The sequence below is a fragment of the Lacihabitans sp. LS3-19 genome, from assembly GCF_024343575.1.
Lineage (GTDB): Bacteria > Bacteroidota > Bacteroidia > Cytophagales > Spirosomataceae > Leadbetterella.
In genome coordinates this window covers 230686-346028 of record NZ_RJUA01000003.1, presented here as the reverse complement: position 1 = coordinate 346028, position 115343 = coordinate 230686, and the positions used below count along the sequence as shown (strand labels likewise).

The window sequence follows — 115343 nt, the reverse complement described above, 5'->3', positions numbered from 1 at the left end:
TCCATGTTCTATTTCAGATTCTTTGTTTTTAGCACTTAAAAAAACCACTTTGGGTATATTAAATTTGTAATTGGTTTTTACATAAGAACAAACATTATAACCATCAATTTTGGGCATCATAATATCCAAAATCAATATTGAAGGCTGCTCTTTATCAAACAAATCGATGGCTTCTTGTCCGTCTCGAGCTATTAATACCTTGTATCCTTCTTTTTTAAAAAGGAACTCAAGGGACATTAAAATAGACGGCTCATCGTCTGCGATTAACACTTTAAGTTCGTTTCTGTTTATCATCTCTTTTTTTGTTATAGCGGAAGACTTACCATAATCTTAGTGCCTTTACCTGGAACACTCTCTAAATGGATATTTCCTTTGTGAATTTCAACAATTTTTTTGGTAATCGAAAGCCCAAGTCCACTTCCTTTTTCAGAAGATTGATCTTGATTTTCGGCTTGGAAGAATTTTTCAAAAATTCTACTTTGCGTTTCGACTGGAATTCCTACACCATTGTCTTCAACCGAGAAAATCAAATATTTCTTACTATTATCAACTGAAAGATGTACCCAACCTTCATTTGGTTTTACAAACTTAATTGCGTTAGAAATCAAGTTAATAAACATTTGAATGAGTCTATCCTCATCTGCTTTAAATGAATACACGTCACTTTTATTGAAGATTTTTAGCAAAACATTTTTTTCTTTAGCTATGCCTTCCATTCTTGCCAATACCGTGTTTAGTATCTCATTAACTTCAACAGTTTTTTTCGAAATTTTATGTTTTCCCGATTCGTATTTTTCTAAATCCAAAACCTGATTCACCAACCTACTCAAGCGGTCAGTTTCATCAATAATAATATTCAAAAAAGACTTTTTCTGCTCATATTCAAGATCTTCATTATCGTAGATAATTTCAGAAAGTGCTTTAATTGAAGTCAGAGGGGTTCTAATTTCATGGGTAACTGTAGTCAAAAATTCGTTTTTAAGATCATCCGCCTGTTGCAATCCAAGATTTGCGTCTTGCAATTCTTTGGATATTTTTTCTAATTGAAAAGTTTTCGTTTTCAATTCTTCATTGTCTTCTAATATTTTCTGAGAGCGTTTTAAGACCGCCAAAACCTCATCAATACTTACTACTTCTTCTTTAGAAATGGACGAAACCAATAACCTAGCTGTTGAAGTTCCGATTATTCCTGATATAATATTCTCTATATAAGCCACTAATTTTGGATCCGCCGAAACATTATCTAAAACTATATCAAAATGCTTTGAAAAGTCTTCAATTTCTTTTTCAGCTTTAGATTTGCCAATAAAACTCGCCAAAAGCTCCTTCAATTGTTCATTGCGGGCATTTCCTCTCCAAACTGCTGTTTGGCCTTGTTGATTTGAATATTTAAAAACATCTACAAACAATAGAGCTTGTTTTTCCTCAGCAGGGCTTTGTTTGGTAGCCATAGACACGCCAAAAAACATAAAAGCGTTGACCATTAAACTCCAAAAAGTAGTATTTGATATTTCGTCAAAGTTTTCGATTTTGAAACTGCTAAATAATTCATAAAATTTTGCCAATGCTGGATAATAAAAATGGCCTTGATTGTCTGAGAAAATTGGTGGGATAATTAATGCAAATAGCCAAATTATAAATCCACTCAATAAGCCAGCTAAAGCACCTGTTTTGTTACCATCTTTCCAGAAAATACCACCTAATAGTGCCGGCGAAAACTGCCCAATAGCCACGAAAGCTATCAAACCTATAGAGACCAAAGAGAAATAAGGGGCAACTGTTTTGTAATAAAAAAATCCTAAAAGAACCGTCAATATTATCGATGCCCTCCTTGACCAAATTGCTATATTTAAGATTTTGAATGTGTATTTTTCTTTAAATTTTCTACTCTCTAACAAGCTAGGGAGTATAATACTATTGGTGATCATTGTACTTATGGCAATTGTTTCTACTATTATCATGCCCGTTGCAGCGGAAAAACCACCAATGTAAGCGATAAGTGCAATAGAATTTGAAGAGAATTTAAGTGGTAATTCGATGACATAATTGTCACCAGAAATTAATGGATTTGAAGCAAAAAAGGAATTTCCAGTGAGAGCTATAGGAATTACAAAAATATTTATCAAAAATAAATACAAAGGCAAGAGCCACATGGCTTGTTTGAGATTTTTCTCATTTTGGTTTTCAACCACAGCAACTTGAAATTGTCTTGGCAAAAACATAAAAGATAATGCCGAAACCATAATGTGCATAAACCAATTGCCATAGCCAGGATGTATGTCAAACTCAAAAGCTTTTTGAATTTCTTTTCCTATGTAATGTTTCTCAAAAATATCTCCGAAACCATCATTTATCCAATAGGTCACATAAATGCCCACTATAAGAAAAGCAATTAATTTAAAAATACTTTCGGCGGCAATAGCCAGCACCATACCTTCATGGGTTTCGTTTGATTGTACTTTTCTGGTACCAAACAAAAGCGTGAAAGCGATTAGTATTAATGCTATATAAAAGGCCGAATCTTGGAAAAAATAATGACCAGGCAAGACGCCTGTCAATGTACTAAAACTACTTGAGATTGCCTTGATTTGCAAACCGATATAAGGTATTCCCGCTAACAATGAAATAATTGTAACCCAAACACCTAGGGAACGATATTTTCCGTAGCGAGCTGAAATAAAGTCGGCTATACTTGTAATTCTATGAACGTGAGATATACGAATGATTTTGCGGAGAACACTCCAGCCTAATAACATAACCAAAGTAGGTCCAATGTAAACGGAAAGGAATTCAATTCCAGTTTGATCTACCCTGCCAACACTACCGTAAAAAGTCCAAGCTGTGCAATATACAGCCAAAGAAAAAGCAAAAACAAAGGGATTGTTAATAAGACTTTTGTTGAGACCTTTAAACTTTTCTGCAACGAAAGCTAGGTAAAACAAAACGCCTAAATATAGAATTGATACTATGGTAATTAATATCCCGTTCATTTAATTCGATTTACGAAAAATGCTGATAAAAGTATAACAATCAACCAGATAGAAAACAAAATAATGATTTTTGCAGGAACAGACCCGATGTAACCATTGCTCTGCATAATTGACAAAATAGGAAAATTCAATAGTACCAATAGTACTACAAACAATAAGAATAGTTTTTGTTCTTTTGGCTTATTTTCCATTTTTGTTTTTATTATTCAAATGCAATTTTTTAAAGAATATATGCCAACGGATTATTCATCTCAATTGGCATATATTACTGCATTTAACCCTAACACTGTCTGAATTTTCAGATATAAATCAATCTAAAATATTCAAAACTTTTTTCTTTATTAAGACATAAGGTGGAATCAAAAATACCAATCCCAAAACCAAAGATGAGAAATAATTGATATGCAATGCATGCTCCAAAACTAACCTTAACAACAGTGTAAATACCAAATAAATACTCAAAAGGATAATAGATTTTTTTCTGCTCATGGTCTTATTTATTAATGTCCTGTTGCCTCTCCAGCTCCAGAAGGAATTCTAATGTTTTCTACGATATCTTGCACGCTTTGGGGCGGAGCAGGTGTAAATGCCGACACTGTAAGTGCAACTATGAAGTTTACAAACATGGCTACTGTGCCAAAACCTTCTGGCGAAATCCCAAACCACCACTCTGATTTATCAGGCAATGTATCGCCACCTATCCAGCCAAGTTTGTATTTGGCCATGTAATAAATCATCAAACTTATACCTACAACCATACCGGCTACTGCACCTTCTTTGTTCATTCTTTTGTAAAAAATTCCCAAAATAATAGCTGGGAAAAACGATGCCGCTGCCAGACCAAAAGCCAAGGCGACGACCGCGGCGACAAATCCTGGAGGATTGATACCAAAATATCCAGCTATCACAACTGCAACCGCAGCTGAGATTCTAGCTGCCCAAAGCTCGCCTTTTTCAGTGATATTTGGGTTTATCATTTTTTTGATTAAATCATGGGAAACCGATGAAGAAATAACCAAAAGTAAACCTGCAGCAGTAGAAAGAGCCGCAGCCAAACCTCCTGCAGCTACCAACGCAATCACCCAATTAGGAAGATTTGCAATCTCTGGATTAGCCAATACAATGATGTCATTGTCAATCGTAAGCTCATTTAATTCTTTATCCTTTACGTAATTTACTAAACCGTCACCGTTTTTGTCTTCAAATTTTATCAACCCTGTTTTTTCCCAGTTTTTAAACCAATCAGGCATACCTGCATAGCTTTTATTGCTAACTGTTTGAATCAGATTAGTTCTTGCAAAAACCGAAACCGCAGGAGCAGTAGTATAAAGAATTGCGATAAATAACAAAGCTAAACCTGCAGACTTACGGGCGTCTTTTACTTTGTTAACGGTAAAGAAACGTACAATAACGTGAGGCAAACCTGCAGTACCTACCATAAGGGCACAAGTGATTGCAAAAACGTCAATCATATCTTTGCTACCGTTTGTATAAGCTGAAAAACCAAGATCTTTGTTGAGACCGTCCAATTTATCCAAAAGGTACATTCCTGATCCGTCAGACATCGTAGACCCCATACCAAGCTGTGGAATTGGGTTTCCAGTCATTTGGATAGAGATAAAAATTGCCGGAACCATGAAGGCAAATATTAGAACACAGTATTGAGCAACTTGTGTATAGGTAATACCTTTCATTCCTCCCAAAACTGCATAAAACAAAACGATAATCATACCGATGATAACGCCAGTGTTAATGTCTACTTCTAGAAAGCGAGAGAAAACAACTCCCACGCCTCTCATTTGTCCAGCCACATAAGTAAACGAAACTATCAAAGCACAGAATACTGCCACAGTACGGGCGGTGCTTGAATAATATCTGTCACCGATAAAATCTGGAACAGTAAATTTACCAAATTTACGAAGATAAGGTGCTAACAATAAAGCCAATAACACATAGCCTCCTGTCCAACCCATAAGATACACGGCTCCGTCATATCCCATAAAAGATATAAGTCCCGCCATCGAAATAAACGATGCAGCTGACATCCAGTCTGCGGCAGTTGCCATTCCGTTTGCCAAAGGAGAAACACCTCCACCAGCTACATAAAATTCTTTTGTAGAACCGGCTCTAGACCAAATGGCTATGCCTATATAAAGGGCAAAAGTGATGCCCACAATGATATATGTCCAAACTAATACACTCATTTTGTATAAAAATTAATAGGGTTGAAAAATTAATCGTTGTCTTCGTATCCAAATTCCTTGTCGAGCTTATTCATTAGTCTCACATAGACAAAAATCAGCACCACGAATACGTAAATGGAACCTTGCTGTGCAAACCAAAAGCCTAATTTGAAACCTCCGATTTTGACATTGTTAAGTGCGTCTTTAAAAAAGATGCCAGCACCATAGGACACCCCAAACCAGATTGCGAGTAGAATAGCCAAATAGCTTAGGTTCTTCTTCCAATAAGCTACAGCATTTTCATCTTTGTTTTTCATTGTTTTTTAAGATTGAATTTTAAAATATTTTATATAAAAACATGTAATTGAATACGCGTAATTTTGTTAGTAGCTGCATTTACAACTCCTTTTTTGCCAATGTTATGCTCAGCGGTAATTTTGGCATTGTGGCCAGAAATAAACCAATTCAAACCAAGACCTACCTCATAGCTCGTATTTGGCGTACTTTTAATGTCCTGATAAGAATACGTTGCATAAGGCATCAGCTGATTGTCAGTTTTTGAAGGAAACAAATATCCAGCTTGTAGGTAGGTTATTGTACCATTTCCAGGAACCAAGCCACCAGCATTAAAAGTTTTATTTGCTCCATACTTATGACTAGTAATTGACGCCAAAAGGTTAACTGCTGCTCCTTTGCCACCAACAGGTGCATCATAAAACACATCTGCCCCTACTCTACTTATCGCCTCTGAACTCGAAAACTGAGAAACGCCTTTATCATCAACGGCTCCAGTTTTAATAGCATCAGGTTGATAATGAAATCCTCCTCCTATACTCAATACCTTCTTTTTTCCTAAATAGGAACCTACAAAGTAAGGCAATTTATCGGATTCTGGATCTAATAAATTTACATTAAAATAACCAGTATATAACCAACTTTTGCCATCTCCTAATACCTGAATGGAAGGAACAGTTGGACTCAAAGTTCCTACATTTTTTCTTGCATTGTTGGCGGCAACTCTATAGCTAAATTTCTTTATGGTTCCTTTGGCATAAATACCTAAATGCCTAGCAAATTGATCAGAAGTAGTGATGTTGGCCCATGGAAAAAGGCGAGCATCTGCAGTTCCTGCACCAGCATTGTCAAGCGTCATAATGTTTAGTGTACTTTGATTTGATAATCTGCTAACACCATTCCAATAATGTAAACCGGCACCCACATGCACTTTGGTTGGGACTACCGCGAATTCTCCCCAAGCATCATGTAGAAAAATATTACTAGCACTAGAACTTGCAGTATTTGGATTTCCAGTTATTCCTGTTGCCCCTAAACTATTTAAACCAAAATGTGTAAGCACCAAAAAACGAGGTGTAAACTGGGTCAATGCAAGCACTCGTGACCTTCGAATACTAAAGTTCATTCCTGGCGTTTGGTTATTGCTCGAAAGCCAAAACTGATGCCACATAATAAATCTAACGTACTTACTACCAGACTCGTTGAGTTTCACTGTAAGTCCTGCACCATACATATTTGGGTCTTTTTCTTGCTTCTTCTCCTGCCCATAGGAGAGCGACGAAACAAATGCTATCCCGAGGGTAAACATCATCTTGGTAAAACTTTTTTTCATTTTTTAAATTTATTGAGGTTTTGTTGTACTATTCGATGACAAATATTATGGATAGGATCAGAAAATTGAAAAATATCTATAGATAAGCTAAATTAATATAGATAAATAAAAAAACCTCTTCAAATGCGAATCTGAGCAGCAAAACGGAATAATAAAAATTGAAATTCAAAAAAAGCAGTAGAAAATTTGGCTAAAAAATAATATTGTATAAAAATATAGGGAAAAGAAAAAACAGAAAAAATACCAAAATACTAGACTATATAGAATTAATAGAATGTAATTCTATTCCATTGAATCACCATAAATTTATCGCCTAGTTCGGTTATCAACATGCCCTTCCCTTCTACATTTTGTGGCTTAGATACATATTCAGCTAACTCCCTATGATTCAATATTTTATACGTAGGAGTTACTAGGTTTTGCTTAGGTACTTTTATCTGATATTTTTTCACCCAATTCATAACAGAAACATGGCTTATACCTAAAAGTCGTTCGATTTCTCTATAACTTACACCCTCAATATATAGCTGAAGTGCCTTGATTACATAATAACTATCAATGCTTTTTCCCATTTTTTCGACCGTAAAATTGTAGTTACAGTCACGACATTTATACCGCTGTTTACCATTTAACACGCCATTTTTGGATATATTTTCAGCATCACACTTGGGACAAGGGGGGTAATTCATCTATCTATATTTATTTAGCAAATATATATCTATTTAGCAAAACTTACATTTTTTCGAGATAAAATATAAATATTTAAGATAAATACTTGTAAAAAACTGATTTTCAAACGCTAAAAAATCAAATAATCTCCTCAGGAATTTTAATAATACAAATCTTGTTAACATTGCTATACCCCTTTTTCTTTCCCTTTTTTATGAAATTATTACTCAAGTATCTTTCAAAATACAAATCTGGTGTCATTCTGGCTTTTGTTTTAGCAGCTATCAATCAGAGTTTTTCATTAATGGATCCCTACTTTTTTGGTAAACTAATAGATAGGTTTGCTAAAAATCCCGACACTTATACAGAAATGGAATTTCTAAAAGGAGCTGGAACACTTTTGGGAGCTATTATAGGTGTAGCCATGGTAAGCAGGATAGCCAAAACTTTCCAAGATTATGTAATGAATAGTGTCATCCAAAAATTCGGTGCTGATGTGTTCATAGATGGTTTAAGACATACTTTAAAGCTTCCTTTTCAGCAATTCGAAGACCAAAGAAGTGGTGAAACACTTTCTGTTTTACAAAAAGTTCGTGCCGATTCTGAGAAATTCATTACAGTTTTTATAAACGTGGCTTTTACCTCAGTTGTAGGTATAGTATTTGTAATTATTTATGCCATAAATATTAATCCATGGTTAGTAGCAGTGTACTTTGTTGGAGCTTTTGCTTTGGGTACACTCACGAATATTTTGAGCAAAAAGATAAAAACAATACAGAAAACGATAGTAAAAGAAACGACGGCTTTGGCAGGAAGTACCACAGAATCATTGAGAAATATAGAATTGATCAAAAGTTTGGGTTTAGCTGACCAAGAAATAAACCGATTAAAATTGAACACCTTAAAAATCCTAAAACTGGAACTCAAAAAAGTAAGGGGGATACGTTCTATAAATTTTGTGCAGGGCACTTTCGTGAATTTCCTCCGCCAAACAATTCTTTTTGTTCTTTTGTATTTGATTTTTAAAAACCAAATGACTGTAGGACAACTACTTACACTTCAGTTCTATTCATTTTTCATATTTGGACCTTTGCAAGAATTAGGCAATGTCATATTGGCTTACAGAGAAGCAGAAGCTTCATTAAACAATTTTGAAAACCTTCTTAATACGCCTGTTGAGACCCAACCTAACAACCCTACGCCACTTGGCGTTGTAAATAGTCTGGAATTTAATGACGTTAGTTTTAAACATGCATCTGCTGATAACCATGCATTAGAAAATGTATCCTTCGATGTAAAAAAAGGTGAAACTTTAGCTTTTGTTGGGCCTTCAGGCTCAGGAAAAACGACTTTGGTGAAACTTTTGGTGGGCCTTTACAAACCAAACATTGGAGAAATATTATACAACGGAATTGACTCAAAAGAACTAAATATAGACGAATTAAGAAACCAAATAGGATTTGTGACCCAAGACACGCAGCTATTTTCAGGTACCATAAGAGAGAATTTATTGTTCGTAAATCCAGCAGCTACTGACGAACTGATGTTGGATAAACTGCAAAAAGCTGCTTGTTATAATCTATTAAACAGGGCAGAAAATGGCCTAGATACGGTAATCGGAGAAGGTGGAATGAAGATTTCCGGTGGAGAAAAACAAAGATTATCTATCGCAAGAGCTTTATTGAGAGATCCGAAAATTTTCGTTTTCGATGAGGCAACATCAGCTTTGGATTCGTTGACAGAGCAAGAAATCACCACAACTGTAAGAGAAGTAACCGCCGCTGGAAATTATATAACAGTAATGATAGCTCACAGGCTAAGTACAATTATGCATGCAGACAGGATTTATGTACTTGAAAAAGGAAATATTATAGAAGTTGGCAGACATGAGGAGTTATTGGAGCAAAAAGGCCTTTACTATGCCATGTGGCGTCAGCAAATTGGTGAGAGACAAGACATAAGAAAAAAACCAGTAATGGCATGAGCAAAGCAGTAACTATCCTCACGGGTTTTTTAGGTTCAGGTAAAACTACTTTTTTGAATCAAGTGCTTGAAAACCTTCCTGATACTAGATTTGCCATCGTTGAAAATGAATTTGGTGAAGCTGGAATAGATGGCGAATTGATAATCAAACCCGACAATGAGATTTTTGAACTGAGCAATGGATGCCTTTGCTGTTCTTTAAATGAAGGTATTTACGACATTTTGAACGAACTAAGTAAAAAAGAAGAGCAATTTGATGAGTTGATTATCGAAACCACCGGAATCGCTGACCCCGCCAATGTGGCAAGTCCATTTTTTTCAAATTCAGAAATCAAAAAAGATTTCCCAGTAAAGCGAATTGTGTGTTTGGTTGACACAGAACTTATTGAAGATCAACTTATAGAAACCGAAGAAGCTATACTTCAACTGGCCTTTAGTGATATAGTTTTGCTAAATAAAACCTCAAAAGTATCTCCACAATATATAGAAATACTCAAAGAAAAACTTACTGCAATTAATCCTTTTTTAAAGTTTTTTGAAGAAAAAGAAATGGTTTTTCCTGTGAAAGAAATCTTTGAAACGGTAAGAGATTCTGATTTAAAAATAGAAGAAAACGAACTAAAAGCACATTCGCACGAACATAAACACGGAAAAATAAAGTCATTTACATTCAGATTTGCCGAGCCATTTAACGACAAAGAACTACAAATGAGGCTTTTCGGGTATTTGGTTTTTGAGGCAAGAGGTTTGTACCGCATCAAAGGAATCATTAACGCTAAAGATGTAAACTATCGACTTATTTTGCAATCAGTAGGTCAAAGTTTATCCATTTCAGGTGGCAAACCATGGGAAGCAGACGAAATAAGGGAAAGTAAAATCGTTTTTATTGGAAAGGATTTGTACAAAGGTTTTTTTGAGGAATTGTTGGAGGGGTGTTTGGCTGGGTAAAAAATAAATCAACAAAAATTTGATTCAACTAATCTCATTTATGAAAACCATACCTATCGAAATAATCCGACCACGCTGTGGTCGATGATTAACAACCTTATTATTTCTAACAAAATTTGACCCCTCTGGGGTCTTATTTTTTTAGCTTTCTTTTTTTTTAATAAATTTTCCCCTCTTTGGACATCATTATTAATTTTCTTCCTAATATTTTTAAATTAATATCAATCGAATAAGAAAAAAGACCCCAGCGGGGTCATATTTTGTTAGTCCAATATCATATCAGGAATATTGACCCCAGCGGGGTCATATTATGATAGCCCAGATTTAATTCGCAATAAATATTTCTTTTCCAAATTTGGCATAAATGGTTCAAATTTAATAGTTTGCAATTAAAAATCACATTAACAATGGCAAACACCTATCGAAAAGTTTATTTACACATCGTTTTTGCAGTTAAAAACAGAAAAGCCCTTTTGGACAAATCTTGGAGAAACGAACTATTTGCTTACATGGCTGGATCACTTAATAAAAGAGAGCATTATTCATTAGCTGTTAATGGTTTTACAGATCATGTTCATTTGTTCTTAGATTATAATTGTAATGAACTTATTTCCGATTTAGTAAGAGAAATAAAAAAATCTTCAAATGATTTTATTAAAGAAAAAGGTTTTTGTAAAGAGAAATTTGAGTGGCAAAATGGATATGGCGTTTTCTCAAATGGATACCGTGAAAAAGATACCATCATCAAATACATTTTGAACCAAGAAAAACACCATTCCAAAAGAAAATTCAAAGAAGAATATCTTTCCCTTTTAGAGAAACATGAGATTGAATTCAAAAACGAATATGTATTTGAGTTTTTTGAAGAAAATCCTAATGAAAATTAATCCTTCTTCAAATATTCATCCGTAAAATGCCCTTTAGCTTTCGTTTTTGAAAACTTTTCAGCATTGTAAACTTGGGAGTTTCCCCTCGGAACTGATAGCGAAGTCCAGGACTCATCGCAGAGCATTTTTCCAATAAAAACAATCTGACCAACATGATAAGGATAATGAGCTAGCTGCCTATTGAAAGCTTCCAAAACTGTGTGGCCTTGATTTCGGATATAAATAATCTTTTCTAAGTCCTCCTCTGTAAGTTTTTCTATGGTTTCAAAAAGACAGTTCCAACCTTTGGTCCAAACTTCAATCAATTCGGCTTTTGTTTTGATTTCGCCCTCAAACTCTGCATCACGATTTCTCCATTCTTTTTCACCATCAGTGGTCAAAAAGTCCGTCCAACGAGAGAGCATATTGCCTGTCAAATGTCTTACAATAATAGCAATGGAGTTTGACTCGGCATTGTATTGCCAGTTGATTTGTTCATCAGAGATTTGCTCAAATGTCTTTTCTCCTAAAAGTTTATAATATTCAAACTGCTTCTTTACGCTGTTTAAAAAATCATTTTTCATAACACTTTTTTCATTCTAAAATTTTTCAGATGTATCCCTTTTCTGATATTTCTATTGGTTTTCACTACATGGTAGCCACTTTTTTCAAAAAAACCTCTTGCAGACACACTTACATCAGCATACAATTGAGACAAATCATATTGCTTGGCCTCTTCTTCAATATTTAAAAGCAACTTACTGGCAATTCCTTTTCCAAACTCATCTTTTTGCACGAACATCATATCCACGTAATCCATCGGCCCTAAAGAACTAAATCCCATAAGCTTATCATTTTCAAAAGCCAATAAAAAAAAGTTGTCTTTTATTTTACCTTTCCACATCTCTAAATTATTTACAGAAGATGCCCAAATCTCTTTTTGCTCCTCCGTATAATCTGTATTTGCCAGTACATTTGCTTCAAACAATTCCAAAATCAACGCTAAATCTCCTTCCTCTGCCTTTCTAAATTCCATTTTTATATTTCTAAATAAGCTACATTCTATATAATTAATAAATAAAAGACAAAAATGATTCATTAATTTTGCATTATTGTTCGGATTGGAAATTAATCGCTTATAAATTCTGTTGGGAAAACAGATGGAAAAAGAAATGCAGAAAAATACGAAGTTTGAGGTAATGGCTCCGGCCGGTTCTTGGGAAGCCATGATGGCCGCCATAAAAGCAGGTGCCGACTCGGTATATTTTGGTGTAGAGCAGCTCAATATGCGTGCTCGCCAAACTAACAACTTTTTGGTGGATGATTTACCCGAAGTGGCAAAAGTTTGTGGTGAGGCAGGCGTAAAAAGTTATATCACGATGAATACGATTATTTACGATCATGATATTTCGTTGATGCGAAGAATAATCGATAAAGCCAAAGAAGCTGGAATAACCGCTGTAATTGCTTCAGACTTGTCCGTTATGAACTATTGCCGCAAAAAAGGCATGGAAGTACATATTTCTACACAATCTAACGTCACTAACATAGAAACAGTAGAGTTTTTTGCAGATTATGCTGACGTAGTAGTGATGGCTCGCGAACTTACGCTTAAGCAAGTCGGCGACATGGTAAAAGCCATTGAAAGAAATAAAATCACAGGTCCTTCGGGCAATTTGCTGCAAATAGAAATCTTTGCTCACGGTGCACTTTGTATGGCAGTTTCGGGTAAATGCTATTTGAGCCTCCACTCCCACAATGCATCGGCCAACCGTGGAGCGTGTATCCAAAATTGCCGAAGAGAATATACCGTAACTGACGAAGAAGGTATAGAACTACAGATTGATAATGAATACATTATGTCTGCAAAAGACCTTTGTACGATAGATTTCTTAGACAAAATATTAGAAGCTGGCGTGAGAGTATTGAAAATAGAAGGTCGTGGACGTGCGGCTGACTATGTTTATACCACCACACAATGCTACAGAGAAGCCGTGGATGCTTTCGAAGAAGGCACCTATACCCAAGAAAAAATAGCCGTTTGGAAAGAGAAATTGAGTTCGGTTTATAACCGTGGATTCTGGGATGGTTATTATTTAGGCCGCAAAATGGGCGAATGGAGCAATGTGCATGGCTCAGTTGCCACTACCAAGAAAATATACATTGGCAAAGGTGTAAAATACTTTGATAAAATAGGCGTAGGAGAGTTTTTGATGGAAAGTCACGACATCAACATCGGCGATAAACTGATAGTAACTGGGCCAACCACAGGTTTGATAGAAACAACAGTTGAAGAAATCAGATTAGGTTCTGGAGATTCCGTAGAGAAAGCGGTAAAAGGAAATACGATTTCTTTGGCCATAGGTGAGAAAATCCGTGCTTCGGACAAACTCTATAAGATTGTAGCTGCCGATGCCTAAGATGTTTCATTACCGCCAACGCTGCATAGGTTGCAATGCCTGTGTAGAGATAGCCTACAACCGTTGGCGAATGTCAAAAAAAGACGGAAAAGCAGTTCTCCTTGGCGGAAAAGACAAAAAAGGAATCTACCAAGTAGAGCTAGATTATGACGAAGTCGATGAAAATAAGCGGGCTGCTGAAGCTTGTCCGGTGAAGGTTATTCAGATTTTGGAGTAATGGGGGGAATTTTATCTTTGCTCTTTTGATTTATTATAATTTATCACACCTCAACCTGATAATTTAAAGCAAGTTCATCGCCACTTTTTCCTCGTATCCCCCAATTGTACATCGGAGTTTCGAAAATTGTGATTTCTAAATCCATGTTTGTTATACCCAACACAGTTTCAAAATTCTGAAAAAGCAGTTTATGCAATTTTTTCTTAGCCTCTATAGATCTGCCCTCAAAAACACTAATTTCTATAATTGTATGCCTTTCGGTTCTGCCTTCAAAGAAATAAAAACTATCTGCATCAATATAAATGAATCTGTGTGCTTTTTTTTCTTTTGGATATTGAAAAGCATCCATCACACATTCATGAATTATTTCAGAAACCTTCTCTCTAATTGGATGCAATTGTTCTCTAATTCCAAAAATCTTTATTTGACCCATTATTACTAATTTTGATTAAACCCCAAACTGTCCCAAATGATGATCTAAGTGTTTGTAAAACATATTGTTCCATTCTTTGCTTTTCAGAGTACCAAAAGAATGTGATTCTTTTCCTTCAAAATATGTAGCACCGAGTTCTTGAGTTTTGGTGATATATGCTTTCAATCTTGCTTTTTCAGTTTCAAAATTTTTTTCATCTTTGATAATAAATGCTGGAGCAGTTGAGCTGTTTTTCTTGTACGGCACTTCGTTTACGACAGTATTTTTCACCATCATTTTCAGTAAAAACTTCATAAACGCATTGGGCTTCGGATGAATGTTATCATAAACCATTTCGTAAGTTACATTGCAGTGAGCCAGCATTTTATCCACTGACATCTTACCCCAAAGTGCTTTCGTTTCAGGTGTTAACTTGTCAATTCTAGTAATTATTTCGTCAGAAACAGTTTTGTCAAATATATTTTTTAGCATGAGTTTTTTATTTTTTTGTAATTTGGGACTTTTTTGGAGAATACCCAAGAATTTATTTTTATTGCGTACTCGTTAGACCCTTCTCGGGGTCTTATAACCTAACTCAAAAAATATTCACTCGAAATATTTTTCATCAAACTCAATTCCAGGTGCATTAAGAAGAGAAATTAACTCTTCTTTAAATCTCGCCTTTTTATGATGTTCTTCTTGATTCTTGAAATATTCAATCAAATTATCTTGGGAATATGAAAAAGCAGAATAACAATTTTGCCAGCCATTGAACTTTGAAAAAAAACCTTTTTCCTTTATATAATTAGACCTTCCTAATTTTAAATCTTATACCAAATTGACCCAAGAAACACTTGAATGTAAACTGGTGATAATGTGAATATGGTCCTCAACCTCATTTATTCGTTACAAGTGCCATTTATGGTTTTTCAAAATCCCCCTTATATCTTTAAATAATTCAGCCCTACCATTAGAATTAAATCTACGAACTCTGTTTTTGGTACTAAAAACAATCTGATATAATATTTGTGTGTAAGTACTCAATTTAAAAATTAGAATCAAATATTAACCTTCTCCCATCCTATTTTTTTGATCTCTTTATTTAATATTACCAAGAGGACAATTGCCATTATATCTCCTATTAAAATAACATAACTTACATGTGATATAATATTGTGCAGATACCCAACAATCCCCACAAAAAACATCTGTAACAACATAAAAATAGTCTGAGCACCGCTTGGCTTTTCGTTTGCCAAGCTAAATGGCAAAGTATACTTTATCGATAAATACAATACTTGTTGGGAAATTATAGCAATAAATATCCCGAAAAAAATATCATCTAAATACTCAAACCCCCAAACAGAGAGAATAATGAAGCTAATAGGTATAAAAAAAATCATAAGATATTTTACGGCTATAGCATACAATTGACCTAAAAATAGCTCGCCTGGATTCCTAATACTGCTGGTTGCAAATACCCATGAAGCCAAAGGTTTTTCATAAAAAACAACATTTTGACGCACTACATTCATAATAATAGACGTCATATATATCATATAAAAAACCATCCAAGTTTGGCTCTGTGCCAATTCTAGCATTCCGTTTAAGCTTTTGTCTTTGTTTACCAAAAAAATAGTGGGCATAGAAATAAGAAGGTAGGCAACCATGGGAAAAGTCTTCAATTTAAAATTCCTGTCTCGACTGGTCATTTTCCATATAAACTCGAAATTTGCACGTGAAGCACCGGATTTAAAAATAAACTTACTCAGTAATTCTGAAATATCTTTCTTGTTTTCAACGCTCTTTTTCCCTTTTTTCGAATCATCAATAGAACCTAGTCTTCCCCCAAATCCATTGATTAATTTAGAAGTCATATAATACAAAGAGACCAATGGGATGCCAATAATTAATACCAGTAAAACCCATGTATTTGATTGAAACTTGCTAGTTATGGTGGTATCCATTAAAAAACCAACCCACATGGGTGGTAAAACAAAATGCCACCCTCCAATCTGAAGATTATCGATATTCTCTAAAGAATCAAAACTAAAAAAATTCATAACCAATCTATAGCCGCTCATTAATACGATTGCAATGCCAATTTGCACGAGGTTAATTATATTTTTCAGCTTTTCTTCAGAAAAAAAACGCATAACCAAAAGGTAAAATAAGTTTGTCAAAAACAAAGTCATCAATACCAAAAAGAGACTTAAAATAGTGAAAACGACAGCTGTAATAAAGCCATATTTATACGCAGTAACAATAATTGCAGGCAAAAGTATGGCAAGGGATAGCTGTAGCAAATAAATAAAAGTATGTATAAGCCTAGACAGAAATAGTGTACGGCTACTTACTGGCCGAGTATAAACTATTACAAAGTCCGAAGTGTCCATTATTACGCTAGAAAAATCGGTTATAAGTATCATAGTGATAGTGACCATGAGATATGCAGAATAAATAGAAAAAGACATGACAGGAGTAGGCAAAAAAATGATAAACATTGCCATTAAGCTGGATAAAACAAAAATAAAAGCAAGTTGCTTTATAAAAATATACTTACTCTCCTTCACTGCCTGCCCTTGCAAATTCACCCGAGACCTCCTGTTATCAATCGTCAATTTGGTTTCTAAAATCAACAACAACTGATCAAAATCTACGTCAGGTCTAGAAAACAAGAATCTGAGTTTACCGATTAACTTAATTATAACCTTATTCATTCTTTTATAATTTCTACAAACTCAGCAGCTAAAGCGATGTGTTCGTTGTTTCCTGTCAATAAATTAAACATTTGCTCAAGTGAAGCACTATTTTGAGCATTTTTCAATTCTTCGAAAGTCCCGTCTGCAATTACCAATCCGCTGTTTATCAATATAATTCTATCACAAAGTTTCTCCACAACGTCCATAATATGAGAGCTATAAAATATTGTTTTACCTACTGTCCGCATTTGATTCAAAATCTCTTTGATCAATATTACAGAATTGGCATCAAGCCCAGAAAGTGGCTCGTCTAAAAATAATATTTGCGGATTGTGAAGCATTCCCGAAATCAGCAAAACCTTTTGTTTCATCCCTTTCGAAAACGAAGTCATACGTTCGTTTCTATTATCAGCTAATCCAAAAACCCGCAGCAATTCTTGAGATTTTGATTTAATTTTATCCAAGTCTAGCTGATGTAGGCCACCGACAAACCTAAAATATTCCATTGGGCTTAAGCTGTCATACAATATGGCATTTTCAGGCACATAACCAATCAATGATTTTATTTCTAGCGAATGATCTTTTATCTCTAAACCATTAATTTTCACTTCGCCGGCATAATCTATCAAAAGCCCAGTCAATATTTTTATCGTAGTAGATTTCCCTGCCCCATTTGGACCAATATAGCCGATTATTTGACCACTTTTTATTTCCAAATCAATACCCTTTAGCACTTCGTGAGAACCGTAAAATTTGTGTAAATTTCTTATCTCAATGATTGTTTCCATATTTTAAAATTGGTTAGATTTATGAATATTAATAAAAAATTTCAAATTTCAAAACTAATTCATCGCCCTCCATCTAAAAGACTTATTATCAATCGCTCGCATAGTACAAAGAATACCCTCTAAATGATCAAATTCATGTTGAAAAAGTTCGGAAAGGTCATTTTCAAAAACTTCTGTTTGTTTTTCCCAGTTTTCGTCAAAATATTCTACATTTATAAATTTATGACGCATAACTTTTACAAAAAGATTAGGAAAACACATGCAGTCGTCCCAAACTTCAAACATTTCTTCACTTTTGTTCAAAATCTTAGGATTGATAAAAACCTTTGGCTTTTCGATATTCATATAAATCAAACGCTTCATGTTGCCCAATTGTGGAGCAGCTATTGCCCGACCAAAATTATATTTCGCTCGAATATCTTCCATCACTTCATGAAGGTCTTGCACCCAAGATTTCACCAATGGAAGTTCCTCTTTTAGTATTTCTGTAGATTTTTCGTAAAGAATAGGATTTCCCAAAACCAACAAATCATTGACTGTTTTCATTTTTTATCACTAATTTTAAACTTTCGCAATCTATAAATAAGAGACAATATGTTTCATCAAAAATCAAAATTTCTATTTATTTTATTATTTGGTTTCTTCTACATAAATGCAACTGCTCAAAATCAAACTTTCTTGATTCACCATGCAAAAATAGTTGATGTAAAAACGGGAAATATAACAAAAAAACGAGCAATACTTATTGAAAATCAAACCATTAAAAGTATTGATTCTTACAAAAAACTCAAAAAACAAAGCTTCAAGAAAATTGATGCTAAAGGTAAATATATTATTCCTGGTTTGTGGGATATGCATATCCATATAGAAGGGCAAGATTTGGTTGAAGACAACAAGGCTCTTTTTCCAGTTTTCTTGGCACATGGTATCACTACTGTCAGAGATGCAGCCAGCGATTTGGGTTTGCAGGTATTAAAATGGCGAGACGAAATCAACGAAGGCAAACTTTTAGGTCCAACGATTTATACAGCAGGCAGAAAGCTTGAAGGCTTAAATTCGATTTGGAAAGGCGATTTGGAAATAGAAAACGAAGAACAACTGACCCAAATGTTGGACTATTTGGACAGTTTAAAAGTAGATTTTGTAAAGATTACAGAAAATACCTTAAAAGGCGATTTGTTTCTAAAAAGCGTGATAGAGGCTAAAAAAAGAGGTTATAAAGTGACCGGGCATGTTCCTTATGATTTAACTATAAATGATTTAGCCGAAGAAGGTTTCTCTGCTATTGAGCATGCCAGTTATTTATTGAGATTAGGAAATGATGAGATATCGAGTAAAAAAGGAATACTAGATGGCACTCTTACAAAAGCTCAAGCAGAGAAGGATTTTTTGCAAAATTTCGATCAAGAAAAAGCTATAAAGGCTTATAGTGATTTGGCAAATAAAAATGTTGCAGTTTGTCCAACGCTAATTGGTGGAAAGCAGTTGGCTTATTTAGACGAAAACGACCATAAAAATGATGACTTTCAGAAATATTTGACAAAGCGTTTTATGTCAAATTATCAATGGAGAATAGGCAGAATGGCCAATGAAACGCCAGAGCAAAAGCAACAAAGAAAAGACCGTTATCAATTAATTGCCAAACAGTTGCCTTATGTTCAAAAATCGGGCATGACTATAATAGCTGGAAGTGATTGTGCTGCTTTGAATACATTTGTATATCCAGCGGCGAGCTTGATCGAGGAATTAGATTTATTTCAAAAAAGCGGAATGAAACCTTTGGAGATACTACAATCAGCTACTCTGAATGGAGCTAAATTTATGGGTAAATTTGAAACCGTTGGAAGTATAGATATTGGAAAAATAGCAGATTTGGTAATTCTTGAAGAAAATCCATTGGAAGACATAAATGCCGTAAGCAAAATTTCAGGCGTTTTCACAAAAGGAAAATATTTTAACAAAACAGCTTTAAATCAAATGTTGGAGGAAGCTACCAAAAAGAAAGCTGAATTGGATAAAAGTAGAGAGTAAATTTATCCTAATTCTGTGATAATGATAGACGAATTCAAAACCTTAAAAACCAGTAGCCAAGGCCTTTTTAAAGATAAAGGAAGTAAGTTTTTTGCTTATGCCTTCCCAATCCAAAATGAGGAAGATGTTCGATTTTATTTGGAAAATGTAAAAGCCGAGCATCCCAAAGCTAGACATGCTTGCTATGCGTACAAACTCGGGATTGACGAAACCAATTTCAGAGCCAATGACGACGGCGAGCCTTCAGGTTCGGCTGGAAAACCAATTTTAAACACCATAACTTCTTTTGACCTTACGGATACTTTTGTGGTGGTTATTCGGTATTTTGGCGGGACTCTTTTAGGTGTTCCAGGCTTGATAAATGCTTACAAAGAAGCAACCAAAGAAGCACTTTCTATGGCAGAAATTGAAACTAAAACCATCAACAGCTTAGTAAAAATCTCTTATGATTTTGATCAAACCAATGCTGTGATGCAGATGGTAAGAAAACTTGAACTCGCTGTAAAAGAACAGACCTACGAAAACCGCTGCGGTATAATTCTAGACGTAAGAAACTCCTACATCGAAAAAATCAAGGAAGAACTGAAAGAATACTGGAGTTTGGAGGTTGAAGTGATTTGAAAACTTAACTTCATATTTTTGATAAAAGCTAACCTATATTAACACATGGCATAAAATTAACTAAGCTCAAAATTGGACCTAGAAATACGAAAAACGCTCGACAAAAGCCGAGCGTTTCATTTTCTGTGTTTACAACTTCCTCATAATCAATACTTCCAACTAATTCCATTTACATTACCTCCAATCTTTTTACCTTCTGCCAATCCAACTATATTGTCTTGAGCGGTATGAATGCCTCCATAAAGTCTCGAGATTCCACATTCGATGGCTGTATCTGATATTTTTGTAAAACTTCTCTTTTTGTATTCTACATTTCGAAACTGGTCTTTTGGTTTTCCTACATGAGTTTCATCATCAAATGCCACCTCATCACCAAAAATACTTATCAGTGCCTCCGCAGCGGCCGAAGCTTGAGTAGAATGTCCTGAAGCAAATGCAGGAAAGGGTGGCTCTGGCCAATATTGCGAAAATGCACCGTTAATATTAATCCTTATATATGGCGTAGGCCTTATTGAATGATATGTAAACTTACATTTCCAACAATTGATAAATGCATCCGCAGTAGCCATACCCACTCTAGCATAGGTCATGGAAGTTACAAATAAATTCTGCTCTTTTATTTTCAAAATCTGATAAGCCAAATTATAAGAATGTCCTGGGGGGGCATTTGTAGTTGCAGGGTCATCTCCCCACCAATTGGCTATTTCTTTTTGTTCTTGGGTTAGGGCTTTTTGAATATTATACAATTCTTCAAAATCTTTATAAAAAGCTGAATTTTTATCTGTTGAATATTCCAATATTTGCGGAACTGGCAATTGGGAATTCGCTGGAATAAATGTCCTATTTTCACCCCATCTTGGATGCATAGGCATAAGAATTGATGATTGACCGTTTAAAGGCGGAGACCAATGAGTAGGATCTCTTGGGAAAACATAGGAAGGGTCATACGTTTTTAAATATGCCAAATGACCTCCATCTGTTTTAGACCATTCATATATATTCTCAGCTATAGCCCTACCATATTGTATAGATCTTGAAATAACTGCGGTATCATTTACTGCTACTTTTCTTTCTGACAAAATCGCTAATTCCAAAGAATCCAACCTTGCATTGTCGTCTGCCATAGCATGTTGATACATACGCCTTAATATAAGCGATTGTCCAGAATTGAGGGCAGTTTCCCAATCATATTTTAGACCGGTTTCTGGTTTAGGCAATTCACCTAATCCATTCAGTTGTGAGGCTATAGATTTGTAAATTATACTACCATTCACTGCTGTTTCATACATTGTCAATCCAATATAACCAAGTGACCTTGAAACATAAGTAGGTGACTTTAGTGGTTGTACAAAAAGATATTCCATTGTCATCTTTCCCCACTTTTGAGCTACTTCATTACTAATCTCTAATTCAACTGGAACAATTGGATCTGGAACATCTTCGGTTTTATTACAACCAAAAGCAATTAACAACAATCCAAAAAGTAATATTTTATTTTTCATTTCCTAAACTTTTAAACTTGGCTAATGTAATTCAAAAATAAAGCCAAAGACATAAAATTCATCATCTTTGGCGATTTTCTTGTTAATTTCTAATGTTTTAATTAATAAATACCACCATTTAATCACATATTTTTCATAAAACATATACCAATACTTTCAATGTTTATGTTTCCTTTTCACTGGATCCCAGCCATGCCCTCCCCATGGATGGCACCTTGACAAACGCCTTAGGCCTAGCCATGTACCTTTCAGCACACCCCACTCTTTTATACTATCCACCATATATTGCGAGCAAGTAGGTTGGTAACGGCAAGCATCTGGAAAATAGGGCGATATACCGTATTGGTAAATTCTGACGATAACAATAATAATAGCCGAAAAAAATCTATTTAGTATTTTCATAAAAAAAACAGGCACTCGGCCTGTTTTAAAAACAAGAAGTTTTTTTTAATGGTTCTATTTGGTATCTCTTAGCTCCCTTCTAAGTATCTTTCCTACGTTTGTTTTTGGCAAATCTTCTCTAAACTCAATAAATTTTGGACATTTATAAGCAACCAAGTTTTCTTTGCAATACTCACGAATACTCGCTTCTGTTAGCTCTGGATCCTTTTTTACCACAAAAATCTTAACAGCTTCGGTTGATTTGCTATCTTCTACACCTATACAAGCCACTTCTAAAACACCTGGGCATGCAGCAACAACCTCTTCTATTTCGTTAGGAAAGACATTAAAGCCAGACACCAAAATCATGTCTTTCTTTCTATCTACAATTTTAAAATATCCATCTGCTTGCATTAATCCTATATCACCAGTCTTAAAGAACTGTCTTCCGTTCTCGTCATTTACAAATACATTGGCAGTTTCGTCTGGTCTATTATAATATCCAGACATAACTTGTGGTCCATGAGCACATATTTCACCAACTTCATCCACTATGCCCCAAGTTCCATCCTCTTTCAAAATCCGAATTTCTGTAGAAGGAAAAGGCAGTCCAATAGTTCCTATTTGTTGATTTCCGTCTGTAGGATTACAAGTTAATACTGGAGCGGTTTCTGACAAACCATAACCTTCTGTTACTTTGCATCCGGTAGCCTTTTCCCAAGCCTCGGCTACGGGTCTTTGCAGAGCCATTCCGCCAGAAATCGTTATTTTTAATGTAGAAAAATCTAAAGCAAGAAATTCTGGATTATTTAATAAGGAATTAAAAAGCGTATTTAATCCAGGAAAAACAAACAATTTATGCTTCTGCAGGTCTTTCAACAAAGCCTTTTGATCTCTTGGATTAGGTATCATGATATTATGAAATCCTAACTTAAAAGTAGAAAAGGCATTTACTGTTAGTGCAAAAATATGATAGAAAGGTAGTGCTCCTAAAATATTCCGAGGAATGTCATGGTGCATTTGAGGACTAAACCAAGCACTTATTCCTTCAGTATTTGCAATCATATTTCGGTGATTTAGCATTGCTCCTTTAGAAACACCAGTTGTACCTCCTGTATATTGAATAAAAGCCAAATCTAGACCTTTCACTTGAGGCCTTTTATAGCTTAAAGAGGCCCCCTTTGTCAAGGTATCTCCAAACTTAATAGCTCCTGGTAAAGAATACGATGGAACCATTTTTTTGACTTTATTAACTACAAAATTCACTATTTGCTTTTTAGGAAAACCGAGCATATCCCCCATTTCTGTCACTATTACATGCTTAATTTGGGTATCAGCTATAACTTTTTCCAAATTAAAGGCAAAATTGGCAACTATGACAATAGCTTTTGCCCCAGAATCAGAAAACTGATGTTTCATTTCCCGAGGAGTATAAAGAGGGTTAGTGTTAACAACAACTAAGCCGGCCCTCAATGAGCCATACAAAACTACAGGATATTGAGAACAATTTGGCATTTGAACCGCAATCTTATCTCCTTTTTGCAAACCTATACTTTGTAGATAAGCAGCAAAATCTTTGGATTTTTTATCAATATCAGCATAACTCAATGTTTTATCCATGAAAGTATAAGCTGGCTGATCTCTAAATTTCTCAAAACCGCTTTCCATTAAATCTAAAAGAGAGGCATAAGAGTCTGGGTTTAATTCGAAGTCTATTCCTTTTGGGTAATTCTTAAACCAAGGAAAAGTATCCATTGTAAGAGACATATAATTTGAGTTTTAAGGTTGATGAAAAATAACATCTGTTTAATACAAATATAATCAATGGCAATCTTTTAGAAAAAAAACCATTTGAATTATAAACAGAAAACAATAAAAGATTGCTTTTTGTTAATTATTTAAGAAATTTTATAGCTTTTTAAAGTCTTAATTTTACTTTAATAATAAAATTTTAATTTTTGTACAGTTATAAAAAATCGAAATCTTTAAACTTCGATATCTTCAGAGCTAGGAGCACCTTTTGCGGTAAAAAGGCCAATCATCATCAAAACTGCCGTCACTAAAATCACAAAAAATAAAATACCACTATTGAATTGTTCTAATTGTCGAGGAGGAGGAATATTATAAAAAAGCAATATAGTGATCAAACCCCGAGGCATAAGAAAAAGCTCTGGCAATGGATTTTCTTTAGGATTTAGATACAATAAAAATGCGAGTCTTACTATCAAAAGTATCACAACAATCAAAGTACCAACAATTTGCACCTCAGAGACTGCAAGTTTCAGTATATCAATAGAATAGCCAAACAGTATAAAGAAAAAAGTTCTAACCAAGAATGACGTTTCAGCGGTAACAGACTTCAATTGTTTTTCTAATTCTAGAAAACTCATTTCATCAGGAATATGCTTGTCTATCCATTTAAATTTCTGAAAAAGCTGTCGATTATTTATTATTAAGCCAAAAAACAAAATGATTAATAAGGAAGGCAAATGGGTGAGTTTTCCTAGTGCATATAGAGCAGAAAGTACTGCAAAAATCAAAAAGAACTTAACTTTTAATTTTATTTTACCTAAATAATAAACCAAAAGAAATGCCACTAAAATCGAAATAATGACCGAAAGTCCCATTTGTCCAAGATAAATAATAGCATTAAGTGGCTCGCTTGTATTTTCCCCAATCAAATAATTAAAAAACAAAATACCCAATATATCTGAAAAAGAAGATTCATAAACTAAGAATTCTTTTTTGTCTGGTGTAAGTTGCTCTAAACTAGGGATTAAAATTGCACTACTTACTATAGACAAAGGCGTAGCATATATCAAGCAGTCAACCAAAGGCTCATTTAACCAAAAATGTATAAGATAGGCTATTGAAAAGGAAGAAACTATGAGTATTATTAAAGCTGAAATAAATGCTTTTAGAATCAAGCCCTTTTTCTTCCTCGTAATGTGAAGATCCAAGGATGCCTCCAAAATTATCATAATCAATCCCATTATTCCCAATAATTCAACCACCTTGTTGATAGTGTACATTGAGATTAATTGATTTTTTTCAAAAAAATTAAAAAGCATCCCAGAAGACATCAATAACAACACAGTAGGGATTTTGGTCCTCTTACTGAAAATATTAAAGAAATAGGACAATATTACTATTGACGCTATAAATAAAACCAAAATGCTACTTTGCATAAATTATTTTAAAAGCGAAATATAAAAATTTTTATTTACCTTTTATTAAAAAAAACATTAAACCGTGAAATTTGGAGACAAAAAAAGCGAACCGTTTCCGGCTCGCCTAGTCTATGGTCAAAGGATTATTATGCATCCACATTTGCGTATTTTGCATTACGCTCAATAAAGTCTCTACGAGGTGGTACTTCGTCGCCCATCAACATTGAGAACAAATGATCAGCTTCAGTTGCTGACTCAATAGTCACTTGTTTAAGTGTTCTAAACTCTGGATTCATGGTAGTAGACCACAATTGCTCAGGATTCATCTCACCAAGACCTTTGTAACGTTGCTGTCCTACATTTTCTTCTTTTCCACCTGCAGCCATTCTTTTTACAGCTGCTTGGCGTTGCTCTTCAGTCCAGCAATATTCTTCATCTTTACCTTTTTTGATCAAATAAAGAGGAGGCTGTGCAATATATAGGTAACCTTTTTCAATGATTTCTTTCATAAAACGATAGAAAAACGTCAAAATTAAGGTACGAATATGACTACCGTCGATATCAGCATCCGTCATAATAATGATTTTATGATAACGCAATTTGTCCAAATTCAAGGCCCTATCATCTCCATCTTTACCCATCTGTACACCCAAGGCTGTAAAAATGTTTTTTATCTCGTCATTTTCATATATTTTGTATTCTTGAGCTTTTTCAACGTTAAGAATTTTACCTCTCAATGGCAATATAGCCTGAACACTCCTATCTCTACCTTGTTTTGCAGATCCACCTGCCGAGTCACCCTCTACTAGATAAACTTCACAAAGTGTCGGGTCAGATTCCGCACAGTCAGCCAATTTACCAGGTAAACCAGAACCTATCAAAACGTTTTTACGCTGTACCATCTCTCTGGCTTTTTTAGCAGCAATACGTGCTTTCGCAGCCAAAATAACTTTGTCTACAATGGTTCTAGCATCTTTCGGGTTTTCTTCAAGGTAGTTTTCCAACATCTCTTGTACACAACCACTTACGGCTGCTGTAACTTCAGAGTTACCTAGTTTTGATTTAGTCTGACCTTCAAATTGTGGCTCTTGTACTTTTACAGAAATTACAGCCGTAAGACCCTCTCTAAAGTCATCTCCCGAAATCTCTATTTTTTCTTTTTGTAAAATACCCGACTTATCAGCATACGATTTCAAAGTACGAGTAAGTGCCATTCTAAAACCAGAAACGTGTGTTCCGCCTTCAGGAGTATTGATGTTATTTACAAATGAGGAAACATTCTCAGAATAGGAAGAATTATAAATCAACGAAACTTCAACAGGCACGCCGTCCTTTTCACCTTCCATCCACATTGGCATAGGTATTAACCTTTCTCTACCTTGATCTAAGTATTCAACAAACTCAATCAAACCGCCTTCTGAATGAAAAACTTCGTGCTTTGGATTACCTTCATCGTCTAACTCCCTCATGTCAGTTAATGTCAAAGTGATTCCTTTGTTCAAAAACGAGAGTTCTCTGATACGGTTAGCAACGGTTTCATACTTGTATTCAGTTACCTGAAAAATAGTATCATCTGGTTTAAAAGTAACAAAAGTTCCTCTTAATTCTGTTGTACCAATTTCTCTAACGGGATACTGCGGCTTTCCAATTTTATATTCTTGCTCAAATAGTTTACCATCTCTATGTACTTCAACTCTCAAGTCAGTTGAAAGAGCATTAACACAAGACACACCCACCCCGTGCAAACCACCAGAAACTTTATAAGTGTCTTTGTCAAATTTACCACCAGCGTGAAGTACCGTCATAACTACCTCTAGTGCTGATTTCTTTTCTTTATCATGCCATCCAGTAGGAATACCACGACCGTTATCTTTTACTGTAACAGAGTTATCAATATTGATTATTGTATCAATCTTGTTACAATACCCAGCCATAGCCTCATCAATGGAGTTGTCTATTACTTCCCAAATTAAATGATGTAAACCTTTGAAACCGATATCACCAATGTACATGGCTGGCCTTTTCCTAACAGCCTCTAAACCTTCTAAAACTTGTATGTTATTTGCGGAGTAATCTGCCCTATTCTCTAATTCGTGATCTGCCATATATTTTTATTACTAATAGTATAAATTCCACCAATCAATGGAATGTTTTTATATAGATTTTTTTGTAGAATATTAAGGTACAAATATAGTGAAAAACATTGAATATTTAACCAAAAAAGCAAATGCAAAAAATAAAAAAACAGCTTTTTTTTCTAAAATAAATCAAGAAAAAAACCTCAACTATATCACTATAATTGAGGTTTTTAAAGCTAAAGGTATATCCTTAATAATTGTCTGTGTATATTAAATAGATTCCAACTTTTGCAAAATTTCAGCCAGCTCGTCAGTATTTGTGAATTTTATAGAAACATTGCCTTTATTGAGGTCCTGAATTTGGATTTTGACTGGAACCAAAGTCTTCCCTTTTAAGGTCAATTCTTCTATTCTCATATCCTCTCTGTAAAGATCAAGCTCATTTGCACCAGCCTCAAAGGCATTTCCTCTCTTAACCAATGCCTCTATTTCTCTCGCACTGAGTTCGTTTTCTAAAATACGTTGATAAATATCTATTTGCAAGTTTTGATCTTGGATAGGTATCAATGGCCTTGCCTGACCCATAGTAATAACTCCCAAAATAAGCCCTGACTGAATTTCTGTTGGCAGATTAAGCAAACGCAGATAATTAGTAACTGCCGAACGGCTTTTACTCACCCTTTTACCCAATTCGTCTTGGCTAAGTTGACACTCAGTCACCATTCTTTGATACGACAAAGCTATTTCTATTGGATTTAAGTTTTCTCTCTGTATGTTCTCAATAAGAGCCATTTCGAGCGAACGTTGGTCATTTACATCTCTGATAAAAGCCGGCACTTCTTTTAATCCAGCTTTTTTTGAAGCTCTAAATCTCCTTTCTCCAGATATTATTTCAAACTTTCCTTCACCTATTTCTCTAACTGTAATAGGTTGAATCAAGCCATGTATTGCTATTGAATCAGCCAATTCTTGAATAGACTTCTCATCAAAATGACTTCTTGGCTGCTGAACACCCACCTGAAGTTTTTCGATATCAACCAAATTTACACCTCTGAAGGCGGCTATTTTCCGCTGAACAACAAGATCAGAATCAGACAATAGCGAATTTAAACCTTTGTTTTTATTTTCCACCATCGCTTTCTTTTATCTCTGCTAAGTTGTTTCTTTTTAATAGCTCTTTAGCCAAATCTATATAACTAATTGCTCCTTTGTTTTCTAAAAATTTAATGTCAAACTCGCCGTCTTTTTCACCTGAAAACATCAACAAAGCAGGAACACCATAACTTGGGGCTTCGGCCAACTTTACATTTCGAGGCACAATAGTATCAAAACAAAGCGATTCGAAATATTTTTTTACATCATCAACAACCATTTTTGAAAGATTGGTTCGAGCATCGTACATTGTCAACACATATCCTTCCATTACAAGGCTCGGATTTAACCTTTTCTTGATGATGTCAATCGTATTTTGAAGCTTCGCAATTCCCTCAAGGGCAAAATATTCACATTGAACAGGAATAAGTACTGAGTCAGAAGCCACAATTGAGTTGATTACCATCAAACCTAAAGAAGGCGAACAATCAATCAAAATAAAATCATAGTCTTCTTTTATATCTTGAATTATTTCTTTCAAAATATATTCTCGAGCCACTTGGTTTACGATTTCTAATTCGAAACCAGCCAAATCGATATGAGATGATATCAAATCCAGATTAGGTATCTGAGTATGTACAATACAGTCTTTGAGGTTAGTTTGACCAACCAAAGACGTATAAATATTATTTTTCTGATCCTTGCTATCAATACCAATTCCAGAACCAGCATTGGCCTGAGGATCCGTATCTATAATCAAAACCTTATAATCCAATACCGCTAAACTAGCCGAAAGGTTAATTGCAGTGGTTGTTTTACCTACCCCACCCTTCTGATTTACTATCGAGATTATCTTTCCCATTTTTTGCCTTATTTTAAAGAGGTGCAAAGATACGTATTTTTAAAAAAACTTCTTTAAGGCATTAAAATAATGTAGATAAGTCGACCGAATGTGGAAAAGTTTTTTTCAGGTAGAGTTTCGAAAAATCTCCACCTGAAAAACTCTCCAGCTTTAGTTAAATACTTTCACGAAATCGTCCTTTTTGTTTGCAACAAACAAAGTATATATTGCTCCAAAAATTACGAAATTTTTGATAATATATTGCCCAACCAAACTTGGCGTAAAAAACTGATTCCAAGATACATTAGGCAAAAAGAACATAGGCATAAACGTAGTTACTAAATGAAATACTGTTAACCAAAAAACTATATTTGTAAACTTTGGAAACAACCACAAAACACCAATTACACACTCAAAAATACCGAATGAAACAATAAAACTTTCTGCCGGAATAAATGGCAACGTAACTTGAGCAAGTGCAGTTACCAATTCTGTGGCTGGGGAGAGATGGATAACTTTTAAAAATCCAAACCAAAAATACACCACAAACATCGCTAATCTGTTAATCAAAAATACTGTCCTGAAATTCATAATTTAAAACCATTTAGAAATTGAAAAATTTATTGAATAATCAGCAAATGCAGCATCTCCATGACGCTGACCACTAGGATCTTGCAGATCATAATAACTCTTCGTTCTATTCCTATACAAAGCTACTGGCACTGTAGCTGTAGCACTTATTTTACCTTTCATATAAGACAAACCTGGCTCTACTGCCACTACATACCCTGGCCTTCTAAATCCTTCATTCCCACCAATTAAGTCTTTCGCAGTAACGCCCTCCACTCTTCCTCCAAGCATAACAGAAATACCTGATTTCGGCAAAATGGATTGACTTGCTCCTACCCGAACAGCAAACTGGTCTGCTACAGAAAAATATTTGATGATTGGATCCACATTGGCATTACTTGGATCTCTTTCCACTCCATTTGTTTCTGCCGGATTAATAAGATAGTAGGCACTATAATAAAATGAAGAATGCTTCCCAAAAGACCTATAACCCTGACTTTCAACACTTACACCCATTCTTCCATCGCCCAATTGGATAGATTGATCTACAGGCTTAGTTACTAAATATTCAGTGCCATCTTTTGTTAGTTTATGAAAATCATCCTTTACACCAGGATTTCCAGTTGGAAGTTTCACTCCCAAACCAATAGAAAAATTCCCTTTTAGGATTTTGGCGGGATTCAAAATCCAATAATTAGCCGAAAGCCTCAAATCACCAATTCCTTGTGATCCTGTATGAAATCTCTTTTGATCAGGATTTGCGGTTATTGAATTTCCATAATGTTCGTAAAGGGAAGACCTATCGAAGTAAATCAAGGGCAAATTGGCATTAAAAGAAACGCGAGGATTCGCCAAATAACTTAGACCCAAGTCTAATCCATGAGAAATATTGACAACTTGAGTACCATTTGCAACTCTATCCGTCTCTTGTTCAGACCCTCTAAAATGCCTAAAAGATTTAAAATACCTATAACTTGTACTGACAAGCCAAGTGCCGTTTTTTTGTTTGAATAAATCCGAAGAACTACTATGTGGTGCACTGCTACAACTCATTTGCCTAACAGCCACACATCCTTGAGCATTTGCTTTTTGCTGAAAAAGCATGATAAGTCCTAAAAAAATAAATATATTTTTCATTTTGATTGTCTTTAATTGTTTCCAAAAAATTTGATTTAAATACTTTTTTTATAGAATTTTCATAAAATATCAAACATTCCAGTTTTGGTTTTTGTACAAAACCAAATAAAGGTTCATAAATCAGATTGATATTAAATCAATTTGCTTGAAATTTTAAAATTCTAAGAAATAATAATAAATTAACCTAAACGGAAATTATAAAATAATTCTCCGCCAAGGAGGTATTGCAAAATTTACAAATACCGATAATTAGGAAATCTGGGGAGGAGGAGACAATAAAAAACTAAAAGAGGTTTCGTGGTTCTGAGACATAAAATAATGAGAAACCGTTGGGGTCTCATTCCAAAAATAAGTGTATTGTATAATTTGTTGTGTATAATATTGTTTTGCAAAACTTTTAATGACTCTTTCAAGTGATTTTAATGGATCTGCATCATTATCAAAGTTTTGAGCAACAGACCCCATCAGTTCAAAAACATTTTGACGCGTTAGGTTTTCTCTTTTGTAACCCGTAAACACTGTATCGTTTACAAAAGCTTTATTGACAGCTCGATAAAAATCACCTTTAAAAACTACCAGTTCACTAGGATTTACCTCAAATACTGTTTCATAATGGTAAGGTAAATTAAACGGGACTTTAATCAAAAGTTGATCTCCTCTTTGTTCAAAAACAAAACCAATGTCTGAGTTTTCCTCTTGAAAATGCTCAATATATTCAATCACAGGGCTACCCACTAAAAATATAGCGAGAAAAGTTACCAATGATATTTGAATCAATTTATTAAACAATTGAAGAGCTTTTTTTGCAAAAATAACTTTATTTGGTATTTATCTAATATTATTTTTGATTTTAATTTTATTTTTTGACTAAAAAACGAATGAAGCAAACAAAAAAAATACTTTTTAAGGCCAAACAGATTCAATTCATAGTACACAAAATCAAAATTTAAAAATAAGCTTTCGTTTCTTTTGAAAAGAATTTAAGGATAATTTTACAAAATGATACCTCAGGATACCGTTCAGCAAATACTTCAAGCCGCCGACATAACAGAAGTTGTTGGGGAGTTTGTGAGCCTCAAAAAAAGAGGAGCAAGTATGATTGCTTGTTGTCCTTTTCATAATGAAAAAACCCCTTCATTCCATGTTTCTCCTGCAAAAGGTATTTACAAATGTTTTGGATGCGGAAAAGGTGGTGACTCCTTAAGGTTTGTGATGGACCTCGAAGGCCTCTCCTATCCTGACGCTTTGCGTTGGATGGCAAAGAAATACAATATTGAGGTAAAAGAGAGGGAATTTACAGACCAAGACCTCATAAATCAAAACGAGAAAGAAAGTCTTTTTATAGTGTTGGATTATGCTCAGCGATTTTTTGCCGACACCATGGCCGATACCGAAGAAGGGCAAAATGTAGGTCAATCCTATTTTTTGGAAAGGGGTTTTTCCAAATTGGCTATCGAAAAATTCAATTTGGGTTATGCATTAGATGCTCGCGATGAATTTCTGAAAAAAGCAGAAAAAGCGGGTTTCAGTCCCGATATCCTTCAAAAAGCAGGATTAATTAGCATTAAAGACAACGAGGTTAAAATTGATAGATTTAGAGGGCGGGTTATTTTCCCAATTCATAATGTTGCTGGTAAACCTATCGCATTTGGAGCCAGAATACTTAAAACTGACCCAAAAGCACCAAAATATATAAATTCACCTGAGACTGAAATATATCACAAAAGCCATATTGTCTATGGCATTTACCAAGCTAAAAATGCCATCCGTCAAGCAGACAATTGCTATTTGGTAGAAGGATACACCGATGTCGTTTCTTTACATCAGGCTGGTATTGAGAATGTTGTAGCTTCATCCGGAACGTCTTTGACAGTTGAGCAGATTCGACTAATAAGGAGATTCAGCGAAAACATAACGGTACTTTATGATGGTGACGCGGCTGGTATAAAAGCGTCAATTAGAGGAATTGACCTGATCTTGGAAGAAGATATGAACGTTAAGTCGGTAGTTTTTCCTGATGGCGACGACCCAGATAGTTTTATTAGGAAAGTCGGCAGCACGGCGTTTTCAGAATATGTAAAAGAGCACCAACAAAACTTTATAAATTTCAAAACGGAGCTTTCTTTGGCGGATATAGGAGATGATCCTATTAAAAAGGCAGAGCTAATTAGTGATTTAGTAACGTCCATTACTAAAATACCGAATCCAATAAAACGCTCTGTATTTTATCAAGAAGTAGCAAAATTGCTCCAAATTGATGAAACAATTTTACTTACCGAAGGCAATAAGATTCTTAGAACTAAAACGCCTGAAAACAAAAGAGCTGAAAGGTCGGATGGCGGTGGCACTTTACCCGCTCCTCCCTCTCGTAACCAGGAATTAGAAATAATTAATTCCTTAAAAAAAGGAAATGGACAAGAGGAAGCTTTGGTAAAAGATTTGGTTTTATATGGTCACATAATAATAGATGAAGACGAAGAAACTGGAGAAAAACACTCACTCGCAGATTATCTTTTACATGAAACAAACGATATCGAATTGGAAACACCTATTTTTAATCAAATTTACCAATTTTATAAAGAGGAGCATATTAAAGGAAATCAGATAGACTCAAAAATGTTTTCGTCAAATCCAAATCCAGAAATCCAAGATGTAGTGATAAGCTGGATGAGTCCAAAACACGAACTAAGTGACAAATGGCAGAAATTCGAAATTTTTGTTCCTAAATACGAAGAACTTCTAAACGAGTCGTCTTACAGAATGATTTTAAGAATTAGAAAGGAAAAATTACAACAAGAGATCAACAATTTAATAGAAGAAATAGATGCTGCATCTGACGAAGATTTAGAAATATTAATGAATAGTATTGGCAAAAAAAGGGACTTCATTAAACTTATTGCAGAAGAATTGGGTTCTGTAATTTGATCTACATTTTAATATTTCTTAAATCTACCTTTCAATCTTCTTATATTTGCATTTTATTTTAAACGTTCCAAATGGTTTTTTCTAACGAAGTAGTGTTTTTCGGTGCTTTTGCACTTTTTGTAATATTGGTCATGTTGCTTGACCTTGGAGTATTAAGCTCCAAAAAAGCAGAAGTTGTGAAATTTAAAGAAGCGGCTTTCTGGAGTGCGGTATGGGTTACCTTATCTATCGGTTTTTATTTTTTCTTACGTCACTATGGATATTTGATTCACGACATAAGCGATAGCTCGCATTTAGAAAATATTAGAAGTCAATTTTATAAAACCTTAAAATTGACAGGTACTTATGAGGAAAACCTTAGAGTATTTCAAAACAACATGTCATTGGAGTTTATTACTGGATATTTAGTCGAATATTCTCTTTCGGTAGACAACATTTTTGTTTTCATCCTGATTTTCAACTCATTTGGTGTAAGAAAGAAAAACTATAAAGATGTATTGGTTTGGGGTATTTTAGGTTCTATTATCCTTCGCTTTATCTTTATTTTTTTAGGAGCAGCACTGATACAAAGATTCGAATGGGTACTCTTAATTTTTGGAGCATTTTTGGTATACACGGGACTTAAAATTCTATTTTCAAAGGAAGAGGAAGAAAACATCGACACCAAAAGCCATCCTGCCGTAAAGATTACTTCGAAGTTTTTTAATGTTTATGAAAAATTTGTTTCAGATAGATTTTTCTTTAAACATAAATACAAAAACAACAAAATTTATCTAACTCCATTATTTTTGGTTATTGTGGTTATTGCGTTTACTGACGTCATATTTGCGGTTGATTCTATACCAGCCATTTTTTCAATAACAAAAGACCCTTATATCGTATTTTTCTCAAACGTATTTGCGATAATGGGCCTTAGGTCAATGTTTTTCTTTTTGGTAAATATCATAGATATGTTTACATATCTCAAATATGGACTTGGAGTGCTTTTAACATTTATTGGTGGTAAAATGCTCGCACATACATGGTTAGAAAGTTTCGGCTTTACTAATCTGCATTCCTTGATTTTGATAGTTTTAATATTGGGTGTAAGCATTGCCGCATCCTTACTGTTTCCTCCAAAAAACGAAGAAGCTTAAACTAAAAAAGCTCGAAAAATTAAATTTCGAGCTTTTTTATTATTAATTTAAAATATCATCCATTCACAATATAACCTTCCAAAAAGTTTATATGTTCTTTCTGTTCTTTGAGCATCTCACTTACAATATCTCCAACGCTCAATACCCCAATAACTTTACTTTCGGCAACCACAGGTAAATGTCGAATTTTTTTAGCACTCATCATTTCCATACAGTCTTTGGTTGTCATTTCAGCCGAAACTGAGAAAACATTTGAGGTCATTACTTCAGTCATAGGTGTCGATTTTGCTTTCCTTCCTAAAATAATACCTTTTCTAGCATAATCTCGCTCAGAAAAAATCCCCTTTAGTTCTTCATTTTCCATTACTAATACAGCACCCACATTTGACTCTTTCATAACTCCAAGAGCTTCATACACGGTAGTATCAGGTAGAACAGAAATAACAGCATTAATATTTTTATTTTCTAATAGGTTTTTTACAGAGGTAGCCATATTTATCTTGTTTAAATTTCAATTAACCAAGATAATAATAAATATAAAAATATTCAAATTTTAAATTGAAATTTTCCTAAACTAAATTTTCAAACTGTGTCTACAAAGTTATTCTACGGCATCAAAAAACAGTTAAGTTCTTGAATATTTGGCAAGGTTTTTGGGAGAATTTATATAAAAAACTCATTTAATGAAGGCTAAATTTATACTAAGCTTAATTATAGCAATTACTTTTTTTATTTCTTGCAAAAAAAATACAGATACAATTATACCAGTAATTGATAATCCTTCTGTGCTTACATCTACTTTTGAAGGAACGATGGCATCAGATTGGCTAAAAATTCAATTGGAGCTTATTAAATCTACACCCGGGTTTACACCCCCTGTGGCAGCTAGAGCTTTAGGTTATACATCTTTGGCCCTTTATGAAAGTGTGGTACACGGTATGCCTGGCTATCAATCATTAAAAGGGCAATTAAACGGACTTTCGAAGTTGCCAATTCCTGATTCTACGATGGAATACAATTGGGGACTAGTGGCGAGTGTAACACAATATTCGCTTTTACAGCAATTATATCTTTCTACTAGCGACAAAAACAAAAGTAAGTTAGATTCTGTAAGGGTCATATATGAAACAAAATTAAAAACTGGAACAACAGATGAAGTGATTGAAAGATCCGTAAGATTTGGGGCAGAATTAGCAACAGCAGTTTTCGAATATGCTAAAACTGACGGTGGAGCAACAGGACATCTCAATAATTTCCCTCAAAACTTCGTAACACCATCTGGTATCGGATTCTGGAAACCATCTGGCAGTCAGTCTATCCCTCTTTTACCCACTTGGGGACAAAACCGTACTTTGGTTAAAGAAAACATGAACGATAAACTAAACACACCAGTTTCGTTCTCTTTTGAAAAAAACTCATCTTTTTTTGTCGAAGCAAAAAAAATTTATGATCAATCTAAAAATCTAAGTACCGACCAAAAAGCGATTGCCAACTATTTTGCTGACGGAACAGGCTCCATCACACCACCAGGACACCATTTCAATGTGGTTAGGAAAATCCTTCTTGAAAACAAAACTAGTTTAGATGAGGTAGCAATAGCATACGCCAAGACAGGACTTTCATTAAACGACGCATTTATTAGTTGTTGGAAAGGAAAATATTACTATTTCCTAATGCGTCCGAGTACCTATATTAAGCAAACAATGGATAAAAACTGGGAACCTTTTTTAGCCAATCCTCCATTCCCTGAGTATGCTTCAGGACATGGGACAGCCGCTGGGGCAACAGTGACCATTTTAGAAAGTATTTTTGGAAATGCCTATGCTTTTGAAGACAATACCCATGAAGGAGTTTATCCAAACAGAAAATATGATTCATTTGCTGCTTATGGATCTGAAACATCAAATTCAAGAATTTATGGTGGCATTCATTACGAATTCTCATGTACTTCAGGGTTTGACAACGGTAAAACAGTGGCACAAAATATTTTAAAATTAAAATTCGAAAAATAGTTTTTTTATTTACTTTTAGTAAAAAATTAAAAATCAGAATAGTTTGAAAAACAAAAGCAAAATATTCTCTTTACTTTTTTCATTTTTAGTAATTCAAATTTCAGTAGCACAAAATTCAATTGAGAAATTAAACGCAGAAGTTGCTACACAATGGTTTGACCTTCAGCTAAAAATGATCCCTACCACTCCTGGCTTTACGCCTCCAGTGGTTGCTAGGTCTTTGGGTTATTCAGGCCTAACTCTATACGAGGCACTTGTGCATGGTATGCCTGGTTACAAATCTTTAGTAGGAGAACTTCAAGAATTAGAAAAATTACCTTTGCCCAATAAGAGCCAAATTTATGATTGGCAAATTGTAGCAAATAATGCATTGGCAATAATCCACGAAGATTTTTTTGCAAAAAATGCAAAGGAAAATCTACCAAAAATAACTCAACTCAGAGAAAATCTTAACAGAAAATTGCGAGGTTCAATATCAGAAGCCACTTTCAAAGCTTCAGTAAAATACGGTGAAGAGTTAGCTAATGCCATATACAAATACGCTAAAACTGATGGCGGCCACCAAGCCGAAATGCATAATTTCCCGAAAGACTTCAAACTCATCCCTGGCTCATGTATGTGGACACCTGTGGGTAAGCAAAGTGCATTGCAGCCTTATTGGGGAAGTAACCGAACCTTCATAAAAGGTAATGCAGATTTTGAATTACCAGTACCTCCAAAATGCGAAATTGGAAATTCTTCGATACTTTTTGCACAAGCTTTAGAAGTATATAGTGTTGGCAAAAACCTAAGTGAAGAACAAAAAGATATAGCGAAATTTTGGTCAGATGATGCTGGAAAAACCTTCACACCTCCTGGTCATGGAGTTTCTATAGCTTTACAGTTAATAAAACAAGAAAAAATGCCGCTTGACAAAGCAGCAGAAACTTTGTGCAGAATCGGGATAGCTGTTAATGACGCATTTATTTCATGTTGGAAATGCAAATACCAACACAATATGCTTAGACCTGTAAGTTTTATACAAACTACGATAGATCCAAACTGGAACGCATATTTAGAGAATCCGCCTTTCCCTGAATATACATCAGGTCACGGAACTGTTTCGGGTGCTATTGCTGCTGTATTAAATGATATGTTTGGTTACAATTATCACTTCACTGACCACTCGCACGATGGAAACGGACTCAAACCTCGGAGCTACGATTCCTTTAACGAATTTGCACAGGAAGCTGCTCTTTCCAGACTATATGGAGGCATACATTACCGTATGTCCAATGAAGAAGGCCTAAAAAATGGAAAAAGAATAGGTAGAAGTGCCTGCGAACTCAAATTAAAGATGAAAGAATCTTAATTTTTTTAAGCAGCTCTTAATTTATTCTCAAGCTCTTTTGCCATGGGCACCAAAACATGGTCTTCGATAATTGCATGTTTTCTCAATTCCATCTCAAAAAGCTCAACTTGATTTAGGAATACCCTATACGGAAGCGGAGTTTCATCGTCAGTAGAATAACTATGTATGATTGAAGAAACGGTCTTTAAATCATCCTCAATAGGATCGTGGTTATCGTTAAAATTATCAACTGAATCACTCTCTAGCATACCTTTAATATCTGAGGCATTCATTTCACCTTTAGATGCTGAAATCAAGTTCTTGATAAAAGGGAAAAATGTCTTTTCTTCCATCCTTATATGCTCAACCAACCTATTTTTATATTCATTAAAAAAAGCCGTCAAACTTGTCAAAAGCTGATGAGTAGCACCATATTTATTGAAAATATGAGACATAGTTTGTTCAATCTCCGGAAGTTTCTTAGATAAATAAAACTTATGAGAAGCTTGCAAATAAGCCAATACTTGATCTACCGAAAACTTGTGCAATTGCTGATATTGAAAATTCTCTTCGTCATGATTGTATAGCTCTAAAATCAGCTCCATCAATTCAGATTCCATATTGAATCTCGCATAAATATCCTGAGCGGCGGGATCAACCACGTCTAATCTTTCAGTTACCAATTGGTACATCTTGTTTGATTCAACAAGTCCTTCTAATGTTTTAGCGTCCATATCAATTATTATTTTCCTTCACAAAGGTTCTATTTCAAAAATAAATTAAAAATGACATAAATCATAGATAAAATATTTAAATAATTTGTTGTTAGCATTAAAGAAGCTTATTTTTAAAGAAAAAAAGGCATTTCAATTCAAAAAATTCAGAAAGGCTATTTTAAAAAATATTCAATCAATCTTAAAAATGAAAAAAAACACGAGTAGAAGAAATGTTTTAAAATCTATCGGCACCGCTTCGGCCTTGTCTATCAGCGGATTATCAACCGCCAATGCTGCTATAAAATCACATGGTGCATTGAAAAACAATATAAAACATTCTGTATGTAGATGGTGTTATGGCTCAGTACCATTTGAAGAACTTTGCCAAGGCGTAAAAGATATCGGCATGGCTTCTATTGAACTAACTGGACCAAAAGAATGGCCAATTTTAAAAAAATATGGCTTAACAGCTGCTATTGGATGGGGAGATTGGCCCAAAGGAATGGGTTTGAATAATTTTTTCAACAATCCTAAAAATCATGATGAGCTTTTTGCTCTTTACAGTGAATTAATTCCTGAAGCAGCTGCTAACGGTGTAAAGAATTTAATATGCTTTTCAGGAAATAGGAATGGAATGAGTGACATGGTTGGCATGATGAATTGTGCAACTATAATCAGAAAACTCATACCTATTTGTGAGAAAAATGACATCATACTTTCTATGGAACTTTTGAGTTCTAGAGATAGTCACCCAGACTATATGTGTGATACCATGGAATGGGGTGCTGCATTGTGTGAGATGGTAAACTCGGACCGATTCAAGATGCTTTACGATATTTTCCACATGCAAAGTATGCATGGAGACCATATTAGAAACGTGAGAAAGTACGGAAAATACATAAGTCATTATCATACAGGCGGTATGCCAGGACGCAAGGAGATTGACAATACGCAAGAGATTTATTATCCAGCTGTAGTGAAAGCCATAATAGATTCAGGCTACAAGGGATATTTAGGTCAAGAATTTATTCCTACACCAAAAGATACCCCAGGTATGTTGGCTTCGTTAAAAAGATGTGTTGAAATTTGCGATATCTAACAAAAATGGAGGTCTTTATAAATAGAAGACCTCCAAAATAATAAAATGAATATATTACCTTTATTTCTAGTCACCATCGGTTTAGTAATCATTGCATTTTTAATGTTTAGTGTAAGATTGCTTTTTATTAAAAATGGAGAATTCAAAGGCACTTGTGCCAGCAACAATCCTATGCTTCAAAAAGAGGGTGTAGTTTGCGGTGTTTGCGGGAGAGTAGCCGGAGAACCATGCGGTGATGATGCCCAAACTGCTTAATCTTTGGCAATCAATTTATTGAAATTTTCAGAAGCGGAAGTTTTTATTTCGCCTGACTCTTCATATATAGCAAAGTACTCTAGGTCTTCCTTTTTTGCTAGTTCTTGGGTTTTTTCTAAACCCATTACCAAAAATGCCGTTGCAAAAGCATCAGCTTTCATACAGGTTTCGGCTATTACGGATATGCTCAATAGATTATGCGTTACAGGAAATCCCGTATGGGGATCAATCGCATGAGAATATTTTTTACCATCATTTTCAAAAAATTTCCTATAACTACCCGAAGTCGCCAAAGATTTACCGTCTAAGTTAACAACCACTTGTAGGGCTCTTTCGTCCTGAGGTTTTTCAATCCCAACTTTCCAAGTTAAACCTTCTTTGTTTTTCCCTTTGCCTCTAACCTCCCCTCCTACCTCCACCAGATAGTTAACTATACCTTTGGAAGCTAAAAAATCGGCTATTACATCGACTGTATAACCTTGAGCAATCGCATTAAAATCTATTTGAGAATTGGGATTCGCTTTTACGATTTTCTGATTTTCTATTTTCACTTTTTCAAAACCAATCAATACTTTCAAACTATCTACTTGGGCATTATTAGGAGCAGGAAGTCCTTTTTTAAAACTAAAACCCCAAGCTTTTACTAAAGGGCCCACTGTTATATCAAAGTATCCATTAGTACTTTTAGAAGTCGTTTCTGACGCATTAAAGACATTAATAAAATGAGAATCCAATATATCGTAAGATTGATTACTATTTATCTTGGAAATCAATGAAGTAGAGTCCCAAAGCGACATACTTTTATCTATCATTTTAAAGATAGAATCTACCTGATTTGACAAATCATGTTTATAATTATCCTCATAATTTATCCTAAATGTAGTGCCTTGGGCTTGTCCTTCAATAACTTTATATTCAGTTTTAGAGGTACAAGAAATCAAGCTTAAAAACAGAGCAAACGAAAACAATAATTTCATAAAAGACTAAAGAGTATATAATTATTAAAACTAAAAAAGGACTTACAATAATTGCAAGTCCTCATTTTTTTATCCTCCGAAATCGTCAAAGGCCACGTTTTCTGGCGGTATACCCCAATCGTCAGCCATTTTAAGCACTGATTGGTTCATCATTGGAGGACCACAGAAATAAACCTCAAGGTCTTCAGGACTTTTATGTTTTTTCAAAAACTCGTCAATACAAACATTATGTACAAAACCTTTAAATCCGTCGCCATTTGGATCATCTATATCTTTTTTCAGCGTCCAGTTATCTTCAGGCAAAGGATTATCCAAGGCTATCACAAATCTAAAGTTTGGAAACTGCTTTTCAATTTCTCTAAATTCTTCTACAAAAAACAACTCTTTCTTGGTACGTCCACCGTAAAAGAAAGTAACTTTTCGTTTTGTTTTTAAGGTATGGAAAAGATGAAACAAATGCGAACGCATAGGTGCCATACCTGCTCCTCCACCAACATACAACATTTCTCTATCTGTATCCTTTATAAAGAATTCTCCATAAGGACCTGAAATGTTTACTTTATCTCCATTTTTCAAATTAAATATAAAACTAGATGCTACACCTGGATTTACGTCCATCCAGCCATTTTTTGCTCTGTCAAATGGAGGCGTAGCGATACGAACAGTAAGTTTAACTATATTTCCTTCGGCAGGATGGTTAGCCATAGAATAAGCCCTAAAAACAGGCTCCGGGTTCACCATTTTCAAAGGCCAAAGATTAAACTGATCCCAGTCACCGTTAAATTTCGTTGGCGAGTCATGATAGGCTGGGTGGGCAGTAATATCTATATCTTTATAGTTTACAGTTGTTTCAGGTATGTCTATCTGAATGTACCCACCCGCTTCAAAATCTAAGGTTTCACCTTCTGGTAATTTAACCTCGAATTCTTTGATAAAAGTAGCTACATTATAATTTGAAGTTACAGTACACTCCCATTTCTTTACACCAAACACTTCGTGAGGAATTTCAATGTTCATATCTTCTTTCACTTTTACTTGGCAAGCTAAACGCATATGTTCAGCTACTTGCTTTCTGTTAAGGTGATTTGTCTCAGTAGGTAATACGTCTCCACCACCACTCAAAACATTACATTTACACATGGCACATGTACCACCACCTCCACAAGCTGAAGATAAAAAAAGATTATTTGCGGCCAAGGCTGACAATAAAGTCTCCCCTGGCTTTACTATCAAAGGATTTTCGGTTTGACCATTTATGATAATACTTACGTCTTTTTGAGGTAATAGCCTTTCTTTTGCTTGTAAAATCAAAAACACAAACAAAAGAACCACTAATATAAAAACACCAATACTACTTGCAAGAATAGGGAGCATATTGAATATAGATTATAGTTTTATTCCAGAAAAACTCAAAAAAGCCATGGCCATAAGACCCGTGATTATCATCGCCATGCCCAAACCCTGTAAAGGCTCAGGTACTTTAGAATAGCGAAGTTTTTCACGTATTGATGCCAAAAGAACAATTGCTAAAAAGAAACCGATACCAGTACCAACAGAAAAAACCAAAGTTTCTGAGAAATTATATTCACGCTCTTGCATAAATAACGAAGCACCCAAAATCGAGCAATTTACTGTAATAAGGGGCAAAAATATTCCAAGCGAACTATACAGAGCTGGGGCGAATTTTTCAACAATCATTTCTACCAACTGTACAGCACCAGCGATGGTGGAGATAAATAAGATAAAGGCTAAAAAGGTTAAATCTACCGTGGCCAAAGATGGATGAATCCATGCCAAAGCACCTTCCTTTAGCATATAAGTTAATATAAGATAGTTTAGCGGAGCTGTAAGTAACATTACAAATATTACCGCTAAGCCTAAACCGGTCGCTGTTTTTATTTTCTTAGAAACAGCCAAATATGAACACATACCGAGAAAGAATGCAAAGATTGCATTTTCAACAAATATTGATTTTACAAAAATTCCTAAAAGGTTTTCCATTTTCTATTTATAAATTAAGAAATATTGGTCAATTTTTTATTACGACTCCTCTGCCACCAAATATATCCGCCAATTAGAAACAAGGCAGATGGGGGTAGCATCATAAGACCATTGTTAACATAACCGTGATCATAAGCCCACTGCGGAACCAAATTAAAGCCCAAAATTGAACCGCTTCCAAAAAACTCTCTAAAAACCGCTACAGTAATTAATATTATTCCATATCCTAAGCCATTACCAATACCATCTAAAAACGAAGGCCAAGGTTTTTGGGCAAAAGCAAAAGCTTCTAATCGACCCATAACAATACAGTTTGTAATAATCAAACCAACGAATACTGAAAGTTTTTTACTTACGTCAAACATGTAAGCTTTCAACATTTGGTCAACAATGGTAACCAAAGTAGCAACTACAATTAATTGAACAATTATCCTGACCCTTGTTGGAATACTTTTTCTAATTATAGAAACTATTAAGTTGGAAAACGCAGTTACAAAAATAACTCCAAGTGTCATAATGATGGCTGGTTTAACCTGCACTGTCACGGCCAAAGCCGAACAAATACCTAAAACTTGTACTGTAACAGGATTTGAATCATCTAAAGGGTCCTTGATGATTGCAATATTTTTTTTGGAAAACAAGCCTTCTTTTTTAGGCTTTTCTAATACTTCTGCCATTTAGTTTTTTTGTTTATTGAAATATACCAAATAGGGTTCTACACAATTCCTTATCATATCGTTGGTGCCATTCGAAGTGATTGTACCTCCCGAAATAGCATCCACTCTGTACTCTGGACCGAAATCAACCTTCGCCGAAGATTTCACCACATTCACTGAAATAAAACTATTATTTCCATCAATAATTTTTTTACCAATAAATTTCTCTTGAAAAGGTTTTTCAGCAATTTCAGCTCCTAAACCCGGTGTTTCTGATTTATGATCAAAAAAAGCACCTTTCACAGTATTCAAATCAGATTCAAAAGAAATAAAACCCCAGATAGGTCCCCAAAGTCCAACGCCTTGCATAGGAACTACATAATTTTTTCCTCCTTTGTCATCCGTATAAATATATAAAGGTAGCTTTCTATCTTCAAGATTTTTACCCAATTCTTCCTTTAGAACGACCGTATTGGCTTTCACATCTGGAATTATATCACCTTTGCTATTTAAAACTAATTCTTCTACTTGCTTACCATAAATACGCTCAATCTCGGAGCTAGAACTTGGCTCTACCAGAACAGACTTTAGAATGTTTGACTTGGCATCCAGAGCCAAATTAAAATCTTGTTTTGGTTTTAAAACTACTGAGGTTGTCGCCAAAATAATTGCCGTAAGTATGGAGATACCTATAGCATAAATAAATGTGTAACGATTACTATGCATTTTTCAATCTAGTTTTTATATGTCTTTCAACTACGATATGGTCAATTATTGGTGCGAAAACATTCAATAATAAAATGGTCAACATTACGGCTTCTGGATAAGCTGGATTAAATACTCTAAGCACAACTATCATAATACCAATAAGTAATCCATATATTATTTTTCCTGTATTTGTCTGTGCGGCTGATACAGGGTCCGTAGCCATAAATACTGCTCCAAAAGCGAAGCTTCCCATCAACCAATGAAAATGTGCTGGAGTGTGCATAGCATGAGCTAAATTATCTGCTGGAGCCAATATATTCATCAAAAGACCCATAAGATAACCCCCAACAAAAATAGAAACAATGATTCTCCAACTTCCAACACCTGAGACTATGAGAATAACAGCTCCAATCAAACAAGCAAGTACAGAGGTTTCGCCAATTGAGCCCTGTTCAAAACCCATAAACATATCCCAAGCTGAAGGTAAACTGGCATAGTTTGTATCGAAAACAACCAAGTTTGTAGCTCCTGAAAAGGCATCAACTACTTGATGACCAACTTCAGGAGAAAGGTCTGTCCAAATGTCGCCTGACATAAAAGCTGGAAAAGCAAAAAACATAAATGCTCTTGCCAGCAAAGCTGGATTCATGAAGTTCATACCAGTTCCTCCAAAAATCTCTTTTCCTAATAAAGTACAGAAAACGGCTCCTAATGCTACCATCCATAAAGGGACAGTAACTGGTAGAGTAAGTGGTATTAACAAACCTGTTACCAAGTAACCTTCAGAAACTGGGTGACCTTTGGTAATAGAAAAAAGGAATTCAACACCTAATCCAGCGGCATAAGAAACCACAATAATTGGAAGAACTTTTATTAGACCAAAAATCATGTTATCCATAAAGCTACTTTCCATTCCAAAGGCTAAATAGTGTTGATGACCCGTATTCCAAATACCAAAAAGCATGCTTGGAATCAAAGCTATGATTACCATCAACATCGTCCTTTTGAGATCCATAGCGTCACGAACATGAACACCATTTTTTGTGGTAGTATCAGGAACGAAAAGAAAAGTCTCAAATGCATCAAAAAGATAGTGGTATTTTTCTAATTTGCTACCTTTGGCGAATTTAGGTTTTACCGAATCTACTAATTTTCTTGCTAATTTCACTATTGAGTAATATTTAATGTTTTTCTGATTAGAATAGTTTAAGCATCCATCCTGATCAATTCTAATCCTTCTCTTACTATATTTTGAACGTCAATTTTAGATGTACACACAAACTCACAAAGAGCAAAATCCTCTTCTGAGATTTCATGTATTCCTAATGCTTCCATTCGTTCAATATCTTTTGCTAAAATCGATTTTAGTAAAATAACTGGCATGATATTCATAGGCAACACTTTATCGTATTCACCACTTACCACAAATGCCCTCTCTTCACCATGTGTATTGGTGTCAAGATCATACGTTTTGTTTGGTGTTAACCATGAGAAGAAAGACCTTGAAAGGCTAAGTTTTCCAAAACCTGGCAGTGCCCATCCAAAAAACTCTGGTTGATTCCCTTCAGTGATTACTGTTACTTGATTGGTATAGTGTGAAATAAAATCGGATTCGTTTGAAGTTGTACCCGACAATACATTTCCTTGAATAATTCTTTGATTGTCTTCTTTGATTTTATCTTTCACTAAATCTGCAACAGCTTGACCAGGAATAACCTCAAAATATCTAGGATCTACTACCCCACTTCCAACCAATCCCACGGTTCGTTTTGGAGTATATATCCCTGATAAAAAAAGTTCTCCGATAATAGCAACATCTTGAGCATTTACATACCACACTGTTTCACCAGGACGAATTGGATCAGTATGGTGAATTTGAATACCAACGTTTCCTGCAGGGTGAGGCCCTGATACTGAAATCACATTTACTCCTTTAACTTTGTTGGCAATACTTGACATTTCGTCGTTATTGACACTAACATTTAATTTACCCTCCGACAAAGCACTCAAAATCTCTAGCCCTTTTTGAAGTTTGGCTTTATCTAAAATAAAAGTGTAATCTGGAGCTAATGGTGCAGTATCAAACAAAGAGACAAAAATACTTTTAGGTTTTGTTTGTGGGTCAGGAATCATATCGAAAGGCCTTTGCCTTATATATGTCCAAGCACCACTTTCTAAAAGAATATTCTTAACAGATTCTGAACTTAATTCCGAAGGAATATTAAATTGAATTGCAGAATTCTCTTTATCTGTTAATATTTTTATTTGGCTGATTCGCCTTTTTTCTACTCTTACTATTTCTACTATTTCGCCACTTACAGGTGACGTGAAAAATACTTCAGGGAGATCTTTGTGAAAAAAAATCTTTTGCCCAGCTTTAACAGCATCGCCTTCGTTGACGAGCAATTTCGGGGTAACATTTTTAAAATCAGAGGGTTTTAAAACAACTATACTGGGGGCATCTATTTTTTCAATTTTCTTTTGTGGTAATCCAACTAATTTGATGTCAAAGCCTTTTTTGATTCGTAAATTATTGCTCATAAAAGTTTAAAATAAATATAGGTAGATGCCCTAAACACCTTGATGTTACAAATCTAACGAGCCATATCAAAAATCCAAATATTTATTAAAAAAATTTACTTTTTTTATGGCAAAAAATACTTTTTTATTGAAAATGAATTCATTATGTGAATTTGGTCATATATTCTAGTTTATAAAAGTTCATCGTCATCAGCAGGTTTTAGTGCTGGCTGCTTAGGCTCCAAATCGTTGGGAGAAGAAAAACCATCATTAGGACTCAATACACAGTCACCCATTATTCTAAGGCCATCCGGAATAATAAACTTCGATTTTTTATATTCCAAAGTATTGTCTGCATATACTTTTTGCATAAACATACCCCATGCTGGCATTGCGTTTCTTGCTCCCTGCCCATAGTATATAGAAGGAAAGTGTATCGCACGATCCTCACCCCCTACCCAAACTCCTCCTATTAACTCTTGTGTCATTCCCATAAACCAACCGTCAGAGAAGTTGGAAGTTGTACCAGTTTTTGCTGCTATTTCATTTCCATCCAATATTCCGTATCTAGCTAATCCCGCTGCTGTACCGCCTCCTGCTGTGGCTCCTTTCATAAGATGAATCATTTTGTAGGCAGATTCTTTACTTAATACCTCCTTTGACTCTGGAAAAAACTCTTTTATGACCTCTCCATTTTTATCTTCAATTCTTAATAGCACCATTGGCTCCGTATGCTTACCTTGATTTGCAAAAACACCATATCCACCTAGCATTTCAAAAAGCGAAACTTCTCCCACGCCTAAACAAAGAGATGGAGAATTGGGCAATTCAGACTTAATGCCTAATTGATGTGCGTATTCTATTACTTTTGAAGGTTTAAACTCTTTAATTAATCGAGCACTAACTGTATTTACAGATTGTCCCAGTGCTTGCCTTAAAGTCAGAGATTCATATGAATATTTACCATCGGAGTTTTTCGGTGTATACGAGCCTACTATACCATCTGCTGGACCGAAAGTTATGGGTTCGTCAATTACTCTCTCACAAGTAGAAAAACCATTATCTATGGCTGTAACATACACAAAAGGCTTGAAAGTAGAACCTGGCTGCCTACGGCTCTGGAAGACGTTGTCGAATTTGAAATGCTTAAAATTAATTCCACCTACCCAAGCCTTTATGTTACCATTGCGAGGATCCATGGCCAACATTCCGATATTTAAGAATCTTTTGTAATGTTTTAACGAATCTATATGTGACATTACAGTATCTCTATCACCATCCCATGTGAAGATGGTCATTGGTACTTTCTCTCGCATTTTAGACAAAATCAGCTTTTCATCATCTCCATAAGTTTTCTTTAATAATCTATAAATCTCCGTCCGTTTAGCACTATTTTCAATAAAGTTAGGAATCTCAACATATTGGCTTGAGTTCTCACTTTTTCTTTGCACCCATGGATTTTTACCTTTATAAGCTGCCTCAAACTTTTTTTGCTGATCTTTCATATGGACTTTCATAGCTTCTTCTGCATAGGCTTGCATACGGGAATCTATTGTCACATAAATCTTAAAGCCCTTTGTGTAGAGGTCTGAATCTTCGTAGCCAGAATCTTTCAATTGTTTCTTGACTATATCCTTAAGATATTCTCTAAAGTACTGAGCCATACCATAATTGTGACTTTCTGGAGAATAATTGAGTACGATAGGTAAGTCCGCCATTTCTTTTCCCTCCTCTGGACTAAGTTTATTAAATTTCACCATTTGCGATATTACAATATCTCTTCTGCCACGCGAGTTTTTAGGAAAAAACTTAGGATTGAACCTAGAAGGATTTTGAATCATTCCAACCAATAGTGCAGATTCTTCGGGTTTGAGGTCTTTAGGTTGTTTTTTGAAATACGTTTTAGCAGCGGATTTCAAACCATAAGCACCACTACTAAACTCAATAGTATTAAGGTACATGGTCATGATTTCGGCTTTTGTATATCTTCTTTCAAGTTTTATAGCTGTTACCCATTCTTTTGCTTTTATGGTTAAAGTCTTCGCAAGAGGTAATTTATACAACAAGCCTTCATAGGCCTCATCTTGCCTCATTTTAAAGAGATTTTTAGCCAATTGTTGTGATATTGTACTACCTCCACCTTTTCTGTTTAATGTAAGAATCCCTCCAAAAACCCTTAACATACTTCTTGCATCTATTCCAGAATGCTTAGAAAAACGAACATCTTCAGTCGCAATAAGAGCATTTATAAAATTATCTGGAATTTCTTCAAACTTCATATCGCTACGATTTTCGAAGAAAAATTTACCTATAACTTTATTGTCAGTAGAAATTATCTCAGAAGCAACATCACTTTTTGGATTGTCTAAATCATCTACTGAAGGCATCTTACCAAACAACCAGAACAAGTTCAGATTAAGTGCAATTATAAATAGAAAGAAACCTGCTAGTCCTAAATAGAATATTCTGTAAAGCGATTTTATTATAAAACTGTATTTTCCGGAGGCTAAGTTTTTAAGAAATGGGAGCTTCATATATTTTAGAAAAGAATTAATATCTAGGTCAAAATTAATATTTTAAATGAATGAACGCTTGATTTGAAGAATAATTGCCGAAAAAAAATCTAAAAGACTGGCTTTTACAATTGAAATCTTGGCAATGGACTAACTTTTTGATCGGCGAATTCTGACGCTAAAAATTTATAATGTGCCGCCATTGCAATCATAGCCGCATTGTCAGTACAATACTGAAAGTCAGGAATATACAGATTCCATCTTTGTTTTTCTGCCTCCAATTTCAATGCTTCTCTCAAGCCTATGTTTGCAGAAACTCCACCAGCAATAGCTATTTCTTTAATTTTCAACTCTTTAGCTGCCTTTTTAATTTTCCTTACCAGTGTCAATATCAGGGTTTTCTGATAAGAAGCACAGATGTCTTTGATGTTTTCTTGAACAAACTCCTGTCCATGTTTTTGGATAAAATATAATAGGGAGGTTTTAATGCCACTAAATGAAAAGCTGTATGCAGGCATTTCGGCTATCGGAAATTCAAAAGCGTCTGGATTGCCTAATGCGGCATTCTGGTCTATTCTGGGTCCACCTGGATATCCTAAACCTAACATTTTAGCCGCTTTATCAAATGCTTCGCCCACAGCATCGTCTGCCGTTTCTCCAAGAACTTCCATATCTAAATGGCTCTTAATCAATACAATTTGGGTATGGCCTCCACTAACCGTCAAACATAAAAATGGAAATTTCGGCTGCGGTTCATCTATAAAATGAGCCAAAACATGGGCTTGCATGTGATTTACTTCAATCAGCGGAATATCCAAACCTAGTGCCATGGCTTTGGCAAAAGAAGTCCCTACTAAAAGCGAGCCTAATAAGCCTGGCCCACGCGTAAAAGCTATAGCAGAAAGTTCATTTTTATTAATTTTTGCTTCTAGAATGGAGGCGTTTACCACTCTTACTATATCTTGTTGATGAGCTCTCGACGCTAACTCAGGCACCACCCCTCCGTGTTGTTCATGTATAATCTGTGATGCTACAATGTTTGAGAGCATTTTGCCGTTATAAATAACCGCTGCGGATGTTTCGTCGCATGAGGATTCTATGGCTAAAATGACTATATTTTCAGTATTTAAAGGCATTTAGTTTTTATTTTCATTATTTTTAAGAAATTTTGCATAGCTTTTGCAATACAAATATACTTTAACGCAAAGATACAAATCGACCAAGACGCACGGAAAAAATTCTTGTTTGCATTAATCTAAAAACAGTATTTAATCAAAAAGACAAAACTCTTGGTGGTTTTTTTAAAAACAGGAAGGAAAACTAAACTATTTTGAAGCGAATTCTTAACATATTTATAAAACTCATCGGCATACTTTTGCTTGTGATTTTTAGTATAGGAGTATTGGCTTACTATTCTCTTCAACTTCCTGAAGTACAGACAAATATAACCCAAAAAGGCACTGAATGGCTAAGTAAAAAACTTGGAGGAAGTGTATCGGTTTCTCAAGCCAGAATAACTTGGATTGATGAGATTACATTTGAAGATGTAAATATCAAAGACCTCGAAGGCAGAAATATGATTTTTGTTAGAGAATTGTATATAAACTGCAAAACTAATTTCAATTTTAGCACAGACAATCTTTTTAAATTAAGTTTTGGTAAATACTATATGCCAAAAATCACTTTAGATTTTAACAATTTTTTCAAATTTGATAATAACCTCGATTATGTTTTGCTCAAAAATCCAGAGGTAAGACTTATAAAAGATAAAAAAGGAAAATTAAATATTGACTATTGGATTGCAAAAGTTCAAAATATGTCAAAAGATCCGAGTAAAAAATCAATTCCGAATCAAAACAAGCCATTCACTATTGACAACGCATATATCACAAATGGAAATGTAAGTCTAACTGATGGCAGAAAAGCACTTTTTCCAGATAAAACATTCGATTTATACAATTTTAGATTTGATAAAATTAATGCCAATCTTGAAAATGTATTAATATTGGGAGATACTGTAGCTTTCAGAACCACAAGTCTGACGGGAATAGACTTAAAAAGTGATTTACAAATAAAAGATATAAAAACAGACTTCTTATATTGTTATAATGCTATGCTTTTGGATAACCTTTCAGCATATATAAACAACTCCTATATAGGAAACAAACTTCATTTCTATTATGAAAGGCCTGCTGCTTTTGACGATTTTTACCATAAAGTAAAAATGAAAGCAGACCTAAAAAACGCCATTTTCGATGCTCAAGATTTAGGCAGGTTTGCTCCTGAAATGTATGCCTACAACGAAAGATATATGCTCAATGCTAAAATGGATGGTCTATATGTAGATTTAAATTTCAAAGAATTTGATCTGAAGTTTGGGGCCGGCTCCAATTTGGCAGGCGATGTAAACTTTAAAGGATTTCCTAACTTAAGACAAACCAATACAACCATAAACCTTAAACCATCTATATTACTCGCTAAAGACGTTAGCCAATACAGTGCAAATGCTGACTATCAAGGATATATAAATAAAATAGAACAACTTAACTTAAAAGGTACATTTTCAGGTTTTTATAATGACTTCAAAACTAACTCGGAACTCTCCTCGGCGACTTTAGGCAAAATAAGTGGAGATATGGAAGTAAAAGCAGGTGAAAACTCAAACTATGGAGGAGAATTTCACATGAACCAATTGAATCTTGGAAAATTATTTGACGAACCCAAACTGCAAACTTTTACTTTTGATGGCAAAATAAAAGGAAAAGGGTTTACCATCAAAGATGCCTCTTTGGATTTGGACGGAGTTGTTTCTGAAATAGCATATAATGGCTATACTTATAAAAATTTGGTTGTAGATGGCAATCTTGGTCAATCTATTTTTGATGGGTATTTAGAAATAAAAGACCCCAACTTAATAGCACAAGTAGAAGGAAAAGTAGATTTCAACAAAGAACTTAATACTTTCAAGATAAAAGGCTTACTAGAGAATGCAAACTTGAAAACTTTGGGATTTACCAATGAAGATTTGAAATTAAAGTCTACAATCAACTTTGATTTTATAGGAAACAAACTTGATGATTGGGTTGGAAGGGCTAGATTTACAAATACTGTTTTTGAAGACCCTTCTCATTCTTTGGCTATTGATTCTTTGTATTTCAATTCTGGAATTTCAGAAAACCAACGTCGCTTTTCAATGGTTTCGGAATTTTTCAATATCTACGTAAATGGAAATTTTGTCCCGAGCAAAATCATTAAAGATGCCTCCACGCTTTGGAAAGAATATCTACTATATTTTGAAGATACTGAAGAACAAAGAACTAATTATTACAAAGAAAAAAACAAAACCATTTTAGCTGAAAAAGAGCCTTATCAAGCCAATTATCAACTGTTTTTCAAAGACACAAAACGCTTCTTCGGTTTTTTTGAGCCTAATATTCTGGTAAACGCTGGATCAAATTTAAAAGGAAAATTCTCCTCAAGAGCCACTACAGAATTTACGATGGAAGGAAAACTCGATACAGTTAACTATAAAGGAAATCAGTTCTACACCACAGATGTGGATTTCAACACCTCTAAGTACGCCAATTCAGCAGAAGTATTAACTTCCTTTATTCTAAACTCAAAAAGTCAGAAAATGAGGAACGGGCTTAAGACTGAAAATTTGCTCACAAATGCGTATTGGGGCGATGGAAATAAAATCAATTTTGATGCTTCAATTGACCAAGAAAGCAATGATAGCAAAATCGAACTTTTTGGAGATATCCACTTTACACCACAGGGTTTTGATATAAGATTTAATCCTAAAAACAGCCAAGTATTTGTATTAGAAAACAAATGGACTTTTTCGGAAAACAACCTCATCAATGTTTTAGAAAATCAGATTATATTTAATGACCTTAAACTTTCTAACAACAAACAAATCGTAAAACTTAATGGGATTGTCTCTAACAACCCGAATCAGGAATCAATCCTATCAGTACAAAACTTTGATCTTGTGACATTAAAACCTTTTACAAACGTAAACCTAAAAGGTATAGCCAATGGCGAGCTTAGACTCAGGGATTATTACAAAAACCCCTTATTTACAAGTAATTTACATATAGAAAACTTAAATTATCAAAACAGTTTAATTGGCACAGTTACCACAGAAGCAAACTGGGATAACCTCGCTAATAATTTAAAAATAAATGGAAGTGTTTTTAGGTCATTCGAAGAAATATTTAGAGTAAGTGGATATTATGACCCGAATAAGCAAGCAAATCCGATGTACCTTAATGCTAGAATAAGAAATCTTCAATTAGCGATGTTTGAAAATATGCTTGGTGGAGTTTTTACCAATATGACAGGCAAGGCAGAAGGAGATATAGAGATATATGGTAAACCACTAGATCCGATTTTTAAAGGAGCTCTGGATGTATCTGATGCCTCCATAAAGATAGCCTCTTCTGGGACTTCGCTATATTTTGATGATAAAATTTTATTGAATGAGGAAGGGTTTATAACCAGTCCTGAGGGAATTACGGTAAGAGATGCCCAAGAAAATGGAAATACAGCCATAATTAAAGGAGGAATTTACAATGGTGGTTCGGGTAATTTCATGGTTGGACTTTCCGCAGTAATCAATGGTAACCAAGGATTTAAAATACTGAATCTAAAATCATTTGACAATGATGTTTTCTACGGAACAGCCTTTGCTGGAGGAGATGTGCAGGTGACAGGCGACTTCGAAAACATCACCATAACAGGTAATCTTACCAGCAAACCAAACACCAAAATCACTATTCCGATGGATAGTGGTAAGGAGATAGATTTGAAACAAGAGGGCATTCCTTTTCTAAAGAAAAACGAAAAAATAGACACCAATCAAGTCTTAAAAAAAATAATTCCAAAAATAAAAACTGGTGGCGTAAAACTAGCTTTTAACATAATTTTTACGCCTGATGCCGAATGTGAAATAATATTTGACAGAACTAATAATGACATTTTAAATGTATTTGGTGATGGACGTTTGAGTATTTTGTATGATACCCGAGGTGATTTTGCTATCAATGGTCCATTTGTAGTCAGAAGCGGCAAGTATAATTTTAGTTTCCAAAACCTGGCTTCTCTTCGAAAGTTCAACATTGTAGATGGAAGCCGAATTACATGGACAGGTGACCCATACGAAGCTACTTTAGATATGAAAGCGAATTATACTGCTAATATCCTAATTCCAAGCTCGGTATCTCAAGTATTATCAAGAACTTCTACCAGATATCCCGTAAATGTTAGTGTATTATTAACCAACAGATTGATGACACCAACTATCAATTATGACGTAAACTTCGACTTAAAACAAATACCATATGATGGACAAACAGACCTTTTGAGTTTCGAACAGAAACTCAGAAATGACGAACAATTAGTAAGTCGAAACGTCTCAAGCATTTTAGTTTTTAACGAGATATTTCCTGATAATATAACTGATGCAATAACCCAACAATTTTTGATTGACAACGTGAGCAATTTGCTTTCTAATCAAATTGGGAATTTGGCTAGCAAACTCAATCCAAATTTGGAGCTTGGAGTTCAATTTGGCGATTTCCGAACCAATGTTCTTAACAATATGCAGTTTAATTTCAGTTATAGATTTTTGAATAATCGAATTAAACTTAGTGGAAAAAGCTCATTTATAAATAGTTTAGAAAACAACATAAATGCCAACACAACGGGTCAACTTTCTGTAGGTGGCGAGATAGAATATAATCTTTCACAAGATGGTGAGTATAAATTTAGGCTGTTTTCCAGAAGTGTACCAACTAATTATTACATATTTTCATCTACTGGAAATGTAGTGGTTTCAGGTGGAAATTTCATTATTTCACGAAACTTCAATTCATTTTTAAACAAAAAAGATAAAACATTTCCGATAGGTGTAGGTAAAAAAGATGAAGTCTCTATGGTAAAAGTAGACTCAATTGGCAGTAAATTTATAAAATGAAACAACAAAGAAGAAGATTTCCTGAGAAGACAAAAAGAAACCCTGAGCAAATCTTTGATTTTCAGCAGTCTTCACATATTATAGAATTAGAAGCAGCGGTTTTGGGTGGCGTTATTAAAGAAAAGGATGCCTTGACTGCCGTAATTGATGTTTTAAAGTCCGATAGTTTTATTTCAGAAAAACATGAAGCTATCTATCAAGCCATCTTGATGTTATTTGGAAAATCAGAACCCGTTGATTTATTGACTGTTAGCAACCAATTACGCTTGAGCGGTGAGCTAGAGTTTATAGGCGGAGCTGCCTATTTGGCAAGGATAACTTCAAAGTCTATTTCTACGCATATTGAGCAAGATGCCCGAATAATTGTGCAGTATGCTATTCGTAGAAACATAGTAAAAATCATGGGCGATGTAGTTACCAAAGCTTATGAAGATACAACCGACGTCTTTAACTTGTTGGACGCTACTGAACAAAATCTTAGAGAAATACAGGAAGGAAATCTAAATAAAAACATCCCTGATTTGCAGACAGTGGTTCAAAAAACCATTCAGGAAATCAAAAATAAAGAGGAAAAAGACGGTGGATCTGCTAGTGTTCCTTCTGGTTTTCCATCATTGGACAGAGTTACTGGCGGATGGCACAATACTGAGTTAATTATCATTGCGGCTAGACCCGGTATGGGCAAAACTGCATTTGTGGTTTCGGCTCTAAGAAATGCGTCCATAGACTTCAAAATGCCTGTAGCTTTATTTTCATTGGAAATGAGTAGTCAGCAGGTTATGCTACGTTTAATATCAGCCGAAGCCGAAATCGATTCTCAAAAATTAAGAAAAGGAGATTTAGAAACCGAAGATTGGCACGCCTTGCACTCTAGATTAAACAATTTGGCTACTGCACCGATATATATTGATGATACCCCTGCCTTATCCGTTTTGGAGCTACGAACCAAAGCGAGAAGATTAAAGGCATTTCATAATATCAAACTGTTAATAGTTGACTACTTGCAATTAATGACTGCAGGAAACGGCAAAGGAGGTATGAATCGTGAGCAAGAAATTGCTGCTATTTCGCGTTCATTAAAAACGATAGCAAAAGAATTAAATATCCCAGTAATTGCACTTTCGCAGCTAAGTAGATCAGTAGAAACCAGAGCTGGGGACAAACGACCACAACTATCGGATTTGAGGGAATCGGGTTCGATTGAGCAAGATGCCGACGTTGTAATGTTCCTTTATCGTCCTGAATATTACCAAATTACAGAAACCGAAACAGGTGAGAGCACCAAAGGCATGGCTGAGGTTATCATTGCCAAAAACCGAAGCGGATCTGTGGATAGTGTGAACCTCAGATTTATAGGAAAATATACAAGATTCACCGAATTTGATGGATTTACTGTTTCGCAAGACAAATATGAAGAAATTAGCGGTAATAAGATTATGGGTAGTAAGGCAAATGATTTGTAATTAAAGTTTCAAATCTGAAAGAAAATGCGATATTCGGCCAGAATCTCGCATTTTTTGTTTCATCCAACATCAAAAAATCAAGTATTTAGAACAGATTCTTTTATTATTTCACAAACCGTTTCCTATCTTTATAAAACAAAAAATTCTTTATGAGCGAAAATAAGTTTAATATAGCTGTACTAATAGATGGTGACAATGCCCAAGCCAAAATCATCAAGGAAATTCTTGAGGAAGTTTCTAAATATGGAAAAGCCACTATTCGGAGAATTTATGGTGACTGGACCACTCCTCAGATGAACAGCTGGAAAGAACTTATCAATCAATTTTCTATAAACCCGATTCAGAAATTCTCCTATACTACAGGTAAAAACTCAACGGATAGCTCATTGATTATAGATGCTATGGATGTGCTGCACAGCAAGACAGTTGATGGTTTTTGCATAGTCTCAAGCGACAGCGACTATACAGGGTTGGCCAAAAGAATAAGAGAAGAAGGTCTTTTTGTGATGGGAATTGGCCAAAGAACTACCCCAATCGCCTTCGTCCAATCTTGCGAAATATTCACTTTTACTGAAAACCTATTGCCAGAGCTACCATCCTTAATTGCTCCAACTGAAATTAGGAAAACTTCTCGAAAAAGTAATTTAACTGAAAAGAAAACCGTACCAAAAACTGAAACCCCAGCAAGGGAATCACAAAAACTAAATATGCGTTTGATTGACAAAGCTTTCGAAATAGCCATTAGTGAAGACGAAGAAACTTTGATTTCGAAAGTAGGTACATCATTGCGTAAAATAGACCCAAGTTTTGACCCGAGATCCTATGGTTATAAGACCCTTACCCAACTTTTTGAAAGCATAAATAAATACACGGTTGTAAAAAATGTGGTAAATGGACTAAATCACCCACTCATAAAATTGAAATAAATATACTTTTTTGCTATCAATACTATCTTTCAAATCTACATTTTATCTAGAAATCAACCATTAAGGTCATTTTTTAGGATTACCTAAAAATATTTTTACATTTTCATCTCCCTTCTCAAATATTTCGTCTGAAACAAAACTATATTATTAAAAAATATTATTAATTTTATCAAAAATGAAATAGTATTTTTTCAAAGAAATCAAATAGTAATAAAGACCATTTGAATAGGCAATTCATTTTTTCAACCTTAAAAAAAGTATGAAACCAATAGTTCAAATCTCTTTGGACCTTACCAATATTGATGAGGCTTTAGAAACGGCCGCCATGGCCATGCGAGCAGGTGTGGATTGGCTTGAAGCTGGCACTCCACTCATTTTAGCCGAAGGTCTGCACGGCGTTCGAAAACTCAGAGAGGCTTTCCCAAATGTACCTATCGTAGCTGACCTAAAAACCATGGACGGCGGCTATCTAGAAGCCGAAATGATGACCAAAGCTGGTGCAACACACTTAGTTGTAATGGCTCGAGCTCATGAAGAAACCATCAAAGTAGTAGTACAAGCAGGCAAAGATTACGGCATTAAAGTTATGGGAGACAATCTAGGTTGCCCCGATATGGTAGCAGGTGCCAAATGGTTGGAAGACCTTGGCTGCGACTTTGTAATTCACCACATCGGTTACGACGAACGGAGAGGAATAGCAGCAAAAGGACAAAGAATGCCCAGTCCATTGGATCAATTAAGAGAGGTAGTAAATGCTGTAAAAGTACCAGTGCAAGCTGTGGGAGGTTTGAGTTTGGAACAAGCCATACAGTGTCCGGCTTATGGAGCACCACTTGTGGTTTTAGGAGCTCCACTTACAATTGACGCCGATTCATTTAAAACAGCCGATGGTGATTTAGAAAGCTCTTTAAGACTTATTTGTGAAAAAATACATGCCTATGGCGATGTTTAAAAATATCAAGCTAAAATGAAAAACCCTGCAGTTGTAAATTTTTCAATAGAAAAAGGAAGTGTTGAAATAAGAGAAATTGAAAAGCCTAGTATAGGCGAAGACGATATTTTACTCGAAGTGGCAAATGTTGGTGTTTGCGGTAGCGACCTCCATCAATGGACATCTGACCACAGTTGGTCAGTAAATTATCCTGTGGTTTTGGGCCATGAATTTGGTGGACATATTGTAGAGCTAGGCTCAAGAGTCCAAGGCTGGAAAGAAGGTGACAGAGTTGTAAGCGAAACCGCAGCCATCATAAATGCATCAAGCCCAATGTCCCGCCAAGGTCTTTATAATCTTGACCCAAGTCGCAAGGGCTTTGGATATGGAGTAAACGGGGCAATGACGCGTTTTGTAAAAGTGCCAGCTCGCTGCCTTCATACTGTTCCGGACAATCTTCCATTTGAGCAAGCTTGTTTAACTGAACCTTGCTCGGTAGCTTACAATGCGGTAGTGATGAATTCTCATATAAAACCAGGTGACAGAGTTATCGTTTTAGGCCCAGGCACAATTGGAATTCTTTGTGCCGTGATGGCAAAACTTTGTGGCGGACAAGTGGCAGTAGTTGGTCTAGAAAACGATAGAGGTCGCCTTGAAATAGCCAAACAATACGGATGCGAAGGCATAATAGGTGATGCAACAGAATGGGCGATGAAGCAAGACGGACTCGGTGCTGATGTAATAATAGATGCAGCAGGCGTAAGTGCTACAATGAAAATGGCATTACAATTGGTTAGACCGAATGGGCATATTACTAAAGTAGGTTGGGGACCTCAGCCACTAGGTATATCGCTTGATCCTTTGGTTCAGAAAAATGTCACATTGCAAGGCAGTTTTAGCCACAATTGGCCGATTTGGGAAAAAGTATTATTGCTAATGTCTAGTGGGCAATTGGACGTAAAACCTATTATTGGTGGTGTTTGGTCTGTTTTAGATTGGCATGAGGCTTTCGAACAAATGCATAGTGGAAAAGTAGTAAAAAGCGTACTTAAACCTGCTTAAAAATGCGACTTGAAAACAAAGTAATTATCATCACAGGTGCTTGTACTGGCATTGGCAAGTGCATTGCCCAAAAATGTGTGGAAGAAGGGGCTAAAGTAGTGATTAATGGATTGGAAAAAGAAGAAGGTCAAAAACTTATTCATTCACTTGGTGAAGATAATGCAACTTTGGAAATTGGAGATATTACGCATGCGGAAATTCCAAAAAAATTGGTAGACAAAGCTGTTGAAAAGTTTGGGAAATTAGATGGAATAGTAAACAATGCAGCATTTATAGCACAATCTGATATTCTGAATACAACTGTTGCTTTTTTCGAAAGAATGTTGGCCGTAAATACAATTGCTCCGTTTGCTTTGGCACAAGCTTCTGTTAATGAACTTGCCAAAACCAAAGGAAATATACTGAATATTGGGTCGATAAATGCATGGGGAGGAGAACCACATCTAATGGCATACAGTGTATCCAAAGGAGCTTTAATGACCTTAACCAGAAATTTGGGAGATTCGCTTTTTAGGCAAAAAGGCATAAGAGTCAACCAAATAAATCCAGGCTGGGTCTTGACAGAAAAAGAAAAACTGAATAAGAAAGAACAAGGAATGAAAGAAAATTGGTACGAAGACATTTCCGATTTCTTTGCACCTTCTGGAAGAATTTTTAAACCTGAAGAAATGGCCGCAATGGCAGTTTTTATCATGAGTGATGAATGTGGGCCAGTTAGCAGTCAGGTTTTTGACATGGAGCAGTTTCCGATGATTGGCCGAAATATGCCGAAAGATATTACAATTTCATAAAATAACAATAGCTAAAATAAATATATAAAAATGCCAAAACTAGCCGCTTTTCCGAAGGCATTCATGCAAGAACTTTGCAAAACTGGCACCATGAAAGTGTCAGAATGGATAGCTTTGGCTTCGAAACTCGACATCCAAGGCTTGGAGTGGTATGCGGGTTTTCTAGAAATGGAAGATGAGGCAAATTGGGAAAAGTTTCGAGCTGAAGTAGAACAAAACGGAAAAGTAATTCCGATGCTTTGTTGTTCACCAGATTTTACAAATCCTGATGCAGATTTTCGAAAAAAAGAAATAGAAAAGCAAAAACGTTGGATAGCCATGTGCAAAACTCTTAGCGGAAAATATTGTAGAGTATTGTCAGGCCAAAGAAGGCCCGAATTGAGTATTGAGCAAGGCATAGACTTGGCTGTAGAATGTATTGAGGCTTGTTTACCTTTTGCAGAAGAAAACGACATAACACTCATTATCGAAAACCACTACAAAGACGATTTCTGGGAATTTCCTGAGCTTGCCCAAAAAATGGACGTATTTTGTGCATTAGTAGATAGAATTCATCACCCAAACTTTGGCGTAAACTATGACCCTAGCAATACCTTTTTGGCAGGAGAAGACCCATTGGAATTACTCTCCCGGGTTTCTGACAGAGTTGTAACGATGCACGCCAGTGATAGATACTTAATAGAAGGTACCATAGAAGACCTGAGAAAAGAGGAAGGAGGATCTGTGGGTTATGCAAAAAGACTGAGACATGGCGAAATAGGCAAAGGATTAAACGACTACGACGCCATATTCAGAGAACTCAAACGCGTTGGTTTTGATGGATGGATTAGCATAGAAGATGGTGTTGAAGGCATGGAACAATTGGCCAGAAGTGTGGAGTTTTTGAAAAAGAAAATTGCAGTGTATTGGCCTTAATTAGTTGGAAAGAGAGAAAGTTGGGATTTAGAATTTGGTATGAAAAAACTTGTTTTCAAATACATTAGTTCTGATTTTAGATTATATAATTTAATGAAAAAAAAAAATTCAATCTTAAAACAAATAAATATGAGCAAAAAAGAAAAAGAGATTTTGAAGAGTTCGAGGAGAGATTTCATTAAAAATAGTGCAATTGCTTCCTCTTTCTTCATTGTTCCTCGCAATGTATTGGGCGGTGTCGGATTTATATCACCTAGCGACCAATTGGTTTTGGCCGCTATAGGTGCCGGTGGAAAAGGTAAAAGTGATATTAAAAATGCTTCAGTAAACGGTAGAGAAAGGGTAATAGCCCTTTGTGATGTGGACTTTTCAGGATCGGCTAAAGACTCTGTTAAGGAATTCCCCAACGCTAAACTTTTTGCCGACTACCGCAAAATGTTAGACCAAATCAAAGACATTGATGCTGTAACAATTTCAACACCTGACCATGTGCATGGGCCAGCAGCAAAATATGCCATGGACAGAGGTAAACATGTGTATGTGCAAAAACCAATGACGCATAATATTCGTGAAGCTAGATTATTGACAGAATTGGCTAGAAAAAACAAAATAGTTAGCCAAATGGGTAATCAAGGTGCTTCTAATCCTTTGTTGGACACTGTAAAAGGCTGGATAAATTCTGATAAATTAGGGGCAATTGGTAAAGTACAAATTTGGACAAACAGACCTGTTTGGCCACAAGGCAATGCCATGCCATCACCAGACAACAGCCTAAAACCTAAAGATTTGGATTGGGACCTTTGGTTAGGACCAAACGAAACCAAAGATTATATTCCTAACATGCATCCGTTTAACTGGAGAGGATGGTGGGATTATGGTACTGGAGCATTGGGTGATGTTGGTTGTCACTTGATAGACATTCCTTTCAGAACATTAGGCCTCCACTACCCTACCGATGCCGAATGTAGTGTGGCCTCAGTTTTCAGCAAAATGTGGAGTCCTGACTACCATCCTGAAGGCTGCCCTGCATCTTCGTTTATTACTTTGCATTTTGATGCGACGCCAAAGAGCAAGTCAAAAATAGAAATGACATGGAGCGATGGCGGAATCAGACCTTCACATCCGGACATTATACCTGCCAACGAAGACCTAGGTGGCACAAACGGTGCGAATGGCGTAATGATTATTGGCGAAAAAGGAATAATTACAACCAATATCAATGATAGCTCGCCCATGATGCCGAAGCTATTCTTAAACGATGGCACAAGAGAAGTAGAACCAAACTTACCAAAAGCCACCGAATCAGAATATGGACATCAACGCAAATGGGTAGATGCTTGCAAGGCAGGTTTCAAAAGCAAAGAGCATTTGGCACTAACCTCTTCATTTGACTATGCCGGTCCTATGACCGAAACAGTTTTGATGGGCAATTTAGCTATCAGAAGTTATATGCTTAGAAAAGATGATGGTAAAGGCAAAATGGATTTCTTTGCCCGCAAAAAACTCCTTTGGGATGGAGAGAACATGCGTATTACGAATCTTGAAGAAGCCAACCAATTTGTTGGAAGAACCTACCGTAAAGGCTGGGAAGTTTAGAAAAAATGGTCAAGTAATATCAAACCAAGATATTGCTTGAGCTTTTTCATTAAAAGTAAAAAAAGAGCATTTATTTAAACTATTTTTGCCTAACTATTTAATAAAAAATGAGCAAACTGAATTTGAAAATAGCAGAATTCGAAGACTTGGTACCTACAGGAGGCACATGTTACGCTTCAAAAAAAATTACCGAAGAAGGAATGAAGATTGGATACATGTACCGTGAAGAACCAACTGACGAGTTTGATACAGGATGGCGTTTTTATTCAGGCACAGAAGATGAAGATTATGTTGACAATCTAGAAAATGTAATGTTGTATGATGTAAATACTGTTGCTAATTTTGACAGAGCAATTATTCCGTTACTAAAAAAACCGATCGGCACTGAATGGGAAAGAATAGAAGGAGGAAATAGATTTCAATTGTTAGAAGAATAAGCTATTTCTCATAAGAAAAAAATAAAGATCACAAGATATACCAAGACAAAGGAGAAATTCTAATTGTGGAAATCTATAGATTCAGTAAATTAAACTCATCACTTATCCAATTCTATAAATTCAATTACTATTTTAAAATAAAAACTTACCCAAAGACTTTCTAATCTTTAAGTAAGTTTTCAAAATTCTTATAAACTCTACCAAATTCGCTTTAGCGTATTAATTTTTATATCACTCAACTTAACCTCGCCGTTTTGTGAAAATGCCTCGATCTTAGAATATTGCTCAGATGAAAAAAACTGATTAGTAAAAACAACTTTATCATCATCAGCAAACAATTCCAAAGATGATCGATCTAAAAACAGTCTTAAGTTCACTTTCCCGGTTTTTAAAACATATGGTGCATAACTTATAATCGCAAAATCCTTGTTGGGGCTTTGCCAGCCATTCAGGGTATTGTCAACAAAAAAAGCTTTCTTAATTTTATCGTAGCCTATTTTTACTTGCTCATTATTGTCATTAGATAGTATTAATCCAAAGTTTTCGACATTTCCCGAGATGTTATTATAAGTCAAGTTTATGGTCATGGGAAGTTTAATGTCTTTTTTTAGCGGGCTTATACCTTTAACTTCAAGTGGAGCTATTTCCTCCGTATTCTCAATTAGCTTTTCAAGTTCAGCAACAGGATGCGAAGCAATAAAATAATCGCCATTTTCCGAAACTAAGTCCAAAGACCTTGGTAAAGTACCTGCCCCACGCCATATACCAGTTGGAATGTCTCTGGCATATTGCCAATTGTTCATCCAACCCAAAAACAATCTTCTGCCATCAGATTTAGGTACATCGCTCCAGGTTACACCAGCATAATTATCTTTGCCATAATCCATCCATTTGGCATCTTTTTGTGTTGTAACAAAGGTATGACCGTCAAAATCACCAACGAAATATTGCGTACCCGAGCCACCATTTGGAGCACCAGGATTCACACTTACCAGCATTACCCATTTGCTTTGACCATCTGGGTCTTTCATTGGAAACAAATCTGGGCATTCCCAAACACCACCGTGGGCACCTAAGTTTTTGCCAAACTCGCTTTCTTTTTTCCAAGATAATAAATCATCTGACGAATAGATTTCGGTATGATCAACCACCGCTAGTATCATTATCCATTTTTTATGTTCTTCGTCCCAGCTAACTTTTGGATCTCTAAAATCCCGAATTCCAGGATTGGGTAAAACTGGATTTTTCTCATATTTAGTCCAAGTTCTTCCTTTATCTAAACTGTAAGCTAAACCTTGATATTGAAAATCGTTTCTGCCTTCTTTTTCCAATACACTATTGTGATAAGTATAAATGGCAATCATGGCTGGCTTACCATCTTTGCCAAGTTTGGTAGTATTGTTCCAGTCAATTACGGCTGAACCCGAAAAGATCCAACCCAAAGAATCAGGATAAATGGCCACAGGCAAATGCTCCCAATGTACCAAATCAGGACTAACTGCATGCCCCCAATGCATAGGTCCCCAAACAGTTGAATCAGGGTAATATTGATAAAACAGATGGTATTCACCTTCAAAATATACCATACCATTTGGGTCATTCATCCATTTTGCCTCAGGCGTGAAGTGAATTTGTGGCCGATATTTTTCGTCCATCTTTCGGGTTTCTGAGTTTTTTTTTGTGCAGCTATACATTCCAATTGAAAGGATGAATAGGGCTATTACTTTAATATTCATAATATATTTTCCGTTTAGGCGAAATTCTCTTTTATAAATTCCGAAAATTAGTAAAATAACAAAATACTTCCAATGTCAATGAGATATTATGAAATTAATTGAAAACTGGAACACTTAAAAGCTATTACTTTTAACGAATATTTAAAAATTAGGCTAATAACATAATTAAATTTTAGCTTACAAAGATTTAAAAAAATGGTAATAGTAAACTAACTACTACCATTCAAAAAACTACTTCAATCTATTAACCTATAATAGTGATTTAATATCCAGGGTTTTGTTTGTACAAACCGTTGGTAAATGTGATCTCCGCTTGAGGAATTGGCAAATATTCGTCACGACCCGCCGTAAATTTAGCCGTACTTAGGAATGTTCTTCTTACCTTTTCTTTATTGATGTAATCATTCAAAACTGATTCTGCAATTCCCCATCTTACTAAATCAAAAAATCTTGAACCCTCTGTTGCGAACTCCATTCTTCGCTCCCATTGCAATGCTTTAAATGCAAAATCCTTAGTCCAACCTGTGGTGGTATATGGTTTTACGTTATACTTAGAAGCAAATGTGCCGTCTGCCTTTTTTAGTTTAGCAGTACTATTGGCTGCTCTTTGTCTTACTTGATTAATAAGCGGAAGTGCTGATTCTTGCTGATCTAATTGAATATAAGCTTCTGCCAAAATCAACAATATATCATCATATCTAAGAATATCATAATTTTTAGCAGTACCCATAAATGGCCCTAACTTGAAATATGAACCGCTAGAGGCTTGCTGTTGAAACCTCATAGTATGGAAATTTCCATAAACTCCTGCATCACGTACCCAACTATTGCTAAAAGGCAAAGAATTGTCATACTTATATGGATGCCCATCAATACCTACCGTGTGGTCTAGTCTTGGATCAACAGTAGCTGTTGATAAATCAGCTATTTGGTTATTGAAAGTATCAAAATTAGGCCATCCGTTTGCGTCTGTGGTATGTGCATTTACAAGGTTTTGGCTACCAGCATGGAATCCACAACATCCGTATTGAGGAGCACCGTGTGGGTAATTCAAGCCGTCTTCGTAGCTCATTCTACCTGCGGTAGTACCGTCATTTACAGTAAATTGAATTGCAAAAACTGACTCTGAACCGTTTTCTGTTTCTGGTACAAAATTGTCAGCTATATCGGCTGCCAAACTATATTTACCAGAACTTACTACTGCCTGAGCCAAGGTCACTACTTCTTGTAGCCTGGTCTTATTGATATTTGTCACTTTGTGGCTAGCATCTTGCTCATAAGCTTGATACAATCTAAGTTTAGCTAGATAAGCCTGTGCCGCTGTTTTATTAGCTCTGGCCATTTCTGGTTGGCTAACAGGCAAATTGTCAATAGCAAATTGGAAATCTTCCCCAATTTTATTCCAAGAAGCATCATTGGTCAAATCATTCGATACTTTTAATATCTCTTCTTGGGTAGCATTTTCATCAAAAACTGGAATGTTTTTGTATAATAATTTCATAGTAAAATAACTATGTGCTCTAAGAAAACGCAATTCAGCCAATCTGATTTTTTTCTCTGGATATGCAGTTTCATCAAGTCCATTTACAGCACGAAGGGCCACGTTACATCTAGAAATAGACTTGAATAAGTTTCTCCAAGTTCTAGTTACAAAAGCATCCATATTTGGCTGAACCAAATTATAGTGCTCCATCGCATCTATCTCGCCTACGTCGCCTGTTCCGCCGCCGCCTTTGTAAGTGTCGTCAGAGCGAACACTTCCATATACCCAGTTGCTATAGATTGGCCCGATCATATCGCCATTTCCAATAGCAGCGTATGCCGCCGTTACTAAACCATCAATGGCACTAGTAGAAGTAAGATCAGAAGAAGACAAAACACCAGTAGGTGTATAGTCTAGTGCTTTGTCGCAAGAGGTGACAGCAAAAACACCGACTGTCAAAAAGCCTAATATAATATTTTTTTTCATGATTGATTTCTAAAATTTAAGTATTAAAATGATGCGTTAATTCCAAAAGTAAAAGTCTTAGGAATCGGAACAGGGTCCAAGTCAATACGCTCTGGATCTGGGCTTAGATAGCTCTTACTTTTAATCCAAAATAGGTTATCAGCCATTCCATAAACTCTAAGATTAGTAAATATTGACTTTGGCGTAATGTTATATCCTAATTGAGTATTTCTTAATTTGAAATAAGAAGTATTCACTATGAAATAATCAGAAGTACGTCCTTCGTTATTATTATCTTTTAGGGTAAGAGCTGGTACTGTGGTATCCGTATTTTGGGTAGTCCATGCGTTAAATACCCCAGGCCCAACATTTTCACGACCTCTCATTAGATTGTTAAAAACTGTATAAACATCAAATCCTTTGCGACCAGCAACTCCAGACCCAAAAACTGTCAAATCGAATTTTTTATAAGTCATATCCACTCTTAATCCGTATTCTGCGGCAGGTAAAGTAGTACCAATCCATGTTTGGTCATTTGAATTGATAACTCCGTCATTATTCACATCAACATATTTGATTCTACCAGGGCCAGCACCAATTTGCGTAGGAGCAGCATCAACTTCAGCTTGTGATTGAAATAAACCGGCAGTTTTGTATCCAAAAATATCGAATTGTGAATGACCAATAATTGTATTTTCGATGTTACCAGCATAAGCCGGACGTACATTTTCAGGAAGTTCTGTGATTTTATCTCTAAAGTGGGTAATGTTTGCAGTAAGCGTATATTTCAAGCCATTATCTGCACTGCCTCTGTATCCGGCCATAAACTCCCAACCTTTATTCGACTTAGATGCACCATTTACTGCTCTTGTTTGACCTTCACCTAAAGTAGCCGCAACTGGAGGTGTTATTAAAATTCCAGAAGTTTTACGCGTAAAATAGTCGAATGATCCAAATATTTTATTGTTCAAAAGTGCTACATCCATTCCAACGTTTATCTCATCTGTAGTTTCCCATTTCAGGCCCGAGTTAGCAGCTTGTGTTTGTACAAAACCAGATGGAAGTGTACCTGTATTAGCTCCTGACAGCGAATAGGCAGTACCGATGTTCATGTATTGCTCCCAAAAACCACCCACCAATTGTGCTTGAGTAGTGCCATAACGTGTATCAAACAAACCAAATCTTGCCAAGTCACCAATCTGTTGATTTCCTACCCTACCTACTCCTACTCTAAGCTTTAACTCGTCAAATTTACTTGCATTTTGCATAAAGCTTTCTTTGTCCAATCTCCAGCCTAATGATGCTGCTGGAAAAATACCATAACGGTTATCTTGACCGAACCTTGAAGAACCATCTCTACGTAAAGTAACCGCAGCCAAATATTTATCTCCGTGGTTATAGTCTATTCTAGTAAATTGTGAGAAAAGTCGGTTTCCTGTAGATCCACCATTAACTGTTGTATTTCCTGTACCTGCATTTAAAGTAAAATACTCTTCTGTTTGAAGTGCATATCCTTCTTTTTTAGTAAACTGAAAATCTAAGTCTGTTTTGATAAATTCTGTTCCTACTAAGAATTTCAAATTGTTTTTGGTATCAATTGTCCAGTCATATCTTAAAGTATTTGACCAAGTAGTACTTAGGTATTTGTTTTGATCAAAAGAAAGGCTATTTGTAGTTCTGTTAAAAGCACCTTCTGAGAAAGTCGGAGTGATAACTTTACTCAAATAAGTAGCATTGTCAGCACCAATATTTGATTTGAAAAACAAATTTTTAATTGGCTGAATCTCTAAAAAAGCATTTCCAAATGCACTTAATCTGTTGGCATTGTTCCATCTTGCAATGTTCTGCATGTGAAGCGGATTATTTCTATCAGAATATCCACCTCCAGACGCCCCAGCGAATGAAACACCATCTGCTTGATAAACTGGAATAGTAGGTGCCAAAGTAACTGCTAAGAAAGTAGTAGAAGCTCCACCCAAATCTCTAGCTGTAAGTGTTTCGTTAGAATTAGCAACTCTAAGGTTTGTACCAAATCTCACCTTATCGTTAAAAGCCCTTGTAAGTGCATTGATACTACCACTTAGTCTCTCGTATCCTGTATAACGAAGCATACCCGTATTCTTTAACTGACCCAAATTGATTTCTACTGAAGAGTTTTTGTTACCATAAGAAGCCGTGAAATCATTTTTAGTAATGATACCTGTTTTGTACATCACAGACTGCCAGTCTGTATCGCCAACCGGTGTATTTGAATCACCACCTACAAATGGCTTCAAAGTTACGCTTGACAAAACTGGATTGGCAAAATCATTATTCCAAGTATAGTTGTATATATCTCCATAACCTGCAGCAGGGTCTTGACCGTCATTTACTGATGCTTGCCATAGAGCTTTACCTCTATCAACGGAGTTTAACATTGTAAAACGCATAGACTTTTCAGACTGAGCGGCTATGCTACTATTAAACTGAAAAGCAATTTTACCGTCTGTATCTCCACCGTTTTTAGTGGTTACTATGATAACCCCGTTAGAAGCTCTAGAACCATAGATAGATTCAGCTGATGCATCTTTCAATACTTGCACAGATGCTATATTGGCTGGGTTCATATTTTGGAACACCTCCGGTCTAGTGGTAGGAATACCATCAATTACATAAAGAGGGTCATTGTTTCCCAAAGTATTGGCTCCTCTGATTAAAATCCTAGAGTTAGAGCCATTCGGCGAACCGTCTTTTTCAATATATAATCCAGGAACTCTACCTTGTAGAGCTTGCATAACATTACCAGAGCTATTGTTTTTGATAGGTTTCATTTCTACAACAGCAACCGAACCAGTCAAATCTTCTTTACGCTGTGTGGTATATCCAACCACTACTACTTCTGATAATTCTTTCCCTACTTCTAATGTCACTTGAACATTAGAAATACCTTTGATTGATACTTCTTTAGAAGTATAGCCTATAAAAGATATTAATAAAGTGGATGCATTTTCTGGTACTGACAATGAAAACTTTCCGTTTACATCAGTGGTAGTTCCAGTTTGAGTGCCGGGCAATAACACACTTGCCCCAACTAAAGGCTCATTGTTGTCGCCTCCCTGGACAATCCCTGTTACTTGGCGTTGGGCAATCGCCAATTGCAATGACAGGATCATTACAATTAAGGAGAATAGAGTTTTTTTCATCATTTGAATTGTTTTTTAATTGTACATAAGTTAAAATTTGGTAAGCTAAACGTTACTCTTAGAGAGTGATTTATTCATTAAATTCTGAATTTCTTGTTTTGAAATTTTTGGAGAAGCTCCATGGTAAGTAGCCACTAAAGCACCCATGGCACAAGCCTCATTTAGAGCAATATCAACTGGGGTATTTTTTAGGATATTTGAAATAAAAGAGGCTAGAAACGAGTCGCCACTTCCAATAGTATCCACCACGTCTACCTCATATCCAGCACTGCGGTATATTTTATTTTCATGTAATAATAGTGCACCTTCTTCGCCTAGCGTAACACATATTGTCTTGATTTTGAAAATTTCTGACAAAAGCCTTAGGTTTTCCTCAACAGTTCCAGGTTTAAAAAACCATTGAGATATTTCATCTATCTCCAAATGGTTAAGTTTTAATAAATCGGTATTATTTAGTAAAAACTCAATGGTCTCTTTATCATAATAAGGCGTGCGTAGATTTATGTCTAAAACCTTAAATTTTGCTATACTTAAAAGTTTTTTTAGCGTGTCAAATGTTTGTTCTGATCTTGCAGATAGGCTTCCAAAAACAAAACAATCGGACTTCTTTACCGCCTCTAGTGCATCGTTTTCTAAAAGGATATAGTCCCAAGCAACAGGTTTTACGATTTTATAACTTACGTTATTTTTATCGTCCATATTTACTTTTACAACTCCTGTCAAATGCGTTTGACCATGTTGAATGAAATTTGTATTGAGGCCTTTTTCCTTTACAAAATCCATCAATTCGTTTCCTAAATCATCCGTTCCAACTCGGCTTATTATAGACGTAATATAACCAAAGTTTTTAAGATGTATAGCAACATTCATTGGAGCCCCACCTGGCATTTTACCAGTTGGAAGCATATCCCAAAGCATTTCTCCAAAGCATATTATGTTTTCTTTTTCCATTTTTCTAAGATTTCAGTTTAAGGCTTCTAGAGAAGTTCCCTTTGTTTCGGGCATCATTTTCTGTACAAAAACAAATTGTAAAACCATCATTAAAGCAAAAAACAAAAAGGTATTTCCACCGCCGAAGGTTTGAGCTATATAAGGAAATATAAATGAAATAACTGCTGCGGCTATCCAGTGCGTAAAGCTTCCCAAAGATTGACCATAAGCCCTGACTTCATTCGGGAATATCTCAGAGATAAACACCCAGATGACTGCTCCTTGGGACATGGCAAAAAATGCGATGAAAAGAAATAAAAAGATAGGGACTTTAATTCCACCTAGGCTATCTGTATAAAATGAATAAGCAACCATACCTAGGGAAAAGATTAAGCCAATAGACCCAATTTTCATCAAAAACTTACGACCAAATTTGTCGATAAGTGTAAGTCCAATTAAAGTAAATATTAGGTTTACCAGACCAATACCTGCTGAAGATAACATAGCCGATTCTTTTCCTAAACCGGCCATTTCGAAAACCCTAGGAGCGTAATAAATGATGGCATTTATACCAGAAAGCTGATTAAATAAAGCGAATAAAACCGCTAACAATACCGGCTTTCGGTATTCAGATTTAAATAAATTTTTAAAACTTGAATCATTAGTGTGGTGCGTATTTTGAATGGCTTGAACAACAGAATCTGCCTCAGAGGAGTCTATTATCATTAAAATAGAGCGAGCTTTTTCTGTTAATCCTTTTTTCAAAATCAACCATCTAGGACTTTCAGGAATGCCAAAGATGGTAATCAAAAACAGTATAGCTGGTAAGGCTTCAACTCCCATCATCCAACGCCAAGCGTCGCTTCCGAGATTTTGCAAAAAGTAATTTGAAATATAAGAAACTAAAATACCTAATACTACATTGAACTGAAACAAGGCAACCAAGGAGCCTCTTTTAGAAGGAGGAGCAATCTCTGAAATATACATGGGAGCCACCACCGAGGATATGCCAACACCAAAACCACCCAAAAGTCTAAAAATCAAAAAACTGTACCAGTCTACCGCCATTGCAGAACCAACTGCCGAAACCAAATACAAAACTGCAACAATGGCTAAACTGGCCCTTCTTCCATACTTATCAGCTGGTATGCCACCAAACAAAGCCCCAAACACAGTACCTATTAATGCAATGGAAACAGTGAGTCCATGTTCAAATGCCGAAGAATTCCAAAGTTTTTGAAGCGTCTGTTCAGCCCCAGAAATTACAGCGGTATCAAATCCGAAAAGAAAACCGCCCAGAGCAGCGGACAAAGACCAGAAGAATATTTTTAGATTTTGATTCATAATACCTTTTATGGTTTTTTTACGAATCAAAATTAGTTTGTGTAGAAAGCTTAATCTTTCAGTATTGTTTCAATTACTTACAAAATTGAACAAAATCTTAACCAATTGACTATAAGTAATTTAATAATTGTATGGCCATACAAAATAGAAGAAATGATACATAAATGTAAAATTTGTAACATTGACTCATTTATAAGAAATGTTCAATCCTTTAACTTCTGCAAAATTATCTTTTGCTAATTTCACACCTTTAATCAAAACCTTGTTTTGACCTTTTGAAATATTAAAATCTCCAAAGTTAATCCTCCCCCAAGTTTCTATTTCATAGGCTTCCTTTCGTTTTATTCTATCAGGACTCTTGAGAATTTTAGACAGTTTACTTTTTTCTATTTTAACTTCTTTGTTTTCATTTCCTACTGAGCAGGCTATAATAGAACCTATATCGCCTTCATCACATAAATATTCCATTTCTATTATATATTTACCCGATTCGGTACAATCAATTTCCCAATAAAATACATCATTTGGAGATTTCCATCCCTCTATCCAATCATGAGCCCATCCGTGGCCTTCCTTAAACTTAATGCCATCAGTAAGGCTTGCTTCATAAGTTGGCAGATACACGCCTTTTTTCGAAAGCATTATTTTTCTTTCGGAATTGAAATCGATTAGTGATTGAGAAAGCCAGTTGATATATGTTGTGGTGTAATCTTTTACGAGTTGAGGATTTGACAAGCCAATATCATTTAGTTGATAAGGGTCTTTTGATAAATCATACAGTTTATTTTTATCTTTTTCGTAAACAAACCTATACTGGTTATTTCTAAATCCTCCTGAGTTGGGCTCAACTGGCAAACTCATAAAGTTAACATGAGTAAAAATATTCCTATCTGTCTTTATGCTTGTTTTAGGTTCCAAAATCTCTTTAGCGAGACTCACACCGTGTATTTTTTTTGTGGGTATTTTATTTAAATCGCATAAATCTATTAAAGTTGGAAAAACGTCAATATGTGCAGCTATACGGTTTACTAAAACACTATTTTTTTGAATATGATTTTTCCATTTTATAAAAAACGGCACTTTTATTCCACCTTCATTCACACTACCTTTTATCCCTTTTAGCTGACCGTTAAATCTTACAGAATTTGGGCCATTATCTGTCATGAATATAACAATTGTATTTTCTTCAAGGTTTTTCTCTTTCAAAAAAGCAAAGATTCTCGCTACATTATCATCAACATTTTCAACCATTCCATAAATAGACGAAAGTTCGTCATCTAATCCTTTTGCTTTGTACTTATCAAAATATCGGTCGGGAACTTGAAAAGGACTATGCGGGGCATTGAATGGGATATAACAAAAAAATGGTTTATTTTTATTTTTATCTATAAACCCTAAGGCTTTATCAGTCAAAACATCTGTAATGAACCCCACTGTTTTCTCTTTTTGGCCATTGTGTTCCAATTCTGTATCGAAATAATTAGACCAATGACCAGCACAAAATCCAAAAAAATCATCAAAACCTTGGTCGTTTGGCCTATTAGGAAAATGCTCACCGTTGTGCCATTTGCCGTAAATTCCAGTTGTATATCCATTTGCTTTAAAAACTTCAGCAAGGGTCGTTTCTGCAGTGTCCATTATTTCCAATCCTTTTGAAACCGACACAACCCCAGTATTCAAATGATACCTTCCTGTCAGTAGACTCGCCCTGGTAGGAGCACATAGCGGACTTAAATAAAAATTGTTGATTTGGAGACCTTCACGAGCCAATTGGTCTAAATTTGGTGTTTCTAAAAACTTATTTCCATGCAAACTTAAGTCTCCCCAACCTTGATCATCGGTTAAAATCAATATCACATTGGGTTTTAATTTCTCTTTAGCAAAGTTCAAAGAAATAAACCCAAATCCTAAAACACTCAAAATACAAGCCAGAGCTATCAGGTATTTCGCCATTCAGAAGGAGTTTTATTAGTTTTTTGTTTAAAGAAAGTAGTGAAATAACTCGGATTATTAAACCCTAATTCATAGGCAATTTCGGAAATGTTTTTTGAAGCATCTGCCAAAAGCGATTTAGCTTTTTTGATTTTATATTCAGCAATATAATCATTGACATTGTGATTGGTTATTGCTGTGATTTTCCTGTAAAGTTGCACACGAGACATGCCCAGCTCAGCACTTAGTTTCTCGACCGACAGCGTGCTATCATTTAGATATTTTTCGATCAATAATTCAAAATCCAATAAAAACTTACGTTCGCTACTCTGTACATTCCCAGGGTTAGTGATTTCATTTGAAAACCTTCTCCGCATTCTATCTCGGTTTTCAATTAAATTTTTAACTTTTTCTTCTAATAACAATTGGTTAAAAGGCTTACCCATATAGGCATCCGCTCCAGCTTTTGTCCCCTCTATTTGGCTTTCTATTTTACCTTTTGCAGTTAATAATATTACAGGAATGTGCGAAGTTCTGAAATCTTGTTTAACTTTTTGGGTAAGTTCAAAACCATCTTGTTTGGGCAACATAACATCACTAATAATTAGATCAGGAACAAAATTCAATATTTTATCCCAACCCTCTTCCGCACTTTCGGCTAAATAGACATTGTAAAGTTTGGAAAATTTAGCATTTAAGAACTCCAAAAGTTCAGCATTGTCTTCAATAATTACCAAAGAAATATCAGATTCTAATGGCCTAAGCTCTGATTTTTCAACTTTCTCTGTCTCTATTTCATGGTCAAACACTGGTGCATCAGCAACTTGATTTCGAGAATCATTCAATAATAATGGTAATGAAATAATAAAAGAAGTCCCACTATCTTTCTTAGACTCCACACTGATTTCTCCCTTATGCAAATGCACAAATTCTCTTGAAAGTGCTAAACCCAATCCAGTACCGAGCGATACATTTTTATTTGCCCGATAGAACATCTCAAAGGCATTTTCTCTATCTATTTCACTCATCCCAACCCCATTGTCAGATATTTTTATTTCGACATTGTTTATATTTTTCATCAAAGACACATGAATAAATCCACCATTTGGCGTATATTTAAATGCGTTCGAAAGAATATTGAAAAGTACTTTATCCAATTTTTCGGCATCGAATTCGTAAGGAAGTTCTTTAAATGGGCAAATAAACTGTAAGTCTATATTGGCATTTTTAGCTTTAAATTTAAAATCATCTACTATTTCTTTACTGAAACTAACCAAATCATAAAAATCTGCATTTAACTCAATTTTACCTGCATCAATTTTTCGTAAGTCAAGAACTTGATCAACCAATTTCAAAAGCCTATTCGCATTTTTTTTGATTAGTTCTAGTACTTGTTTGCTTTCATTTACATTATAAGCTTTTCTTTCTATAAGGTCTTCTGTCGGCGTAAGTATCAAACTTAAAGGCGTTTTAAACTCATGAGAAATGTAAGAATAGAATCTCATTTTGTCTTCTGTAGCTTGCCGAGCCACTTCAGAAACCTTTTCTATTTCATCTTTTTGTCGGTTTATGGCATCATTTTGTTGTGCTAAAACAATATTTGATTGTTGTTTTTCTTGTAATAAAAAAAACAAAAAAGTACCCAATACTACCACGCCAATAAACAATGCACTCATAAAATAGAGTCTATTGCGTTGAGAGGAATAGGTTTTGTTTAAATCATTGATTCGATATACTTGCCTTTCAATATCTACTTGTTGCTCTTTAATTTTCTCAATTTGTGAAAGCATAATATCCACGTTCTCTGCTGTTATTACATTGGTCAAAAGCTTATTTTCCTTTTTAAAAGGCTGTTTTTTTAAAATTTTCACTGCAGTCTGAATAGCTTCTGCACCACCAGTTGGATACAATAATGAAGCATCTAGTATTCGTTCCTTCACTTGTTGCATTCCTTTTGAAACAGGTAAAGCATCGATGCCCACAAAGAATAAGCTTTTGGCTTTCTCTACTTTTTGAGCTACTTCGTAGGCAGTTACAGCAAGGAAATCTGTGTGTGCAAACACTATATTGGTTTCAGGATGTTCCTTTAGAATGCGGGGTAAGTAATTATTGATATCCGTTAATCCATCTTTTATCTCCACAGATTCTACTATTTTGAGATTTGGAGCGTCTGCTACAGCATCTTTAAACCCTCTGTGTCTTTCAGTTGCAGGCGAAGAAGTCATTTCTAATTCTAACTCAATAATATTCCCTCGATCTCTAAACTGGCTTGAAATAAATTTGCCGGTAGTTTTACCAATTTCATAGTTATCTGCACCAATAAAGGCAGTATATTGCCCTGAATCAGTTTTTCTATCAACAAAAATAACTGGAACGCCTGATTTATAAATTTCTTCGATAGCCGCTGTTAGTGGCTTTGCTTCGTTTGGTGTAATAATTAGCAAATCAATGTCTTCTTTTGCAATTGCACGGACTTGTTCAATCTGTTGTTCTGTTTCGCTGTAAGATTCAATTATTTCCAATTTAAACTCAGGATGAAATGCTAACTCTCTTTTCATCTCGCTATTCATTACATCTCGCCATTCATCGTGGCAACATTGAAGAAAAACAATACGATATTTGGGTTCTAACTCATGTGAGCAAGAAAATGAGGAAAATGCAAAAATTAAAAAAAGGAATAACCTAATTTGATTGAAATTCATAAAGCAAAATTAAAACATTGCCAAGCTAAGTAATATCAAATTTTGGACAATTAATATTAATTATGTTACCTGCCTTTAAAATGCAGACTAAAAATCAAGTTTGATCAGTTTTAGTATTTGATTAATTAAAAGCTAATGGTCTTTTTATATAAGAATTTTATAATCAAACAATTAACCATTATTAGAAAATTTTTATAATTTCTTTTTTGCGATAAAAAAACAAATCCAAACCCTTTTTAAAAATCATTAATATTATACGGAAAGAACTTGAAATTCTAATAAAAAAAACCATCCATTCAATATCATAAATATACCTCAAAAAAGGAAAAATTTAAACTAAACAAATACGTCTTTACATAAGGATGATTTTTATTTCTTATCAAAAATATTCTCACTTAGTAAAACATTTCTTGGGTCGAAAACTACTTCCTCTGGTGCATTTTCAAGTATAAAAGATTGGGTTTTCTGGTTTTGATTTAAATTCATTTTTAAAACTTTAGGGTTTACCGCTCCCTTTATTTGACAAGCAATTTCTACAGGTATATTAAAAAGAAAACCACCCTTTTGCGTCTGTGTCAATTCAATCGTTAGTTTTTTATTTTTAGCATCATAATTCCATGTACCGCTGATAACAGGATTAATTGGTTGATACAACCATTGTTTAAAAAATAATTCCAGATCTTTACCAGAAGCTTTTTCCATCGCGTTTCTGAAATCATCCGTGGTTGCATTTGCGTTAAAATATTTTGAATAATATGAACGGATACCTTTTTGAAAGTTAACCTCTCCTATCAAATCTCTCAACATATGTAAGACCCACGCTCCTTTCTGATAAGTTAAGCCAGATGTAACATCTTCTTTTTCGGCAGACCTAGGACTTATTATAGTGAAATCAGGCATTTTTTGGCCCAATTTAAAAACCGTCTCTTTGGCTTTCTTAACTTCTATTTCATAGGCTTCCTTTCCATATTCATTTTCAATAAATAACATCGTAAAAAAAGTAGCGAAACCTTCGCTTAGCCAAGCATCATCCCAAGTAGTTTCTGTAACGGCATTGCCAAACCATTGGTGAGCTATTTCGTGAATGACCACATTCCTGAGCCGCACGTCTCTTTTGCCATTTATCAATTTATCTGAATAAAAAATAGCAGACGAAGTTTCCATGCCTCCACCAGAATTCACTGATTGAATATTTGCCAATTTTTCGTAAGCAAATGGGCCCACATAAGCACTGTAAAACTCCAGTACTTTTTTAGTGGGCTCATCAAAATCGTAAAATCCAGCTGCTCTATTTTTGGCATATACCCACGTTTCTATTGATTTGCCGTCAAATTTGTCTACATATTTTACTGCAAAATCAGCCACACCAAGCACAAACAACCAGCATGATACCGGCACAGATTGTTTCCAATGTGTCAAATGGGTGTTGTTGCCCAAATCTGACTCTTCGAGCAATAAACCGTTGGAAACAACTTTGTAATGTGCTGGTGCAGTTACAATAAACTCAGAGGTTGCTTTATCAGAAGGGTGATCGTAAGTGGGCAGCCAATGCCGAGCTTTATTTGGCCAGTTTTCACAGAAAAAACTCCTATCTCCTAAAATTGTTGGCCCAATTTTAAGTCCGTCAAAAGGCACGCCATGGTATTTTATGCCAAACACTAATTCCGAATTGGCGACTGAAGGACTTGGCAAATTGATAATTATCTCGTCATTTTGATGGGTGAATTTAACAGGAACAGAACCCACCATTATAGAATCAATTTGCATTCCTTTGCCTTTTCTTTCAGCGTTTATATTAATTAAATCTAATCGAACAGATTGGACACCAGCCTTTTTAAAAAAGATATTTATTTTGGTCTTACCGAAGATTTCATCCGTATCATCAGATAATTTTAGTTCGAAAGAATAATGTTTTATATCAATATTTTTATTGATAGGATAATCGTCTGCAAAAACAATTACAGGGCTTAAAAAAAAGCAAAATACGAAGAGGATTTGTTTTAGATTTCGCATTATTCTATAGTGATTTTTTTAAGGTAAAATCCTTTAGGGTCTACTTGAGGAGCATAGTTACTTTTTACAACTATTCCTTCGGCAGGAATAATAATTTTCTCCAATTTACCATCCGAGATAATATCAAAAGGCAAAGGCATAAAGTAATTATTAAGCTTAATTTGATATTTTTGAAATCCAATTTCTTTCACATTTACGTCTATAACACTAGTGGTTCTCAAATAAAAATCAAAAAAGGGCTTTAAGTCTTTTCCTGATGCTGTACTGAACAGGTTTTCCACATCTTGGGTAGTTACAAAGTTATCATAGGTGTATTTTGGATCTGTGGCTAGCTTTTTTAAAGTTGGGAAAAAGACTTCGTCGCCAACTAAATATCTTAAACTATGCATAAAAAACGACCCTTTTCCATAAATATCTCCACCTGAATACACTTCTTCTTCTGTTACTTCATCTCCCAAAACCATCGCTTTTCTGTTTTTAACACCTCTTCTGTGGCCGTCTATCATGGTATTGTAGGCGAGTTCTCCGCCTAATTCTAACATTGCCAAAGCTTCAGCATAAGTGGCAATTCCCTCTTGTATCCACATGTGAGCCCAGTCTTTATTGGTAACCTTATTTGCCCACCATTCGTGTGCATATTCATGAAAAAGGTTATCAGAATACTCCTGACCACCGACATTCCTATATTTAAATTTATTATCGAAAGTAATCATTGTTTGGTGCTCCATACCTGAATTGGGCACTTCTGCTATCCCAATCTTTTCTTTCACCCATGGATATTCGCCAAAGTACTTCTCCAATATTTTAGTGTCTCGTTTTTTTAATTCAATCACTTTTTTGGCTTGAGCAGTATCAACCTCCAATACATAATATTCAATAGGAACAGTATTGCCACTAATGGTTGTATAAGTATCCTTAGCAACTTTATATTTCCCAATATTAAACAAAATGCAATAATTGCTAATTGTATAATTGGTTTTCCAATAATAGGTTGATTTATTCTTTTTAGTTGTCACTTTCATTAACAATCCAGGCCCTGCGACTACTAAATTTGAGGGAATCGTTATTTTCATGTCTACACCTTCATTGGGTTCATCGCTTGGGTGATCTTTGCAGGGAAAATACATTTTTCCTCCTTCACCTTGAATATTAATTGAGATCCAATCATTGCCTGCTATATCTTTTTTCCATGTAAATCCTCCATCCCACGGGGGTCTGATGGCTACTGGAGGAATTCCATTGTATTCCACTTTTATAACTTTATGGCCGCTTTCAAAACCTTCTGTAGAAGTAATAAATATCTTGTCGTTACTTTGTTTAAATACAGTATTCTTACCATTCACTTTGATATTGGTAACCTTATATAAGTGAATTAAATCAAGTAAAATGGTATCGGTTTTCTGGGATAAATTCAAAGTCACTTCCGTAAATCCAGCGATGGACTGATTGGCAATATCAACTTCCAATTCAATTGTATAATGCCTGATATCCATAATGGCCTGCAGGGGATTTACCTTACCACCTGAAGTTAGATAAAGAATATCTCGATTATTTATATCATCTCGACTTTGGCTTTTCACTGCAATAGCATTTAAAAGAAGCGAAATAAATAAAATTGATTTAAGAAGATAGTTTGGGCTTTTTTTCATGGTTTGTTGGTTATAAGTCTTTTTCAAATAGACTTTAAAACTGAAAAGGAATTGATAAAATGATAAATGATATTTTAAATATAAGAATATTAGATTTAAAAAAATAAAATCCCGATTTCTTTTCGATTAAAAAAACCTCAGAAAAATAAAGAAGCAATAAAAAAAGCAGGAAGCAATAAAGAAAATTACTATTTGGACTATGTAGAAAAAAAACTTGAATCAAGTTTAGATTTATATAAATTAGGCAAATGGCTTTTTAGATTCCCCCAACTTTTTTGCTTGATCCCTTTTTTGCTTGATCCCTAATTTACTTTTACAGTCACTTATACACCAAAAGAAAAATGCCCTACAATCTATTGATTATAAGGCATTAAATTTTTACTCTTGCGGTCTGGACGGGACTCGAACCCGCGACCCCCTGCGTGACAGGCAGGTATTCTAACCAGCTGAACTACCAAACCGTTTACGATTCTTGTAAATCGTGGTGCAAAGATAAGTGCTTAATTTTTATTGTCAATACTCTTTTTGAAAAAAAATTATATTTTTTTTTAACGCTTTCACTAAGGTATTAAAAACTAAGTTCTTATACTTTTTATTTTGAAACAGCAATTTTCAATTTCAACAAATATTCGTCCATTTCTATCTCTGATGCATCCGAAACCTCATTTTCTATATCTAATTTCAAGGCTTGCACTTCCTGACAAATGTAATTTGTATAAGTTTTTATTGCCTTAGTTACTTCTTCATTTGTATTTTCTAATTCAATAACAATTTTGTCTGTTACCTCAAACCCACTCTCTTTTCTTAGATTTTGTATGCGATTCACAAAATCTCTAGCTATTCCTTCTTGTTTTAACTCCTCACTTACGTTTATGTCCAATGCAACAGTTATACCGCCTTCAACTGCAACAAGCCATCCAGGAATGTCTTCGGTAAGAATTTCAACGTCTCCAAGACTTAGGTTGAATCCATTTAGATTTATTTCTCCACCTTTTTCAAGATTTTTCAAATCTTCAGAACTCATAGCCGTAATAGTTTCAGCAACAGATTTCATGTCTTTGCCAAACTTTGGCCCTAAAGTCTTGAAATTAGGCTTCACTTTCTTCTTCAAGATGCTGTTTTCATCATCCAAAAACTCAATGCTTTTAACATTAACTTCTGATAGGATAATAGATTTTACACTTTCGATTTGATTCTTGGTTTTAGCCGAAATTACTGGTATCAATATTTTCTCCAATGGCTGCCTAACTTTCAAGCTACTCTTTTTACGCAATGCATGTACCATTGAGCAAATGTTTTGAGCCAAACTCATGGCCTCTTCTATGTCAGCATCAACCCATTCAGGCTCATAAGTATGCCAATCTGTAAAATGCACCGACTCATGCTTAAATGGCGTATTTTTCTCTATTGATTCTTGTCTGATAGGATCCGTTAAGTTTTTATATAACCAATCAGCGTAGAAAGGAGCTATAGGCGACATTAACTGTGCAACAGCCGCCAAACAGTGTTGTAATGTTTGATAGGCAGCACGTTTATCTTCGGTCATTTCACCCTGCCAAAAACGTCTCCTATTCAATCTAACATACCAGTTTGATAAGTCATCACTTACAAAGTCTTGAATCAACCTTCCTGCCTTTGTTGGATTATAGTTGTCATATTCTTCAGAAACTTTCTTTACCAAACTAAAGACTTTTGAGACAATCCATTTGTCAAGTTCTGAAAGTTTTTCTCTTGGAACTCTGTTGAACTGCTCAATCGTATATTTATCTAAATTGGCATAAAGGGCAAAGAAATTATAGGTATTGGTTAATGTGCCAAAAAACTTTCTTTGTACTTCTTGTATACCGTCTGCATTAAATTTCAAGTTGTCCCAAGGCTCGGCATTGGTTATCATGTACCAACGTGTTGGGTCAGCACCATACTTTTTCAAGGTTTCGAAAGGGTCAACAGCATTGCCCAAACGCTTAGACATTTTATTGCCGTTTTTATCCAAAACCAATCCAGTAGAAACAACATTTTTGAATGCAACAGAATCAAAAAGCATACCTGCTATGGCATGTAACGTAAAAAACCAGCCACGTGTTTGATCGACTCCTTCCGAAATAAAATCAGCAGGATAGGCTTGATTAAATATCTCTTTTTGTTCAAAAGGATAATGCCATTGGGCATAAGGCATAGCACCTGAATCAAACCAAACATCTATCAAGTCAGGCTCACGATACATTACTTTTCCTGAAGTCGAAATTAAGTAAACTTCGTCTACAAATGGGCGGTGGAGGTCGAAATCCGGTGATAATGAAGCGGCAACAAACTCTTCATTCTTCACATTTTGCTCGGCTGTCAATTTCCCAGATGCCAAAGCATTTTTTACCCCATCTATCAGTTCATTAATAGAACCAATGCAAACTTCCTCATCGTCTTCGCTTCTCCAGATTGGGAGTGGAGTTCCCCAATATCTTGATCTTGATAAATTCCAATCCACAAGATTTTCTAGCCAATTTCCAAACCTTCCAGAGCCTGTACTTTCAGGCTGCCAATTGATGGTTTTGTTTAGTTCCACCAATTTATCTTTGGCTGCGGTGGTTCTAATAAACCATGAGTCCATTGGATAATATAGCACGGGCTTGTCTGTTCTCCAACAGTGAGGATAACTATGGTCGTACTTTTGAACATTAAAGGCTTTATTTTCCGTCTTTAGTTTAATCGAAATACGCTCATCAACCGAAAGGTATTTATCTCGTCCTTGTTTCGCTTTTTCTATTTCCAGTTCTTCAGCCGAATAATAGGCCTCCTTCACATATTCTAGACTGAAGTCAGTCACTTCTTTTACAAACCTGCCTCTTTTATCCACAAGAGGCATTTCTTTACCCGCATCATCCAATACCATAATGGCAGGAATTCCGTGTTGCTGAGCCACTCGGAAGTCATCCGCACCAAAAGTAGGAGCTGTATGAACAACACCTGTACCGTCTTCTGTGGTTACAAAATCACCTAAAATTATTCTAAAAGCCGGTTGTTTTGGTGTAACATAAGGCATCAGTTGCTCATATTCAATTCCATCCAATTCGCTACCTTTAGCGGTTGTCAATATTTTCCAAGGAATATTCTTTTTATCTGAATCCACAAACCCATCAAAATCTCCATCTTGGTTTTTCTCAGTGAAATATTTACTTATTAAGTCTTTGGCCAAAACCACATTTACTGGTAAATATGTATAAGGATTAAAGGTTTTAACCAAAGCATATTCTATGTTTTTTCCAATAGTCAATGCCGAGTTTGAAGGCAAAGTCCAAGGCGTAGTGGTCCAAGCCAAAACAAAAACCTCTCCCCCACTCGCAGCTTCAAAAAGAAATCCTGACTTATGGTTGTTTATTACCTTAAATTGGGCGGTCATTGAAGTATCCTTTACATCTCGATAGCAACCTGGTTGGTTGAGTTCATGTGAACTTAAGCCTGTTCCAGCAGCTGGTGAGTATGGCTGAATAGTATAGCCTTTGTATAATAAACCTTTGTCGTAAAGTTTCTTAAGCAAATACCAAATAGACTCGATGTAGTCATTTTTGTAGGTAATATACGGGTCTTCCATATCCACCCAATAACCCATTTTATCGGTCATGTCCTGCCAAATATCTGTAAAACGCATCACAGCCTCACGACATTTTTGGTTATATTCTGCTACTGAAATTTTCTTTCCAATATCGTCTTTGGTTATTCCCAATTCTTTCTCTACTTGCAGTTCTACAGGCAAGCCATGCGTATCCCAGCCACCTTTTCTTTTTACTTGAAAGCCCTGAAGCGTTTTATATCTGCAGAAAATATCCTTAATAGTTCGGGCCATTACGTGGTGAATACCTGGCGTGCCGTTAGCCGAAGGTGGCCCTTCATAAAAATTAAATACAGGATTGCCTTCCCTAACTCCTATTGACTTTTCGAAAATTTCGTTTTCTTTCCAAAATTCTAAAATCTGATCCGCTATTTCCGCATAATTAACCGCTTTGTACTCAGGATATCTCATTTGTATATATTAAAACGTGCTTGTTTTTGTCTTAAAAATTGGCCGCAAAGATACGAAAATTTGGCTTTTTTTTGCCACTCTCTTCTCCGATATCTTTACAAAACATGCAAAGAATTGAGATTAGTATTCTAATTTTGAGCCAAAATCAACAAAAATGGAGTTAATCTCTTTCATTACTATAGGCGGAACCATCTCTTTTGCAGCTTCAGGAGCATTGGCAGGCATTCGCAAGGAGTTGGATATTTTTGGAGTTACGGTTATCGCATTTGTAACGGCCATTGGTGGTGGAACTATTAGAGATTTGCTTTTAGGCCACTTTCCAGTAAAATGGCTCACCGATTTTCAAATCATCCTTTTGATAATGGTGGTTTCGGTTTTGACAGTTATTTTTCGTAAAAAAATAGAAAAACTCGACAAAACACTTTTGTTTTTTGACACCTTGGGCTTGGGCTTTTTTACATTAAAAGGCATAGAGGCAGGTTTGGCAGCGGAACTCAGTGTACTTTCTTGTTTGATTTTGGCCACGATTACGGCTTGTTTTGGCGGCGTAATTCGAGATATTATTTTGAATGAAATTCCGGCTTTGTTTCAAAAAGAAATTTATGCTACTGCTTGCATAATTGGCGGCATTTTGTTTTTTATTTTAAAAAGATTCCATTTAGATAATCAGAATACCCAATTTATTGTTTTTGTGGTCATTGTACTTATTCGTTTTTTAGCCATTAAATTCAATTTTTCTTTACCAAAAATTAAAAATTCGATTTGAAATATTTTATAAAAATAGTCTATAATTGTTTTACCTTTTTTATAGAAAAAATATTATTTCTATTTGCAGGACTAAGTCCAAAAGTGAAACAATTTTATGAAGGGCAAAAAGCTATCAAATCATTTAAAGAAAAAATTATTGTTTGGAGAAATGAAAATTCAAATAAGAAAATCATTTGGTTTCATTGTGCTTCATTAGGTGAATTTGAACAAGGAAGACCAGTCATTGAATCATTCAAAAAATCAAATCCTGAATTTGGAATTTTACTAACTTTCTTTTCTCCTTCTGGTTACGAAATCAGGAAAAACTATGCTCTCGTAGATTTTGTATCTTATTTGCCGATTGACTCCGTCAAAAGTGCAAAATCGTTTGTTGAAGCTGTAAATCCAACTTTCGCAGTCTTTGTTAAATACGAATTCTGGCCGAATATCATAAAAGCTTTAAAAAAGCAAAAAACCACAATAATCGGTATTTCAGTAATTTTGAGAGAAAATCAAGCATTTTTTAAACCTTGGGGACAGTACTTTAAAGACATTCTTTTTTCGTTTGATCATCTTTTTGTGCAAAACAGTAAAACCGCCAAGCTTTTAGAAAAGATAAATTACAAAAACTATTCAATCGTTGGTGATACGCGTTTCGATAGGGTTTCTGATCTTGCAAACAACATTAAAGAAGTGCATGGCATAAAGGAATTCATGGACGGCAAAAAGGTTTTTGTGGTTGGAAGTGCATGGAAAGAGGACATGGAGGTTTTGATTCCGTTTATTGAAAAACACGAAGATCTGAAATTCATAATTGCACCACATGAAATGCACGAATCAGAAATGAATGAGTGGATGCAGAAAATTGATGCTCAGAAATATTCTGAATATTTAAAAGATACTTCTCGTAAAAGTCAGATTCTGATAATTGATTCTATTGGTTTGCTTTCTCAATTATACCAATATGCTACTTTCGCTTATGTAGGTGGGAGTTTTGGAAAAGGCTTGCATAATACGTTAGAAGCGGCTGTTTTTGGTGTTCCGATATTTTTTGGTGACAAAAATTTTAAGAAATTTCAAGAAGCCGTAGATTTGATTGAAATAGGCGTCGCCTTCCCAATTTCAAACCTAACCTCTTTAAATACAAGCTTCGAAATGATTGATAATGAAAAACTTAAAGCAATTAAATCAAAGTCTTTTGAATATGTCAGAAATCAATCTGGGGCGACTTCTCAAATCCTAAAATATTTAGCAAAGTCCTAATAGATTGGCATTTTATGATTTTCTGCTTATTTTTAGAAAAATATTACCCTCATAAATGAATGTTTCTTTAATTGGCACTGGCAATATTGCTTGGCATCTAGCAAGAGTTTTTGAAAAACACGAAATCGGTATTAACGAAGTCTACAGCCGTGAAATTAGCAAGGCTATATTATTTACTGATGATATTTATGATGCCAATCCTAAAGATGACCTAGACTTTTCTGAAAGCACTGCTCAAATCTTCTTTCTTTGTGTTTCTGACAATGCCATTGAAGAGATTTGTTCTAAGATATTATTACCAGAAAATGTACTTTTGGTGCATACTTCAGGTGCCAAGTCGTTGGAATTAATCACTAAAACTTTAGAAATCTATCACGATTTAAAAGTAAACACCGGAGTTTTTTATCCCTTGATGACTTTTACAAAAGGAAAAATGGTAGATTTTACTGAGGTGCCTATTTGTATAGAAGCCGAAAGTATCGATTCAGAAAAACTTTTGGTTGATTTAGGAAAAAAAATTTCCAAAGAAATTTACCTAATTAATTCTGCCGAAAGAGCAGTTTTACATGTTTCTGCTGTCTTTGCATGCAACTTCACCAACCACCTTTGGGCACTTTCAAAAGAAATATTAGAAGCGGAAGACTTAGACTTTAATCTTTTAAAACCTCTAATAGCGGAAACATTTAAAAAATCAATGCTCGCAAAACACCCCGCAGAAGTACAAACTGGGCCTGCGGTTAGGGGAGATTCAGAGACTATTAATGCCCAAATCGAATATTTATCCGATGACTCAGACCTACAAAAAGTCTATTCAACACTCTCAAATAGTATTATCGATTGGCATAAAAATCAATAATTTTTCAAAATGTACCATGCCAAATTTTATTTTTTGATATAATTTTTTTTTGGGACAAACTTCAAACTTCAAACCAAATTGAAGTTTTTTTTATTTTTTTAATTAAAATACAGCTTGATAATTAGGCTATTATAGCTATTTTGTTATTTATCAAAGTACTTTGTCCATTTTGACTCCGCTTAATAATTTTCATTCTTTCCTTTTCTCAAATTTTTCAAATTCAAACCAATGTTAGAATTGGCATAGAATTTGAAAATGAAATCCATGAGCGATTGGATTTTTCGAATAAAATCTACCGCTCACTAATTAAAATATTTTATAACACTAGGATTTAGTGAAATAAGCGGTTCCTATAATTTGTCAGGAAAAACCATTATGTAACTAGCCCAAAAAATTAAACAATTATTATTTATGAAAAAGTCAATTTTGACAACAATCGTTCTTTCTTTGGTAGGTTATGCATCATTTGCATTTGCACCAGTAGACACCAACAAGGTATCTCACAATGTTAAAGTTATTGCGAGTCCGGTTTTGGATATCCAAATGACTAGTACAGACGATGTAGAGATGGAATTTGCTACTTCAACTGATTATGACAACGGCGTTGAGAAGACTAGTGCTGCGGAGTTGAAAGTAAAAGCAACAAAGTCTTGGCAAGTAACAGTATCTACAACTGCTACAAATTTTGATGCTGTAGACAATGCTAATGATACTGAGTTAGCTGCAGCAGATTTGAAAGTTAGAAAAAATGGTACAACTGCTTACAAGGCTATCACTTCTGGAGATGCTATAGCTACTGGAAATAAAGGTGGACACACTGGTAACAGAGTATTTTCAATAGATTACAAATTGGATCCAGGTTATTTTGCTGAAGATACCTATACTGTACCAGTAACATTTACAGTAAGTAATCAATAATGAAATAATTTTTATTTGATTAAAATGAGAGAGTTTAAAAAAGCTCTCTCATTTTGTTTTTTTTTCTATTTTTTCTATGTTTGTGTAAATAAGTTAGGATAGGCCTTTTAATTATTAATGTTCCTCTCTAGACTTTATACTTAATCAGGAAAAAAATGAAAAAAAATACGTTAGTGGCAGTGCTTTTTGCATTGGCACATTTTTCTTTATATAGCCAATCTACTGCTTCTCATACTGTTCGTATTATTGCACATCCTATCTTAGAACTTAAGTTCGATGAAAGTTTAAACAATACCGAGTTTTACTTTAGTACTTTGTCTGATTACGACAATGGTATAACTAACTTGCAGGCAGCAGGTTTGAAAGTTAGGTCTAATAGAGATTGGTTAGTAAATGTGAAAGCAAACTCCCAAACATTTAATTCCGAAAGTCTAGGAGAGTCTGAGATAAAGTCTAGTGTTTTGAAGGTTAGAAAGACTGGCTCAAATACTGAAATTCCGGTAGATATATTTGACCAAGTCATAGCCACAGGGTCAAATGGGGGCTTCGACAAGAATCGCTTTTCTTTGGATTATATTGCAAATCCTGGGTATATTTTACCTGATAATTATTCTATTGAATTAACCTACACGCTTACTTCACCTTAAATGCAGAAAAAACAAAATCTCAGAAGAAGCTTTTTTTTCTAAATTAAATCATTTATTATTAGATACTTACGCCTTATAAGTTACCACAAAATCATTTTTGGCATAGTTATTGAATTCTTGTTATTGCGTGGATAAAAACGCCCTAATAAATATAGTTTAAATAACGATTTGAGTAAATTTATTTTACTCATAAAAAATGCTTTTTTAATGAAAAAATTATTATTAACCATTGGTTTGGGTTTGGCTATTTGCTTGAATTCATTTTCTCAGAATACTACAAAAACTCACACAGTTACCTATACGATAAATAATATTTTAGAGCTAGATTTTGACAATACTACCCAAAATTTGTCATTTACTTTTGCTACTGCTTCTGATTTTGAAAATGGGAAAACAAATTCTTCGGCTGCTGGACTAAGGGTGAGATCAAATAAACCTTGGACGGTAAGTGTAAAAGCTAACACACCGAATTTTGCGGCAACAGCAGGTGGAGATGCTAACGTTTCAGCCAACAAATTGTCTGTAAGAAAAAATGGCACTACAAATGCAATTCCGCTAACAATTAGCGATCAAACTTTAGCTACAGGTGCAAAGGGAGGTTTTGGCGTAAATACTTTTTTAATTGACTACTTAGCTAATCCAGGCTACATCTCACCAGCCACTTATACCTTAGGAGTTACCTATACAGTTACAGCCCCTTAATTTATTCATATTAAATCATTTAACATTTTTTGTCATGAAGAATGCATTATTATTAATTGCAATTTACATCGTATTTGTTCTACCTACATCTGCTCAGAATACTACCAAAACGCATACAGTTACTTTAGCGATAAATAATATTTTAGAGTTAGATTTTGATAATTCCGCTCAAAACCTTGGGTTCACTTTTGCAACCGCTACAGATTTTGAATCAGGCAAAACAAATCTCTCAGCTGCTGGCCTAAGAGTTAGGTCAAATAAACCATGGACAGTAAGTGTAAAAGCTAACACCGTCAATTTTTCAGCAACAGCTGGAGGTGATGCTAACGTGCCAGCGAGCTCTCTTTCTGTTCGAAAAAATGGTACAACAGCAAACATTGCTCTTACTACCAGTGACCAATCTTTAGCAACTGGAAATCGTGGAGGCTTTGGTGTAAATACTTTTTCGATAGACTATTTGGCCAATCCTGGATATATAAGTCCAGCTACCTATTCTTTGGGAGTTACGTTTACTGTGACAGCCCCTTAATATTTCATTTGTTATTTTTTAAACCTAAACTATAATGATCTAGTATTTTTTAATGTTAAAATTTCGGAACATATCGATTATTCTATTTTTGCTTGTTCTTGTTACTTTTTTCTTTGAAACCAAAGTAGTAGCCCAGCAGAATATTGGTATGGAAAAATTTTCTGCTAAAATACTTAAAGATACTATTTCAATAAAACCTGGAAGATTTGTTTTTAACTCTATAACAGTCAATAATAATTCTTTTCAAGATTTGACTTTGGGACTTAGGTTTTTATTGCCAGATGGATGGAGTTTTATTACTATACCTAATGCTAGCTTAGAAGTAAAAAGGGGAGAATTCATAAATCTTCCTTTTAGAATTTTGCCTTCAAAATCGGCTCTCGGTGATTTGCTATACCCAATCACCATTTTTTTTAAAAACCCAATTTCAGGTGTTGAAGTCCATGAAAGTTTTTTTGTAAAAATTGACCAAAACACAAAATGGAATGCAAATCTTTTAAATTCTAATATTGTTATTAATGAAAATGATAGCCTTTCTAAATTTCAGTTAAATATTAGAAACAATGGCAACAAAAGAGAGCTTTTTGAGATAAATTTAAAAAGCGAGCTTAGATTAGGCTTACCTTCGTCAGGTCTTCAGGTTATGCTTCGACCTGGAGCTGATACGCTTTTAAATATTTATGTTGCCTCGAGGTATAAAACTTCAAGTGCTAAATCAGTTTCGTTTTTTATAAAATCAAAAAATGAAACTGTCATGTTAAGCGGTAATGTTTATTTTGCATCAGAAGTTTATCAAGGAAACAAAAGCAAATTTGGATCTTTTCCAATTGATATTGAATATTTTAATATTAATGCTTTAACCCGAGGTTCGTCTTATTCTTTTTTTGATATTAATGGAAACTATAATTTAAAAAATAATAAAATCATAGGTCTCAGAATAAGGACAAACTCATTTAATCCTGATTTTTCCTTAAATACACAATATTATAATTTGAGTTACCGAAGTCAAAAGGTTGATTTGAGTATTGGTACTCAGAATTTGTTTTTCAATTACCAAATAAATGGTTACGGTGCCAGAATGGCTTATACTACCAATTCGAAAAAAATGTTTGAGATGTATGGTGTTCAAAGTATTATAAGCAATGCTCAAATTATAGGCTTAAAAACCGAAAATAATAAAATTGAGAACCGAGTTATTAGTACAAACGCCCTTTTTCTATCTGATAAAACCAGCAATACAACAAGTATGTTTGCTTTGCATAATTTCGAAAAGAAATACTCCACAAGTAAATCATTCTCATTATCAGCTGGATATAGTTCGGAAAAAAAAGAATTAGAGCAAAATTATACCTTAGGTTATATGGGTGGGTATAGGTTCGAGACTAGATTAAAGTTCGCAAAGATTCAATCTACTTTTCAATATTATAGTGACAAATTTCCGGGGATTTTGAAAGGCGTAAAATATGGTAGCCATGATATTCAGATGGGCAACAAAACAAAATCCATTGCATTCTTTTCCGAATCAAACACCAGGCAGCCCTTTTTTGAAGAAAACCAAGTTATTGGGCAATTACAAAACTATCAAAGTCAGGAACATGGATTAAGAATAGAATTAGCTAAACAAAATAGCAGAGGCATTGCTGGTTTTTCGTATTTAGACCAATACCAACAAAACAACTCCTTTGGAAAAATGAGTGGTTTGAAGTCTTCTTTTAATTTATCGACATATAAATCACATTTTATGCAATCTTTTATGTTTAATTTCATGAAAACAAGCGTCAAAGAAATTGACAATAATAAAATACACGATTCATACGGTATTTTTTATCAGTTAAAATATAAAAGTTTAGGCCTTAATGCCAACTATACCAATGGACCCAATTTTTATTTCGATTATATCAGCTTTGTGTCAGCTAATCTAAATCCTAAAACTCATAACGTTTCATTGTTTTATGAGTTTAAAAACAAATCAAGAACTTTTTATGATAGAATTAATATTTCAAATAGTAATAATTCGATTTTTTCTAAAACCAATATGGTTCTAAGAAATGAACTGTACTTCGAACTACCAAAAGCGAAGGCTAGCGTAAGTGTTTTTTCTAATATTAATGTACTAGATATTTCCCAATTACCTTCTCTAAATGTTTCGGTGAAAAAAACATTTAATCTACCATTGGTAATAAAACAAAAATATTATTCAGCGAGTATTTTTCTTTTTAAAGATAACAACAACAATAACATATTTGATAAAGGAGAAGAACCAATTGCCGATGTAAATCTTCAAATAAATGGACAAGCCCTTAAAACCAATAAAAAAGGGATGGTATTTATGAAAAATGTTGAAAAAGAAGAATACATTATTGATTACAGGAAAATACAAAATTTGAAAGGTTGGGTGCCCAAAGATAAAAACTTAGATACCTTGTTTTTGGATAGAGATATTTCTATAGGTGTTCCTTTCAAACAAAGCAAAATGGTAGCCGGTAAAGTGAAATTTGAGATTGAGAATTCAAATAAAGAGGCTAAAGAGAGTTTAAATGGCATTTTGATTATTGCCACTAATAAAAAAGGAGAGATTTTTAGATCTACTACTAATGAAAAAGGTGAATTTTATTTAAATTTAAAGGAAGATTTTTATAATGTTCAGATTCCTACCAATATTTTTGGTGAAGACAATAGAGTGGAAAAATCTATTATTTCAATCGATCTTTTGAAAGAAAATTATTCAGAAATAGAGTTTAAAATTATTCAAAAGAAGAGAAAAATGAATATAAAAAAGGAATAGAATTATTGCGGACTTAAAGTAAAAATTAATACGATGGCATAGGTACCTCCATTGAAAGTATATCCAGGTGTAGCTTTAATGTCAAGTTTAAATTGATTTCCAGCTGAAGTATTGTCTCCTTTATAACCTATCCCGACGGTATTTGAGTTTTGACTTAAAGGCACAAAGGTGGAACTGTTGTTTTTTTTAATGCTCAGTATGTCAGGGGGCATCTGAGTACTAGCTTGGGACCCAATCGCCAGAAATTTAGAAGTCAGGGTAGATACATTTAATAGCCAGTTTTTGTTTGAATTAATGCTAACATTAAACTTATTAGGTAAAGTAATACCATCTAAAAGTTCTTGATTATTATTAAATCTAAAATCTAAAAATCCGTTTGTGCTAATATCGAGCGACATATAAGAGTTTATATTTACATAGGCGGTAGCTGTCCTAGTTATAGTGGCCTGAGAAAAGGACAAAATAGAAATTAAAAATAAAGAAAAAATTAAGAATAGTTTTTTTGACATTGTTAATCTATTCAGAAACTGTAAAAATAAAGCTAAAACTGTAATTGTCAGGATTGATATTTAAACTTAAAGGATTTAATATTAAGTCATAGTAAATAGTATCAGTTCTTCGATTTCTATTTGTAACGTTGCCTATCAATACATCTGTTAACCCTAAGGTTATGGGTAAAAAATAGGAGCCACCCATTGTAAAGTTGGCACTATTTAGCTTAACCGAAAAAAGATTTACTGGAACTGAAGTTAAATTTTGTCCCGAATTTGAAACAAGTTTGCAGTAAATGTTGTACCTGCCACTTCTAGAGTTTACAACATCTATTGTAAAAGCCTTAGGAATAGTGCGAGGAGTGTTGAAATCAGAAGGGTTTGAATAATCAAACACCAATGATGATGTCTGTAAATTAAAAGAAAAGGTTTGAGCGGGTGCTTTATGTGCTTTAAAAAAAACAAATGAAATTAATGCAAAAAAAAATATTCGTGAGTCCAAAATCAATTTTTAAAGATAATTTTGTAAAATAAAGTAAAAATTAAAATAAATATAATAGAATGAATCGTCTTTTTTTTATTTTTTCCCTTTTATTGGGAATCTTAAGTAGCACTGCCCAACAAATAAATATTAATCCTTCCATAGTAGAGTTTCGTTTGCAAAGTCCGGGGACCTCCGAAACACAGGTGGTAACTATTACCAACAATTCCTCAAAAACTCAGTCTTTTGAAATCAATATAGGAGATTGGAACAGAAAACCAAACGGATCACATGATTATTTCAAAGCTAACACAAAGCCCTATTCGTGTGCGTCTTGGTTAACTTTCGACAAAAATTTTCTTGAGGTTCCAGCTGGCAGCTCTGGAGAGATTGTACTAACTATGCAGTCGCCTAAGAATGTAGAAGAATTAGAATCTATGAAATGGGCTATGTTGTTTATTCAAGGTGCTAATTTGAAAAAACCACTGACAAATGAGCCAAATCAAGCAAAAGCAAGCATCCAAGAGATAGTTAGAATGGGAATTCATGTTTACCAAACTCCTCCAAGTTTGACAGAGAGCTCAGCAAGTGCGGTGAGTTTAACTAAATCAAAAGAAGACGCTAAGATTTATGAGTTTGAAATAAATAACACAGGTAAAACAATGATAAATTGTAAAAGCCATTTAGAGATTACAAATCTGTCAACTTCTCAAGAGACACTTACGGAAAATGTAGAGTTTCCAGTTTTTCCAGGCGGAAAAAGAATAGTGCCTTTGGAGATTCCTACAACCATAAAACCTGGTAAATATTCTATTTTGGCTGTTTTAGATTATGGCGACGAAAACCCCCTAGAAGCAATAGAAAAAGTTATCGAAATCAAATAATTTTGTATCTTGCGTGTCGTTAAGACATCATGATGCTTCCTAAAATAATTGCAATTTCGAATCAAAAAGGCGGGGTAGGTAAAACTACTACCGCCGTCAATATATCTGCTGGACTAGCCGCCAGAGGTTACAAAGTCTTGTTGATAGACACTGACCATCAGGCCAGTTGCACAGTAGCCTTTGGACTTAAATCTGAATATGATAACAAGAGTATTTATGCTGCTTTGGTCGGCTTAAGTCCTATACAAGACTGCATAATTCGTACTGGCTATCCAAACCTAGACCTTATTCCTTCTACGCCGCATTTGGTTGGTGCTGAAATAGAATTGGTCAATTTTACGGAGCGAGAGTACATTTTACAAGAAAAACTGGAGCCCATCAAACCGCTCTATGATTTTATTTTTATAGATTGTCCGCCTTCTCTGGGAATTGTGCCCATCAATAGCTTTATGGCTGCAGACTCCATCATTATTCCACTCCAATGTGAATATTTTGGAATAGAAGGCTTGGAACTGATATTGGGCACCATGAAAATAATTCAAAAACGCCTAAAACCAGAACTCTATGTTGAAGGTATATTGCTGACTATGCACGATGAAGACAATGAGCTATCAAACCAGATTCTGGATTTGATGAGAGAAAACTTCGGTGACATAGTTTTTGATACTTATATTCCTCGAGATATGGCGTTTATAGACTCTACAGCCAAACAAGTCCCTGTTATTTTATCCAAAAAAAGATCAATAGGTGCCAACGCCTACGACAGGATGATTCTGGAATTTTTGGAAAAATATAATCTTAGAAAAAATAAAAAATGATGATTTATTCATCAAAAAACTCAATGGATTTATCTTCCAAAAACAATAAATCATAGAAAAACCACCTAAAAGCCTTAATTTTGTAGCTTTCATGGCTGAATTTAAGTATTTCACATTCCATTCGGTCTTTTTTCCATTTGGTCTTCTTTCCTTTTTACAGGGATAATACCGCTCAAAATTTAGGGTTATCCTATATATTTTTTATGAAACAATATTTTAATCTGTTCAATTTTCAACAAAAAGTTGATTACAAAACCGAAGTATTATCAGGCTTAACTGTAGCCTTGGCATTAGTACCAGAGGCTATCGCATTTGCATTTATCGCTGGATTGTCTCCATTGGTTGGCTTATATGCCGCTTTCTCAATGGGCTTAATCACTTCTATTTTTGGAGGTAGGCCAGGAATGATTTCAGGAGCCACAGGTGCTGTAGCCGTAGTAATTGTAGCTTTAGCAAAAACCCATGGTGTAGAATATATCTTTGCCACAGTCATTTTGGCCGGAATTATACAAATGTTAGCCGGTTTTTTAAAACTTGGTAAGTTTATACGATTGGTGCCTCAGCCAGTTATGTATGGTTTTGTGAATGGTTTGGCCATCGTAATTTTCATGTCTCAAATACCGCAATTTAAAGTTGCAGGGGCTGACAATTGGCTTTCAGGAACAGCATTATATTCTATGTTAGGCCTTGTTGCTTTAGCCATGTTAATTATTTGGGGCTTACCAAAAATTACCCGAGTAATTCCAGCTCCTTTGGCGGCCATCTTGATTGTTTCAGCAGTGGTTGCAATTTTTAATATCAATACAACCACTGTTGGAGATATGGCTTCGATCAAAGGAGGATTTCCTCCTTTTCATATTCCAGATTTGCCTTTCAGTTTAGAAACACTGCAAATCATTTTTCCATATGCTGTAATTGTTGCTGGAGTAGGTTTGATTGAAAGTCTATTGACCTTAAATCTTTTGGATGAAATAACTGAAACCAAAGGCCGAAGCAACAAAGAAGCAATAGCACAAGGCATGGCAAATTTCATAACAGGCTTTTTCTCAGGAATGGGCGGATGTGCTATGATTGGCCAGAGTTTGATAAATATCTCAAATGGAGCAAGAGCTAGGCTCTCAGGTATTTTTGCTTCTATTATGCTTTTGGTATTCATTATGTTTGGTAACAGTTTGATTGAAAAAATGCCTATGGCAGCTCTTACAGGTCTGATGATAATGGTGGCCATAGGTACATTTGAATGGGTTACCATCAGAATGGCTAACAAAATGCCCAAACACGATATTTTTGTGGGATTGGTTGTTATTTTAGTAACTGTTTTTATGCACAATTTGGCTTTAGCAGTTTTGATTGGCGTTATCATTTCGGCATTGGTATTTGCTTGGGAAAGTGCTAAAAGAATAAGAGCCAGAAAATACATCGACGAAAAAGGCATAAAGCATTACGAAATTTTTGGCCCACTATTTTTTGGATCCACAACAGTTTTTTCTGAAAAATTTGACGTACATAATGATCCCGCAGAAGTGGTAATTGATTTCAAAGAAAGCCGAATAAACGACATGAGTGCCATAGAAGCTGTTAACAAAATCACAGAGCGATACGCCAAGGTAAACAAAAAAGTTCATTTGAGGCATCTAAGTCCAGACTGCCGACAATTACTACAAAACGCCGATAAGGTTATAGACGTAAATATCTATGAGGACCCTTCTTACAAAGTTGCGGTGGACTAAAGTGTATTGAAAGTGAACCAGATGGACTTAATCCTTTATTCTATACCAAAAGGAAAGTAAAATTCTAAGCAAGTCCTCATTCTCTAAAAGACTCTATAGAATAAAGTAATATCATTTGTTTAACTATTACATAAAGCTTTTTGGGAAAGGGTGTTTGGTTTCTTACATTAGTTTTTGCTTTCAGTTTAATAAAATATAGTTCGACTTTAGACAACTTTCTTGAATAAATTATATTTGCAGAAATACTAAAATATCCAGTTCTTTTGATGTTTTGCATATTTCAGTAAATTTACCAAATAGTTTCACAGAAGTTCATCAGGTAAATTTGGCGTTAGAGAAGGGAAATTGAAATTAAACATAGTTTTTATTATAAAAGCTTATTTGTGACTTTGAACAATTTAATAATCACGGCAAATGGGGATAATTTAGGTAAAAAAAAAAGCTAATTTGTATACCATTATGATAAAAGTAAACATTGTTGACGACCATTCCCTTTTCCTAGAGAGTCTAGCTTTACTTATATCAAATATAGAGGGTGTGGAGCTGGTGTATAAAACAGACAATGCTGAGGATATGCTCAGGAATATGCCTTTTTATCCTTGTGATATACTTATCTCCGACTATCAGATGCCTGGAATGAGCGGTTTAGAATTGACCAAACAGCTTATGTTAAAACAGCCTGAAGTGAAAGTGCTGATGTTGACTATGGTTGAAAACATAGAAATCATAAAGGCTGCATTCAAAGCCGGTGCGAGTGGTTACATACTAAAAAACGCAAAAAAAGTAGATTTTGAGAAGGCTATTAAAAACTTAGCTATGGGCGAAAAGTATTATTTTGCTTCGGTCTTTCAAAAACTCCAACAACATGCCTATTTATTGGAAGAAGCTCTTAGCGAAAGAGAATTGGAAGTAGTAAAACTAATTGCCGAAGAATATTCCTCATCACAGATTGCAGAAAAGCTTTTTATTTCATTAAATACAGTGGAGACGCATCGAAAAAATATTTTCAGAAAAACTGGCGTAAAGAACTCTTTTGGCCTTCTTAAATATGCTTTACTCAATCAACTAATTGAATTATGAATTTATAGATATAGTTAATTACAAAGGTATAACAATTTCAAAACTTGTCATCTGACTAGCATTATTACGTATAGTCATGCTTCCGCGTAACTCTTGAATTCTCTGCTCAATATTTAGTATTCCTTGCCCTTTTTTATACCCCAACATTCCTATTCCGTTATCAGAAATTTCTACAAACAAGAGCTCATTAGCTGTTTTTATTTTTATTTTACCCTCATCTGCTCCTGAGTATTTGAGCATATTATTACAAAGTTCAAGCACGATCGCATAGGTGTTCAGTGTGATGTTTTTAGCAAAAACTCTATCACCAATCTGATTTTCTAATTGCAAAAAAATACGACTCTGGGCATTAAGTTTATCAATTAGTCTTTCTAAAGCAGAACCCAAAAAACCATTTTCTATTTCGGCAGGTTGCAAGTTATGAGACAAACTTCTCACTTCTGCATAGGCATCTTCCATCATCAAGGTGATTTTTCGATACAGCTGTTTTTCGTTTTCATTGAGTGACTCAATATCGAGCGTATCTAGACTTATAGATACTGCTGAAAGCAAACTGCCAAGGTTATCATGTAGGTCGGTGGCGATTCTTTTTCTTTCAATATTTTGACCTTTCTGCATGGCGTTTTTAATCTCATCATAAGCCATCTGCAATTCTTTGGTTCTGTCTTTTACTTTTTGTTCTAGTCCTAAATTAAGGTCTTCTATCAAGGTCTTTTGAGCGGCAATCTCCTGATTCTTTTTGTGCAAGATCTGCCTATTTCTGAATAGCCAAATGGCCAGTATGGAAAGCAGTAAGCTTCCAGCTAAAAAATAGTTCTTAAGCCTTTTCTGAATAAGTCCTTTTTGCATTTCTACTCGTAGGTCTGCCTCTGACTTTTGCTCCAAAATTTTCTTTTCAAGTGCCAACTGGTCATTTGCTACCTTGGCATTGAAGATTTTGTCTAAATATTGATGGTATTTTTCTAAATGATACAATGCCAAATCAGGACTATTGGTAGCTTGATAAACCCTGTAGAGGCTTTCATGACAATTATAGAGTACTCTAGGGTTACTGGTTTTTTGCAAGGCATGTTTTGAATATTTTTCACTTAAATTCATTTCTTTTTTAAGCAAATAAATTCGTCCCAATAGCATCTCAATCTCTGCTAAGCCTCTGTCACTCGGACGATTTTTAAAAAATGAATAGCATTGCTTGGCCATAGCCAAGGCCTTATCGGGTTCATTTAGTTCGACGAAATTACTGACAATATCATTTTTTAAATAATACTTTTTTAAATTATTTGAGGAGTTTCGCAGGTAATGACTCGCAGAATCTAAATAGCGATTACTTTCCACAAATCGCTCGCTGTAGCCATAGCCGCGTGCCAAGCTTAGATAAATTTGGGCTATTTGCTCTTGATAAGCTAGGTTGTTATTTTCATTTGACAAAGAGCTTATGGCACCATCGCAAAATTGATGCACTTTTTCTAAATCTGACAGAAATACATAGGCATACACTATCTCATCTGAGATTAGGCTTTTCTGAAATGCGGTGAATTTCTTTGGTGATTTTTCAAGATAATCTAAATTTTTATTTCCAAACTCTATCAGGCTTATCCAGTCGGACTGGTATCTTAGATAATTTGCTGTTTTATATAAGGAATCAATAATGCTCTGGTTAGAAACTCCAAATCGGAACTCTGGATTTTGAGCATACCCCATTTCAAACTGACCCAAAATCAGAATAATAAATTGGATAAAAAAACCAAATGAAGTTTTCAAAACTTAAATGTCTATACATCAAATTTAACTTAAAAACATCATTTTAATATCAATTTCATTAAGATTTTAGTCTACATAATCACATGCCTTTATTCGAGCTTTCATAGTAGCTCCTGATTTAATCTCAAATCCTGGCGTAAAGACAATTTCTTCATTTGCTTGGTAAAGCACTCTTGTTTGGTCATTGGTAAAATGCTCTGCTGAAGAACTAATCGTATTTCCTGCAATATAACCTTTGCTCCCAGTGACATTACCGAGAATATTTTTTGTGCTATTACACCCTACGGTAAAAAAATGATAATAATTTTTGTTTTTGTAGACTATCTTAATAATCCAGGTGCCAGTATTAGCATCCGGTAATTGGTGCGTTGAAACATAAAGAAAACCAGTTCTTTCTTGAGGAAATTGATGAAACCAAGTGCTGTAGGTATCGCCGTTAGGTTTAATGAGCTCAAAAGAAGACACATCTAAAGCTTGAATATCTTTAAAAGCAACTGAAATATGAAAAAATGATCCCGAGGCAAATTGATTGGCTTCAAAAGTTATTTCTTCACTTGGACAAACACCAAAATCAGGTGGAGCAGTATGGGTCATTATTCTATTAATCATAGGTTCTCTATAAGGTCTTTGGACTTTCCACCAACTGTCATTGTTTAATGAGTTACAATTACCCGTAAAAGGATCTATGAGGTCGTCATTGGTGTCATATACTGAAAAATGTAAATGGGGCCCTGTAGAACGTCCTGAGCTACCTACTAAACCCAAATATTCACCTTCTTCTACCCGATCGTCTTCAGATTTGCTGGTAACACTACCGTTTTTCATATGATAGTAATTTGTTATGGTACCGTCATCGTGTAATAAACTCACATAATTGGCATTGCCTGCCCCAGCCCATTCACAGTTTTTATCGAAATTGCCAGTTCTTTTGGTCAGTATTATTCCCGGAGCGGCGGCTACAATTTGCACTGATTCGTTATCCATCATTCGCCACGCAAATGGGAATAAACCTATATCTTCGGCATCGTGCCCGTCATAGGTCCGTTTTCCGCAATTATAGTCATCAATCCACTCGGGTTCCCTTACATCATCATCACCTTCAGGATCTGAATTTGCGTTTTGGTCAACGAAATTGCTTATGGTAAAATTATTGTAGGTGAAATCATAATCTGATGAGGATTGAAGTGGCCATCCTAGAAGAATATGATGGTTGTTGCTTCCTCGTACCCTGGCATTGGCTTTTGCAGCCTCAGGATTCGAATTTAAATAAGCATACTTCAAGGATTTGATATGCTCTTTATAGCTTTTCAATTCTTGAGCTGATAAGCATTGAAAATTATCTTGCTGTGCCTTGGCAACAATAGAGATTAACGAGAATAAGAGGAGTATTTTTTTCATTTTTTTGAAGCTTTTAATTCGTCAATTTCTTTCTTAAGTTCAATAATATAAAGGGTCAATTCCTCTACTTTTTCCATGGTTCTTCTTTGCATTTCACCGAGTTCAATTCCTTCTTTTTCAATTTCTTTAGCATCAGGAATATTGGGCAGATGATGGTTTTCTTTGATATATTTTTCTAAATCATATAAAGGAGATAATTTGTATTTTTGATCAAACACATAGTCTGGCCATCCAGCCGACTGAAGCCTTACTTTAAGTTCTTCACAAATTATTTTACCTCCTACGCCCATTTTGTAGCCATTGGGTACTGTCACAGAAGTGCCCAATTGAAACTGTGAGGCCGTCATAATTATTTTTCCAGTATTTAGCGAAGTACCAATATTCAGATTATCATCCACCGCCCATACATAGGCTCTTTGAGTTCCTGCTTCGAAGAAATTGATCGCAGGATTATCCCCATTTATTTTTATGGCCTCCAAGTTTTCATTCACCGTGAGCTTTTTGTTTACGACAAGTTCATTCGAAATATTTACATTACCGTTTTGATTTATGGTAAATCGATCCGCGTTTGCTACTCTAAAAATTAAATTGGCAGAAGAGTTGGTGGCAAAGGTTCCTAATCGTAAGTTATTACCTACGAGTTGTACAAAAGCCTTATCAACACCACCTGTTTGAAGCCTTAAAAGAGCGTCAGTGGCATTCATAATAGCGTGACCATTCACATGTAATTTTTCTAAAGGATTTGCAGTTCCTAATCCAAAATTACCATCGGCATCCACCACACCTCGCATGGTGTTTTTAGTCATAAAACGCAGACTTCCAACAGTGTTGGTGGCACTTGTACCTACATAAAGGTGGTCAGAGGCGACATACAGACCGCCTTTTTGACTGGCTCCCACTTTAAACCTAATCTCGGGAGAATCATCTACAATTTCGAGGGAAGGTTCAGAATTGCCTGTTCCATTGATACTAAAAGCGGTACCAGAGCCAGTATTTATATCACCGTTGGGATAAAGTTTCAAATGACCTACATTACCCAGACTAGAAAATGTTAGCGTCCCTGCAGATTCTGTAATTTTTGCATTATTGGTGGTGCCATCTTTGAACTCTATATAGTTCCCAAATAGCGGGTCTGCATTCAATATCAGGCTATTAGTAGTGCTGTTCGACATTTTAAATTTGCCTTTTACCTCTAATTTTTCATTCGGGCTAGATGTACCTATGCCCACATTTCCGTCCAATTTGTTGTACTGATTTTCACCTACTTTTGTCCAGGTAGCATCTGAAGTAGTGGCAAACCGCTCCCAATAATCATCAGCAGTAAATACATATAGTCCTGGCAAACTCCTATTCCCAAGGTCAGAAAGTGGCTGAAATACCAACAAACCCGTATCAGCACGAGCAATGCCAGCTCTTTGTAGCCCAGTCATTCTGGGTATCAGTATTCCTTTACTTTTACTTCTTACGTCAAGAATTGAAGAGCTTGCGGGGGTGTCAGAGCCTCCTGTATTACTAATTACCTTTCCTTTAGGGCTGTCCGCTATTTTTACATTTTGGGCATTAGATATTGAAAACCCTAAACAAAGTAAGATAAGAAACAGAACTCGATGGTTTATTTTCATTGCTTTAAAGTTTAAGCTTCAAAGTTCCATTCTGCTTGTTTAAAAAATATCATGGTTTACCGTGATTTATTTAATCTCAGTAAGTATCAGTGTTTAAATAAGTATGTTAACTTGAATCTCAAAAAAGCATAAAACCTTGGGCAAGTGTAATTTTATTATTTACACTTAAGCACATGACAAAAAAAAGTAAATGTTGATTTTATATTTATTAATACCTGTTATTAAGGCATTTGATATATAATCTAATTCAAATTTAATAATACTAATTGCTCCTCTCCCATGAGTTTTCAATTTTAGTATTTTAAAAACTGATTCCAAATAATCTCTTATCAAATAAGAACAATTAAAAGCCATCATAACTAAAAGTATTAGTCTTTCTAAGCTTTCCAATTTTATTACCTATGTATCTTATATATTGAATCCATTGCCTTTTAAGGATTTAAATAATGTTTCTATCTCCCATCTAATTTTATAATATTCTACTGATTCTACGGGCCGATTGTAAGAAACCAAAATCAATAATCCTATTCCATTATCTCTTGTAATCGTCTTTATGGCTGATAAATACACTAGTTCCCCATTTAAATTTTCTATTTTAGGATAATGCCATACGTCATTAATTTTTAAATTATTAAATAACCAACTTACCTTGATTTCTCTGTTTTTACAGGTAAAAATACCTTGAAATTGTTCCTAATTCGTATTTGATACCTTATACCCTCGGCATTTAAAAATCCAATCCATTTTTCTCCAATAAATTCTCAATAAGCTTAAACACAATCAATGCTTTCAAGACAAAGTAATCAATATACTTCCTAATTAGTTCTGCTCTTTCCTCATAAGTGAAATTGCCTCTTTGGTTTAACATTTTAAACATTAATGTAAATGCAAAATTCTTATAAATAACTCCTAATATTGATATTTGACTTTCCAAACCCACTGAGGTCGCACACGACTTTAGTTCTATTAATAATCAATATTCTTTTTTCTTGATTAAGTAAAAGTTAAAAAATCAACTTCGATACAATTTCCATTGAGAAATCGAAGTCTGCCATAAACCTTTGAATTCGTCTATAAGAACTATTTTTGTCTGCCTCGAATGGAAATGCGGTTGTTAGTCTATAATAAATAATCGTTTTAACCTTTCTAAGGACTTCAATAAACAAACAAAAGAGTTTGAGCCTAGCTAAGTTAAAATTACACTTGAAAAAGGGCCTTAATACTGGAAATTAAATCGCTATTTTACTGTCTGGGCTGGTATTCAGTATTAGGAAAACTTGTTCTTATTTTTTCTAATACTTTGAATATGAGTTATTTACATTAAAAAAAATCTTAATCTGCATATTATCAAACAACTAAATAATTCCAAATTCAATAATTACGAGCAACTGAAATTTGGTAATTTACAATCATATATTTAAAATAAACAAAATTTATTTTGTGTAGCCAAATAACTTCATTTATATTTGTAGTCAAATAGCTACATAATGAATTTAAGACGAGACGTATTTCAAGCCATAGCTGACCCGACGAGGAGAGCGATTTTGCTTTTGGTAACTACCCAAGCTATGTCTGCAGGAGCCATTGCAGCAAACTTTGACTCTGCAAGACCAACAGTTTCTAAACATTTACAAATACTTACAGAATGCGATTTATTACTTCAAAAGCCTTCTGGCAGAGAAGTATTTTATCAAATCAATGCTCAAAAAATGAAAGAAGTAGCAGATTTTATTGAGCCATTTCGCAGCATGTGGGATAATAGATTCAACAAATTAGAAACTTTGATGAAGCAATATAAACCTACTAAATAATACCCATGGAATCAAAAACTAAAATATCTGCTGAAGAGGGAAAACAAGAGTTGTGGATTAAAAGAGAATTTGACATTTCTTTAGAACTACTTTTTTTAGCCTATCAAGAACCCAACCTTGTGGAGCAATGGATGGGAACTAAAGTCATTAAACTTGAAAGCAAAAAATATGGTATTTTTCAATACGAAACCACGGACCCTAAGGGTAACAAACATGGTTTTAGTGGGGTAATACATGAATTTGTACCAAACAAAAAAATCACAAGAACTTTCGAAATGGAAAATTCGGTTTTTCCTGTTCAGTTAGAATACCTAGAATTTGAAAAACTTAGCGATACGAAAAGCAGACTTAACATGCAGATAATTTTCAAATCAGTAGAATTTAGAAACCAGCTGATGGCACTGCCTTTTGCGTTTGGTCTAAATATGGCACATAATAGAATAGAAGAAATTTATAAAAAATGACAAAAAGAAACAAAATTATTTACTGGGTGGCCACACTTTGGTTAGCTCTTGGTATGACTTCTACAGGGATTGTTCAAATTATAAAAATGGACGAAGAAGTACAGAATTTTTCAAACTTGGGTTTCCCACTTTATTTAATGACTTTAATTGGTGTTTGGAAAATTCTAGGTGTAATCGTCATTTTAATTCCCAAATTTCCATTAGTAAAAGAATGGGCTTATGCTGGTTTTTTCTTTACAATGACAGGTGCAATAATTTCGCATCTTGCTATAGGCGAACCAATTGTTAAAACATTCCCTCCCCTATTGCTTTTGATTTTAACTATTGTATCTTGGTATTTTAGACCTGAGGAAAGAAAAATTAAAATAAACAATTAAAGATGAATCCTGAAGTAGATTGGTTTTTTCAAAAAGAATCTAAATGGCAAGAAGAATACAAAAAACTGAGGTCGATTGTATTAAGCTCTGGGCTTATAGAAGAGTTGAAATGGGGGGTTCCATGTTATACTTTTCACAAAAACAATGTTGTGTTAATTCATGGATTTAAGGAATATTGTGCCCTATTGTTTCATAAAGGAGTATTGCTAAAAGATGAAAATGGAATTTTGGTTCAACAAACTGAAAATGTGCAGTCTGCACGACAAATTCGGCTTACAAACCTTAAAGAAATTGAAGACAAGGAAGCAATCTTAAAAGCTTACATTTACGAAGCTATTGAAGTAGAAAAGGCAGGTTTAAAGGTTGAATTAAAGAAACCAACTGAATTTAAAATGGCTGATGAGTTTAAAGTAAAATTAGATGAAAACGCCACACTAAAATCTGCTTTCGAGGCTTTGACTCCTGGCAGACAAAGAGCCTATTTACTTCATTTCTCGCAGCCCAAACAATCCAAAACAAGGGAAGCAAGAGTTGAAAACTGCCTACCTAAAATATTGGGCGGAAAAGGTTTAGATGATTGAGAATAGGTAAAATTCTATCGTCCTTTCAAAAACTATAAGAGTTTCTGTGATTTTAATCCATTTGAAAAAAGAAAGCTCAGGATGGCAAAAATCAAAAGAAAATTAAACTCAACCCCATTTCTACCACCGCCAACTACAAACCATCCTTCTTTGAGATGTATCATAAAAATACCCGCAACTAAAATCATTATCGTAACGATTGAGCTAAATTTCAGGAATTTATCTGTCATTAATGAAAAAACAAAAAGTAAATGTGAAAGCTTTATAAGCCAAGCCAAAGGGACTCCAAAAGGAGAAAAACCAACCTGATTTAAATATAAGTTTCCAAAATCATTGATGCCGTTATTAAACATTCCTGCTGCACCGTGTATCATAAAAATTACAACAAGGGCGATTCGGAGTAAAGGGTTACTCAATTGAAATACATTAAAGTTCATAATCGTTTTTTGTTTAAATGACATTTATTTGAATAGCTAATCTAAGGAGATTTTTTTAGGCTTTGATTTTCATAAGATTCATAAAAATACAATTTTTATGGAAAAATTGTATTTAAATCTAAGTAGAGAAATTAGAAATTTCTCTATTTTTTTTCTGAACAATAAAATAAGCCACCACCATGTTTGGCACCCAAGAAAGCCACGCAACTATCTGATAACCTACATTAAACTCAGTAAAATAGGTATGCACTAAAGGCGAATACAGCCTCAAAGTAACACCTCCAAAACATAAAGCATAGCTATAAATCATCATGGCTTGGTGGTGGTAAATATTTTTTTCTCTTATGAAAAGATACGCTTTCGCCGTAAAATACATCCAAAGTATATCTCCTGTAATAAAACCCATCTTCGCAATGACACCTCCGGTACCATACAGGCCTATGTAAAATGCAGCAATAGACCCAAAAAACACAGATATTACGTATGTTTTGCCGATAATTCCATGCAATTTCAGGTATTTTTTCCGGAGAGTTTCTATAAAGCCTATCCATCCAATAAAGAGTGCCAAGCCAGAAAAACCAACGTGCAAATAGAAGAATATTTTCCAGGATATAAGCTTCATGGTTTCAGGGTCTTTTATATCGAAATAGCCACCTTTGCCGTATTCAGCGAATAGATAAGATACGGGATAGATGCCAAAAAATAGAGCAAAAAAAGCAAACAAAAACCAAAGTATTTTTTTCATGTTTAGACAATTATTACTTTAAATTACTTCAAAATAGCAATCCCCAAACTCAGCCCATAGCCCCAACGCCCTTTATCGGTTTGAGAAAAGTATTTTAGTTCGGAAATTTCAGTTAATGCTCCTTCCAAATTCTTTGGGATTCCGGCGTAATAAATACTCGGACTAAGGGTAATGCCAACATTGCCCACTTTTTGCATAAAGCCTAGTTTCAAATGTGCAGACTGGGTAGTTTTAGAAAACTTAAAATCGTCGGTAACGTAATTATACCAAATAATTTCAGGCTTAAAAAAAGTATTTCGTTTCAGCTGATATATTTGCCCAAGCCCTATGCCTGTACTGAATAGTGCTTGAGGCGTAAAATTATATCCTGCATTCATGATGCTGTATATACGCTTGGTGCCGCTCTTAAAACTCAGTCCAATGTTTTGGTAATCAGCAACCGATAGTTCAACCTCACGATAACCGCCATTTTTATAAAGATTTACCAAGCCAATTCCGCCGCCTTTTTCTACGGTTTCTGCTACATTTATCAAACCAATCTGTAAGCCTCTTAAGGTTTTAGCTTGGTTGAATATTCCCGAAATTTGAATACCTGATACGTTTTTGGCATGATTGCTAATGCCTGCATTTTGACAGCCTACTACATTCCCCGAAATATTACTTATTCCAGCGACTTGGTATCCTTTGACGGCTCCTTTAGTATAATTTACCAAACCAGAAGTTTGGAAGCCCATCATATTCCCATCGTTTTGGTTGTACAAAGTCCCAATTTCAGCACCATTGATACTGTGCACCACACCAGAAAATAAATTAAAAGAGAAAAAATAGTCCGTATTTCGGCTCTCTTTTCCTTCGGTACTTACCCCTTGTACTACAGAGATGTGTGCCTGTTTTTCGTTTTGAGCATGGGAGTTCATCGCCCATACTGTAAAAATAATTGTTGTTAGCTTTTTCATTTTTTTTGTTAGCAACAAAAGTATTGCTGCGGTATTTGTTTTTTGTTCACTTTAGTTAAGAAAAGTTGTTAGAATTAACTGAAACTAATTGCTTCGCAAAGCAGTAATTTGTTTAATTATTCCAATTTTTTCTTGAGCTGCAAATTTCAGATAAAGTAAATCCTAAAACGCCCTTGCTTATAAGATGGAACATATTATTTTGCAAATAATTGACAATCAATTACTTATTTACTTTTCTTAAATATAAAAAATAAAAAGAATTCTATACCTTGAGGGATGGCACACTGAAACAAGAGGTGGTTTTTATAAGTTTTGGCTTTTTAAATACTCAGATGGAGAAAGCCCAGTAGATTTTTTAAAGAAACGATTAAAGGCCGACTTAGAATTGAAACCACAGTCATAAGCCATAGCCAAAAATGTAAATTTTTGATTTTCAGGAAGTGCAACTAAGCGTTTAAACTCTTCTATTCTAAGCGTATTAATGTAATCGTAGAAATTTACTCCTTCTATTTCGTTAATTACCTGCGAGAGGTAGTTGGGGTGGATATCCAAGCGAGTTGCTAAATCAGTAAGGTTTAAGTCTGGTTCTGTAAATAACCTTTCCGTTTCCATTAAAGTAGTAAGTTGCAAATGCAACTTTTTTGAAACATCTTCATTCAAACCCGATTTAGCATATTTCTTTTTCTCAATTAAAGGGCTTATCAATAAGCTTTCGATAACATTTTCAGATTCATCGGGTAATGCATATTGGTTATAATTAGTAAATATACCTACCTGCTTTATTCCATAAAAACCAATGAAAATAACAAAAACAGAGGATGCTGAAAAGATGACAACGTCGTTCTGAACAATGATGATAAACACCCACATAATGGCCATTCCATAAAACAATACCCTAAGCCAATTAAGATTAATTTTCTCCTGATAAGAAAACTCATCCAGAATGTGTTTCCTGTGCTTTTCGAGTAATTTGTAGTTGATGAAAACATAAAAAATACCAGATATATTCAAAAGTACAGTTACTATAATGATTTGAAAATAAAAGTCTTTTCCATTCGATTGTATAATATTTATTTTTTCTTTAAAGCTATAAAAAAGATAGGGGGAAAAAATTAATATCACAATTAATGGCAATACAAAATGAAGTGCTATTTCATTGACCTTTAAGCTTTTATCAGAACTTAGAGAAAGCGTATACAAAAACAAAAAAGGGCCGTGAATAAAAGGCATTGGGAAATTTAAAAAAGCAATAATTGGATAGGTAAAAACAATATCTGATACAAATAAATAATAGGACGAAAGGTGGATTCCAATAAAAATCATCCAAGTTCCCAAAATTAGATCAGCTTGATTTCTGCCTTTTTTGGTAAGGATAATGACTGCTAAAAAAAATGAAATAAATTTGCCAATAATATATTGCATGAAAATGATTTGATGGTGATTTTCCTACCTGATTTTCCTATTACTTTTACCAATCATTTTCTGTTCAAATAAAACCGAACAAAAAGCAAATTTGGCACCCAACTAAGCCAAGCCACAATTTGATAAATCAGCAATTCATCTTCCATGATTAAACCCAATATTGGACTCCATATTCTTAATGTAACAGATGCTAAACAAGAAGCATAGCTATACCTCATCCATACTTGATGCGATTTTAAGTTTCCATTTACAATTGCAGCAAAACCCATTAATGTGGTAAATATAGCAATCAAACCTATAAATATAAAACCAAATTGACTCACTATCCCGCCATAAGCATGATACGAAACCACCACGCTAGTAATGGCCGTAATCAAAAACGTAAGCACGTAAATTCTACCTATGATTCGGTGGAATTGGAGATATTTAACTCTAATGCTATTCACAAAATTTAACCAGCCTACTCCCAATGCAATTCCGCCAATATAGACGTGAATAAAAAAACTATCGATGTAGTATTGATTAGCAAGTAGCTCTTTTGTTTTAGTAGCTAGGATGCCAGTAAAAGGGCTTGTAAAAAAACCAGAAGGGATTAGAATAGCCGTAAGAAGGGCTAAGAAAATCATGAGAAAAAATAAAAGGCGTTTCATAGGGCTTTTTTTTTGCAAAAATGCCCTAACACAATTTTAAAATCGCCCTAATGGGTAAGGTGGTACTAAGATATTGAAAAATAATTAAGAAAATCAATCTATTAACTTTTGCTTCCATTTTTCAAAAGTCATTTCAAATTTAATTTCATCGGAGCCATATTACATAGAAGAATTCCGTTAATAAATCAATTTACATTTTCAGTAAATTTAAAATTTTATAGCTATTTATGTTCTATACATAGAAGCTTTAATATAATCCTGATAAAATAAATTTAGGAAGAAGCCTCTCAAAAAACAGCTGCATTAGCCTTAACTTAAAAAGAGTAAGGGACTGAGTTTTATAAAACTTTACCTGCTAACTCAGCCATATCCCTAACTACTTGTGTTGGCGAATTACAGTCGCAATTACTCAATCCAATTACGTAAATATCCTTGCTCGGCAAATAAACACCCATAGATTTAAACCCAAAAATACTGCCGCCGTGTTCTCTAATCTCAATCCCGTTTTCATTTAATAAATGCCAGCCATAGCCATAGTCAAATGCTTCGCCCGAGTTTAGCTTATATCTTGAAAAGGCCTTTTTTGAGCTTTTGTCATTGATTATTAAGTTTTTATTGAGAGCATTTTGCCATTTTAGCATATCGTCTACCGTTGAAATAAGTGAGCCAGCAGAAAACGGAACACCAAAATTTATCATTGTTTTGTTGACATAGCCGTACTCTTTTTTGTGGTAGCCACTTGCTCTATTCACTATTATTTTTCTATCAGAAGCATAGCCCGAATGCGTCATGTTGGCCTTTTTGAATATATTTTCTTGAATAAAGTCTTCATACTTTTGGCCAGAAACGAGCTCAATGATATAACCAAGTAGAACATAACCTGAATTGTTATACTCAAATCTTTCTCCTGGTTTAAAGTCCACTGGTTCATTTTTGAAAAAATCGACCATATTACTTGGCGACATTTCTTTTTGAGCAATGTCACTGATAGACCTCATTCGGGTAAAATCTTTGATGCCCGAGGTGTGTGTTAAAAGCTGGTGAATACTAATGGAATCTCCGTTTGGATAATCTTTTATATATTTTGATACTTTATCACTCACCTCCAATTTTCCATTTTCCTCCAAAATCAAAATAGCTATGGCGGTAAACTGCTTTGTCATGGAGCCAATCTGAAAAACAGAATTTGCATTTAAATCAGCTTTTAATTCCAAGTTAGCTTTACCTGTAGCTTTCTGGAAAATCGTTTCCCCATTTTTAGTAATTAGAAAAACCCCTCCTGGTCCATTCGGGTCATTAAATTCTTTGCTAATTATGCTTTCAATTTTTGATTCGAAAGTTTGAGCCTCAAGCTTTAAACAATAAGATTCAGCAAAAAAGAGAAGTAAAATACAAGTTCGGAAATAGATAGTCATGAGCGGAGTTTTATTTTGATTGAGCCTTATCAATGCGATTGCTCACATAAAAGCCAAGCAATAGCGAAGCTCCTGCAAACAAGAAAATAAGTGCTGGATATAAGGCATCGTTTGTTAGAGCAGTGTAGGTGTTAATAAGCAAAGACATCAAAACGCCAAGGCCTATGCCCATTAGCAAAAGTGAAAAATTAAGTAATAAGAATTTTTGAAAAGAAAGTTTGCCGTCTTTGTCTCTATTAAACAAACTAGCGTCCATACCTTTTTCTATAAGTGCGAGCCTTTCTCTATTTCTTGTGGAAAGAAACAAGTAAAAAATACCAAATATTACCAAAAACAAACAAACGGGAATTAATGAATCTACCATGATTATAAAATTTAAGTTATAAATTGAATTCATTAACTTTGACGACCACAAAAGGTTTTTGGTTACACATTTAAAAAAATATGAAGAAGATAATTAAACTAGCCTAAATACGTTTCCATGTGCTCTTTTTCGTTTTTACTTGATTGCCCAAATCTTTCAGCGGAAACCCGGTCACTACGCTCAATTCCATTTCGGCAATTTAGCTTTGGGATATGTAAATCGTAAAATTCAAAAAAAGCTCGCTTGCATTCCAAATAATTAACTCAAACAGTTTCTATCTTGTAACCATTGATTTAGTTTGCTCGTCTAAATAATAAATGAAGGAAGAAAACGATAAGTATTATGTGGAAAAAATTCTCGAAGGCGACACAAACGCATTTGAGTTTATTGTTGATACATATAAAGATTTGGTGTTTTCTTTGACCTTTAAAACATTAAAAAATAGAGAAATAGCCGAGGAGGCCGCACAAGATGCATTTCTTAAGATTTTCCGTTCTCTTCAAAAATTTAATTGGGACTCAAAGTTTTCAACTTGGATATATAAAATTACTTATAATACCTGTTTGGACTATATAAAAAAAACTAAAAAAGATAAAGATTGGGTTTATATGGAAGATTTGAGCCATCAGGCAATAAATGATATTGAACATAGTCTTGAAGCTTTAAATGAAGACGAAAAGAACGAGAAAATTCAAGAATGTATTTTACAGCTTCCAAGCGAAGATGCTTTTTTTATTACACTGTATTATTTTGAAGATCAATCAATTGATGACATTTCTAAAATACTCAATATGAGCCAAAGCAATGTTAAAATAAAACTTTTTAGATGCAGAAAAAAATTAGCTGTAATTCTTAAAAGCAGCATTGAACCTGAAATTTTAGACTATTATGAATGAAGAAGAGAAATTAGAAAAATTTATTGGTAAAATAATGACCAATAGCAAGCTTGAAGCTCCAAGTATTGACTTTACTTCTAAAATTATGATGGAAGTAAATGCTAAAGTACTAGTAAAAAAGAAAGCCTATGTGCCTATTTTCTCAAAACTACAGTTGGTTTCTGTTTCTTTTATTACTTGTGTATTTATCCTATATGCCTTTTATTCGGACGCTAAAAATGGTTTTAGTAATCAATTACTTTCGAATAACATATTTAATAAATTATTCTCTAATATTTATAGTATTCAATATTCTATGCCCGCCATTTATGCAACAATAATATTCTCTACGGCATTTTTTGTTCAAGTAATTTGGCTTAAGAAAAGGTTTAGGATTAACTAATAATTAGTTTATTACAAGTATTTTGAAGGTAAGCAAAACTTAATGGAGGTCAGCAAAATTGACTAATCAAAATAAGCTATAATTTACAATTGGTCGATAAATGAAAGGTCTCCAAAATGAAGCTAAATTAAAAAAAGATCAGGTCAATATTGCCATTTATATTTAAATAATAACTGTAAAAACAAACCGTAAACACTTTCTTAACCAAAGTCAATTTATCTTAGCATTATAAATCGGAATTTTGCGAGAATAATCAAACAAGCTCTATCAATGAAAACAAGTTTTAGAAGCGGTTACGGCGGCACGGAAATTCTTGAAATACTTGAAACTCCCATACCAAAACCTAAAGAAAATGAACTACTCATAAAAGAAAAGCATGCACCGTAAACCGTACCGATGAGGGCGTTTTACTGGGTAGACCCTTCATTTTTCGTTTTTTTGCTGGCTTCCCAAAGCCACATTATAAGGCTACTGGCACTGATTTTTCGGGAGTGGTGGTAGAA

At 34.7% G+C, this 115343-nt stretch carries 99 protein-coding genes and 1 tRNA gene (2 of these 100 only partly in view); 41 read left to right on the top strand and 59 right to left on the bottom strand.

Annotated features, from left to right (window positions below; all coding sequences use genetic code 11):
- From EGI22_RS05280 to EGI22_RS05250, 7 genes are all read right to left on the bottom strand, one after another.
- On the bottom strand, positions 1-294 hold the 5' portion of the coding sequence (locus EGI22_RS05280) for a response regulator transcription factor (protein WP_255066874.1). 99 nt of this gene lie to the left of the window's left edge; the window shows 294 of its 393 coding nt (coding positions 1-294); its start codon is at positions 292-294; the stop codon falls past the left edge of the window.
- Between the two features lie 11 nt (positions 295-305).
- Positions 306-2990 carry an ATP-binding protein gene (locus tag EGI22_RS05275; RefSeq protein ID WP_255066872.1) on the bottom strand — a complete coding sequence of 895 codons (2685 nt, stop codon included), beginning with the start codon at positions 2988-2990 and terminating at the stop codon, positions 306-308.
- 309 nt (positions 2991-3299) lie between these two features.
- Positions 3300-3479, bottom strand: coding sequence for a hypothetical protein (locus EGI22_RS05270; protein ID WP_255066869.1), 180 nt, complete (start codon positions 3477-3479; stop codon positions 3300-3302).
- An 11-nt stretch (positions 3480-3490) separates the two neighbouring features.
- Positions 3491-5194, bottom strand: a complete 1704-nt coding sequence (locus EGI22_RS05265; RefSeq protein ID WP_255066868.1) for a sodium:solute symporter family protein — start codon at positions 5192-5194, stop codon at positions 3491-3493.
- Between the two features lie 29 nt (positions 5195-5223).
- The gene (locus EGI22_RS05260) at positions 5224-5490 is read right to left on the bottom strand and encodes a DUF4212 domain-containing protein (protein WP_255066866.1); all 267 of its coding nucleotides are present in this window, start codon (positions 5488-5490) and stop codon (positions 5224-5226) included.
- A 29-nt stretch (positions 5491-5519) separates the two neighbouring features.
- Complete coding sequence (locus EGI22_RS05255) at positions 5520-6800, bottom strand: hypothetical protein (RefSeq protein WP_255066865.1); 1281 nt, start codon at positions 6798-6800, stop codon at positions 5520-5522.
- A 266-nt stretch (positions 6801-7066) separates the two neighbouring features.
- On the bottom strand, positions 7067-7489 hold the full coding sequence (locus EGI22_RS05250; protein WP_255066863.1) for a helix-turn-helix domain-containing protein: 423 nt from the start codon (positions 7487-7489) through the stop codon (positions 7067-7069).
- A 194-nt stretch (positions 7490-7683) separates the two neighbouring features.
- Here EGI22_RS05250 and EGI22_RS05245 point away from each other — a divergent pair, with 194 nt between their 5' ends.
- From EGI22_RS05245 to tnpA, 3 genes are all read left to right on the top strand, one after another.
- Positions 7684-9453 (top strand): ABC transporter ATP-binding protein, encoded by a 1770-nt coding sequence (locus EGI22_RS05245; RefSeq protein ID WP_255066862.1) that lies wholly within the window; start codon positions 7684-7686, stop codon positions 9451-9453.
- Positions 9450-10400, top strand: coding sequence for a GTP-binding protein (locus EGI22_RS05240; RefSeq protein ID WP_255066861.1), 951 nt, complete (start codon positions 9450-9452; stop codon positions 10398-10400). The genes EGI22_RS05245 and EGI22_RS05240 overlap by 4 nt, the downstream gene beginning before the upstream one ends.
- A gap of 407 nt (positions 10401-10807) precedes the next feature.
- On the top strand, positions 10808-11287 hold the full coding sequence (gene tnpA / locus EGI22_RS05235) for an IS200/IS605 family transposase (protein ID WP_255066859.1): 480 nt from the start codon (positions 10808-10810) through the stop codon (positions 11285-11287).
- On the opposite strand, the gene EGI22_RS05230 is transcribed toward tnpA, so the two are convergent.
- A complete protein-coding gene (locus EGI22_RS05230) occupies positions 11284-11850 on the bottom strand; it encodes a DUF1572 domain-containing protein (protein WP_255066856.1) in 567 nt (188 codons plus the stop codon). The genes tnpA and EGI22_RS05230 overlap by 4 nt on opposite strands.
- A complete protein-coding gene (locus tag EGI22_RS05225; RefSeq protein ID WP_255066855.1) occupies positions 11847-12302 on the bottom strand; it encodes a GNAT family N-acetyltransferase in 456 nt (151 codons plus the stop codon). Before EGI22_RS05225 ends, EGI22_RS05230 begins: the two co-directional genes overlap by 4 nt.
- 124 nt (positions 12303-12426) lie before the next feature.
- On the opposite strand from EGI22_RS05225, the gene EGI22_RS05220 reads away from it, so the two are divergent.
- Positions 12427-13686: a peptidase U32 family protein gene (locus EGI22_RS05220; protein WP_255066854.1), complete on the top strand. Its 1260-nt coding sequence runs from the start codon at positions 12427-12429 to the stop codon at positions 13684-13686.
- Positions 13679-13903 carry a ferredoxin gene (locus EGI22_RS05215; protein ID WP_255066853.1) on the top strand — a complete coding sequence of 75 codons (225 nt, stop codon included), beginning with the start codon at positions 13679-13681 and terminating at the stop codon, positions 13901-13903. The genes EGI22_RS05220 and EGI22_RS05215 overlap by 8 nt, the downstream gene beginning before the upstream one ends.
- Before the next feature lie 43 nt (positions 13904-13946).
- Here EGI22_RS05215 and EGI22_RS05210 read toward each other — a convergent pair whose 3' ends face one another.
- From EGI22_RS05210 to EGI22_RS05190, 5 genes are all read right to left on the bottom strand, one after another.
- The gene (locus EGI22_RS05210) at positions 13947-14336 is read right to left on the bottom strand and encodes a tautomerase family protein (RefSeq protein ID WP_255066852.1); all 390 of its coding nucleotides are present in this window, start codon (positions 14334-14336) and stop codon (positions 13947-13949) included.
- A 15-nt stretch (positions 14337-14351) separates the two neighbouring features.
- A complete protein-coding gene (locus EGI22_RS05205; protein WP_255066851.1) occupies positions 14352-14807 on the bottom strand; it encodes a DUF1569 domain-containing protein in 456 nt (151 codons plus the stop codon).
- A gap of 566 nt (positions 14808-15373) precedes the next feature.
- Positions 15374-17035 (bottom strand): hypothetical protein, encoded by a 1662-nt coding sequence (locus EGI22_RS05200; RefSeq protein ID WP_255066850.1) that lies wholly within the window; start codon positions 17033-17035, stop codon positions 15374-15376.
- Entirely contained in the window at positions 17032-17805 is a 774-nt protein-coding gene (locus EGI22_RS05195; RefSeq protein WP_255066849.1) for an ABC transporter ATP-binding protein, read from the bottom strand. The genes EGI22_RS05200 and EGI22_RS05195 overlap by 4 nt, the downstream gene beginning before the upstream one ends.
- A 54-nt stretch (positions 17806-17859) precedes the next feature.
- Positions 17860-18351 carry a peptide deformylase gene (locus EGI22_RS05190; protein WP_255066848.1) on the bottom strand — a complete coding sequence of 164 codons (492 nt, stop codon included), beginning with the start codon at positions 18349-18351 and terminating at the stop codon, positions 17860-17862.
- 48 nt (positions 18352-18399) lie between these two features.
- On the opposite strand from EGI22_RS05190, the gene EGI22_RS05185 reads away from it, so the two are divergent.
- Positions 18400-19836, top strand: a complete 1437-nt coding sequence (locus tag EGI22_RS05185; RefSeq protein WP_255066846.1) for an amidohydrolase family protein — start codon at positions 18400-18402, stop codon at positions 19834-19836.
- A gap of 21 nt (positions 19837-19857) precedes the next feature.
- The gene (locus tag EGI22_RS05180; protein WP_262925420.1) at positions 19858-20457 is read left to right on the top strand and encodes a YigZ family protein; all 600 of its coding nucleotides are present in this window, start codon (positions 19858-19860) and stop codon (positions 20455-20457) included.
- Positions 20458-20603: 146 nt separating this feature from the next.
- Here the strand turns inward: EGI22_RS05180 and EGI22_RS05175 are convergent, their stop codons facing one another.
- The 10 genes from EGI22_RS05175 to EGI22_RS05130 form a co-directional block, all read right to left on the bottom strand.
- Positions 20604-21959 carry a vanadium-dependent haloperoxidase gene (locus EGI22_RS05175; protein WP_255066843.1) on the bottom strand — a complete coding sequence of 452 codons (1356 nt, stop codon included), beginning with the start codon at positions 21957-21959 and terminating at the stop codon, positions 20604-20606.
- A gap of 156 nt (positions 21960-22115) precedes the next feature.
- Positions 22116-22361, bottom strand: coding sequence for a membrane protein insertion efficiency factor YidD (gene yidD / locus EGI22_RS05170; protein WP_255066910.1), 246 nt, complete (start codon positions 22359-22361; stop codon positions 22116-22118).
- A 54-nt stretch (positions 22362-22415) separates the two neighbouring features.
- Complete coding sequence (locus tag EGI22_RS05165) at positions 22416-24107, bottom strand: AMP-binding protein (protein WP_255066842.1); 1692 nt, start codon at positions 24105-24107, stop codon at positions 22416-22418.
- 218 nt (positions 24108-24325) lie between these two features.
- The gene (locus tag EGI22_RS05160; protein ID WP_255066837.1) at positions 24326-25528 is read right to left on the bottom strand and encodes a cation:proton antiporter; all 1203 of its coding nucleotides are present in this window, start codon (positions 25526-25528) and stop codon (positions 24326-24328) included.
- A 128-nt stretch (positions 25529-25656) separates the two neighbouring features.
- Positions 25657-27615, bottom strand: a complete 1959-nt coding sequence (gene gyrB / locus EGI22_RS05155) for a DNA topoisomerase (ATP-hydrolyzing) subunit B (protein ID WP_255066835.1) — start codon at positions 27613-27615, stop codon at positions 25657-25659.
- 243 nt (positions 27616-27858) lie between these two features.
- The gene (locus tag EGI22_RS05150) at positions 27859-28722 is read right to left on the bottom strand and encodes a ParB/RepB/Spo0J family partition protein (protein WP_255066834.1); all 864 of its coding nucleotides are present in this window, start codon (positions 28720-28722) and stop codon (positions 27859-27861) included.
- Positions 28709-29542: a ParA family protein gene (locus EGI22_RS05145; protein WP_255066833.1), complete on the bottom strand. Its 834-nt coding sequence runs from the start codon at positions 29540-29542 to the stop codon at positions 28709-28711. Before EGI22_RS05145 ends, EGI22_RS05150 begins: the two co-directional genes overlap by 14 nt.
- Positions 29543-29692: 150 nt before the next feature.
- Positions 29693-30112: a hypothetical protein gene (locus EGI22_RS05140; protein WP_255066832.1), complete on the bottom strand. Its 420-nt coding sequence runs from the start codon at positions 30110-30112 to the stop codon at positions 29693-29695.
- A gap of 3 nt (positions 30113-30115) precedes the next feature.
- Positions 30116-31228, bottom strand: a complete 1113-nt coding sequence (locus EGI22_RS05135) for a hypothetical protein (protein ID WP_255066830.1) — start codon at positions 31226-31228, stop codon at positions 30116-30118.
- 249 nt (positions 31229-31477) lie between these two features.
- Entirely contained in the window at positions 31478-32005 is a 528-nt protein-coding gene (locus EGI22_RS05130; protein ID WP_255066828.1) for a hypothetical protein, read from the bottom strand.
- Positions 32006-32227: 222 nt separating this feature from the next.
- Between EGI22_RS05130 and dnaG the strand changes: the two genes are divergently transcribed.
- Together dnaG and EGI22_RS05120 are read left to right on the top strand one after the other, a co-directional pair.
- Positions 32228-34153 carry a DNA primase gene (gene dnaG / locus EGI22_RS05125; RefSeq protein WP_255066824.1) on the top strand — a complete coding sequence of 642 codons (1926 nt, stop codon included), beginning with the start codon at positions 32228-32230 and terminating at the stop codon, positions 34151-34153.
- Positions 34154-34224: 71 nt separating this feature from the next.
- Positions 34225-35289: a TerC/Alx family metal homeostasis membrane protein gene (locus tag EGI22_RS05120; protein WP_255066822.1), complete on the top strand. Its 1065-nt coding sequence runs from the start codon at positions 34225-34227 to the stop codon at positions 35287-35289.
- Between the two features lie 55 nt (positions 35290-35344).
- Here EGI22_RS05120 and EGI22_RS05115 read toward each other — a convergent pair whose 3' ends face one another.
- Positions 35345-35782 carry a CBS domain-containing protein gene (locus EGI22_RS05115; protein WP_255066818.1) on the bottom strand — a complete coding sequence of 146 codons (438 nt, stop codon included), beginning with the start codon at positions 35780-35782 and terminating at the stop codon, positions 35345-35347.
- A 190-nt stretch (positions 35783-35972) separates the two neighbouring features.
- Here EGI22_RS05115 and EGI22_RS05110 point away from each other — a divergent pair, with 190 nt between their 5' ends.
- Both EGI22_RS05110 and EGI22_RS05105 read left to right on the top strand, forming a co-directional pair.
- Entirely contained in the window at positions 35973-37301 is a 1329-nt protein-coding gene (locus tag EGI22_RS05110) for a vanadium-dependent haloperoxidase (RefSeq protein WP_255066817.1), read from the top strand.
- 43 nt (positions 37302-37344) lie between these two features.
- Entirely contained in the window at positions 37345-38652 is a 1308-nt protein-coding gene (locus EGI22_RS05105; protein WP_255066816.1) for a vanadium-dependent haloperoxidase, read from the top strand.
- Between the two features lie 5 nt (positions 38653-38657).
- Here the strand turns inward: EGI22_RS05105 and EGI22_RS05100 are convergent, their stop codons facing one another.
- A complete protein-coding gene (locus EGI22_RS05100; RefSeq protein ID WP_255066815.1) occupies positions 38658-39365 on the bottom strand; it encodes a hemerythrin in 708 nt (235 codons plus the stop codon).
- Positions 39366-39552: 187 nt separating this feature from the next.
- Between EGI22_RS05100 and EGI22_RS05095 the strand changes: the two genes are divergently transcribed.
- Both EGI22_RS05095 and EGI22_RS05090 read left to right on the top strand, forming a co-directional pair.
- Positions 39553-40446 carry a hydroxypyruvate isomerase family protein gene (locus EGI22_RS05095; RefSeq protein ID WP_255066814.1) on the top strand — a complete coding sequence of 298 codons (894 nt, stop codon included), beginning with the start codon at positions 39553-39555 and terminating at the stop codon, positions 40444-40446.
- Between the two features lie 45 nt (positions 40447-40491).
- Positions 40492-40701, top strand: a complete 210-nt coding sequence (locus EGI22_RS05090) for a hypothetical protein (protein WP_255066812.1) — start codon at positions 40492-40494, stop codon at positions 40699-40701.
- Here the strand turns inward: EGI22_RS05090 and EGI22_RS05085 are convergent.
- The 9 genes from EGI22_RS05085 to tsaD all read right to left on the bottom strand — a co-directional run bounded on the left by EGI22_RS05085 (position 40698) and on the right by tsaD (position 51212).
- Positions 40698-41678, bottom strand: coding sequence for an FAD:protein FMN transferase (locus EGI22_RS05085; protein ID WP_255066811.1), 981 nt, complete (start codon positions 41676-41678; stop codon positions 40698-40700). The two genes, EGI22_RS05090 and EGI22_RS05085, sit on opposite strands and share 4 nt — an antisense overlap.
- 69 nt (positions 41679-41747) lie before the next feature.
- Positions 41748-43052: an NADH:ubiquinone reductase (Na(+)-transporting) subunit F gene (nqrF, locus tag EGI22_RS05080; RefSeq protein ID WP_255066810.1), complete on the bottom strand. Its 1305-nt coding sequence runs from the start codon at positions 43050-43052 to the stop codon at positions 41748-41750.
- Between the two features lie 12 nt (positions 43053-43064).
- Entirely contained in the window at positions 43065-43679 is a 615-nt protein-coding gene (gene nqrE / locus EGI22_RS05075) for an NADH:ubiquinone reductase (Na(+)-transporting) subunit E (protein ID WP_255066807.1), read from the bottom strand.
- A gap of 14 nt (positions 43680-43693) precedes the next feature.
- Positions 43694-44356: an NADH:ubiquinone reductase (Na(+)-transporting) subunit D gene (locus EGI22_RS05070; RefSeq protein ID WP_255066802.1), complete on the bottom strand. Its 663-nt coding sequence runs from the start codon at positions 44354-44356 to the stop codon at positions 43694-43696.
- Positions 44357-45061, bottom strand: a complete 705-nt coding sequence (gene nqrC, locus EGI22_RS05065) for an NADH:ubiquinone reductase (Na(+)-transporting) subunit C (RefSeq protein ID WP_255066800.1) — start codon at positions 45059-45061, stop codon at positions 44357-44359.
- Complete coding sequence (locus EGI22_RS05060) at positions 45054-46211, bottom strand: NADH:ubiquinone reductase (Na(+)-transporting) subunit B (RefSeq protein WP_255066794.1); 1158 nt, start codon at positions 46209-46211, stop codon at positions 45054-45056. Before EGI22_RS05060 ends, nqrC begins: the two co-directional genes overlap by 8 nt.
- A gap of 38 nt (positions 46212-46249) precedes the next feature.
- Positions 46250-47584, bottom strand: a complete 1335-nt coding sequence (locus tag EGI22_RS05055) for a Na(+)-translocating NADH-quinone reductase subunit A (RefSeq protein ID WP_255066788.1) — start codon at positions 47582-47584, stop codon at positions 46250-46252.
- 170 nt (positions 47585-47754) lie between these two features.
- Complete coding sequence (locus EGI22_RS05050) at positions 47755-50097, bottom strand: transglycosylase domain-containing protein (RefSeq protein WP_255066786.1); 2343 nt, start codon at positions 50095-50097, stop codon at positions 47755-47757.
- A 104-nt stretch (positions 50098-50201) separates the two neighbouring features.
- A complete protein-coding gene (tsaD, locus tag EGI22_RS05045) occupies positions 50202-51212 on the bottom strand; it encodes a tRNA (adenosine(37)-N6)-threonylcarbamoyltransferase complex transferase subunit TsaD (RefSeq protein ID WP_255066783.1) in 1011 nt (336 codons plus the stop codon).
- 194 nt (positions 51213-51406) lie between these two features.
- On the opposite strand from tsaD, the gene EGI22_RS05040 reads away from it, so the two are divergent.
- The 9 genes from EGI22_RS05040 to EGI22_RS05000 all read left to right on the top strand — a co-directional run bounded on the left by EGI22_RS05040 (position 51407) and on the right by EGI22_RS05000 (position 64177).
- The gene (locus EGI22_RS05040; RefSeq protein WP_255066782.1) at positions 51407-56056 is read left to right on the top strand and encodes a translocation/assembly module TamB domain-containing protein; all 4650 of its coding nucleotides are present in this window, start codon (positions 51407-51409) and stop codon (positions 56054-56056) included.
- Positions 56053-57519: a replicative DNA helicase gene (dnaB, locus tag EGI22_RS05035; protein ID WP_255066781.1), complete on the top strand. Its 1467-nt coding sequence runs from the start codon at positions 56053-56055 to the stop codon at positions 57517-57519. Before EGI22_RS05040 ends, dnaB begins: the two co-directional genes overlap by 4 nt.
- A gap of 149 nt (positions 57520-57668) precedes the next feature.
- Positions 57669-58445, top strand: coding sequence for an NYN domain-containing protein (locus EGI22_RS05030; protein ID WP_255066780.1), 777 nt, complete (start codon positions 57669-57671; stop codon positions 58443-58445).
- A 259-nt stretch (positions 58446-58704) separates the two neighbouring features.
- Positions 58705-59397 (top strand): orotidine 5'-phosphate decarboxylase / HUMPS family protein, encoded by a 693-nt coding sequence (locus EGI22_RS05025; RefSeq protein WP_255066779.1) that lies wholly within the window; start codon positions 58705-58707, stop codon positions 59395-59397.
- Positions 59398-59412: 15 nt separating this feature from the next.
- Entirely contained in the window at positions 59413-60438 is a 1026-nt protein-coding gene (locus EGI22_RS05020; RefSeq protein WP_255066778.1) for a zinc-binding dehydrogenase, read from the top strand.
- A 2-nt stretch (positions 60439-60440) separates the two neighbouring features.
- On the top strand, positions 60441-61229 hold the full coding sequence (locus EGI22_RS05015) for an SDR family oxidoreductase (protein ID WP_255066776.1): 789 nt from the start codon (positions 60441-60443) through the stop codon (positions 61227-61229).
- 30 nt (positions 61230-61259) lie between these two features.
- A complete protein-coding gene (locus EGI22_RS05010; RefSeq protein ID WP_255066775.1) occupies positions 61260-62144 on the top strand; it encodes a sugar phosphate isomerase/epimerase in 885 nt (294 codons plus the stop codon).
- Positions 62145-62273: 129 nt separating this feature from the next.
- Positions 62274-63740 (top strand): Gfo/Idh/MocA family protein, encoded by a 1467-nt coding sequence (locus EGI22_RS05005; RefSeq protein WP_255066774.1) that lies wholly within the window; start codon positions 62274-62276, stop codon positions 63738-63740.
- Between the two features lie 107 nt (positions 63741-63847).
- On the top strand, positions 63848-64177 hold the full coding sequence (locus EGI22_RS05000) for a DUF2185 domain-containing protein (RefSeq protein ID WP_255066773.1): 330 nt from the start codon (positions 63848-63850) through the stop codon (positions 64175-64177).
- A 197-nt stretch (positions 64178-64374) separates the two neighbouring features.
- Here the strand turns inward: EGI22_RS05000 and EGI22_RS04995 are convergent, their stop codons facing one another.
- The 11 genes from EGI22_RS04995 to ileS all read right to left on the bottom strand — a co-directional run bounded on the left by EGI22_RS04995 (position 64375) and on the right by ileS (position 85628).
- Positions 64375-65913, bottom strand: a complete 1539-nt coding sequence (locus EGI22_RS04995; RefSeq protein WP_255066772.1) for a glycoside hydrolase family 32 protein — start codon at positions 65911-65913, stop codon at positions 64375-64377.
- Between the two features lie 262 nt (positions 65914-66175).
- The gene (locus EGI22_RS04990) at positions 66176-67882 is read right to left on the bottom strand and encodes a RagB/SusD family nutrient uptake outer membrane protein (RefSeq protein WP_255066770.1); all 1707 of its coding nucleotides are present in this window, start codon (positions 67880-67882) and stop codon (positions 66176-66178) included.
- 23 nt (positions 67883-67905) lie between these two features.
- On the bottom strand, positions 67906-71046 hold the full coding sequence (locus EGI22_RS04985) for a SusC/RagA family TonB-linked outer membrane protein (protein WP_310588126.1): 3141 nt from the start codon (positions 71044-71046) through the stop codon (positions 67906-67908).
- 42 nt (positions 71047-71088) lie between these two features.
- Positions 71089-71994: a carbohydrate kinase gene (locus tag EGI22_RS04980; RefSeq protein WP_255066768.1), complete on the bottom strand. Its 906-nt coding sequence runs from the start codon at positions 71992-71994 to the stop codon at positions 71089-71091.
- Positions 71995-72006: 12 nt separating this feature from the next.
- Positions 72007-73320 carry a sugar porter family MFS transporter gene (locus EGI22_RS04975; protein WP_255066906.1) on the bottom strand — a complete coding sequence of 438 codons (1314 nt, stop codon included), beginning with the start codon at positions 73318-73320 and terminating at the stop codon, positions 72007-72009.
- Between the two features lie 183 nt (positions 73321-73503).
- Entirely contained in the window at positions 73504-75270 is a 1767-nt protein-coding gene (locus EGI22_RS04970; protein ID WP_255066765.1) for an arylsulfatase, read from the bottom strand.
- Positions 75255-77951 carry a substrate-binding domain-containing protein gene (locus EGI22_RS04965; protein WP_369010867.1) on the bottom strand — a complete coding sequence of 899 codons (2697 nt, stop codon included), beginning with the start codon at positions 77949-77951 and terminating at the stop codon, positions 75255-75257. The genes EGI22_RS04970 and EGI22_RS04965 overlap by 16 nt, the downstream gene beginning before the upstream one ends.
- Positions 77952-78320: 369 nt before the next feature.
- A complete protein-coding gene (locus EGI22_RS04960) occupies positions 78321-79964 on the bottom strand; it encodes a M1 family metallopeptidase (protein ID WP_255066763.1) in 1644 nt (547 codons plus the stop codon).
- Positions 79964-81613 carry a M1 family metallopeptidase gene (locus EGI22_RS04955; RefSeq protein WP_255066762.1) on the bottom strand — a complete coding sequence of 550 codons (1650 nt, stop codon included), beginning with the start codon at positions 81611-81613 and terminating at the stop codon, positions 79964-79966. Before EGI22_RS04955 ends, EGI22_RS04960 begins: the two co-directional genes overlap by 1 nt.
- A 387-nt stretch (positions 81614-82000) precedes the next feature.
- Positions 82001-82074 (bottom strand) — tRNA-Asp (locus EGI22_RS04950).
- A gap of 131 nt (positions 82075-82205) precedes the next feature.
- Positions 82206-85628: an isoleucine--tRNA ligase gene (gene ileS / locus EGI22_RS04945; RefSeq protein ID WP_255066761.1), complete on the bottom strand. Its 3423-nt coding sequence runs from the start codon at positions 85626-85628 to the stop codon at positions 82206-82208.
- A gap of 154 nt (positions 85629-85782) precedes the next feature.
- Between ileS and EGI22_RS04940 the strand changes: the two genes are divergently transcribed.
- The 8 genes from EGI22_RS04940 (at position 85783) to EGI22_RS04905 (ending at position 94075) form a co-directional block, all read left to right on the top strand.
- Positions 85783-86394 (top strand): trimeric intracellular cation channel family protein, encoded by a 612-nt coding sequence (locus tag EGI22_RS04940; RefSeq protein ID WP_255066757.1) that lies wholly within the window; start codon positions 85783-85785, stop codon positions 86392-86394.
- Positions 86395-86477: 83 nt separating this feature from the next.
- Positions 86478-87638: a glycosyltransferase N-terminal domain-containing protein gene (locus EGI22_RS04935; protein WP_255066756.1), complete on the top strand. Its 1161-nt coding sequence runs from the start codon at positions 86478-86480 to the stop codon at positions 87636-87638.
- Between the two features lie 55 nt (positions 87639-87693).
- On the top strand, positions 87694-88494 hold the full coding sequence (locus EGI22_RS04930; protein ID WP_255066755.1) for a Rossmann-like and DUF2520 domain-containing protein: 801 nt from the start codon (positions 87694-87696) through the stop codon (positions 88492-88494).
- A gap of 411 nt (positions 88495-88905) precedes the next feature.
- Positions 88906-89412, top strand: a complete 507-nt coding sequence (locus EGI22_RS04925; protein ID WP_255066754.1) for a hypothetical protein — start codon at positions 88906-88908, stop codon at positions 89410-89412.
- Between the two features lie 155 nt (positions 89413-89567).
- Positions 89568-90059, top strand: a complete 492-nt coding sequence (locus EGI22_RS04920) for a hypothetical protein (RefSeq protein ID WP_255066753.1) — start codon at positions 89568-89570, stop codon at positions 90057-90059.
- Between the two features lie 207 nt (positions 90060-90266).
- The gene (locus EGI22_RS04915; protein ID WP_255066752.1) at positions 90267-90761 is read left to right on the top strand and encodes a hypothetical protein; all 495 of its coding nucleotides are present in this window, start codon (positions 90267-90269) and stop codon (positions 90759-90761) included.
- 34 nt (positions 90762-90795) lie between these two features.
- Positions 90796-91290, top strand: a complete 495-nt coding sequence (locus EGI22_RS04910) for a hypothetical protein (protein ID WP_255066751.1) — start codon at positions 90796-90798, stop codon at positions 91288-91290.
- 148 nt (positions 91291-91438) lie between these two features.
- Positions 91439-94075 (top strand): hypothetical protein, encoded by a 2637-nt coding sequence (locus EGI22_RS04905; RefSeq protein ID WP_255066750.1) that lies wholly within the window; start codon positions 91439-91441, stop codon positions 94073-94075.
- A 2-nt stretch (positions 94076-94077) separates the two neighbouring features.
- On the opposite strand, the gene EGI22_RS04900 is transcribed toward EGI22_RS04905, so the two are convergent.
- Together EGI22_RS04900 and EGI22_RS04895 are read right to left on the bottom strand one after the other, a co-directional pair.
- Positions 94078-94473, bottom strand: coding sequence for a hypothetical protein (locus tag EGI22_RS04900; RefSeq protein WP_255066749.1), 396 nt, complete (start codon positions 94471-94473; stop codon positions 94078-94080).
- Between the two features lie 118 nt (positions 94474-94591).
- The gene (locus EGI22_RS04895) at positions 94592-94963 is read right to left on the bottom strand and encodes a hypothetical protein (protein ID WP_255066747.1); all 372 of its coding nucleotides are present in this window, start codon (positions 94961-94963) and stop codon (positions 94592-94594) included.
- Positions 94964-95127: 164 nt separating this feature from the next.
- Here EGI22_RS04895 and EGI22_RS04890 point away from each other — a divergent pair, with 164 nt between their 5' ends.
- The 4 genes from EGI22_RS04890 (at position 95128) to EGI22_RS04875 (ending at position 99559) form a co-directional block, all read left to right on the top strand.
- Positions 95128-95931, top strand: coding sequence for a molecular chaperone (locus EGI22_RS04890; RefSeq protein WP_255066746.1), 804 nt, complete (start codon positions 95128-95130; stop codon positions 95929-95931).
- A 29-nt stretch (positions 95932-95960) separates the two neighbouring features.
- Complete coding sequence (locus EGI22_RS04885; protein ID WP_255066745.1) at positions 95961-96749, top strand: ParA family protein; 789 nt, start codon at positions 95961-95963, stop codon at positions 96747-96749.
- A 203-nt stretch (positions 96750-96952) separates the two neighbouring features.
- On the top strand, positions 96953-98479 hold the full coding sequence (locus tag EGI22_RS04880) for a SulP family inorganic anion transporter (RefSeq protein ID WP_255066744.1): 1527 nt from the start codon (positions 96953-96955) through the stop codon (positions 98477-98479).
- Between the two features lie 459 nt (positions 98480-98938).
- Positions 98939-99559: a response regulator transcription factor gene (locus tag EGI22_RS04875; RefSeq protein ID WP_255066743.1), complete on the top strand. Its 621-nt coding sequence runs from the start codon at positions 98939-98941 to the stop codon at positions 99557-99559.
- An 18-nt stretch (positions 99560-99577) separates the two neighbouring features.
- Here EGI22_RS04875 and EGI22_RS04870 read toward each other — a convergent pair whose 3' ends face one another.
- From EGI22_RS04870 to EGI22_RS04855, 4 genes are all read right to left on the bottom strand, one after another.
- On the bottom strand, positions 99578-101320 hold the full coding sequence (locus EGI22_RS04870; RefSeq protein WP_255066742.1) for a histidine kinase: 1743 nt from the start codon (positions 101318-101320) through the stop codon (positions 99578-99580).
- Between the two features lie 66 nt (positions 101321-101386).
- Positions 101387-102718 carry a M23 family metallopeptidase gene (locus EGI22_RS04865; protein WP_255066741.1) on the bottom strand — a complete coding sequence of 444 codons (1332 nt, stop codon included), beginning with the start codon at positions 102716-102718 and terminating at the stop codon, positions 101387-101389.
- Complete coding sequence (locus EGI22_RS04860) at positions 102715-104340, bottom strand: hypothetical protein (protein WP_255066740.1); 1626 nt, start codon at positions 104338-104340, stop codon at positions 102715-102717. The genes EGI22_RS04865 and EGI22_RS04860 overlap by 4 nt, the downstream gene beginning before the upstream one ends.
- A gap of 727 nt (positions 104341-105067) precedes the next feature.
- Complete coding sequence (locus EGI22_RS04855; RefSeq protein ID WP_255066739.1) at positions 105068-105208, bottom strand: hypothetical protein; 141 nt, start codon at positions 105206-105208, stop codon at positions 105068-105070.
- Between the two features lie 619 nt (positions 105209-105827).
- Between EGI22_RS04855 and EGI22_RS04850 the strand changes: the two genes are divergently transcribed.
- The 4 genes from EGI22_RS04850 to EGI22_RS04835 are packed head-to-tail and all read left to right on the top strand — an operon-like array spanning position 105828 to position 107573.
- Complete coding sequence (locus EGI22_RS04850; RefSeq protein ID WP_255066738.1) at positions 105828-106151, top strand: helix-turn-helix transcriptional regulator; 324 nt, start codon at positions 105828-105830, stop codon at positions 106149-106151.
- Positions 106152-106156: 5 nt separating this feature from the next.
- Positions 106157-106615, top strand: coding sequence for an SRPBCC domain-containing protein (locus tag EGI22_RS04845; protein ID WP_255066737.1), 459 nt, complete (start codon positions 106157-106159; stop codon positions 106613-106615).
- Positions 106612-106992, top strand: coding sequence for a DoxX family protein (locus EGI22_RS04840; protein ID WP_255066736.1), 381 nt, complete (start codon positions 106612-106614; stop codon positions 106990-106992). The genes EGI22_RS04845 and EGI22_RS04840 overlap by 4 nt, the downstream gene beginning before the upstream one ends.
- Positions 106993-106994: 2 nt before the next feature.
- Positions 106995-107573 carry a YdeI family protein gene (locus EGI22_RS04835; RefSeq protein WP_255066735.1) on the top strand — a complete coding sequence of 193 codons (579 nt, stop codon included), beginning with the start codon at positions 106995-106997 and terminating at the stop codon, positions 107571-107573.
- Between the two features lie 32 nt (positions 107574-107605).
- Here EGI22_RS04835 and EGI22_RS04830 read toward each other — a convergent pair whose 3' ends face one another.
- From EGI22_RS04830 to EGI22_RS04800, 7 genes are all read right to left on the bottom strand, one after another.
- Complete coding sequence (locus tag EGI22_RS04830; RefSeq protein WP_255066734.1) at positions 107606-108034, bottom strand: DoxX family protein; 429 nt, start codon at positions 108032-108034, stop codon at positions 107606-107608.
- A gap of 94 nt (positions 108035-108128) precedes the next feature.
- Positions 108129-108755 (bottom strand): DUF2306 domain-containing protein, encoded by a 627-nt coding sequence (locus tag EGI22_RS04825; RefSeq protein ID WP_255066733.1) that lies wholly within the window; start codon positions 108753-108755, stop codon positions 108129-108131.
- 23 nt (positions 108756-108778) lie between these two features.
- Positions 108779-109711, bottom strand: a complete 933-nt coding sequence (locus EGI22_RS04820; RefSeq protein ID WP_255066732.1) for a hypothetical protein — start codon at positions 109709-109711, stop codon at positions 108779-108781.
- Between the two features lie 303 nt (positions 109712-110014).
- A complete protein-coding gene (locus tag EGI22_RS04815; RefSeq protein ID WP_255066731.1) occupies positions 110015-111133 on the bottom strand; it encodes an AraC family transcriptional regulator in 1119 nt (372 codons plus the stop codon).
- 53 nt (positions 111134-111186) lie between these two features.
- A complete protein-coding gene (locus tag EGI22_RS04810) occupies positions 111187-111783 on the bottom strand; it encodes a DUF2306 domain-containing protein (protein ID WP_255066730.1) in 597 nt (198 codons plus the stop codon).
- A 338-nt stretch (positions 111784-112121) separates the two neighbouring features.
- Positions 112122-113198: a serine hydrolase gene (locus EGI22_RS04805; RefSeq protein ID WP_255066729.1), complete on the bottom strand. Its 1077-nt coding sequence runs from the start codon at positions 113196-113198 to the stop codon at positions 112122-112124.
- Positions 113199-113208: 10 nt separating this feature from the next.
- The gene (locus tag EGI22_RS04800) at positions 113209-113562 is read right to left on the bottom strand and encodes a DUF6249 domain-containing protein (RefSeq protein ID WP_255066728.1); all 354 of its coding nucleotides are present in this window, start codon (positions 113560-113562) and stop codon (positions 113209-113211) included.
- A 317-nt stretch (positions 113563-113879) separates the two neighbouring features.
- Here EGI22_RS04800 and EGI22_RS04795 point away from each other — a divergent pair, with 317 nt between their 5' ends.
- The 3 genes from EGI22_RS04795 to EGI22_RS04785 form a co-directional block, all read left to right on the top strand.
- Positions 113880-114458, top strand: coding sequence for an RNA polymerase sigma factor (locus EGI22_RS04795; RefSeq protein ID WP_255066727.1), 579 nt, complete (start codon positions 113880-113882; stop codon positions 114456-114458).
- Positions 114451-114840 carry a hypothetical protein gene (locus EGI22_RS04790; RefSeq protein WP_255066726.1) on the top strand — a complete coding sequence of 130 codons (390 nt, stop codon included), beginning with the start codon at positions 114451-114453 and terminating at the stop codon, positions 114838-114840. Before EGI22_RS04795 ends, EGI22_RS04790 begins: the two co-directional genes overlap by 8 nt.
- A 491-nt stretch (positions 114841-115331) precedes the next feature.
- Positions 115332-115343 carry the beginning of a hypothetical protein gene (locus EGI22_RS04785; RefSeq protein ID WP_255066725.1) on the top strand. The gene runs 342 nt beyond the window's last position, so the window shows 12 of its 354 coding nt (coding positions 1-12); its start codon is at positions 115332-115334; its stop codon lies beyond the right edge, outside the window.

Bases quoted from the DNA above. Each gene is read 5' to 3' on its own strand.
- EGI22_RS05190 (WP_255066848.1), bottom strand. From the start codon at position 18,351: ATGAAAACAGTCAATGATTTGTTGGTTTTGGGAAATCCTATTCTTTAC.
- tnpA (WP_255066859.1), top strand. From the start codon at position 10,808: ATGGCAAACACCTATCGAAAAGTTTATTTACACATCGTTTTTGCAGTT.
- nqrF (WP_255066810.1), bottom strand. From the start codon at position 43,052: ATGCTCCCTATTCTTGCAAGTAGTATTGGTGTTTTTATATTAGTGGTT.
- EGI22_RS05245 (WP_255066862.1), top strand. From the start codon at position 7,684: ATGAAATTATTACTCAAGTATCTTTCAAAATACAAATCTGGTGTCATT.
- EGI22_RS05050 (WP_255066786.1), bottom strand. From the start codon at position 50,097: ATGAAGCTCCCATTTCTTAAAAACTTAGCCTCCGGAAAATACAGTTTT.
- EGI22_RS04820 (WP_255066732.1), bottom strand. From the start codon at position 109,711: ATGAAAAAGCTAACAACAATTATTTTTACAGTATGGGCGATGAACTCC.
- EGI22_RS04860 (WP_255066740.1), bottom strand. From the start codon at position 104,340: ATGAAAATAAACCATCGAGTTCTGTTTCTTATCTTACTTTGTTTAGGG.
- EGI22_RS05255 (WP_255066865.1), bottom strand. From the start codon at position 6,800: ATGAAAAAAAGTTTTACCAAGATGATGTTTACCCTCGGGATAGCATTT.
- EGI22_RS05240 (WP_255066861.1), top strand. From the start codon at position 9,450: ATGAGCAAAGCAGTAACTATCCTCACGGGTTTTTTAGGTTCAGGTAAA.
- EGI22_RS04875 (WP_255066743.1), top strand. From the start codon at position 98,939: ATGATAAAAGTAAACATTGTTGACGACCATTCCCTTTTCCTAGAGAGT.
- EGI22_RS04865 (WP_255066741.1), bottom strand. From the start codon at position 102,718: ATGAAAAAAATACTCCTCTTATTCTCGTTAATCTCTATTGTTGCCAAG.
- gyrB (WP_255066835.1), bottom strand. From the start codon at position 27,615: ATGGCAGATCACGAATTAGAGAATAGGGCAGATTACTCCGCAAATAAC.
- EGI22_RS05120 (WP_255066822.1), top strand. From the start codon at position 34,225: ATGGTTTTTTCTAACGAAGTAGTGTTTTTCGGTGCTTTTGCACTTTTT.
- EGI22_RS05000 (WP_255066773.1), top strand. From the start codon at position 63,848: ATGAGCAAACTGAATTTGAAAATAGCAGAATTCGAAGACTTGGTACCT.
- EGI22_RS04960 (WP_255066763.1), bottom strand. From the start codon at position 79,964: ATGCGAAATCTAAAACAAATCCTCTTCGTATTTTGCTTTTTTTTAAGC.
- EGI22_RS04965 (WP_369010867.1), bottom strand. From the start codon at position 77,951: ATGAATTTCAATCAAATTAGGTTATTCCTTTTTTTAATTTTTGCATTT.
- EGI22_RS04890 (WP_255066746.1), top strand. From the start codon at position 95,128: ATGAATCGTCTTTTTTTTATTTTTTCCCTTTTATTGGGAATCTTAAGT.
- EGI22_RS05070 (WP_255066802.1), bottom strand. From the start codon at position 44,356: ATGGCAGAAGTATTAGAAAAGCCTAAAAAAGAAGGCTTGTTTTCCAAA.
- EGI22_RS05275 (WP_255066872.1), bottom strand. From the start codon at position 2,990: ATGAACGGGATATTAATTACCATAGTATCAATTCTATATTTAGGCGTT.
- EGI22_RS04910 (WP_255066751.1), top strand. From the start codon at position 90,796: ATGAAGAATGCATTATTATTAATTGCAATTTACATCGTATTTGTTCTA.
- EGI22_RS05215 (WP_255066853.1), top strand. From the start codon at position 13,679: ATGCCTAAGATGTTTCATTACCGCCAACGCTGCATAGGTTGCAATGCC.
- EGI22_RS05085 (WP_255066811.1), bottom strand. From the start codon at position 41,678: ATGAAATTATTGTTTTCGTTTGCTCTGTTTTTAAGCTTGATTTCTTGT.
- EGI22_RS05165 (WP_255066842.1), bottom strand. From the start codon at position 24,107: ATGTCTCTTACAATGGATACTTTTCCTTGGTTTAAGAATTACCCAAAA.
- EGI22_RS05025 (WP_255066779.1), top strand. From the start codon at position 58,705: ATGAAACCAATAGTTCAAATCTCTTTGGACCTTACCAATATTGATGAG.
- EGI22_RS04840 (WP_255066736.1), top strand. From the start codon at position 106,612: ATGACAAAAAGAAACAAAATTATTTACTGGGTGGCCACACTTTGGTTA.
- EGI22_RS04835 (WP_255066735.1), top strand. From the start codon at position 106,995: ATGAATCCTGAAGTAGATTGGTTTTTTCAAAAAGAATCTAAATGGCAA.
- EGI22_RS04955 (WP_255066762.1), bottom strand. From the start codon at position 81,613: ATGAAAAAAAGCCCAAACTATCTTCTTAAATCAATTTTATTTATTTCG.
- EGI22_RS05225 (WP_255066855.1), bottom strand. From the start codon at position 12,302: ATGGAATTTAGAAAGGCAGAGGAAGGAGATTTAGCGTTGATTTTGGAA.
- EGI22_RS04990 (WP_255066770.1), bottom strand. From the start codon at position 67,882: ATGAAAAAAAATATTATATTAGGCTTTTTGACAGTCGGTGTTTTTGCT.
- EGI22_RS04845 (WP_255066737.1), top strand. From the start codon at position 106,157: ATGGAATCAAAAACTAAAATATCTGCTGAAGAGGGAAAACAAGAGTTG.
- EGI22_RS04940 (WP_255066757.1), top strand. From the start codon at position 85,783: ATGGAGTTAATCTCTTTCATTACTATAGGCGGAACCATCTCTTTTGCA.
- EGI22_RS04980 (WP_255066768.1), bottom strand. From the start codon at position 71,994: ATGGAAAAAGAAAACATAATATGCTTTGGAGAAATGCTTTGGGATATG.
- EGI22_RS05030 (WP_255066780.1), top strand. From the start codon at position 57,669: ATGAGCGAAAATAAGTTTAATATAGCTGTACTAATAGATGGTGACAAT.
- EGI22_RS05265 (WP_255066868.1), bottom strand. From the start codon at position 5,194: ATGAGTGTATTAGTTTGGACATATATCATTGTGGGCATCACTTTTGCC.
- EGI22_RS05220 (WP_255066854.1), top strand. From the start codon at position 12,427: ATGGAAAAAGAAATGCAGAAAAATACGAAGTTTGAGGTAATGGCTCCG.
- EGI22_RS04985 (WP_310588126.1), bottom strand. From the start codon at position 71,046: ATGATGAAAAAAACTCTATTCTCCTTAATTGTAATGATCCTGTCATTG.
- EGI22_RS04825 (WP_255066733.1), bottom strand. From the start codon at position 108,755: ATGAAAAAAATACTTTGGTTTTTGTTTGCTTTTTTTGCTCTATTTTTT.
- EGI22_RS05115 (WP_255066818.1), bottom strand. From the start codon at position 35,782: ATGGCTACCTCTGTAAAAAACCTATTAGAAAATAAAAATATTAATGCT.
- EGI22_RS05090 (WP_255066812.1), top strand. From the start codon at position 40,492: ATGAATATATTACCTTTATTTCTAGTCACCATCGGTTTAGTAATCATT.
- EGI22_RS05175 (WP_255066843.1), bottom strand. From the start codon at position 21,959: ATGAAAAATAAAATATTACTTTTTGGATTGTTGTTAATTGCTTTTGGT.
- EGI22_RS05195 (WP_255066849.1), bottom strand. From the start codon at position 17,805: ATGGAAACAATCATTGAGATAAGAAATTTACACAAATTTTACGGTTCT.
- EGI22_RS04855 (WP_255066739.1), bottom strand. From the start codon at position 105,208: ATGTTAAACCAAAGAGGCAATTTCACTTATGAGGAAAGAGCAGAACTA.
- EGI22_RS05140 (WP_255066832.1), bottom strand. From the start codon at position 30,112: ATGAATTTCAGGACAGTATTTTTGATTAACAGATTAGCGATGTTTGTG.
- EGI22_RS05200 (WP_255066850.1), bottom strand. From the start codon at position 17,035: ATGAATAAGGTTATAATTAAGTTAATCGGTAAACTCAGATTCTTGTTT.
- tsaD (WP_255066783.1), bottom strand. From the start codon at position 51,212: ATGCCTTTAAATACTGAAAATATAGTCATTTTAGCCATAGAATCCTCA.
- EGI22_RS04885 (WP_255066745.1), top strand. From the start codon at position 95,961: ATGATGCTTCCTAAAATAATTGCAATTTCGAATCAAAAAGGCGGGGTA.
- EGI22_RS05210 (WP_255066852.1), bottom strand. From the start codon at position 14,336: ATGGGTCAAATAAAGATTTTTGGAATTAGAGAACAATTGCATCCAATT.
- EGI22_RS05010 (WP_255066775.1), top strand. From the start codon at position 61,260: ATGCCAAAACTAGCCGCTTTTCCGAAGGCATTCATGCAAGAACTTTGC.
- EGI22_RS05250 (WP_255066863.1), bottom strand. From the start codon at position 7,489: ATGAATTACCCCCCTTGTCCCAAGTGTGATGCTGAAAATATATCCAAA.
- EGI22_RS04905 (WP_255066750.1), top strand. From the start codon at position 91,439: ATGGAAAAATTTTCTGCTAAAATACTTAAAGATACTATTTCAATAAAA.
- EGI22_RS05015 (WP_255066776.1), top strand. From the start codon at position 60,441: ATGCGACTTGAAAACAAAGTAATTATCATCACAGGTGCTTGTACTGGC.
- EGI22_RS05055 (WP_255066788.1), bottom strand. From the start codon at position 47,584: ATGAGCAATAATTTACGAATCAAAAAAGGCTTTGACATCAAATTAGTT.
- EGI22_RS05160 (WP_255066837.1), bottom strand. From the start codon at position 25,528: ATGCAAAGTAGCATTTTGGTTTTATTTATAGCGTCAATAGTAATATTG.
- EGI22_RS04795 (WP_255066727.1), top strand. From the start codon at position 113,880: ATGAAGGAAGAAAACGATAAGTATTATGTGGAAAAAATTCTCGAAGGC.
- EGI22_RS05110 (WP_255066817.1), top strand. From the start codon at position 35,973: ATGAAGGCTAAATTTATACTAAGCTTAATTATAGCAATTACTTTTTTT.
- dnaB (WP_255066781.1), top strand. From the start codon at position 56,053: ATGAAACAACAAAGAAGAAGATTTCCTGAGAAGACAAAAAGAAACCCT.
- EGI22_RS05270 (WP_255066869.1), bottom strand. From the start codon at position 3,479: ATGAGCAGAAAAAAATCTATTATCCTTTTGAGTATTTATTTGGTATTT.
- EGI22_RS04915 (WP_255066752.1), top strand. From the start codon at position 90,267: ATGAAAAAATTATTATTAACCATTGGTTTGGGTTTGGCTATTTGCTTG.
- EGI22_RS05145 (WP_255066833.1), bottom strand. From the start codon at position 29,542: ATGGGAAAGATAATCTCGATAGTAAATCAGAAGGGTGGGGTAGGTAAA.
- dnaG (WP_255066824.1), top strand. From the start codon at position 32,228: ATGATACCTCAGGATACCGTTCAGCAAATACTTCAAGCCGCCGACATA.
- EGI22_RS04925 (WP_255066754.1), top strand. From the start codon at position 88,906: ATGAAAAAGTCAATTTTGACAACAATCGTTCTTTCTTTGGTAGGTTAT.
- EGI22_RS04830 (WP_255066734.1), bottom strand. From the start codon at position 108,034: ATGTCATTTAAACAAAAAACGATTATGAACTTTAATGTATTTCAATTG.
- EGI22_RS05230 (WP_255066856.1), bottom strand. From the start codon at position 11,850: ATGAAAAATGATTTTTTAAACAGCGTAAAGAAGCAGTTTGAATATTAT.
- ileS (WP_255066761.1), bottom strand. From the start codon at position 85,628: ATGAGATATCCTGAGTACAAAGCGGTTAATTATGCGGAAATAGCGGAT.
- EGI22_RS04930 (WP_255066755.1), top strand. From the start codon at position 87,694: ATGAATGTTTCTTTAATTGGCACTGGCAATATTGCTTGGCATCTAGCA.
- EGI22_RS04810 (WP_255066730.1), bottom strand. From the start codon at position 111,783: ATGAAACGCCTTTTATTTTTTCTCATGATTTTCTTAGCCCTTCTTACG.
- EGI22_RS04900 (WP_255066749.1), bottom strand. From the start codon at position 94,473: ATGTCGCTCGATATTAGCACAAACGGATTTTTAGATTTTAGATTTAAT.
- EGI22_RS05205 (WP_255066851.1), bottom strand. From the start codon at position 14,807: ATGCTAAAAAATATATTTGACAAAACTGTTTCTGACGAAATAATTACT.
- EGI22_RS04850 (WP_255066738.1), top strand. From the start codon at position 105,828: ATGAATTTAAGACGAGACGTATTTCAAGCCATAGCTGACCCGACGAGG.
- EGI22_RS05005 (WP_255066774.1), top strand. From the start codon at position 62,274: ATGAGCAAAAAAGAAAAAGAGATTTTGAAGAGTTCGAGGAGAGATTTC.
- EGI22_RS04995 (WP_255066772.1), bottom strand. From the start codon at position 65,913: ATGAATATTAAAGTAATAGCCCTATTCATCCTTTCAATTGGAATGTAT.
- EGI22_RS05095 (WP_255066814.1), top strand. From the start codon at position 39,553: ATGAAAAAAAACACGAGTAGAAGAAATGTTTTAAAATCTATCGGCACC.
- EGI22_RS04920 (WP_255066753.1), top strand. From the start codon at position 89,568: ATGAAAAAAAATACGTTAGTGGCAGTGCTTTTTGCATTGGCACATTTT.
- EGI22_RS04970 (WP_255066765.1), bottom strand. From the start codon at position 75,270: ATGGCGAAATACCTGATAGCTCTGGCTTGTATTTTGAGTGTTTTAGGA.
- EGI22_RS04790 (WP_255066726.1), top strand. From the start codon at position 114,451: ATGAATGAAGAAGAGAAATTAGAAAAATTTATTGGTAAAATAATGACC.
- EGI22_RS05020 (WP_255066778.1), top strand. From the start codon at position 59,413: ATGAAAAACCCTGCAGTTGTAAATTTTTCAATAGAAAAAGGAAGTGTT.
- EGI22_RS04815 (WP_255066731.1), bottom strand. From the start codon at position 111,133: ATGCAATATATTATTGGCAAATTTATTTCATTTTTTTTAGCAGTCATT.
- EGI22_RS04800 (WP_255066728.1), bottom strand. From the start codon at position 113,562: ATGGTAGATTCATTAATTCCCGTTTGTTTGTTTTTGGTAATATTTGGT.
- EGI22_RS04880 (WP_255066744.1), top strand. From the start codon at position 96,953: ATGAAACAATATTTTAATCTGTTCAATTTTCAACAAAAAGTTGATTAC.
- EGI22_RS04805 (WP_255066729.1), bottom strand. From the start codon at position 113,198: ATGACTATCTATTTCCGAACTTGTATTTTACTTCTCTTTTTTGCTGAA.
- EGI22_RS05260 (WP_255066866.1), bottom strand. From the start codon at position 5,490: ATGAAAAACAAAGATGAAAATGCTGTAGCTTATTGGAAGAAGAACCTA.
- EGI22_RS05150 (WP_255066834.1), bottom strand. From the start codon at position 28,722: ATGGTGGAAAATAAAAACAAAGGTTTAAATTCGCTATTGTCTGATTCT.
- yidD (WP_255066910.1), bottom strand. From the start codon at position 22,361: ATGAAAATACTAAATAGATTTTTTTCGGCTATTATTATTGTTATCGTC.
- nqrC (WP_255066800.1), bottom strand. From the start codon at position 45,061: ATGCATAGTAATCGTTACACATTTATTTATGCTATAGGTATCTCCATA.
- EGI22_RS05100 (WP_255066815.1), bottom strand. From the start codon at position 39,365: ATGGACGCTAAAACATTAGAAGGACTTGTTGAATCAAACAAGATGTAC.
- EGI22_RS05135 (WP_255066830.1), bottom strand. From the start codon at position 31,228: ATGAAAAATATATTTATTTTTTTAGGACTTATCATGCTTTTTCAGCAA.
- nqrE (WP_255066807.1), bottom strand. From the start codon at position 43,679: ATGGAAAACCTTTTAGGAATTTTTGTAAAATCAATATTTGTTGAAAAT.
- EGI22_RS05185 (WP_255066846.1), top strand. From the start codon at position 18,400: ATGTTTCATCAAAAATCAAAATTTCTATTTATTTTATTATTTGGTTTC.
- EGI22_RS05180 (WP_262925420.1), top strand. From the start codon at position 19,858: ATGATAGACGAATTCAAAACCTTAAAAACCAGTAGCCAAGGCCTTTTT.